Raw genomic sequence first — 113,921 nt, 5'->3', positions numbered from 1 at the left:
CACCTGCTCAAAAAAAGCAAGTGCTTCTTCGTGCTTACCAATCATTTCATAAATATAACCTAAGCTTAATAACTTCCTGCTCATATTATCCCTTTATACCATTATTTAGAAAAGCATAGGAGGTAATTATAGCTTAGTGCATCATGATTTTACTTCTTTTTGCTCATTTTTACATAGAAAAACAATATAGTAAAATATTGATTGCTTATACAAATAGATATTGATTCTATATTATTGTTTATTTACGCCCCAACGCACAAATAAATCATGCGGTATATTCAACATATCAAAATATCTACCAATCAAAAAATCATGTAAGGATTCTAAGTCGTAAATACCACCATAATACCCAGCAATAGGGGGTGCCACATACACACCTAAGTTGGCTAACTTTGCCATGTTTTCAAGCAAAATTGCACTTAAGGGCATCTCCCTTACGCCAAGCACAAGGTTTCTTTTCTCTTTCAAGCATACAGCACCTATGCGTGTAAGCAGGTTACTCTGCAAACCATTAGCAATACTTGATAATGTATTGCTACTTGTTGGCAAGATAATGCAGGATTCAAAATAAAAACTACCACTTGCCAAAGGGCTTGTCATAGAATCATAAAAGGCAATATTGTCTGTGCGTATAGCATTGATTAGATTTTTAAGATTCTGCTTTTTTTCTGCCTGACAAAGTAAGGCAGCATTTTGCGTTGGCACAATATAAAGCATACGTTCTTTTGGAAATCGTTTAATAAAGTGTAATGCAAGCTCAATGCAACTCCCACCACTTATACCAAGCACGATAGGCGCTAGATTGCTATCTTTTTCTCTATAATTCACGCACAAATTCCTTTTATTTGTCTATTTGCCAAATTATCATAAGGGATTTTATAGTAATTTTATGGCGATATAGGTAACTTCATATATGAAACATCTCACATTTCTACACACACAAAATAAAAATATAAGACACATAGGTATGAAACAATACAATATAGGATTTTTATGTTATTGTATTGTTTGGGATAAGACATATTGTCTTAGTTTTAATGTTTTTTAATATTATTGAATCTTACTTGGGAGTTTTATATGAAAAGACTTTTATTTCTATTTGTTATATTCTCTAGCTTTCTTTTTGCAGCAGTAAATATTAATACTGCAAGTCAAAAAGAACTTATGACTTTAAATGGTATAGGTGAAGCAAAAGCAATCATTGAATATCGCACAAAAACTAGATTTAAAAAGATTGAAGATATTAAACAAGTAAAAGGTATAGGACAAGCAATCTTTGATAAGATTAAAAAAGATATTGTAGTCACAAATCAAGTGCAAACAACAAGGAAGTAGTTGTTGCACTTTTTACAATTTGTATCTAACCTACATAACAATAATTTGTTACAATAATATCCTAATGTCAAATTACTATGGAGTAACAGATGGTAAAGTATTGTTGTGCCTTTGTGTTTTGTATTGCGTGTCTGCAATACATGTATGCTCTTACGCAAGAAATTGATGCAGAAGATTCTATGATAAGTCAGCAATTTATGACAGAAGCAGAGTATGGCAAATATCTCTATCAAGAGCCACGCGGTATTGGTTGTCAAAAATGTCATGGTGAAGATGGTAAAGGTAAGCAACTTGTAAGCTATACACACAAGGGCAAAAATATGGAGATTAATGCCCCAGATATTACAGAACTTGATCTGCAGGGTTTTACACATGCATTGCGTAAAACCCATGCAGTCATGCCAAAATATTATTTGACAGATTCTGAAATCTATGTCTTATATAAATACATTACAACGCATGAATGAAATGTATAATTCCAATTAGCTTTAATCTCAACATATTAGTTTTAGAATCTAAGTTATGAATATGACACTTTTGTAACCTGATATCATTTGGTGTATTACACACTTATTCAATTTTATACGATACAATCTATCTTTTATATCAAACTTATATTTAAGGTTATATATTATGGAACAAATTAAGAAAAAAGTTGCATTATTAATGAGCGGTGGTGTTGATAGTTCTTATTCTGCTTATTTATTGCAACAACAAGGATATGAAGTTTTAGGAATTTATCTCAAGCTTCATGATAAAGAAGAAAAGCATGCAATTTTTATCAGAAACTGCGAAAAGGTATGTGCATTTTTAGGTTTAGAGTTTAAGATTATAGAAGCACAAGAGGAATTCAAACAAGCAGTATATAATGAGTTTATAGAATCTTATAAACGCGGTGAAACGCCAAATCCTTGTGCGTTATGTAATCCACTTATGAAATTTGGGTTAGCCTTAAACATGGCACTTAGTTATGGTTGCGAATATATAGCAACAGGGCATTATGCACGTATCGCGACAATACAGGGTGTAAAGCGGATACGAGAAGCAAGAGATAAAAGCAAGGATCAAAGTTACTTTCTATATGCTATCAGTCAAGATGCAATTAATCGCCTTATCTTTCCGCTTGGCGACATGCTAAAAGAGGAGGTAAAACCAAAGGCATTTGCAGCATTACCAATACTTGGTGATTTAGAATCTTATAAAGAATCACAAGAAATTTGTTTTGTCGAAACAGATTATATTGACATCTTAAAAAAACATACAAATGTGGATCAAAAAGGTGTTGTACGCGATACGCAAGGCAATATTGTAGGTGAACATAAAGGTTATATGCAATACACTATAGGCAAACGCAAAGGTTTTAGCGTAAAAGGTGCACATGAGCCACATTTTGTATTAAAAATTAATCCAAAAGATAATGAAATTATTGTTGGGAAAAAAGAGGAATTAGAAACTTTTTGTGTAACCGCATTAAATAAATCCCTACCAAGTGAGTTTATAGATGGTGAATATAAAGCAAAGGTGCGTTATCGCAGCACACCAAGCAATGCTACTATCGCAATACAAGATGATAAGATTATAGCAACGTTAAAAGAGCCAGTATATGGTGTAGCAAAGGGACAAGCCTTAGTAATTTATAAAGATGATATTGTGCTTGGTGGTGGTGTCATTATGTAGATTTGGCTGTGATTGTACTCTGCAACCATCACTAGGTCATATTTACAGATACTTAACCCAATCAATGCACTTAAAAATACTTTTAAAAAACTATTGAATAGAATATATTTCAATGCCTTGTATCGTTGAGTAATTTTAGATATTTTGCATAGTTTTAATACTTGCATTGGCTATTTAAGCTTAAATTTATATATGCTATTTTTCTTGCTTCACTGCTACATAGAGGCTTTAATATTTAAAAGGATTAATGCTTCTAGTATGCTCAAAATATCATGCACACAATAAAACTTTGTGTCTAATGCCGCGTTTTACAAAAAATCACTTTTAGTTAATTTCAGGTATAAAATCTTGGGATTTCCCTAAACCATTTGCCCTCTCATATACAATGCGGGTAATAGGATAGGCAATATGGATATCATCTTCGCATAAATATTTCTCTACTATTTCTTGAGCTATTACGCTTTTTAGCTTTAATGTCCCATAAGCATAATTTTGAAACCATACAGAAATATCCATGCCATTATCTTTTACAAAATTAAAAACGCGTGGATCAACATTTAGGGCGGAATGCGCTAAAGCAAATCTATCACGCATTCTTTGCATTTGACTCCTAGTCTGCTCTGTATAAATCTTTGCATGCGTACTTGCAACTTCAAGAGCTATTTTTTTTGCCTTTGTGATATTAGAATCAAAAGTAATGCACACAGACACACTATCCCATATATTTTTCAGATTGCCATAAGTATAATTTGAAATTAAATTCGTGAAGATATAGTTATTGGGTATAAAGATTAATCTCCCTGCACGATGATTCTCTCTATATGAAGTCAGTGTAATATCATCATAAATTGTAATACGTAACATAGATATATCAAGCACATCTCCGATGAATACTTCATTCTCTTTTTTTACTCTAATTCTATCACCAACATGTATGCTACCACCAACCACAATGACAAGCCACCCAAGCGTACTCATAAACATATCTTTCATAGCAATAGCAACACCCGCGGACGCAAAACCCACCATCGCCACAGCATAGGTTGCATTATCAATATATGCAAATAAAAGGATTAAGAAGATAATAGTAATATTAAAAACATTGATGATTTTACTTGTAGTATAAGCTCTTTCATGATGTTCTATGTAGCGTTTTGCGATGAGTTTTAAAAAAAAGGCTATAACCACACTTAACAAGATTCCAATACCAATATATACAAGTTTTAAGATTTGGTTTTTGATTTGATATTCTAGATTCGCCTCAATTTCATCAGCATCTTTATTAAATACATCTGTGGTTGTCTCAAGGATATTTCTAGCACTTTGTAGTTCTAAATTCTGTTCTTGTGTGGCTACCAACACATCTTTATAGCTTTGCTTTTCTGTGACACTTATTTTTTGACTTTGTATGATTTCATTAAGGATTGCACTTTTTTTATCAAGTATAGTCAGCAACTTATCTAAATCTTGCTGATTATATTGCATATTTGATCTTATATTTGATATATGTTTGATATATGAAAACGCACTAAAGATTTCAAATGGATTTGTAAGGACTGGTGCAGCCTCAAGTGTAGGTTTATCAAGCAATTCACCAAATGGCTTCGTGCGGTATTGCTCTAAGAGGTTTTGCTGCTTTTTTAATGTCATCAATCTGTGTGTTTTTTGTGCTTCCAATGGTGCCAATAAGGCTTCTTTTTCAATCTCTGCAATTTCATCTGAAATATCATGATAACTTTTAAAATTCTCATATCTCTTAAGCCATATACTCTCTGTTTTATACAACGCAGAATCAAGTTGTTTTAACTGATCTATATATGAGCTCAACGTAGCGCTTTTTACTATCGTATTTGTTTTATGATGTTTAGATTCAGCAGAGTCCAATGGTGTAGAATCTGCTTGTGTAGCAAATAATTGTGTGCCAAAACACACAAATAACACAAAAATACAATATAAAACCTTTGTGTTAAGCAAACTCATGCAATACCTCATAGATGATTTGTTTATCTATGTTGTTATGGACAGTTGCCTTAATAACCTCTTTTGATTCAAGCAAAATAAAATGTAGTTTCGAATCAAGACTTTTTTTGTCGTAAAAAAATGCGTTATAAAAAGAATCTATATCTTTTATTTTGTAATGCGTAGGAAGCCCAATCCTCTTTAGTAATGCACAAATAAACATATCAATATCGCTTGATAATATGCCTAGCTTAACTGAAAGTCGGTTTGCCATAACAATCCCCATGCTTACTGCCTCTCCGTGTAAAAATTCACTATATCCTCCCTCTAGCTCTATAGCATGACCAAAAGTATGTCCATAATTTAATAACGCCCTTAAACCATGTCTTTCTTTTTCATCTTTTTCTACAACTTGAGCCTTTAATTCTATGCTCTTTTGGATATAAAATTCAATATCAAGCATATTAAAATTTTGCAATAAAGAATACTCAAAACACGCAAAAATCTTAATAATCTCTGCTACACCAGCCAATAGCTCCCTTTCTGGTAATGTGCGTAAAAACATAGGTGCGACAAAAACTTGTTTTGGTTGATGGAATAAACCGATAAGATTTTTTCCATATTTATTATTTACACCACATTTACCACCCACACTTGCATCAACCATAGCAAGCAATGTTGTAGGAATACTAATAAAATCAATGCCTCGTTGAAATATCCCACTTGCAAAACCCACCATATCAGTAATGACACCACCTCCAAGTGCAATCATCAAAGCATTTCGATGTAGCTTATGCTTAAATGCGGATTCTAGAATCTCATCGATTGTCTGCATGTTTTTATGCATTTCACCATCATCAACAACACAAACATTTACGCTTTTAGCCTTTATAATAGAAAGCATGTATTCCAGATAAAGATGTTCAAGATTTTTTGATGTAACAAGGAGTACATCTTTATCTTCAAACTTTAATGATGTGATTTTACCTATTGTAACTGAATACTTTTGTGTCCCTGTGCTAAGCATAATATTTTTTCTCATATTCTATACACTAACCTCCGAGTTATCATTTTGAGCAATAGTCTTTCTTAATATTGTAGCCTAAAATAAAATGATAGTATTCAAATTTCACAAATACAACAATACCTTGTGCTATTTTTACACACCATATATATTTTACTAATATGAACACTTGTTACTTAAGTTTCACACTGCAAATCCATCTTGAAATCATTAAGTTTTGATATAATGACGTCTTTTAGATTCTATATAACTTACAGAAACAAAGGAAACATATGGAGCTTGCTACACACTTTTTTCACCTTATACACCAAGAAAAAATTCCAAGTACATCCATTTCAGATACATCAATAAAGGCATTATTGGACACACAAAAAGACATCTTACTAGCACTTCCTCCAAAACTTCAAGCCCTCATTCTATCCGTGCATAGCACAAATGTTAATCTCTATGAAAAAAGTCAGGCTTTTTGTTCTCTTTATTCACAATGTATGCCACAATATGAGCTCAACATGGAGTCTATCAAGTTGCTACAATATGCACTTTTAAGCGTTGTAAATGCAGCAGATTTAAAGCATTTAAAGGCACATATTTTACGATTAAATGCGGCTGAGTTAATCACAAACCAACATGCACGAAGCCTTTCAAACTTTTTCACTCAAAGTGCTTTTCAAGCACAACAGGCAAAAGAAGAACACAAGGTGCTAAATCTCAAAACACTCTCTAATGAACTCGCACAGATTCTAAAAAGATTATATGAGCTAAAATTGCATGAGAAATATTATAAAACCTTGAACCAAATTTACACAAATGCACAAAATCATAAATTCTCAATTGGAATCACGGGTGTATTAAGTGCAGGTAAAAGCACATTTTTAAATGCTTTATTAGGCAAAGAAGTATTAGGAAGTTCTACTATTCCAGAAACGGCAAACTTAACGATTTTAAAATACAAAGATACAGAATCTGCGGAGGTATTTTTTTGGAATACAGGCGAATGGGAAGAGCTTAAAAAAGCAGGGCAATATGATAAGAGTTTGCAAAGCTTTGTACTTGAGAGTGAAAGAATCTTTGGCACTAGACTTAATGACTATATCACAAATACTACAAAAAGTGAGGTAATAACACTTGATAATTTAAGTACCTACACTTCCGCAAATCATGAAAGTAAATTATGTAATCTTGTAAAAGAAGTAACGCTTTTTACACCACTTAAATTTCTTCAAAATGGTGTCGAAATTGTAGATACACCAGGGCTTGATGATCCAATTACAAAAAGAGAGGAGATCACAAAAGCCTATATTACGCAATGCGACTTGCTTATTCATGTTATGAATGCAAGTTGTGTAGCAACACAAATTGATATTGATTTTATCCTAGAATCACTTCTAGAGCAAAATATATCACGACTTCTTATCGTATTGACACGCATTGATCTAATTAGCGAAAAAGAGTTAGCACAATCGCTTGAATACACAAAAACAAGTTTAGCAGCCCAACTCAAAAAAGCAAAGTATAGTGGTGATATAGATTCTATAATAGAGAGAATTGATTTTATTCCTGTTGCAAGTTTTTTGGCACTTTTACATAAAACAAATCGAGGAGAAGAGGCGATAAACCAAGGCTTTTCATTAGAAAAAACAGGAATTATAGCAGTTGAAAATTACTTAGATAAAATGCTACTTGGTGAAAATAGCTTGAAACAAAAAGATATTTTATATCTTGCATATCGTGGCTTCTTAAAAACAATTGAGCAATGCAAAGAGGATATGCGTCTAGAATCAATTCTATTAAATGCTTCCGAAAATGAATTAGAAGAAATGATTGCAAATCTTAAGGCTGAGCACGAAAGGCTATTTTTACAACTTGATGTAAAAAAGCAGGATTTAAAAGCAAAGCAAAATGATATAGAAGAATTTTTAAATGTATTGCAAAAAAGTATGCAAAAAAGTCTAAAACGAGAACAAGAAAGATTGCAGACTAGAATCTTTGATGAAGCAGTGTATGGTTACACCCATGGTAATCCTCCAAGTAGTGAGCGTATAGGAGAAATTTTAGAATCTGGACTAAGCGATTGTTTCAGCGATGTGAGTAGAGATTTTAAATATAAACTCGCAAAAAAAATCACTCAAATATTGCTTGATGAGCACACTGATATAAAGCAACCAAAAGTTAGCTTTCATGCACCAAAGGAACAAATCGCACAAAGTGTTGCAAAACTAAAAGATTCTATCCCTAAGCTTATTAATGCTTATGGTAAGGGTAGGGAAAATGAGCTCTCCATTAAACTACAAGAAATTTTTAATCAATCTTTTGAGCTTTTCACGCAAGTACTTATGGAAAAAAACAAAGAAGTAGAAACAAAATTTTTGGAATATTTCTCACAAATCTTACAAGCTCAAGAAGAGATTCTAAAAACACAAATTGCAGAAAAAGATTCTATACTGCAAAACACACTTGAAAAAAGACAGCAAAACTACACGCAAGAAATGCGAGATTCCATGCAAGCAAAGCAAAAAGAGCTTACACATATTGCAGAAGAACTTGCCTATATCACACAGGCGTTGAAATAGCATTGATTCTAAAACTAATACAACCTAAAGATAAAGACAAGATTTTCCAAATTTTTAAGATTTTACAAGCAACTAAAATCTGCTTTGCAAAGCATTATTGCAACAAAGGCTTAGAATCTTAGCTCACCACTACATCAAAGTCAAAAAATTACAGAAAAATGATAAAATAAGCACGAATTGTTTTGTATTTTGCCATTATTGAAAGAGGAAGTATGGAAGATAGAATATTTTTAAAAAGTGAAAAAGGATATTTTGGGGAAGGTGATTTTAAATTTGGCGGATGCTTTGTCCCAGAAATATTATATCCAGCATTAGATGATTTACAAAAAGCATATAAACAAATATTTCAAACCAAAGGCTTTCAAAAAGAGTTAAAACGACTCTTAAAGACATTTGTTGGCAGACCAACGCCTCTTATTTATGCAAAAAATGCTTCTGAAATACTTGGAAATGAAATCTATCTCAAATTTGAAGGTTTGGCAAATACAGGTGCACATAAAATCAATAACGCCCTTGCACAAGTTTTACTTGCAAAACGAATGAAAAAGACACGCGTTATCGCCGAAACAGGTGCAGGACAACACGGCGTAGCAGTGGCAAGTGTATGTGCCTTTTTAAAGATGCCATGCACTATTTTTATGGGTGCAATAGATGTGCAAAGACAACGACCAAATGTATTTATAATGGAGCAGTTTGGTGCGGAAGTAGTTGCTGTTGAGAGTGGGACAAAAACGCTAAAAGATGCGGTAAATGAGGCATTAAGGCAATGGAGCACAATGCCACATGAGTGTTTTTATGTGCTAGGAAGCGCACTTGGTCCATACCCATATCCGGATATTGTGCGGGATTCTCAAGCCATCATTGGGAAAGAGATAAAAAAACAGATTAGAAAAGCCTTAAGCAAATATCTTAACGCGTTTTTGCCAGATTATGTTGTTGCATGTGTTGGTGGTGGCAGCAACTCTATGGGTGCATTTAATGCATTTTTGGAAGATATGGAAGTAAAGCTTGTTGGTGTAGAAGCTGGTGGAGATGATTTTAAACCCAACCGACATGCAATGCGTCTTGCAGAAAATAGTGGTGCAAGTATTGGCGTAGCACATGGATATCGTTCCTATTTTCTACAGGATAAGCATGGACAAATCTCAAATACACACTCAATTAGTGCTGGGTTGGATTATGCTGGTGTTGGACCCCAACTTGCACACTTAAAACACATTGGACGCGTAGAATTTATGGCTGCTAGCGATGATTCTGCTCTTGAAGCCTTGCAATTTTTTGCTAGGCATGAAGGAATCTTACCAGCATTAGAATCAAGTCACGCATTGGCTGGTGTGCTTGAAATTGCAAAAAAAGAAAAAAATAAAATCATTGTAGTGAATGTGAGTGGTAGAGGTGATAAAGACATTTTTATTACCGCCAAAGCCTTATGCACAAGTGCATGGAGAGATTTTTTAGAATCTGAATTGCGTAATGTAGAAAAACTTTTAAAGCAAAAAAATAAAGCAAAAGAGGTAATCATACAGGAGGAGACAAACGAGAATGAATCAAAGGAGCGGCAAAATGAGCTAAAACTTGCTTTGCAAGATATAAGCCATGAGGATATGAGTTTTTTTGATTCTATCAATACAGAGAATGAAGAGGCAGATATACAACATTTGGTGGATACACAAATAAGCCCTGCAACACAGATACAAAGGGATACATCTCTTACTATAGCAGCAAGTAATGATTTGAAGAATCTAGATTCCACATCTACAAATATACAGAGCTTAGAGGAGCTAGATTCTAATCTTATTGAAACAAATACAAATACTTTGCAGGCAAGCAAAGATATAGATTCTATGCAGTCTTTGTCAGAAAACCAAACATCTGCCCAAATAACAGAGGATATGGATTTGAGCGATGATACCTCAATACAATCAGACATGAAACTCAATCTAGATTCTACAGACATTACAAATAATGAAGTCATAGATGAATTTACTGCTTTACAAACTCAAAATAATAATGAGTTAGAATCTAGCATAATAAATCCAGTAAATGATATATCAACAAGCAATACAGAATCATCGCAAAACACACAAGAAGAGATTAAAGAGCTAGAGCAAGAAAGTATAGGCGGTACACAAACAGGTAATAGTCTGAAAAATCTCAAAGAATATGACAATATAAATGCTACAACAATAGATATAAATTCCCCAAATACAGATGAAGACAATATGAAGTCCTTCAGTAAAGAGCCACTGCATTTTTTAACTACAAATTCTGATACAGAATCAAGCTGTACAGAAGATATCTCAAAATCCAATCCAACACAAGAAAATATGCAGATACTGCATTTCCTGCAAGATGATGACTTGCAAGAGAAAGGCAATTTACAAGTTAATGCAAGCTCAACACAACAAGAAGCAATATCTCATGATAATGCAATATCCAAAGCCGATTTAACAGATGAATTCCAGCAGGAGTTAAACCAAACTGCCAATATAGAAGATAATATACCCCATGATGATTTGCAAGTAAGCTTCAATGAAAAGGACTTGCTTGAGAAAGAAAACTTGTCACAAGATTCTGCACAAACAGAATCTAATAACACAGATTCCACAGAAATACTCTCTCATGCAGAACAAAACATATCCTTAGAATCTTTATTGCACCAAAATTCTAATATGACGAAAGTGGAAGAAGGCGACACCATCTCAAATAATAGCAACATGGAAAATTCACAACAAAGTAGAGAACAAGATGATATAAATTCAAATCAACAATTAGCCAAGCAACTTCTATTTGATCTGCACACTACACAGGAAACCACATTAGAAACTTTGGAAGATTTGCAACACTTAGCAACACAACACAAACAAATAGACTTAATAGATGAGACACTACAAGAATCAAAAGGAATAAATATAGATGATGAACTAGCATTAAGCCATGTGGATCATATACAACATGATAATGATTGCCAAACACATAGCGACACCATGGAATCTAGTATCATCAATGCAGCACAACAGACAGAATCTATCTCACAAAATACAGCTAATACAGCCAATGATATACTAGAAGACATTTTTGATATAAATACCACCAATAATATAAAGGATGAACAATTAGGCTTAACTCATATAGATGATAGCCAAACAAGCAATGATGAAAGCCAAATACACATAAACACCTTTGATGAAATACTAGGTTTAGAAAGTCTAGATTCTATGAACAATGATAATATACAAGATGGTGGTGTTTTGGCTTCTCTACTTGAAACAAATGATGCAAGAGAAGATAATGATTTAGACAAGGGTTTGGTTTTAGACTCTAGTGGGCTAGATACCTCTAGTGCAGAAATATCAGATATACAGACAGATTCCATAGAACAAGAATGTATAGAATCACAAAGCTTCAAGAGACAAGATTCTGTGCAAAAAAATATAAATATACAAGATTTTGACATCAATGATAGCAACAATACATTGGAAGACTTACTAGATTCAAGTGATAAGACAACCTCGCTAGAAACAGATAGAAATCCATCCTTACATCTTGATGGAAGCCTATTGGAAAATACAGATTCTGCACAGAGTGATTTAGAAAATCTAGAACTAGAAATCGAAAATGAACTCATGGGCATTTTTGAAAATATAAACGATAACAAACATGCTCTACACGATACAAGCATGGATCAAGAAAGCATAAACTTAGATATACAAACACAAAAAGAAGATTTTATAGTGCCAAGCTCCAACACAGATAATAATAAAGATAATATGGAATATGATCAAAAGGATCTTGAGGCAAACAACCACACACTAAGCTACATTCATACTGATATGACTAAATCGCGTGTTTTTAAAACTGTTCCAGAGCTGAGTAAAATCTGTGGCAAATCTTTAAAATCATAATAATTTTATAGTGAATTTCTATCTCATTCAGATCCCAATCATATCAATGAGACACACTAATAAAACAACGGATATATCACAATCACGAACATATCTTTTGTGGAAAATAGCATGAAATTAATAAACTTTTAATCTAAAAAACATTAACATAATGGCTTACATTCTAAAAAACGGCGAAAGGATAAGGGTATGCTAAAAAAAATAATAGCCGCAGGTGCAATCAGCATGGTTGCATGTGGAGTAAGTTTTGCTAAAACAGGTGCATTAGATATTATGGAGTGGGTATTGCAAGATGCAGAAAAAGCTGGTATCACATATAATTGCGTCGGAGATAACTCTCATGCAACCTGCCACTTTAAAAATATCGATGGCTTTTTATTTCAACTCAAGGATGTACGCACAGATATGTGGCTCAACGATAATGAAGTAAGGCAAGAAATATCGGGCAATATCGTTGCAAATCTTGAGGAAGATTTAAACAAATTTGTCCCAAAAAGCTTTACGTGTAATAGCACCTCTACACTAGAAGATCTACAAAATAGTGGCAATGGAACATGTGTTATTAAATCTGATGTAGCGACCTTGAGCCTAGATTCAAAAACACTTCTAGAATCTCGATCATTTCGATACAAAACTATGCCTACGCTTTTAGTGCAATACATCACAAAGATAAATCAGTTTAGCAAAGAATATGATCATATTCAAACAAAATATCAAAATGATTTAGAAGCATTGCGAAAGGAATCTGCGAGTGCATTAGATGATATTAATGCAGAGATTGAGATGCTAGAATCATCACAAAATCAGCAACAATGTGGTTGTGGTTGCATGGGCAATCCGACCAATGAGGCGATTGCCCAAAACAAAAAAACCAAAGAACGAATAACAGAAAGCTATACAAAAAAATACGACGAGATTCAAAAACGCTATGAAGAAGAAATGCAAAATTTTAATAGTTCTATTGTCGCATGGCTTAGTCAATATAACTATACCATACAAGAAGTACGCATACATGTTCGTTCAGATGGGCTTGCTGAAAGCGTAAGTAATTTGGCAAAAAAATACCTCACACTTAACAATGGTATTTCGTTTTTAAAAAATAAACAAACAAAGAATGCTGATATAGAAAAACGTATTACAGCACAATACTATTCTGCCTTGGAAGCTAGTCGTGCAGCAGGCATGACCTTTGTGGGTTATAGTCCATATTTAGCACCACATTTAAGGACAAGTTTGCAAAAAATTATCTCAGATCAAGCAAAGCTTTTAGATCCAAATGCAAATAAAAATAGTATAAAAATACTTATTACGCCTTTGAAGAACAACGCAACAATGAATTTAGGCAATGAGGCACAAAAATTTATTAATGCCTACAGCAAGGGCAGAAACCATGCCTTGATACAATCATTCTTCGATATTATAAATCAATATGATATTAAATCTGTACGCATGTGGCCAGAAAATAATTAAAGGAGAAAATAATAATTGATAATGATTAGTTCTTTATCAATTATCCAATAACTTAGGTTAAGTTATATCTATTACGCTAAGTTGCACGTTATTGTAATGCTGGGTATCTTGGGTGTAATGCAAGTAAAATAAAACAAGCGTGATTTTCATTTTTCAAATTATTGACATACGCTGACACAATGTATTGTGTTGGAACTTATGTTTTATTGCAAACTCAATCTATACTAACTTAGCAAACATATAATGAGTTTCTACAGCATACACACAAAAATAAGCTATAATCCACACAATTTATTACTATATCTACAATTTATTATTGAGGTTAGAATTATGACACTAGGGATAAATGGGCTTGGTAGGATGGGACGCACGATCTTGCGAGAAGCGATCAGAAGGGGGCATAACATTAAAGCACTTAATGATATTGCTAAATGGGAAATTTTGGCATATCTCATCGAATTTGATAGTGCACATGGCACGTTTCATCACGACGTTTCATACCACAACAATACATTGCTAATCAATAATCAATCAATACAAGTAAGCAACCATAGTGATCCTAAAGATATTGACTTTGGTGAAGTTGATGTTGTGATTGAATCAAGTGGGAAGTTCCTTACAACAGAATCTGTTCAACATCATTTGCAAAAGGGTGCAAAAAAGATAATTATTTCAGCTCCACCACAAGATGATACAAAGATGTTTGTGCTTGGTGTAAATCATATGGAATACAATGGTCAATCCATCATATCAAATGCTTCTTGTACAACAAACTGCATTGCCCCTATTTGTGCCATACTTGATAAGCATTATGGAATCATAAGTGCCACAATGACTACAATTCATAGCTACACAAATGATCAAAATCTACTTGATAATGCACATAGAAGTGATAAGAGAAGATCAAGAGCGGCTGCAAACAACATTATCCCAACCACAACAGGAGCGGCCATTGGATTAAAGAGGGTTTTACCAAATTTAGAGGGTAAAATACATGGACAGAGTGTGCGTGTACCTTTGATTGATGTTTCAATGGCAGATTTAAACTTCTACCTTAACAAAACTGCAAAACTAGATGAAATACACACTCTATTTGAATCTTATGCAAACGATAGTATGAAAAATATATTAAGCATTGATTCTAAATATCGCGTAAGTAGTGATTTTCTAGGAAGCACATATAGTAGTATTGTAGCAAAAGACTTAAGTGTGCAAGTTGGAAATATGTTAAAAATAATGGCTTGGTATGATAATGAAAGTGGTTATGCAAATAGAATTTTAGACATGGCAGAATTTATACTTAGATAAATATACGCAACACAATATGAAATCATACGAGATTAATTACTAAAGCATTCACTATATTAGAAATTCATATAAGAACTAATTTGACATTACATATAAATAAAAACTTATACACGATAGCTATAAGATTATGATAGTAATTCAAGACCCCTATATCACATAAGTTTATATTCAAGCACACTCCATTATATCATTGTCAATATATTGGAATTTTAATGCTACAATGATTATATATTCTGTGAAAGTAAAGGAAAATAATGAAGAAATGGGGTTTTTTCATTGCACTTACTACATCTCTCATTGTCATTGCTTGGGTTATATCAGAGCAAAAAGATGATGCACATAATACTCTTGTGTATACTGATTATGATATACACGATAATAGTGTAGTCAAAAGTGAGACGACTTATATTTCTGATTCTAGTCATACATTTAAGATCTGTCAATCCAGAGATGGTAAAACGCCATGTAAAGAAGTTTCGGGAGTGAAGCATGGGATACAAAAGTGGTATGGCAATGGCATTTTAAAGTATGAAGATTTTTATAACCATGGCAACCGCACACATACAATAGCATATTATGATAATGGATTAAAACGCAAAGAATGCTTATATCAAAATAATAAGCTTTCACAAACAAATATTTATGGTAAAGATAGTGCAAATTCTCTTATTGAAACGATATTTTACAAAGACGATGAGGAAGTAAGAAAATATTATATCCATAGCAAACTACGTAAAGAAGAGAAATATCGCAATAACAAACTTGTAAGTAGAAAGATATATGGGAGTGATGGTTTATTACAGCGACTTGAAGAGTATAATTTCATTGGGAATGATATAGATTCTTTTGACAATTTCTTTGAGGGACTTGATTCTGTAAATCCGTTCTTATTTGATTTTGAAAATCCAAACCCTATGCCAAGACAATATAAAGACAATAATACAAGAGATAATAGTCTATGGATTTAATCCTTGGTATCCGTGCGTGTAATGACACGCCCCTCTTTTTTGCTTTTAAAGCTAAATTTTATAATTCTAAATTCAAATTAATACACGCTATAGTGACACATCTGCCTTTGAGCTCCCACAGATATGATTAACCCATACGCATAACGCCCTGTTTAATTGGTACAAATTGACAAGATTCTAAAATATGGTTTGTAAGTGTATTGTCTTTTTGCTTTACAAAGCGTACAATGACCTGTCCACCATTATGGTACATTGGAGCGACAAGCACCCCATTTACCTGCAGTTGATCGATCAAAGTCTTTGGGATACTCTCCGTACATGCAGAAAGCAAGATTCTATCATAGGGAGCAAAAGAACTCCAACCATTCATACCATCATCAAGTTTTATATTAATATTCATAATCTGTAGCTGTGCGATACGCGCCCTTGCTTCAAGCCATAAAGATTCTATACGCTCAATGCTAAACACTCTGCGTATGAGATGAGATAACACAACAGCCTGATAACCACTTCCAAGCCCTATTTCCAAGACACTATCTGGTTCCAACACGCTATCTCCTAAATCATATGCCATCAGATAAGTTGTCATTTTTGCTACAGTAAGCGGTGCACTAATCCATTGTTCATCACTTATAGGCAACGCATTATCAAGATGAAATGCCGAATGTTTAATGACTGATGGGACAAAAAACTCCCTGTCAGTTTGCCGTAATGCAGCAATGACTCTAGGATCAAAGCTATCTTTAACATCCTTTAGCATTTCCATATTTTTTATTTCATGCAATTTCATATATGTGGGATTCCTGTATCAATATGCGTTCGCATTTTTGTAACTTCAGCAAGATTTACTTGTGCTTGAATGATCTCCTTGGAATCATTTTTATACACAATTCCATAAGGTGTAATAATACTGCTGCCTTTTGCATATTCATTGCCCGAACATGAACTAGCAATAACAAAGCTTTGATTTGCAATCGCTAAGGCACGTGTAAGTGTCTGAAAATGGACTTTCCTTGCCTTACCCCATGCTGCTGGAACAAAGATAACTTGTGCACCCTGTATCTTTTTCCATAAATCAATAAAGCGGATTTCAAAACAATTGAGCGCGGCACATAAGATTCCATCAAGCATAAAAGTTTTAATATCTTTGGCATCTCCAGCCTTAAAATGCAGGTGTTCATTACCTAATGGAAAAAGTTTTACTTTTTTTTGTGTATATGCTATGCGTCCTTGATGAAACACCTTCAAACGATTAACATAACCCCTACCCTCTTGTTCTATCATAGTAATTACAATGGTTTTGTCCTCACTTAGCTCTTGTAATCTTTTTGTAGCGATCTCACTAAATTCACTTGCCTCTGCCATTTTCTGGTATGCAAACCCTGTTAAGAAAACCTCACTCGCAAGAATATAAGAATCTTTTTCACACTCTAATATCTTTGCCTCAAGTCGCGCTAGATTGTCTTTCCAATTTGCCTTTGTTTTTAGCTGTAATGTATAAAAGGTTTTAAAAGTCGTCTTCAAATGTCAATTCTCCTCGCGTATAGTTACGCACTTTCGCTTCAAAAAAGTTTGTCCTTTGGTTGTTAAAATTTACCTGTTCCTCGACCCATTGTATAGGATTTTGTGTATTATACAAAATAGGATAATTTACTGCTTTCAATCTCTTATCTGCCAAGTATTCAATATATTGGCGGATAATTTTTGAGGTTAATCCAAGAATTTGTCCCTGTGTAATGTATTCTCCCCAACTAGATTCTAAATCAACAGCTTGGCGAAACATCTCCATAACCTCATCTTGCAATTCTTTTGTGAACAAATCTGGTCTTTCTCTACGCGTGGATATGATCATTTGTTGAAAAATTGTTAAATGTGTAATCTCATCACGCTGAATAAAACGTATCATCTCTGCACTATTTTGCATTTTTCCACTTCTAGCGAGTGTATAAAAAAATGCAAAACCACTATAAAAATAAATGCCCTCTAGAATCTGATTGGCAAACATAGCCTTCACAAGATTTGTTTCTGTTGGATTTTTTGCAAGATTTGCATATACATCAGCAATGTAATCATTTTTTGCACGAAGCTTATCATCCTTACGCCACATTTGATAGATCTCATCAGTATTTGTTGATATAGAATCTACCATAACTGCATAACTTTGTGCATGCAAAGATTCTTCAAAAGCTTGTCGCACTAAAAGCATATTTATTTCTGGACATGTGATGTATGGATTAATGTTATCCGTTAGGTTATTTGTTTGAAGAGAATCCATAAAGATGAGCTGTGCTAATGCCCTATCATATCCCTGCTTTTCCTGCAAAGTTAGCTCCATATAATCACGCTTATCCTGATTCATATTGACTTCTTCTGGAAACCAAGTATTTGCAAACATTGTGCGTAAAAGATTATATGCCCATTGATACTTGATCTTATTTAGCTCAAAGATCGCAGTAGGATTTCCTCCAAATATACGCCTGTCATTGACACTTTCTGTGGAATATGGATTATATATTTTCTTGCGAGATATTTTGTTGTTTGGTGATGGATTGTCAATATTAATGCTTTCATAATTCATACTCATATCCTTTCAATGTGAAATTATAACAAAAAGGCGCAATTTTACATACTTTTATTGGCGATTCGCGAACATATAAATGAAATAGCAATAAAGCCTACGCCAATAAGCCCTGTAATAATCTCACTTACTTCCATAAAAATCTTTAATAGCATAATCATTGCTAATGCACCTATAGCATAATGTGCACCATGTTCAAGATAAATCAGCTTTTGCAAGGTTTTACGCTCAACAAGATAAAGCGTTAGGCTACGCACAAACATAGCTCCAATACCAAGTCCAATCATGATAATAAAAATATTCTCACTTAAAGCAAATGCGCCAATCACACCATCAAAACTAAAACTTGCATCAAGCACTTCTAAATATAAAAAGCCCATAAGCCCATTACGCACTCCATCAGCCCCAAGCAACTTGTCAGCAGAATGAATGATTAAATAAAGCACAATAGCGCAAAAATATGCCATACCAACGAGTATATTATCTGTTAGAGCAAGCAAAATGATTCCAAGTGTAATTGCAAGCAACAAAGCAAAATTTGGGAATCTCATACAAAAACGCATAATTATATTATTTTCAATCCAAGTAAGCCAATGCACATCTTTATCATCGCTAAAAAAGAATTGTAAACACACCATAAGTAAAAATCCTGCACCAAATGCATAAATCTCAAAACGTGTTTCCTCAAGTGTTGCACGATACTCTTCTGGAGAATACAAAGCAAGGCTTAAAGTTTCAATTACATTCAATCTTGCCGCCACAGCTACAATAACAATAGGAAAGATAAAACGCATACCAAATACTGCAATAGGAATACCCCAATAAATAAAGCGTTTTTGCCACTTTATATCCATTGTATCAAGCACTTTTGCATTAACCACAGCATTATCAAACGAGAGACTAACTTCTAAGATAGAAAGCAAAATACATATATAAATCGCCTGCCAAGCCCCAACATAAAATGCCAAAACTAGCCCAACTAAAGTTACAACAAAAGAACTATAAAAATGCTTCATCACTCCCTCATTTTGTAGTAGAATAGTGTGCGTATTGTAGCATACTTTATATACATAATAATATAATGTGAATCTAAGTAAGTCTTCTGTCTGTATGTCTATTACTATTTTTACTGATATTTTGAGAAAAAATACTGCACTTTAAGTTTTTATTTGCTATAATTCTACAATTTTATTTCTAAGATTAGTTTTTACTTTTATATTATTTTTCACATTCATTATTAAGGGGATTTTCATGGATAAAGCAATTACTAAACGATTAGAAACTCTAGATTCTATACTGCTTAGACTACGCACTTCGATTAAGAAAAATGGCTTAAAAAACTCAAAACAAAGAGAAGAAATTATAGGTGTTCTCTACAAAAGTGGTACACATTTAAGCCCTGAAGAAATTGCCAATCAATTACGCATTAAAGATAAGAATACAAGCATTTCATCTGTGTATAGAATCTTAAGTTTCTTAGAAAAAGAGCATTTTATCACAGCACTTGAAGCAGATAAAACGGGTAGAAGATATGAGATTGCTGCTAAAGCCCATCATGACCATATTATTTGTTTGCAATGCGGAGAGATTATTGAATTTGTAGATTCTGATATTGAGAGATTGCAAGTTGATATTGCAGAGAAGTTTGGCACACAGCTTATAAGCCATGACATGAGACTTTTTGTGATTTGTGCTAAATGTAAAAATGCCTAGCTAAATGCAAAAAATCTTGCATACAATCACACTTTATCTATTACGAAAAAGCGTATTTGAACGCATTATCCTTTTATGTTTGTTTGTAGTGTCTTGTGTTACTTTGCTTAGCTATATCGAATATGATGAATGGGTGCTTACACAACGCAAACAAGTGGATATTACAACTATGCAAAGCAATATAGCCTTACTTTTTAAAGATTATGAGATTACGAGCAAATGTAAGAATGCGATTTGTTCCAATAAAGAATTAAAACAAAGGCGAATGCAAACTACACTGCCCTATACAACAAATCACTACACTTTATTTTTTACTTGTAAGGCAATGCTATGCTATGAATTTATACACGCCCTTGAAGCGTTGCCTACACTTTTTATACATCACATTTCATCTTCAAATATCACATTACAAAACACAAATCAACATATAGATTCTATGCAAGAGGATATTCAATTTACACAGGATATAAAAATCATATTCTCCATTGGGAATTATCAGATATGATGAAGCTTAAAATATTTCGCAAAAGTTTTATTTTGCTCTTTATTTGCACAGCCTTAGTATATATTATGTTTATAATAGGCAACACATTCTTTACACCACCAATGCATAATATAGAAACCAAATTGCTCTTTATACAACAACAAAAAGATATTGCACAAAAAGATTTTTCTTTTTTAACAAATCTCTTAAAGCCACAAGAAAAAAACCAAGTCTTAGATAATGAAACATTACTGCAATCACAAAAGGAGCAAGATATATCACCACAAATACCGCTAAGACTCCACGCCATCATTAACAACAAAGCATTAATTAATGAAAAGTGGGTTAGCCTCTATGATGAAATTGAATACAATTATAAAATCTATATCGTAGAAAAAATAACACAAAATAGAGTAGTTCTGCGTAATAAAGCTGATAAAAAAGACATGCTTTATCTTGAGATTTTTACAACGCCACAAGAACTTTTTTTACATATTTTTTAATTATATAAACACCACCACATGAATATGCCAAATTTATAGAGCACCAAAAATACTATAAGATAATAAAAACTAATCCAAACAACACTCAACATAAATTTTTATGCAGCAATCCATAGTGCTTTAGTATAAGTGCATTTCTATTTGCTATGATTTTTAATTCTTTACGTGCACTTTTGCAGTTGGGATAAAATCTCTCTACTTCCTGCCAAAATAGTTTAGAATGGTTTGGATATCTAATGTGTGCTAATTCATGTACCGCAAGATAACACAATAGCCTCTCATCGCACAATACATTACGATAATCAATCTTTATTCTTGCTTTAGCATCACATTGCCCAAGATATGATTTTGCATGACTGATTGTTAGCTTTGTATAGTTAAGCTGCATTTTTAATGCATATTCATCTAGTATTTCCTTTGATTTTACATATAATTTCTGACTTAAAGATTCTATAGTAAGCTCTTTTATACTCACCTGTGTCCCAAATACTACAAGGGTATTTGGATATTCATTTAAATACTGCTCTACTAGATTATTATTGATATTAAATTTTGTCTGCTGTTTTAATAAAAAGTTGTTTAATTGCACATGGTTTTCTTTTATGTATTGCTCTACAATCCTTTGTGTATTCTTAATATAATATGGAAAATGGAAAATAAAAAAACCTTTCACATCATACACAATACGCCATCTTTTAATGCGTTTGCTCATCTGAATCTCAAAATGAAAGCCCATAATTTCTTGCAACAATTACCCTTTTTTTGCTAAAATAACGGGGATATAGTAGCAAATCAACTTAAAGGTGTCAAATGCGTGTTTTATTGATCAAAGATGTAGCAAGTCTAGGCAAAGCAGGAGAAATAAAAGAAGTAAAAGATGGATATGGGCACAACTTCCTCATTGCTAAAGGACTTGCAAAACATGCTACAAATGAAGTCATAAATAAATACAAGGCGGAGCAAAAAAGACAAGCCGAACTAGAAGCATTGCAGATTGCAGAAGCAAAACAAATGCAACAAGCTTTGGAAAAAATTGAGCTTACAATTCCAAAAAAGGTAGGCACAAATAATCATCTCTTTGGTTCACTTACAAAAGATGAAATCTCAAGCGAGTTGCAGGCACAACACAGAATTTCAATCGACAAGAAAGCTTTTGAGATTCCACAAATAAAGATGCTTGGTAAATTTCAGGTAATTGTGAAACTTGGTCATGGATTACAAGCCAAGCTTAATCTCAATGTGATTGCAGAATAATTATATATCAAATATCAAGTATGGATATGACTGCATAGAAGCAGTTAGATTAATCTTTATTGCAGATAAAATCTGCGTAGTGTGTGGGCAAACTAGATTCTATATAATAAGATAAACCTATTGCAACAAATATTTACAGCCACAACATCTACAGCTACTTAATGCCCCATAAATTGAGCGTAAACAAAATAAGTCTATCACAATTAAGCACAAAAGTAAAAATAGTCTGATTTTGCAAACATACAACACGCTATAATGAGATAAGATTGAGAGTTGAGAGTATTGGTAGCAGCAGAGATTGTTACCAAACTCTCCACTTTTAATGTGTGCATCCCCTTATTAAAAGGTAATATTAACGATTGTATTTTTTTCTAAATCGTTCTACACGACCCGTTGTATCTGCAATTTTATCACTACCTGTATAAAATGGATGACAAAAGCTTGATATATCAATGCGTAACTCAGGCTTAGTGCTCAACACTTCAACTTCTTTACCACTTGTTACACAAGTTACCTTACAAGGAACATATTTAGGATGAATGTCTTTTTTCATGATAAATTATCTCCAAAACAATATAAATAAGCCGAGCATTATAGCTAAAACATTCTTAAATACAGCTTGTAAATTTCAAATTGCCATATTTTTGGTATAATCATTCACCCATAAAGGCATCTAATGACAAGGAATACTCAATGGCACAAAAAACAGAAATTGATTTTGAAACACATGTAGAAAAAGTAAAAGATATAATCAAACAATTAAACGACAATACGCTTAATCTAAAAGATGGCATGAAGCTATACAAGGATGCACAAGCACACATTAACACTGCAAATAAAATGTTAGAAGAAGCAGAGTTTGAACTAAAAAATGCTTTAGAGCAACAATGATATCTTTGTTGACACATAGCGGCGTTTGCATTTAATCACATTCAAAGTAAAGTCTGATAATTTTGATAAGGTAATAATATATCTAGGAAAATATAATGAACTATTTAGTTGAAATGGAACATGTTTCACATAAGTTTGATGTCGTGCTGTACGAAGACATTTCCATGCGTTTAAAACCTATGGAAAGCATAGCAATTTTAGGTGCCAGTGGTAGTGGAAAAAGCACAATTTTAAATCACTTATCAACACTTCTGCCACCACAAAAAGGACAAATCAATCTAGCACACCTAAAAGATGTTTATAGTCTTAGTGAAAATGATTTGCTCCTTTTGCGTCAGAGGATTCTTGGCATTATCTTTCAGACGCATTACCTCTTTCGCGGTTTTAATGCTATGCAAAACTTACAGATTGCTGAACTCATAGCACAAACACAAATCGATATGCAAATGCTTGATGAATTTGGTATAGCACATACACTTAAACAGCAAATTGGTGAATTAAGTGGTGGACAACAACAGCGACTAAGTATCGCACGTATTTTGACAAAAAAGCCAAAAATTCTTCTTGCTGATGAGCCAACTGGAAATCTCGATAAAGACACGGCAATGAGCATTATGAATTATCTTTTATCATATGTAGAAAAAAATGAAGCTGCACTCATACTGGCAACACATGATCAACAAATAGCAGAACTCTGCACTCATATTGTTTTGCTTGAAGATAAAACTTTAAAACAGCTAAAATGATGACTAAAAGATGCATAATTATCCATGACGCGACGTTGAAACAAACGAGCTTCATTTATCCAACTTTGAAACTCGTTGTCAAAACATGATATCTGATTGTGCGAGATTCCTAAGTTATGTTTGCAAATTTAAAACCAATACGCAAATCTCAATCATCTTCGCTGCAATAATTAACCCCAAGGTGTCTGAAAGACTAAAGAAGCTTGACATAAATCTAGTCATCATCAATCATTCTAGCAAAATATTTTATCATTTTCTATAGTCCTATGGCACCAAGCATTGATTTGTCTGTAATAGTTGCTTGAGTCTGGCATATTGAGCTTTTCTCATCTTTTCAACATTATCTGTCATAAATGCTTCATGCCTATATGTCATAAAGTCATTAGATTTATCCAATATTTGCATAGAATCTACCTAATATATCTAAAACGCCTTGCACATATTCATCATCACAACTTAGCACACCATTACCACTATAACCTCTAAACATACTAAAAAGCATGACATTTGCGATACATGCAATAAATTTTTACAATAATCCTTTCCTTAAAATACTCTAAATATCACAAAATAATTTCAAGATATATAGACAATATATTTTATATGTAGGAATATAAGATAAAATTTAAACTATCAATATAGAACAAAAAGTCAAACTATCTGATCGCATAAATAGCTGTATTATTCAAATGTTTATAGAGAATTAGCATTTTTAAGGCAGCTAGATTCTGAATCTGAAAACTTATTTACCATAACACTATTTTTTATGCTACAATTGTGCTTCCATTTTATGCGATGGATCTTTAGCTCAGTTGGTCAGAGCGCTCGGCTCATAACCGAGTGGTCGTAGGTTCAAGTCCTACAAGATCCACCACTTCACTGAATTTATTGAAATTTAGATAATCCAATAAGCTATACAAGTTTATACTAGTCAAATTACAGCTATCAAGGTAAAATAAATCCTAAAATCCAATTAATATACACAAAGTTTATATTCCAAACAAAAAACAATATGTATTACAATAAATTCTCATCCTAGATACAAAAAATATTTAATATAGACTCTAAAATTCTAGTGTGTTACTTCTAACTTAATAAATACTTTACTTGGTGTTGTGTTAAATGCGTAAGTTTTAGTCTTTAAGCACTATGGAAATCTAGTATATCTCTTAAATCTAAAGTGATATAATCGCAACCATTAATGATTTTCTTTCAATCTGACGCTACATAGCAAAAAAACATAATAGCGATATTGCTGTGAGTGCAAGTGTATTGTAAAAATAAATAAGAGATTCTATCTTAGTTTCATATTAGTAATTTTACAAGTATTGTTGCCAAAATCTTCATTGATATATCATCCAACATAACCCATTAATGAAACTTACCATAATGTCAAAAGCGTAGGATAAGTATATTTTAAACAAACACAAAAAATTATTTGAACAATCCAGTCATTGCAAACACGAAAAAATAATCAGAAGTAATCATAAAATAGCACACAAAAAGTTGTGATAAAAAGCAGAACGTTTATACTAATATCACGCTTTATATACACTTATTATTTAAAGATATTTTGTAGAGATAAATTCTACAGGTATATTTTACAATTACAGGTTATATGCAAGAAAGCTATTCAATGAGCATATTTCACTAGTTCCCATCTTAAAGCAACTCTTTATGTAAGAATGCACAAAAGCTTCTTTGATATTATTTACATGCATATTTAGTTATTTAATATATGCCAACCTTGCTTGCTCCATACATGCGATAAAGCGTATAGAAAATAATAATATTAGAAATCTATAATAATCCAAGTAAATAAAAAACCACAAGCTAATAATACACTAATATGAACAGGTGCTAAAAAGATAAAACAAGAAGTTAGAATCTAAGGAATCTACCCATTATAAAACTTATAAGTAAGTTTTTACATGTAGTTATAAAAAAATTATTGCTAATCAATCAAAGCTTTCATGTCTTTTATTGCTTGTTCTAATCCCACAAAGATTGAACGCGCTATAATGCTTTGCCCGATATTTAGCTCTTCTATGCCCTGTATATTTACAATATCTCTCACATTTGCATAGTTTAGCCCATGTCCAGCATATACATTTAGATTTGCCTTGCATGCTTGGTGCGTTATCTCTTGCAAATTCTGCACTTCTTGTGCCAACATAGCTTTTAGCCTCTCTCTATTGCATTCCAAAGTCTGTATGGAATTATGCATACGTGATAAATTGGAGTTAAGCATAAGCGAAAGATTTGCGTATTTTCCTGTATGCAATTCTACTGCGATAGGTGCTTTTAGAGATTCTGAGAAATCAGCACTTTTTTCTACACTCTCAATGTTTGGATCGATAAAAAGGGCTATTTCTATTTCATTATCTCTTAGAATCTTTAAAGATTCTAAGAGAGTTGAAGAAAGCTTTAGCCCACCTTCAGTAGTCACCTCATCTCTCTTTTCTGGCACAAGTGTTACTCTGTGTGGTTTGACTTTGCTTATTAGGTGTATCATCTCCAATTCACTGCAACATTCAACATTAAGCGGCAAAAAGCTAGACTCTGCAATACGATATAAATCACTATCATGTATATGTCTTCTGTCTTCGCGTAGGTGAAGTGTAATTTGATCTGCTCCTGCTCTTTTTGCAATAAAAATCGCTTCAAGTGGATCTGGATCATTTATCTTTCTGGTTTCTCGCAAATATGCAATGTGATCAATGTTGACGCCAAGCCGCATGTTTTCACCTCTATTTTAAAAAATATGCTAACATTATAGTAAAAAGATTTGCAGAAAATAAGACTTTATGCACATATTTTTTAAGATTTTATAAGGGGCATTTTTGAAAGAAAATATTTGGAAGCTAGATTCTAAAGCACTGCGGCAAATACAAGATACCTTGTATGATATTTGTGGTATTTATCTCACCGATACACGTCAAACAATGATACAAAACAGAATTAATTCACTACAAAAGGAATCTGTTTGTGCCAACATTAAAAGTCTTGATGAGCTTTTATGTCTTGTGAAAACAAATGCGCAAGTAAAGCAAGTTTTTATCAATAATTTTACTACAAACAAAACAGATTTATTTCGAGAATCTTATCATTTTAACGATATGCTTAACCGCACTTTAATACCACTTTTACGTAGTAATAGCCCAATAAAGATATTCTGTTCTGCAAGTTCAAGTGGTGAAGAGCCATATTCTATTGCAGCTACATGTCTCTATGCAAAAATGCTTTATAACTCGACCTCTTCAATTAAAATTATTGCAACAGATATTGATACAAATATGCTTGAACTTGCAAAAAAGGGAGAATATATGCTTGATTCTAGATTAAATAAGATTCCAGATTGGGTAGAGCTTGATAAATATTTTGATATTGTAAAGGTCATATCACAAGATGTATTATCCTTGCGTGCTAAGAGTAGTCTAAAAAGCATTATTACATTTCAGCAGCTAAATCTCTTTAACAAAACTTATCCCTTTAATGCTGGTGAATTTGATATGATTTTTTGTCGTAATGTGCTTATATACTTTAAACCCAAAGATCAAGAAAGCATACTTGCAAGATTACATAATGTATTGAAGATGGGTGGTACGCTCTATTTAGGACATTCAGAAGATATATTAGGGCTTAGTCCATATTTTGAGCGACTTGGCAATAAAATGTTTGTAAAAAAATCAGAAGCAACAATAAACATATTGTAAGGGAGAAAGCGATATGGCATTGAAAAGAGATGATAAAAAGAATAATAATGTTTTATCAAGACAAATAGAGCAGAAATATCACCCAGATTCAGTGTTGCCCAAAAACCCTTGTGTATTACCAAGAGATAAACTTATTGTCATCGGTAGCTCAACGGGTGGAACAGAAGCGTTAAATAAAATTTTTGCAGAATTACCTAGAGGGTTACCACCCATTGTCGTCGTACAACATATCCCAAAGCTTTTCTCCGCGTCTCTTGTTGCAAGACTTAATGCACATAGTCAAATTGATATTTTTGAAGTCAATGCAAAAACGCAATTGCAAAATGATTGTGCCTATGTTGCAAATGGTGATACTCATGTTGTAGTGAGCTATGAAAGTGGGAAATATTATGCTTCGCCACTTGAAGCAAATAGGGTGAGCAGACATAGACCAAGCGTTGATGTATTATTTAGAAGCACAAATAATGCATCAGGCAAAAATGCCCTTGCTATCATTCTCACAGGAATGGGTGATGATGGTATGATAGGCATGAAAGAGTTATTTGACAATGGTGCATATACTCTAGCGCAAGATGAGGCGAGTTGCGTTGTGTTTGGTATGCCAAAGAAAGCTATTGAGATTGGTGCTGTAAGAGAAATATTGCCTTTACAAAAGATTGCACAAAGAATTGTGGATTATGCACATAATAGAATCCAAAACACAGGAAAGAAAGAGCCAGACTTGCAAGTATAAATAATAAATACAAACAAGTAGTATTATAAGAAGACAATCAAAAACACTAAAAAGTGTGAGAAAGATTGCAAAAATGTTAAAACATAATGTCAGCCATTTTTTGATATGTGTGAATTTAGCAAATCTTATAGATTTATACTAGGCGATAATGTATCAAATCCCATCATTTGTATGGGGATTATCCAAGTATAGCCACCGATAAACAAACCGATCCTACAATAAATAAGCCTTTAAAGATCGCAGATCATAATAGGATCATTATGCTTAATATAATCCTACAAATCACTACTCACCCAGATAATATATCTAGCAGAATGCAAACAAGTTGGCATTAAGAAAACATGAAACATATACAATATATCTTCTCAAAATATAAAAACAATAATACTCTAGCCTGTTTTGGAGATCATATTACTATTAGAGATTATTGAATACATATGCTTTCAGAAATTTGTAGGCTAGATACTAGGAGAAAATGGCTTCGTTAGGAAATCTAACAGGACGAGATAACCCCAAATCTCTTCTATACCAAGAACATAATGCACTACTGCAAAAATTTGATATGTTTGCCTATCTTAATAGACAAGGATGTTTAGGTATAAGAAGCCAAATGACATTGCATATTGATTGCAAATTATAATGAGATTTTGAAATACGATTAGGATTTGGCATGTAAATAAAAAAATTAGTTATTCATTCAATTAAGGCATACTAAAAACACATAAGAATATGATTCAATTTCATTTTCTTATGTATCAAAACTAACAAACCTCTCGTTATATCTTATCGCCGAGTTATCTAAATTCAAGCACTACGTAAAATGAGCCTTGACACAAAAATTAAAATAGCGATTTAACAAGTTTTTTGCTAAAGACCTGTATGAAATATATAATGATTTTATATCCCCCATATAATCCTTAAGACTTTTTTAGAAAGCTTAACCTATAAATATGCTTTAGTTTTTCAATACTTTAAAAACTATACAAAAATCCTATCAATAGAATATGCAAGGATTTTATCTTTGAGTAAGTTAGGTATTTTCATGAAGAAAATGTGTAAAAACTACTGCATTATTTGCATTCATGCTAATTGCTTAACATTGCTTGTATTGCTTCTATTTTGTTGTTTAGTTAGATTTGTTACCAAGCAATATATAATCTAATCAATCTTTAATACCGCAAGAAATGCTTCTTGTGGTATTTCTACTTTACCTATTGCTTTAAGACGCTTTTTGCCCTCTTTTTGCTTCTCTAAAAGTTTTCTTTTTCGTGTAATGTCACCACCATAACATTTTGCAGTTACATTCTTGCCCATAGACTTCACGGTTTCACGTGCAATTACCTTATTACCAATACTTGCTTGAATTGCTACTTCAAAAAGCTGCCTTGGTACAATCTCTTTCATCGCGGATACAAGTGCTTTGCCTCTTTCATAGCTCTTACTTTTATCGACGATAACACTTAAAGCATCAACAACTTCTCCAGCTACACGCACATCAAGTTTTATGAGATTTCCTTCCCTATATTCAATAGGCTCATAATCAAAACTAGCATAACCTTTAGTTTGAGATTTGAGTTTATCATAAAAATCCATAATGATTTCATTGCTTGGTAGGGCATAAGTTAGCATCACACGATTTTCATTTAAATATTCCATATTTTCTTGCACACCCCGCTTGTTATTAAGCAATACGATAATATTACCTAAGAACTCACTTGGTGTAATAATAGTCGCCCTTACAAATGGTTCCTTAATACAGGCAATTTTTTGCTCTGGCGGTAACTCACTGGGGTTTTGCACCATAACTATACTGCCATCTGTCAAATGCACTTCATAGACAACCGTTGGTGCTGAAGCAATCAAATCAAGTCCAAATTCACGCTCCAATCGCTCCTTTACAACTTCCATATGCAAAAGTCCTAAAAAACCAACACGAAACCCAAAGCCTAAAGCAACGCTGCTCTCTGGCTCAAACTGCAATGCAGAGTCATTTAGCTTTAACTTATTTAATGCATCGCGTAAATCCTCGAATCGATCTGTATCAATAGGATAGATACCTGCAAATACAAAAGGTTTTGCTGGCATAAAACCCTCGATTGCCTCACTTGTTGGACTATCAAGCAACGTGATAGTGTCTCCGACTGCCATTTCCGTAACACTTTTTAGCCCAAGATTTAAGATTCCGATTTCTCCACTCTTTAATATCTCGCTGTTTTGCTTGTGGAGCGGGTGTGGGTATGCAAGCCCTAAGACTTGGTAAGAATTATTGGAGCTCATGGTCTTTACCATATCTCCCTTTCTAATTTGACCTTCCATAACCCTAATAAGTCCTAAAGCACCCAAATAATTATCAAACCACGAATCATATACAAGTGCTTTTAATGGTTTAGAATCATCTATGTGTGGTGGTGGGATCAGCGTCACAATGCTTTGCAATAAAGATTCTATACCCTGCCCTGTTTTTGCACTTACAAGTACCGCATTAGAACAATCAAGTCCCAAAATACTTTCAATCTCTGCGATAACTCGATCTGGTTGTGCTGCTGGTAGATCAATTTTATTTATCACAGGAATAATCTCAAGATTATTTTCAAGAGCGATATACACATTTGCAATAGTTTGTGCTTGTATGCCTTGACTTGCATCAACGACAAGCAACACGCCCTCGCATGACTTTAGGGATCGAGAAACCTCATAACTAAAATCCACATGTCCAGGTGTATCAATCAGATTCAAGATGTAAGTTTGTGTGCCTTGTTGATAAAGTAGTCTTGCGCTTTGAGCTTTAATTGTGATACCTCTTTCCTTTTCAATATCCATGGTATCCATCATTTGATTACTTACTTCACGCTTAGATACACTGCCACACGCTTGTAATAAGCAATCAGCAATGGTGCTTTTACCATGATCAATGTGAGCTATAATAGAGAAATTTCGAATATTACTTTGCATGTTATGCCTTACAGAATTAAATTACGACAATGAGTTTTTAAGTTTTTTACTTTATGTTTTATCGTAAATAGCTAAGAGGATTGGATTCTATCAAAAAATATACCTAATTGTCAAAGATAAATTTTATTAGGCTTCTTATCACAAAAATATTTTAATCTTGATTACATCATGTTGATATGCAAAATAGAAGTTGCTATCATATAATATGAACATAATTGCGACTTATCTGTTTTTTCAAATCAACAAAATTGCGATCTAGTTTTTTGCATTTTTGCGAATCTAACTTAATTGTTTTTAACTATATAGATTATGTTTAGTAAGGGTAGTTTTGATTATACATAGTTACATAAAAAACTTATTTATTAAGAGCTTATGAATAAAAACCACTGAGCAAAAAATTAGTTAGGGATACATGAAATCATATAAATCCTTCTTGATAAATACTCAAAAGATGAGTTAAAAATATGTCATACTTAAGACATTTAATTAGCAAAATTATAGTAATACCCCAACTAAAACCATTAGAGTCATAAGTTTGTTTGCCTTTATTAAAACAATGACTTTAGAATCCAAGAATAGAATCATATCTGTTTTTATACACTTTGATAGGAACAACCATGAAAAAATCACAATTAAAACAAGAACTTACATTACGGCAACTTACAGCAGAAGACATAGAAGAGTTTAATGAGCTTTTGCGTTATGCATTTCAAGTAACAGAAAAAGATCTTTTGGCGTTTGGTTGGAATAATGCTGCCATCAAACAATCAAAATATCCCGTATTAAAAAATGCCTATGTGCTTGGCTGGTTTAATAAAAATAAGCTAGTTTCTCAAATCGCACTTTATCCCATGCAGATAAATATCTATAACACAATCTTTGATATGGGTGGAATAACAGGTGTTGCTACCTATCCTGAATATTCTGGCATTGGGCTTATGGCAGACCTAATGAAAGAGATTCTAGCTACCATGCGAAAAAACAAACAAAGCATATCATGCCTTTATCCTTATTCAATCCCTTATTATCGTTCGCGTGGCTGGGAAATTGTTAGCGACAAAATGACTTTTAGTATGAAAGATCATCAAACCCCAAAGGTTCCAAAGGTTGATGGAATCATACGCAGAGTAGAATGTGATCACAAGGATTTAATTGCCTTGCATGATGAATTTGCCAAACAAACACATGGCTGTCTTATTCGCAATAAACTTGCATGGGATGAATATTGGCGATGGGATGTTGATGATGAGGTTATTGCAATATATTATGATAGTAATGATAAGCCAACTGGCTACATTGTCTATCTACTTGAGAACGATGTGTTTAAAATCAAGGAACTAGTATATCTCAATAAAGAAGCTCATTATGGAATCTGGGGTTACATAAATGCACATCAATCTATGTTTGACAAGGTAAAAGGAGCTAATTATAGCAATCATAATCTTGCGTTCTTGCTGGAAGATGGTCACATAAAAGAAACTACACAACCCTATATTATGGCACGCATTGTTGATGTTATGCAGTTTTTATCACAATATCCCTTTGATTCTATAAATATGGACGTCGCACTTTGCTTTATTGTAAGCGATCCTCTACTTGAATGGAATAATAAGCAATTTATCGTGCATTTTACTGCAAATGCAAAACAAGTAAGCGTTGTAGAAAAAGAGTATGATTCTAAGACTACATCTAGCCAAGCAACTTATGCACTACATATTGACATCCAAACGCTTATAACTATGCTTATGGGATATAAACGACCGCTCTATTTACGTCAGATTGGCAGACTTGATGCTAGTGATACAACAATTGATATTTTAGAAGAGATTATCCCAGAAGGAAAGGCATATTTTAGTGATTATTTTTAATATCTCTAGTTAAGAAAATAATATCATGGTTATTTTTTATACCACAAAGATGTTGCAACTAGATTGCATAACCCTGTGATTGTGTTTTACCTGCATATATTCTCTTACAATTAACGATTATTTTGTATTATTTCATAGTGTATTTGCAAGAATATTTTTACAACAATTGCAGGGGTGGAGTATGTTAGATCCAAAGTTTGAAAAACTATTGCATTCATTAAAACAAGCACGTGATATTGATGATTTAGCAAAAATATCTATGAAAAATATAGATTCAGAAAATTATAGCGAACCGCAATTTGCAAATAATACACAAAGTATAGCTACATCCTTGATACAAGTTGCTCCAAGCCTTCTGTCTGCAAACTTTTTATACTTAGCACAAGAGATAGAATCTGTTGTAAATGGGGGTTGTGATCTATTGCATATTGATGTGATGGATGGACATTTTGTGCCAAACATGACGCTTGGACCTTGTGTATTAGAAAAGATTAAAGATATGGGCGAAATCCCATTAGACATACATTTTATGGTAGAAAATGCGGATTTTTTCATAGATCTGTACGCCCATTTGACACCAAAATATATGAGCATACATATTGAAAGCGAAAGGCATTTGCATAGACTTATCCAAAAAATTAGATCATATGGAATCTCACCTGCTATTGCTATCAATCCACACACATCACTTGATGGGTTAAAATATATTCTTGCTGATATAGACATGGTGCTCATCATGAGTGTTAATCCAGGCTTTGGTGGGCAGCAGTTTATCCCAAATACGATAGAAAAAATCGCTGATTTAAAAGATATGATTCTTATGCGTAATCCACAATGTCTCATAGAAGTCGATGGCGGCATCAATGATACAAATATACATACATTAAAGAATGTTGGTGTTGATATAGCAGTTGCTGGCAACTATATTTTCAAACAAAAAGATAGAAAACTAGCAATACAGAGTCTCAAAATATAATATATGAAATAACGCCTATATAATTAAAAATAACAAGCATGTTGATTAATAATGCCTATGATAAAACTAAAATTTGTGCCACCAAAGTAATAGTTTGTGATTTAACCCATCTAATGAAGATAATAAAAGAGTGACAGATCCTTTTATTTAGCATTTTTATAAGATTTTAAACAAAGAGTTATTCACATTAACATACAAACAAAACTTATTTAAAATTTCAATAAAACATTGTCCATGCATTATAAAACAAAATGATTTCAGCTATAATACAGACTTATTCTTAGGTTTTAAGGGCAATACAATGAGAATATTCTTAGCAAAGGTTATAGATTTTAATCAAAATAAACTTGGCATATCCCATACTTTACATCATTTAGTGGCTTTATTTGTAAAATCATTCGTCTCAAAGTTTCTCCTATTATTAGGATTATTAATGTGCAGTATGTCCTATATCGCATATGCACAGACACAAAATACACATTCTTTTTTACCGCAGAAACCACTCACCGCGATGCAAGGCAGCTTTTTAGCATGGTATCAGCAATGTGCAAAGAAAAACTATACTTCGTGTGGGCTTGTTGGCAGGTCGTATTATGAGGGTTATGGTGTATTACCAAATATAGATAAGGCTAAATACTATTTTACAAAAGCTTGTTACAATGGAATAGTAGAATCTTGTTTACTTTTAGGAAACTTTGCAAAAGAAAATACAAAACAAGAATATATTGCACTCTTATATCAACAAGCATGCGATTTAGATCATAAAGAATCTTGTCTACAACTAAGTGATATTCTATTAAAAGAACTTAAAAAAGATACAACAGATTCAAAGAAAAAACAAATCAGCAGTCTTTTCGATAAGATTTGTAAGCTTGAAGACGATAAAGAATGCTTTCGAAAGAGAGCATTTGATGCACAAGTTGGTGACAATATGGACATGTTGCTTGCAATAGAGTTTCAGCAAGTCCTTGCCGCGTGCAAGAAAGCCCAGCAAGACTATGCTGATGACATGCGTTCATGTGGTGAAGTCGGTATAAAATATGCAAATGGATTAGGTGTTGATAAGGATAAACAGGAAGCACAGACATATTTTCACATTGCATGTAAAAAGCACAATGAATTTTGTCGCTATGAAATACTTGATTCCATATTAAACTAATACAAGGTGGCTTTAATGAAAAATAACGTTATGGCATATTTTATCGCAATATTTTTTATAGCTTTATTAAGTCTTTCTTATGGCAAAAATGGAACGCTTATTGACGAGTGTAAAAATAATTTTAGCACATCATGTCTTGTGCTATTAAAACAAGCAAAACAACACAATGACACACAAAATATTGCTCTCTACAAAGCAAAATTACTTGATATTATGGATAGTGCATGTAGGAAGGATTATCAAACATGCATTGTGCTGTCACGCATTTACGAATCAAGCGATAATGCAGCAATACAGGCGATAAAAAGAGATATACAGGCACAAAAAATACCCACACAAAATACATTACCCCTTTCTAGCAACCTCAACAACACAAAAGAATTTTTTGAAGATACAGAATCTATTGTGATGCTTATGCGTGACAAGCCAGATCCAGACAAAGCATTGCAATATCAAGAAAAATCATTAAGTCTTTTGGAGTACTCTTGTTATGATTCTGATGTAAAAGCATGTTTGTTTGTACGCTACTTCTATGAATATGGTATTGGTATAGCACAAAATCGACCAAAGGCGGAACGACTTCTAAATCTAGCCTTAGATTTTGCGACAAAAGAATGTATGCTTGGAGATATAGAATCTTGTAAAATATTGCATCTATACAAGGAATATAGGGAACAAATTGCAACAAATTTAGATGGACTTGCTAGAAAGTGTGACGAGAATGATGTTACAGCATGTTATCAAGTAAGCCTATATTACACACAAGATTTTTACACCAATAATACTGCAAGTAACACGCAAGATGATAAAAGTGATTTTGTAAAAGCAGCAAAATTCCTACAAAAAGCATGTAAGCTTGATATGAATGCATGTAAAGATACAATCTTTAACATCAAATATGCAAAAGAATGTATTATGGATAACGATATGACTGCATGTGCTAACACACAAAATGTGCGACCTGAGTTTTTTGCACTTGCGTGTGATAGTGGCAATATGAGTAGCTGCTATGAACTGCGACATTTACCGATGTTTAATGATACAAAAAGATATGTAAAACTCCTACAAAGAATTTGTAGAGGTGGAATTGTTGAGTCATGTGTAGAATTATCAAATATGTATGAAAAAGGCAATCGTGTAGCAAAAAATAAAGAAAAAGCACTTAGTTTTATGCAACGAGCTTGTGCATGGAGCATGAAAAAAGACTTGGGTGGAAATTATTGCTATTTTGCAGGACTTGGATATGAACGAGGTGAATATGTTAAGCAAGACATAGAAAAGGCCATTGAAGTCTATCACTATGCATGTCAAGTGAGTGATGAAAACTACGCTTCTTGTGAGCGTTTGGGTGTATTATATGAGAACTACAGACAAGATATGCTTGGTGCATTGAAATGGTATAAAAAGGCTTGTGAATTAAGCAAAAATGCTGTAATAAGTTGTATGCAAATTGCAAAACAATCTATAAATGGAGAATATTTAAATATGGATGAAAATGATGCGATACGTATCTATGAGGAGTTATTGCAGCATAAAGAAGCTCCACACGATGAGATTTATTATAATCTTGCAAATATCTATAGTACACATGAATTCCATAGTAAAAAAACTCACACAATACATGAAAACTCACATATGAGTTATGCAAAAGCATTGCAATACTATAAACAAGCATGCAGTCTTGGTTTGCAAAATGCATGTGAGAAAAAACTTACCCTACCAAACTTAGCACAGGAGTGCAAAGCAGAAAACGCAAACTCATGTTATCAATTAGCAACACTACTTGAATTGATACAAAAAGATGCGAGCTATCAAAATATGCTTATAACACCAAATAAAGACTCACTCAAGGCAGAGATCATCAATAATACAAAACCACTTGCAAAAGATGATAGCAGGGCAATTAGTCTTTTGCTCTACAAGCAAGCATGTAAAGGTGATATCGCAGAAGCTTGCATGAGATTCTATGATGAGACAAAAGGTGTATTTAATAAAGATTTTATATTACAAGAAGCAATGTGTAAGAATCTAAAATCTAAAGTTAATGCAAAGCCAATATGTCTTGATTTTGCCAAGGATGCGGTAAGAGAAAATGAATATCAAAAAGCAATTGATGCACTCAAGCACTATCAAACAAAAGATGATGAGATGGCTCTTGATCTGCTGGTGAAATCTTATTTTTATGTAAAAGATTATAATAAAGTGATTGAGACATATAAGCTTATTTATGCCTACAATATACCAAATGATTACTTTTATCTAGCTCAAATGTATGTTAATGGCTTTGGCGTAAGGCAAGATTATGAAAAGGCAATGAATATTTATAAGCTATCGAATTCAGCTAGAAACTATCTTGGATTAGCACAGATGTATGCTAATGGTCTTGGTGTGCAACAAAGTATATTCAATGCAAAAGATTATTACAAGCTTGCATGCCCACTTGATACACACGACTCAACAAAGGTCTCGGATGAAGCATGTGTGAATCTTGGGAGCATTATCTATGATGAAGGAGATTTTAGAAGTGCACAAGAATATTACCTAAAAGCCTGTGAAATGGGTTATACAGGAGATATTATATCGTGTGACAAGAAGTAAAGTTGGATATTTTTATAGATTAAAAATAAACAATTTACACCCTAAATATGTCTGAGGATTAAAAAATATGAAAAGAATATATTTTGCATATATTGTTTTGTTTTTGCAGAGTTTATTTGCAGATTCTATTGATAATGCACTTTTGGAATCTTTAAAAGAAGATAGGGAAAAAGTAGAAAGAGAAAAATATAGTAAGCAAGAACATGAAGTAGTAAAACCTAACTCCATAAAACCTAAAAGCACACAAGATGACATAAAATACCGCAATAACTCAAAGCCACATGTAATAAAATCACACCTTCGCTCACCCTTTCGCTATCATCTTATCCAAAATAGTGCAATAAAAGAGATACAGCCATACAAAAAAATGACATGGTTTATAGGTGTAGGAGTTGAATCCCACACGTTGAGCATATTTGGCAATAGGACCACGCAAACGAACAACACATCTACTCTCAATACCAATTTATCCGTGTTAAGTGCAGGTATACAAGTTGGATTCTTTGCACGATTTTCGCCCAATCAAGGGTTGAAATTTGCTGTCATAGGCGATTATAATTTATTCTCAGCAAGTGAGTTTTATAGTCTTGGTGGTGCAATTGATTACTTTTATAATGTGGCACTAGAAGGACGATTCTTAACTGGAATTGGCGTATTTCTTGGCGCAAGTGCTTTGATGCCACTTCACATATATGATACAGCAAATATTATCGCTAGGATTGGACTTGGGGCAAATACAAAGAAGTATAGAATAGAGGTGTATGGTGGATACCCTATCAGTTACATTTCTGGAGTAGATCGTTTCGTTGCAGTTGGTTTTAATATGCATTTTCTACTTTAGGCTAAAGGCTTTTTATGCGATTTGGAAAAATTGAATATTTAAACTTATTGCCATTTGATGTATTTTTGAAAGGATATAGAACAAACAATAGTTTCAAGCATGCTTGTAACTACAAGAAAAGTTATCCTGCAAAGCTTAATCAAGAGTTTTTATTTCGGCGTATTGATTCTGGCTTCATCTCATCTATTGCAGGCATGAAAGCACATTATAAGGCAAAGGCGTGTAAAGCTGGTATTATCGCATGTAAAGAAGTGTGGAGTGTCCTTGTTTTAGAATCTAATCCTGCAAATGATTATCAATCAGCAACTTCTAATGCACTCTGTATGGTGCTTGATTTAAAAGGTGCAGTATTAATTGGCGATAGGGCTTTAAAATATCATTATGATTCTATAAATGGCAACACGCGAGTGCAGTATAAGGATATGGCAAAATGTTGGTATGATAAGACTGGATTGCCCTTTGTTTTTGGTCGTGCATGTTTTCATACACATGATATATTCTATCAGAATCTCATATCTGATTTTAATCATAAATTAGGACAAGGAAAGCGATATAAAGGCATTAAGATTCCACATTATATACTTATGTCTTATGTCAATAAGATTGGTATTAAAAAAACATTTGCTCGTGCATATTTAGAGCGTATTTATTATAGAATTGGAGCAAAAGAACATCATGCTTTAACCATCTTTTATAGATATTTGAGATTAAAAGGGATAAAGGCACCTAAAAGGTTTTAGCACCTCATGATTATAAATGCCTCATATAGCTATACTTAAAAAGCATATCTCATTGTCCTCTAGGTTTTTATCAGTATGAAAGAGCTATAGAATCATATATATCCTGTATTACTTGTTTTTTATTAGGATTATTATGAGTTAGCATATATTTATGAAACATATTTGCAATGCTTCGTGTAATAATGTCAGTTTCAATATTAACTCTGCGACCTATTGTATAACCTGCAAAAAGTGTATTTTGCATTGTGTGCGGGATTATGACAAGACTAAAGCTAGAGGATCCCACATCGTGTATAGTAAGACTGATACCATCAATACATACACTCCCCTTTTCAACCATACACTCAAGAGCCTTTTGTGTTGTCTCTATGCAAAAAACATAGCTATTTGTCTGCATTTCTATAGATTTTATCACACCAACACAATCAATATGTCCTTGCACGATATGCCCATGCAATCCATCATGTAAACGCAGGGCTGGTTCAACATGCACCAATCCTTGCAAATTTTCTGTAGCAATCAAAGAAGCACTCTCTTTGCTAAGCTCAACACTAAAATGCGTTTTTGTACTTTCTATAGCGGTAAGACATGCACCATTAACAGCTATGCTATCACCTATTTGTGGGTTTAAGTCAGATTCCAAACACAAAATCTGATTGCGATAAAACCGCACTTTTGCAAATTGTCTCACAAGTCCGCTAAACATATACTTCTCCATATTAAATATCTAATATTACCATAATCATATGATGATATTGTGTAATGTGTTTTTAAATAGTAGTTAGATCTTCACAATAGTGTTTTAAGCACATAGGAGTTTTAAGTGGGTTAGGTATTTGCATTATTCTTTTGTCTTGTGTGCAGCATGATTGTAACTTCATCTAGCTGCTTTACTTCCTGCTTATTGTTTTCTAAAGTCTGTGCATTTTTGGCTTTATTATAGAGATATAGCATTTTTTCATGCTCTAGGTGTGCTATACGAATTTGCTGCTTAATGTATTCTTGCTCATCCCTTAGAATGCCAATTTGCATTTGAATTTCATGTATTTCATATAAGTATGCTTGAATCGAATCTTTTTGGCTCTGATAGGCGCTAAAACTACCAGATGAAGGCATAGGAATACTAGCAATTTGCACATTTATAGAATCTATATGGGCATATTTATGCGTAATTAATGTCTGATTACGTAATAAGTTTTTTTCCTGCATATCAAGCTTTTGCTTTGCAATTTTTACAAGATTAGCAAGCTGTTTTGTCATAGCATTTCCTCATAACTAGCAATTTGCATTATAGCATGTATTTCTAAAGCCTTTCTTAAACACCACATTAGATTCCATGTTTAGTTGCAAACTCAATATTTTCCATTCTACACTTGCTAACTCCCATGTAAATGCAAACTTATGTTATGCAACCTATCTTGCTTGATGGGTTTGCCACGTAGCAACAAGATTCTTACAAAAAGTACCCTCATTATAAGGATATACAACAATGTTATTTTGTGTGAGCAATAAGCAAAGCTTAGAATCTGTAAAAATTGGCAATACATAAGGCGAATTATGTCGCCTTAGGCTAAATTGTAAATACGTTAGCCACGAGATAAAAGTTGCTTGTATGCAAGCTTTTTGTGCTGGATAATACATACTTCCTGATCTACATTGCATGATAGCCAAAGGATTTGTAGGTTCAAATGATGTAAAGGAAAAATATTTTTGCATGGTTTTTATATTATTATGTTGTGGTTGCACATATAAAATCTTATTACTAGCTTGCAAAGTGGCACTAGGAAATTGCCTTGACATAGCATGTAATATAAAATTACTTTGAAATTTCTCCATATATTTGGCGTATACAATCCTATAAAAAAGAAATGAATACAAGGAATCTGGTAGTACATATTGTGCTATCTCTGTGATATCTCGCGTTTTTTTACTAGTTTGTGTTACATAAGCATATTTTTCTGTAAGCCTTAAAAGACTATGGGCTAACACAATATTATTGAGATTTTCATAACTTTCATTTTCAAATTGCCCTATTTCATCAGCTACTTTTGCCACAAAACTCGCACTTATAATATGATTACCAAACTCAATATCACTCGCAAATGCTTCCCATGGGGCAACTATTAGCCCCATTTCTTGCAAAAATAGAAATTCTCTAAAAACATCTTGTGCAAAAAGGGTAAAACTAACAGATTGTAAAAGTTTATCTTGGGGCACATGCTTGTCATAATCCTGTATTTGACTCAAGTCAGCAAAATAAAGCTTTGCAAACCGCTCATATTCTTCTGCACCTTTTTTGCTTGATGACTTTTTGAGGATAGGTAAAAATTGCTCTTTATACCATTTATTGCTATCTGCCTTGTTCAAAGCAAATGGTATGCTTGGATGTTGTGACTTGATTTGTGTTTTTATATCTTGTTTTGATGCAATCTCTTTTTTAGCACAAGCACTAAAAACGAGGCATACTATGTAAAATAAAATATATAGAATATGCTTTGGCTGTGCTAGATTCGCTATATTCATGATATTTTATTCTTTAATTACATAAGTACATTACGCACACTTAAACATTCTGGTATAGCCCTCAAGTCATCTAACAATTGTGTAGACACAGTGCTATCAACAAGTATAAGTGCTAACGCACTCTTTTCACTAGAATCTGTTTTTCTACCGAGTCTAAAATCTGCAATATTGACTTGATGCTTTGCAATTGTATGCCCAATACTTCCGATAACACCTGGTACATCTGTATTTCGCACAAGTATCATGTTTCCATTAGGCTCTAGATCCATACCAAAACCATTAATATTATTAAATCTTACAATGTGTCCATCATAAATTGTACCACTTACACTCACACTTTCTTTAGCAGTATTAAGTGTAATTTTGACAAGATTTTTATAAGGTTCTGCATCATGCTTAACTTCTACATTGCTCTGCACGCCCCGTTCAGTCGCAACAAATGCTGCATTGACATAATTAATCTTATCATCAAGAGAAGGTTTTAATGCACCAACAAGTCCAAATGTTAAAAAAGCATCTTTATATTTCTCTAATTCAGCACCATTAATGCAAATATGCAATGCGCTTATTGCACCATCAATTGCTTGTGCAGCAAAATAGGCTAACTTCTGTGTAAGTTCAAGATATGCAATAATAGAATCTGGCATATCTTGTGTTTTTGTTGGCAAATTAAGTGCATTTGGGAAAGCCGAGCCTCTTGCTGCCGAAATAGCTGCTTGCGCAGCTTCTATTGCTATTTTTTCTTGACTTTCAAGTGTATTTGCTCCAATATGAGGCGTTACATAAATGTTATCTAAATCTAAAAGCTTATTGTCTATAGCAGGTTCAGAATCAAATACATCAAGTCCCGCCCATGCAATTTTTTTGGATTTTAATCCCTCGTATAAATCATCTTCATTATATAAGCCACCACGTGCACAATTTATCAAAATTACACCATCTTTCATCTTTGCAATTTCTTTGCTTGTAATCATATTTGTAGTTTGTTTATTTTTTGGTGTATGAATGGTAATAATATCACACGCAAGAATATCATCAAAGTTAGTCGTATATTCAATGCCCAAATCAAGCGCTTTATTTGGATTAATATATGGATCATAGGCAATGACTTGCATATCAAAAGCTTTTGCACGAATACCTACACGACTTCCAATATTGCCAAAACCAATTACACCAAGTTTTTTATCTTTTAGCTCAGTACCATACCAATCCTCTCTTTTCCATTTACGCTCCACTTTCAGTTGCGTATGTGCACTTGGAAATCTACGAATAGCACTCAAAAGATGTGTCATTGTTAGTTCTACCGCAGCAATTGTATTTGCAGTAGGCACATTCATCACTACAATACCCCTGTAAGAACACGCATCAATATTAACATTATCAACACCTACTCCTGCACGCACGATTGCCTTTAATTTTTTGGAATTATCATACGCAGACTCCAAGAGTTTTTCATTTACTGCAGTTGAACTTCTAGTAATAAGCACATCAGCTTTGTGCAAATGAGTAAGTAGCTCATCTTTTGGTAAATGTGCTAAATTTTCCACAGAAATATCATCTTGTGTACTCAATATCTTTAAGCCCTCATCATGGATATGATCGCATACTATAATGTGTTTTTTCATATTGCTCCTTTAAAATCGTTGGAATGAAATAATATCTATTTTTTCAGACTAATTTCATATTCTATACCATAATATTTAAAATCACTCAAGATCATTTCACGTTGTGTTTCATCTGGCATAAACAACAGCAAATCAAGTGTATCTTTATGCTTAAAATAAGAAAAATCAATATGCTTTTGTCGTAGAATCTCGTTTAAACAAAAAAATTTATAATCATCAAGATTTTTAACTAGTACTTTTGTGTAATCTGTCTTTAAATCTTCATAACGTTTGACTTCGATATTAATATCAAGCACATTGGATGGAAACTGATAGGTAGTAGCAAGTGCTTTTTCATCTGCATTACTAATCCATACATCATCTTGTATGGTCTCCATTTTTGGAATATTTGTGATTACTTGCTTTTGTGGAATCTTTGTTGTAGGCTCTTCTATTTGCACATCGGTATTCTGCATTTTTTGATAAAACGCATACAAAACGTAGCCACCACCAAGCACAACAACAAGCACAAGTCCAGCAATTATGCCTCTTATCATCCAAAACCCTACATACAAAAGATATTATTTTTTGCCAAGATTCTTAAACTTATCGCCCAAAGTATCACCTAGAGTAACTTTCTCATCAGAATTATAATCATTTAGTTCTTGGCGCTCTTTATTTTTCTGTAATCTACGCACAGATAAGCGTACACGATTTGTTTTTTTATCAATCTGTGCTAACGCACCCTTTATGGTATCACCAAGTTTAATGCTATCTTTAGCAATATTTCCTAAATCCTCATTGCGAATAAGTGCATCAATATTTTCACCTTCCACCTTGATAAACACACCAAAATCTCGAATATCAATGACTTGACCAGAAATTTCATCATCAATAGCATATTTCTTTGCAAATTGTTCACTTGGTGACTCTACAAGATAGCGCCTATTCAGTGAAATCTTTTCGTTTGCAACATCAATTTTATCAATCTTGACTTCAATAGAATCTCCAACTTTAAATTCATCAGCACATTTCTTAGACTTATCCCAAAAAGCATCTTCATTATGCAACAATCCATCAACAGAGCCAAGATTTACAAATGCACCAAAATTCGTAATAGTTGCAACCTTACCTGTTACAACATCACCTACCTTATATTCTTTTGTAAATTGAGTGAAAGGTTTATCTTGTAACTTTTTAAGGCTTACCCTCAATCGTCTATTATCAGGATCAATCTCGATAACTTCAACATTAATTTCTTCGCCAACTTTCAAGCAATCGCTAGGTCGCTTAATGTTTTTATCCCATGACATTTCAGAAATGTGCAAAAAGCCCTCAACATCATTTCCTAAATCTACAAATGCACCATAATCTTCAATATTGCTTACAGTAACTCGTATAACATAGCCAACTTTAATCTCATCTTTAATTTCTTTCCACGGATCATCAAAAAGAGCACGTATAGAAAGTGACAATCTATTTTTCTCTTCATTATACTCAAGAGGTTTGACTTGCACTTTATCGCCAACCTTATAATGTTTTTCAGGGTTTACAGGTCCCTTATGGCTAATTTCTGTAAAATGCACCAACCCATCAACAGATCCTATTTCAACAAATAGACCAAACTTCGTAATATTTTTTACAACACCTTCATAAGCTAAACCACTCTCAAGCAGCTTTTTAGCATTTTCTTTTTGTGCAGCAGTATGGGTATCAAGATAGCGTTTTCTTGAAATAACAATAGAATTGCCATTTGGTCGTATATCAACTATACAAGCTTTTATCGACTTTCCAATCACTTTAGAATCATCTTTGTCACGACTTAACGCAGAATAATGTCTTGGCATAAAATACTCAACACCATTTGCAGATTCTACAAGGTAGCCACCCTTATTTTTTCCTCGTATTATACCTTCAACAACCTTATCTTTATAGTCTGTACCAAGTGCTTTAATCTCATTCACAACTTTTTCGTACTTCACAGCTTTTTTATAAGATACCTTAAGGCCACCTTTTTTTGATACATGCACAAGAATACTATCACCTTGCTTAAATAGGAGATTTCCATCGCAATCTTTTATCTCATCGATACTCATGCGACCTTCTTTTTTATCTTGCACATCAATTATAACGCTCTCATCGTCAATCTTTACGATTTTTCCTTCTCTCAAAATGTTGTCTTCAGACTGCTCTGAACGGCTTAACATTGTTGCAAAATCTTCTCCTTCATTGGGAAACATTTCATCAATTTTTTCTGGACTAATTTTCATCGGATACCTTTTTTGAAATCTATAGATTTCGACATTTTAGTATATTTTCAGTGAAAAAGAGATAAAAATCTATAAAAAACACTATTTTAAGATAGGCAGATTACAAAGTTTTATACAAAATTACTTTGAATCTTACCTCAATATTATCACACGCATTATAATTTTGTTAATTTTATATTAGAATACAGGAATTTAACAACAAATGAGGCTGTATCATGATTATTATTCCCGCAAGACTTGCTAGTTCAAGGTTCCCAAACAAGATCTTATGCAATATCGATGGTGTACCTATGTTTATTAAAAGTGCACAAAATGCACAGGCAATTGATGAAGTTGTGTTAGCACTTGATTCTACTGAAACCTATAACATTGCAAAGCAATATAAAATCAAAGCAGTTCTTACGCATCCAGATATTCCAAATGGTAGCTTGCGTGTGCTTGAAGCCGCTAGAATCTTAGGACTTAGAGATGATTGTGTTATTATTAATTTACAAGCAGATGAGCCATTCTTAGAGCATCATGTCATTCAGGCTTTAAAAGATTGTATGCAGTCTGATACCTTTATGGCAACTTGTGCCAAAAGTATCACAAACCAACAGGCACAAAACCCAAATCTAGTCAAAGTAATAATAAACCATCTGCAACATGCAATCTACTTCTCACGCTCACCCATACCATTCCATAGAGATTCTAAGGAATCTACACAATTAAGTTATCTAGGACATTTAGGCTTATATGGATTTTTTAAAGCAACACTTGAAGAATATGCTGCACTACCAGAAACACGTCTAGAGCATATTGAAAAGCTCGAACAACTTCGTGCAATTTATTATAATAAACCCATTAAAATCGCATGTGTGGAAAGTGAGAGCATAGGGATTGATACACAAGAAGATTTAGAATATGCAAGAAACAAATATGGTTTTCAATAATATCAAGCAATTGCTTACCACAAAATCCACTATGTTATACCTCATAAAATCATATTTTAGAAACTAGTCTATATAATATGTGTCTTAATGGAATGTTAAAGACATAATAATATATGGTTAATTTCGCATGATATTAAATATTTTAGTAAAAAGTATAGTTTATTCTTGACTTATTATCATTTATAATACTATAATGATAAAGTTAATTTGAATTCATACCAAATTATCAATACTTACATAGTTTAGGAGCATAATATGTTATCAGCTGAAGTTACAAAAAAATTGAACGAACAAGTTGCCAAAGAGATGTTTGCATCAAACCTTTATTTAAGCATGAGTTCATGGTGTTTTCGCAATAGATTGGATGGTGCGGGACAATTTTTATTTTCACACGCAGGACAAGAAAGTGATCATGCCAAAAAATTAATCACTTATCTTAACGAGACAGATTCTGTTGTTGAACTACAAGCCATAGAAAAGCCAGAATCTAATTTTAAAAGTTTACTTGATGTATTTGAAAAAACTTATGAACATGAGTTGTCAATCACAAAATCAATCAATGAACTTGTAAGCTTCATGTTGGAAAATAAAGACTATTCAACTTTTAATTTCTTGCAATGGTATGTAGCAGAGCAACATGAAGAAGAAGCGTTATTCCGTGGTATAGTAGATAAAATAAAACTCATCGGTGAGCAAAGTAATGGTCTTTATTTGGCAGATCAATATATTAAGACACTTATAGGGAAATAAGAACGTCTAGTTGTTTATCCTTCTATACTTGGATTTAAATTGCTTGCAGTGTTTGCAAAAAGTCTTATTATAAAGATGGATTGAGTAATTTCATCCATCACTCCTATTTTTTCCAATACTCCGATATTTACAATACTTATTCATTGCATGATACTTAAATTCTAGGCAAAATAAGAAATCAACGATAATCTTGAACTACCTACTAGAAACTTGCCAATACCCCTCAATATAAAAACCATTATATATACAATAACCAATGTTAAATCCATTATTTTACATGTAGACTTTAAGTACTTGAACAATTTAGAATAAGCATAGAGGATAGATGAAGCAGTAAGAATTCTTTCATATAACATATACAAACATTTGTGTATTTTAAGAATATTTTATCAGCTACTCGTGCAATACCTCAACACAGATGTATTGTAATATCATATATTAAAGCTATTGCTATAAAATATAAAGATAAATTGCAATCAACAAAGATACCAAAAAAGATCTAACCATTCACATTTGTAAATACAAAGAAACTTTTTTACTTAATTGCAACTCTGCCAAATTCAACAAGGTAATTTTGCGTAATTGTAGTTAAAAAGTATAGGAATACATAAGCACATAAGTAATATCTGTTGATAGCTGCCTAGTTATGTTAGGAATGCTATTGTATGGAATCCTAGTCACTCCATCAAGCCTACTTCTACCACCATCAAAAACCATGCCCACTCCAGCATGAAAATATCCTAAAAACCCACCATTTTCAACAACACCATATTCCTTCGCATACCCCACACTACTACCAATAATCACACCCAAGCCAAATGGTTCAGTTTGGATAAAATCCCACATGATATCTAGTCCAATACCACCAAAGTAGCTTGTCTGTGTATTGTCAAAAATACCATTCAGCCTCATACCAAAAGTTTTATGGAAAAAATAACTATATCCAAGTGCTACACTAGCATTGACTTGCAATGATCCTGTAGTAGCATTATGAGTAAAATTCACTCCCACACCAACTTGCACATTACTTTTTGCTCTACGAATTTTATTATTAATATCATACTCAAATGAATCTCCACCAGCAAGCTCAAGTTGCTCAACCTCACTTCCGCTACTTACACCAGAATCACCCTTAGCAAAGGAAAATGCAACCAAACATAAACCAACACATAATATTCTAAAACAACGCACAACACAACTCCAACAAACACATCAGATTAAAATCAATATCGACTAAACGCGGTAACAAGCAAAAAAGATTCCTACACAACAGCCCCTTTTCTTATGGAAGAATAATCAAAACATTTGCAAACACTCTTGAATGAAGTTTATTTGCAGTCTGTTATAAACAAAATAATTGCACTATGATAGAAAATACAACTTAGAATCAAGTTTGCAAATTGTCCTATTTTTCAAACATTAATGAGTATGATGATTTCCTGTTATTACCCCTTGCATCCACTCTCTATATTCTTGAATGCCTTATGAGCAATCTTTGGAATCCTTGTGAATACAAATACGCTTCGACACAGAATAGCATAAGACTATATATTCTGTTTTTTCTAATCTTTTAGAATTTCTTATGACATACATCAAGGAGATATTATACAATTTCTATACAAAATCTAGGCAAACAACTCTAGGTGTTTGTTGCTTTATAATTTTTCTTAATTTTACTTAAGAAAAATTGCTACTATCTCCAAGGATATAATCCTAAATTGCTAAATATTTCCATGTGCAATCAGGTAAAACCTCTTCTATTTTATGCTTTAACCTTTCATCAATATACATACTGCTTTCAAAAATAAAAGTTTTTCCACTTACGCTATCTTGAAAGCCAATGCCAAATCTAGTATCACCTTGTGATGATCGCATGATGTTTGCAATCGCACTCACTTGCTCCTCTGTAATAACACTTTGCATCAAAGCGCATAAGCACGAGTTTCTTATATCCATGTCAGCGACCAAATCTAATGGCTCAATACCATTTACTTCATCAAGAGCAGAATCTCCATATACTACATCATTGTGCAGTTTAGAATCTACTTCTTGTTTTACAAGTGTTTTAGAATCTTGCGTATCTGGCTGAACTTTTGTATTGTCTTTTTTCACACGCAATTTTATCTCTTTGCATGATTGCAAGGTATGCACCTCATGCACTCTTATTTCAATCTTATAGCTTACTTCAGCACTACCATCTTCACCCTCTGTTACCATCCTTTCTTTTTCGAGTTTTCCTACTATTCCAACAGGACTACCCAAGTCAAAACTATCAAGCAAGTTAAGCTGATCTTCAAACAAAGTTAAAGGTTGTTTACCACTAAAATCCATAAGTTTTGCTGTACCATAAGTTCGATTATTTTTGCTTATTTTTCGTTGCAAATCCTCCAGCTTCCCAATAAGCATGATCCTTGAACCATCAGCAATATTTTCCAATTCTGCAATTTTTACAACATTTTTTATCGCTTCTATTTCACTTCTAAATTCATCAAGAGGGTGTCCACTAAGATAGATTCCCAAACTCTCATACTCATATTCAAGCAAACTTTTATTATGTAGTTCTTGTATAGGTTTTATTTGCAACTCAGGACACAACTCTTCTGCACCAAACAAACCACCACCACTACGCTCCCTAGACATTCTTCTACCTAAGTCGCAAATATAATCAAGATTATCAAGCATACTTGCACGTGTATAACCAAGATTATCAAGACTACCACTTTTTACTAAAGGCTCAAACACTTTTTTAGAGATTTTACTAAAATTTGCCTTTGCAATAAAATCTTCAAGATTCTTAAAGACACCTTTTTGTTTTCTATCATCAATAATACTTTGTAAAGCACCCTCACCCGCCCCCTTAATCGCATTCAAGCCAAAAACAATTTTCTTTTTACCATTAGAATCTATCATAACTGAAAAATTTGTCTGGGAAGTATTCACATGTGGAGGTAAAATCTCAATACCCATAGCCCTTGCCTCATCTATATAGGTGGCTACTGCCTCAATTTTATGACTTTCGCTTGAAAGCATTGCTGCCATAAATTCATGCTCATAATACGTTTTTAGATATGCAGTTTGAAAAGTTAAGATTCCATAAGCTGCTGAATGCGACTTATTAAATCCATATTCTGCAAACTTTGCTATCTGATCAAAAAGTTCTTCTGCTTTTGTTCTATCAAAACCATTTTTCTCTGCACCATCAGCAAACTTTGTGCGATTTTCTGTCATGATTTGTGCATCTTTTTTACCCATTGCTCTTCTTACAAGATCAGCCTCACCTAAAGAAAATCCACCTATCACCTGCACAATTTGCATAACTTGCTCTTGATACACAATCACACCATAAGTATTTTTCAAGATAGGTTCTAATTCCTTAAAAGTATAACTTACTGGGCTCCTCCCATGCTTTCTATTGATATACTCATCACTCATACCACTTTCCATAGGACCTGGTCTAAATAATGCAAGAAGTGCAATTGCATCATCAATACCACTTGGTTGCAATCTGCGATTAAACTCCTGCATACCACTAGATTCTAATTGGAATATCCCAAGTGTATTTCCACTACGTAATGTCCTATACACCCTTTCATCATTGACATCAAGTGTCGAGAGATTAATATCAATATTGTTTGTATCTTTTATAATATCTAGTGCATCTTGTATTACAGTTAGCGTCTTTAATCCCAAAAAGTCGAATTTGATCAAATCAACTGGCTCCAAGTATTTCATGGAATATTGCGTTACCATAACCCCTTTTGTCCGCTCACTCACATATAAAGGAACTTTATGCCATAACTCTTTTTCAGAATCTACCACAAGAGCTGCAGCATGCTTTCCTGTGTTTCTATTGAGTTTTTCAAGCCTTAATGCCATGTCCCATACTTTTTTTGCAAGCCCTCTACTTTTCTCATCTCTGTCATGCTCACTTTCTGTAATCAGTTCTTGGATTTTTGGTTCTAACTCATATGCTCCATCAATATGGTTCCCATTTTTATCAGTATAGCCCTTTAATGTAATGCCAAGTTTTGATGGAATGAGCTTTGCGAATTTATCCGCATTTGGAATAGACATACCATAGATTCTAGCCACATCTCGTATTACGCCTCTTGCAAGCATTTTACCAAAAGTGATAACTTGTGCAACATTATATTCACCATACTTTGCCTTCATATATTCAAACATTTCAGGACGTCTTCTTTGACAAAAGTCAGTATCAATATCAGGCATTGATATACGCTCTGGATTTAAAAACCGCTCAAAAAGCAAATTATACTTAATTGGATCAACATCTGTAATCTCTAAACAATATGCCACAAGACTACCTGCTGCACTTCCCCTACCTGGTCCCACTGGAATCTTATTTTGCTTTGCATAATTTATAAAATCCCAAACTATAAGCATATATCCAGGGAACTTCATCTGCGTGATAATATTAATTTCTTCTTGTAGTCGCTTATGATATACCTCATGATATTCTTTATCTACTTGCTCTAACCTTTTTGTCAAACCTTGCTCACATTTATAAGCAAAATACTCCGCTTCATCTTGTATTGCAATGCCTTCATTTTTTGCATACTCTTTTGCAAACTTAAAGCTTGGTGGTGTTGGGGGATTTTTGTCATCTTTTAAATCGATGCTAAGATTACATTTATCAGCTATTTCTTGCGTATTATAAACTGCTTCTGGTATATCCATAAATAAATCAAGCATTTGTTTTGGGCTTTTTATATAAAACTCTTGGACTGTGTGTCGCAACCTTTTTGGATCATTAACATCAGTTCCCATAGCTATCATCATAGCTGCTTCTTGCATACTAGAATCTTCTTTATTAGTGTAGTGCGCATCATTTGTAGCAATTAGCTTTGCACCTGTTTCAAGGCTTAAACGCAATAAATCATTATCAATAAAACGTTGATCAGCAATGCCATGTCGCATTATCTCAATATAAAAATCATCTCCAAAAATATCTTGATATTCATGTATCGCTTCTTTTGCACCATCATATCCTTTTGCACCCATGATAATTTTTTTCTCTCGCTTTTTGTTATCCATGTATGGACTAAGGTTTAGATTCCATGAAATCTCGCCATTAAGACATGCAGAAGAGCATATAATACCCCTAGAATGTTCTCTTAGAATCTTTTTATTAATCCTTGAAGTACGATAGAATCCCTGTATGAAACTCTGACTTGATAGATACATAAGATTCTTATATCCCTCTTCATTTTTTGCATACAGACATATATGAAATTTTGGTGTATTTGGAGATTTATCACCCAAATCCTCTTTATTATGAATGTAAGCCTCAATGCCAATAATGGGTTTAATCCCAGCCTTCTTCATAATCTTATAAAACTCAATAGCCCCAAACATATTGCCGTGATCTGTCATTGCAACGCTGTTCATGCCAAGCTCTTTAATGCGTTTTGCTAAGACATCTAGCTTATTTGCTCCATCAAGCAACGAATACTCTGTGTGTAAATGCAAATGCGTAAATGGTATATTTATTTCTTGTATATTATTCATATTTTTTCCTTTTTTAAATCACGATTACAATATTACATCATGCAATATTAAAACTCTTTGAATCTATATATTTTATATATGGTGTAACTAAAATTCTATCTACCATATCTATTGGTAATAAACACATTTTTTATTAACATGCTATAATATTACATGTTTTAACGCAAATATTCTTAAACAATACAAGTATTATGATATCAAGGAATAAAAGGAAAGATAATGCAGCAGTCTATACCCACAACTAGCAATACAACTTTACCTATTGATACGCCAATTGACACACTTGATATACAAATTGATACTACAAAACAGACAGCCACGTCCTGCGGTATCATACAAAAACTACTTAATAATGAAGACATTCATCATTTATTACCAAATGCAAGTACGGCAGAGTTAAACAATATAGCAGAGTTAATACGTGCTAGAATTTTGGAGGTGGTGAGTAAAAATGGAGGACATTTAAGCTCTACGCTTGGAGCAGTTGAACTCATTATAGGTATGCATGCGGTATTTGATTGTTCAATGCACCCATTTATCTATGATGTAAGCCACCAAGCTTATGCACATAAGTTACTTACAGGGAGATATAAGTCTTTTGAAAGTTTGCGTCAAATCCATGGTATAAGTGGTTTCATTGCACCCTATGAGAGTAAGTTTGATTACTTTATAGCTGGGCACAGCTCTACTTCTCTTTCACTTGCAGTAGGTGTGGCTAAGGCAAAGAAATTACGAAATGACCCACATAAGCCCATTGTAATGATAGGTGATGGCTCTATGAGTGCTGGACTAGTCTATGAGGCTTTGAATGAATTGGGTGATTTGAAACTACCAGTCATTATTATACTTAATGATAATGAAATGAGTATTGCAAAGCCAATTGGGGCAATTTCCAAGATCCTATCAAAAACAATTGCTAGTCCTTTATATCAAACTATGAAAGAAAAAATCAAAAAAGTAATTGATAAAATGCCAAATGGCACAACCTTCATTGCCAAACGATTTGAGGAAAGCTTTAAACTCATCACTCCTGGATTGTTATTTGAAGAATTTGGTATTGATTATGTAGGACCAATTGATGGCAATAATATAGAGGAGGTGGTTGCGACATTAAAAAGTGTTGCTTACTTAAATCGTCCAGTATTACTACACTGCCAAACCATAAAAGGCAAAGGCTATCAAATTGCTGAAGGCAGATATGAGAAATGGCATGGTGTTGCTCCATTTGACTTAAACACAGGACAAGCAATCACAAAAAGCACAATCAAAAGTCCAACAGCAGTATTTAGCGATACACTTCTAAGCATGGCACAACAAAATGAAAAAATCGTAGGCGTAACTGCAGCCATGCCTAGTGGTACAGGATTGGATAAACTTATGGACACAATGCCAGAGAGGTTTTTTGATGTAGCAATTGCAGAACAACACGCAGTAACCTCAATGGCAGCTATGGCAAAGGAAGGTTTTAAACCATATATTGCTATATATTCTACATTTTTGCAGCGTGCTTTTGATCAAATTGTGCATGATGTCTGTATCATGAATCTTCCCGTGGTTTTTTGCATTGATAGAGCTGGTATTGTGGGTGAAGATGGCGAAACACATCAAGGATTGCTAGATATTGCATATTTGCAAGGTATTCCAAATATACAGCTTATTGCCCCAAGAGATAATAACACCCTTGCTATACAACTTGAATATTCACAGCATGCAACTTCACCATTAGCCATCCGTTATCCTAGAGGGCAATTCATGTTAGAAAAATGCTATATGCGTTTAGATTCTATTATAAAAGAATATGATATAAAAAAGGAGCAAAACACTCATGCCAACATGAATGAAAATCTAGATTCTATATCTACAAACCTCACGCCTATTCAGATAATAGAAACTTTAGAAATTTGTAAAGGCATGTTACAGAATCTACTTAATACATCAACCTATAATATTAACCTACAATCATATAAGGCACAAATGTTATACAATAATCTAGAATATGTAAAACAAGATTCTAGACAAAATCATATAAATTCTAATGAAGATAAAAAAATTCTACTTATGGGGTATGGCAATGGCGTTGGTCGCCTATTGGATGTATGGATTACTCTGCTAACACAATACAACATCCATACATCATTGCTTGATATTATTAGCCTCAAACCACTTGACACAGATACGCTTACTTCATGCTTGAGGGATTATACGCATATTTTTATCATGAGTGATAACTATAAATCAAATGGTATTGGTGCGTGTGTTATGCAGTTTGCTTTTAGTCAATTAGAATATGGAAAAATCAAGCAGATTCCAAAAATTATAAGCTTTGAGATACAAGATATATTTGTGAGACATGGAAATACACAAAAAATTGAAGAGCTTCTAGGCATAGATACAAAAAGTTTAGTATCTAAGATCATTAAATCAACGCATACTTAAGACATGATGAGCGATTAAATATTTATAATAAGACATTGTGGATATACCTTGCAAATATGTCTTAAAACTCTTATGAACAATTCCTGCATACCTTAAACCAAAACATGTAAGCTCTCCTAATCAATTCAGTATGTGTTGTAAAACATATTGTCACCATCAACTTAGAAAATCTTCATTTGCATATAAGCAATGCATGAATAACGATCGATGAGGTATTTATAATAAGACTTATCATACTTTTGCCATACATATATACCAATAGAAATCTTACATAAGTGGGTCTACTTTAAGAGTATCACAAGAAAACTTATATATTCAATGCAGAATCTTATAAAGTATTGCCAAAAAGAAACAATAGAAAACACGCTGTCTAGATTCTAAGCAATTATAGTAATATACTAGATGTAGCTTCTCACATCCAATATAGATACTTCATCTTTTTAAATATTTACACAATCTAAAAATTATTCGTAAGCATGATTTCATATAGCAAAAGTATGATGAAAGATAAAATCATAAAAGTATTTAACGCCTTATTAATGAGCAATCAAGTATTCACACAAAGAGCTCTTTTAGCTACAATAAAAGATCCTAGGAAAAACTCATATTCCTTCTTACCATTATTTAAACAAGGGGATTCTTAAAAAGAATCAGTGAAAAACTTCTAATTCTAACCTACACTATACAGCCCACACCCTACTATTATTCGCATAAGATCAGAATCCAACTTAATATTTCACAGCTAATCTGTTTAATACAGCATAATTACGAATTTACATTACAAAATTCACTAGTTTATTTGGCACAAAAATCTCTTTCTTAATAGCTCCATCAAGCCACTTTTCTGCTGCACTCTTAGCCATACTTATCACTTCTTCTTTTGTAGCAGTTGTGGGCATTACAACCTCGGCACGTTTCTTTCCATTGACACTGATTACATAAGTAATTTCATCTTGTTTGAATGCGTCATTATCGATTCTAATAGGTGCAAAATTTGCCAAATTAAATAGCTCTTGGCTAAGCTCACTTGCAATATGTGGAATAAAGTTCTCTAAAATATGCAATAAAATGAAATAACCCTCTGTAAAAACCATATCATCATCTTGTGCACACAAAGCATTGTGCGCTTCCATACACGCAGCAATCACAACATTAAAGGGATAACCCTCAATTTTTTTATTAAATATATTTTGTTGTTTTTGCAATGCTTCATAAACCTTTAGTCGTGCATTTTTAGAATCTTTGTTTAGCGTTTGTGTATCTATTTTTGGCAGTGTATCTACCTTTGCAACACGCACTTTTCTATCAATGAGACGACAAATAAACTTATAACACCCAACCACACTATTATCATTCCAATCGAGTGCAGATGCAGAAGGTGCTGCAAAAAGAATAAACAAACGTGCAGTATCAGCACCATAAGTATCTATAATGTGTCTTGGCTCTACTACATTACCAAGACTTTTTGACATTTTAACACCATCTTTTAAAACCATACCTTGTGTAAGCAAGTGCGAAAAGGGTTCACTGAAGCTAATATAACCCAAATCACGCAACATTTTTGTGTAAAATCTAGCATATAAAAGATGCAAAATAGCATGCTCTATACCACCAATATACTCATCAACTTCCATAAAATATTGTAATGATTCTTTACAAAATGCCTGTGTTTTACGCAATTGCTTTGGAGTTGTGTAATGCAGGAAATACCAGCTTGATTCCACAAAAGTGTCCATAGTATCAGTTTCTCGCACAGAATCTGCACCACATTTAGGACATTTTGTATATTTCCAAGTCGCATGTTTTTCAAGAGGATTTCCCTCACCTGTTATTTCAATATCATTTGGCAATTCAACTGGTAGGGTGCTTGATTCTACCACGCCACATTGTGGGCAATGAATAAGGGGTATAGGTGTCCCCCAATAGCGTTGGCGTGATATGCCCCAGTCTCTTAGTTTGTAATTTATAGTTTTCTTGCCTATACCCTTTTCTTCAAACAGAGCAATAATCTTTTCTCGTGCTTCTTTGCTATTTAATCCTGAAAATACATCACTATTGTATAGGATTCCATCTTCTGTATTAGGTTTATTTATCCCATCATTTTCGCCATTTGATTCTATTACAGGCAATAAAGCTAAGTTATATTTTTTTGCAAACTCAAAATCCCTTTCATCATGGCTTGGCACACTCATAACCGCACCACTTCCATAACTCATAAGCACAAAGTTACTAATCCATACTGGGATTTTTTGTTGTGTAAGTGGATGCAAGACAAAAATTGGTAGGGCAATGCCTATTTTATCAGCTTTAGAACGCTCTTTTTCAGCTTGATTGCGAATACTTTGAATTGTATTAACATCATCTTGTGTAAGTATATTTTTTTTAATAAGCAAATCCACTATACCATGCTCTGGTGCAATGACACAATAACTCACACCATAAATCGTATCAGCACGAGTCGTATAAACATCAAGCGTGGTGATTTTGGAATCTAGCAAGACTTTGGAATCTTCACATAACTCAAATGAAAAAGATAAACCACTGGATTTTCCTATCCAATTTCTTTGCATACTTAAAACCTGTGGTGGCCATTTACCTTCCAAAGTTTCTAAATCTTTAAGTAATTCTTCTGCATAATCTGTTATTTTAAGATAATATTGATACATTTCTTTTTGTACTACAGGAGTATCACAACGCCAACACTTACCATCTATTACTTGTTCATTAGCCAACACAGTCAAGTCGTTTGGACACCAATTAAGAAATGCTTTTTTACGATAGACTAATCCCTTTTGCCACGCTTTTATAAAAAACTCCTGCTCATATTTGCTGTATAATGGATCGCAAGTTTCTAACACTCGTTCTTTTGAAAAGCTTAACCCCATTGTCTGTAATTCTTTTAACATAACCTCCATGTTGCTGTAAGTCCAATTCTTTGGATGGACTTTATGCTTGATAGCAGCGTTTTCAGCTGGCATACCAAACGCATCAAAACCAATAGGATGTAATACATTATAACCATACATGCGATAATATCTTGCCATAGCATCGCCTATACAATAATTGCGCACATGTCCCATATGGATTGCCCCACTTGGATATGGAAACATCGAGAGGATATACTTTTTTGGTTTCGAGAAATCGTTGCTTGGCTCAAATACGCCACTATCTTGCCATATTTGTTGCCATTTAGATTCTACTGCAGCTGGATTATAGTTTTCATGTTTCATTACATATCCTTATAAATACTTAAAAAATAATTGCAATTTTATTGTGATTTATTAAATACTCCTTGCAAAATGTAAACTTTATAGCAAGAAATATACGCATATTTATATGTTTATATAACATTATTGCAACCCCTTATTAACAAGGGGTTTACACCTTATCATCACAAAGAATGCCTAAATATTGTGGCATATATAGCATATAGATCCTTAAATATAAAGATCACTTCTTTATCTCACTAGCAAGTCTTTGTAATGCTTCATTCATGGCATGTTGCAAGGTAATCGCAGGATTCTCACCCTTTGCTGAAGTTGTTATGCTGCCCTCTTGTATGCGTTTCATATCATATCCTAGGATTTCATAGGTAAGATATACTTTCCCCTCATAATCATCCACACCCTTGACATACAAGTCATTAATATTAAGACGCAGAATATTTAATCGTTGGCTTAATGATGGGTTTTGATCTATCTGTAAGCAGTGATTTGCAGCAACTTTTATAAAGGCATTACGCACCATATTTTTTGGTAAATCAATCCATTTATAATCTGGTATTATTTTAATTTCATTATTCTCATTATAGAGTAAAATATCTTTACTATCATAAGGTGAGAGTGCATTAACTTGCAGAGCAAAACCATTTTGCTTCTTTTTGCATTTATCTTCTAACACCACATTGTCAAGACTATAAAAAGTCTGATTTGGCAAGACTGATTTGAGATTGACATTGAAACAGCCTTGCAAACACATTATAATCAAAATAGCACAAATTCCATATATAAACTTTTTTTGTAACCGCATACACACTCCTTTAATTACGTTTTCCAAGCAATGTTTCATAAGGTTCTCGCTCCATCCTATCCATAAAAAGACTTGCTTTTTCAAGGAAAGCATTAAGCGTTTGTAAGCTATATCCACTTTTATCAATAAGTGGTGTTAGAATCTCTCTCACATTAAAATCACCACGTAATAATGCTTTATTTAAATCCTTCAAAAGCTTATCGGCACTATTTAAGGTTTTATCAATATTTTGCTTTGTCCCCTCTAGTGATATAAGCATATTGCGTATATCCTCAATATTTTTGCTATCAGTGATATTTTTTACATTACTTACAATATCTTGTATATCACTTGTCATACCTTGCGCATTTTCAAGAAGTTTGCCAATCGCATTTTTTGCTAGAAAAAGTGTTGCTTCATCTTCATCTTTAATCACACTGCCTTTTTCATTCTGTCTTAATCTTAAATAATTCATACCTACAAAACCATCAGAATCTACAATGAGTTCTGAACCCTCTCTTACAGGTATTTTCTTATTGATTGCAACATCAATTTGCACAATGCCCACATCATCCTTTTTAAACCCCATATGAGTTACACTGCCCACACTAATACCCTTATATTTCACAGGTGTATTTACACTAATACCCCCAACTTCATCTTGAGTATAAACATGATAAACTTTAACTCTTCTATCATCAATCCCAAAACGACCAATCCAAAAAATAAATGCAATCATTGCAACTGTTAAAATACAAAAAATCATGCCAATAAGTGTATAATTAATATTTCTCTCCATACATCATCCTTATTTATATTTCCAATATTTTTCACCACGAGTTGAATGGAAAAGGCTGCCTTGATGCAATCCATTATTTGCTTCTTTTGCAAACTCATCTAGCGTTCCACTAAATTCAATCTTTTTATTACCAAGCAAAATAAATCTATCTGTAACATCTTTTATACTATCTAAATCATGCGTAATCATAACTATTGTTACGCCAAATTTCTCTTTCAAAGATGCAATCAAATCATCAAATTTACATGCACTAGCGGGATCTAGCCCACTTGTTGGCTCATCTAAGAATAGAATCTCTGGCTCTGTGCACAATGCTCTTGCAAGAGCTACTCTCTTTTTCATACCACCGCTTAATTCATTAACATACTTATTGCATACGCTTAAATCAAGTCCCACATTATGTAGCCAAAATTTTGCAATCTCTGGGTAAAGGTGTGATGGAAAATATGAGTATTCTTCAAGTAAGCTTGTTACGTTTTCAAGCACACTTAATGAGCTAAAAAGTGCACCAAACTGAAATACAACGCCCATTTTTTGCATAATAGTATGTTTTTTGGAATCTTTTAACTTCCAAATATCAGTGTCAAGTATCTTAATATTTCCAGATGTTGGTTTGTGTAAGAATATAAGTGTATGTAAAAGTGTGGTTTTACCGCTCCCACTTCCACCAAGTATGGAGAAAATCTCCCCTCTTTTCACAGAAAAACTTATAGAATCATGTATAAGCGTATGTCCATAATGTGTAGTAAGATTATTGACTTCAACAATATTGCTCATAGATTATACCTTGTAAAAATAAAGGAAAAAATTGCATTTGCCATGATAATCCAAAATATTGCATTAACAACACTCATAGTTGTCATTTTACCAATTGATTGCGTATCGCCCTTGCACTCCAAACCACGAAAACACCCAACAATACCAATAATTGCACCAAATACAGGAGCTTTTACCACCCCTATCCAAAAATGTGTAATTGAAACTGTTTCATAAAATCTTTCCAGATAGGTTTCAAAACCAATATTAATGCTTGTTTTAATCGCAACCATACCGCCAAAAAGTGCGACTGCATCTGCAGCAAACACCATTAATGGCATAACAATAATAAGTGCTAAGACTCTAGGAATAATAAGAAAATAAAATATGTTTAAATTCATAGCTTTCATTGCAGATAATTCCTCTGTCAATCGCATAGATCCAAGCTGCGCAGTAAAACTTGAGGCACTTCTACCTGCAATAACTAAAGCAAGGATAAATGGTCCCATCTCTCTTAGAGCAAGTTTTGCAGTAGTATCAACACTCATGATCGGTACACCCATAGAATTTAGTTGGTATGCTCCTTGCAATGTAATTGCATAACCAATAATAAGAGATGTCATAAGTCCAACAGGCAATGCCTTAAATCCTTGTTCGTAAATATGGTAAATAAGAGATCTTATGCGGAAATTCGAGGGTTTTAAGCAACTCAACACAAAGAAATGCAATAACATGCCCATAAAATTAAAAAACGATATAGTGGTTTGATAAAAATTAACACACCACTTTCCTATAAGATTAAAAAAACTAGAAAAAATATTTAACTTATTGTTCTTATAGGGCGTATTTAGGACGCTCTTTATTGTTGCATTATCATTGTTATCTAATGCAACATAGATCTCACCATTAAGATATAATGCGTAACGCTCTGATGAGAGGAATGAAGCAAGACGCACAGTCTGCATACTATCAACATAAATATACACATCCTCTATCTGACTAGATTCTAAAGTGTTGCGTAAAAGTAGCATAAAAATAATACCAACTTTTGCATTCTGAAAAACAATATGAATCTCTCCAGTATATTTCTGCACTTGAGCACGCAAGGCGGTAATATAGGCTTGCTGAACAAAACTATCCCAATGTCCCTCTATTATAATAGCATTTGAAGGTGGTTTTATAGTGTTACAACGAGCACATATTTCCTGAATCTCACTATCTGAAACAAACAAAGCCTATCCTTAAAGATTCTATAATATAAAACGAACAAGCAAATAGCCACCCCAAATAAAAGCAGCAAACAACATACAAACAAACTGCAAACTGCTACCAATATCCTTTGCATCTCGTGCAAGTGGATGAAAGGTGGGTTAAACTAAATCAATAATTTTTTCAATAGCTGTATTTACCAATTCTGCAAACACCATAAGAAATAAAGGTAAAACCAAAAAAGCAATCTCAAAAAAGTTACGCCCCAAAAAACATGCGATAATAAAGAACAGCACAAACACAGCAAGGATTTGTCTAACAGAAGTCTCTTCGCTAATACAGACTTTCAGCCCTGCTAATGAGAAAAAGAATGCCCCTATAATGCGTTTCATCCCTTTTTTACCACTTTTCACTCTATCCCTTTATTTATGATTGAAAAATTTATCATGAATCATGTATCTTAACAAAAAAAATACATGTTTATGCAAATAATTCATAAAAACATAACTTGACACATAAAGCCCATAATGAATTAAAACTGAAAACAAAACATATTAGTATATAATCTGCAAGGCAGTGTTTCACATAAAAACTATCAAAATATGCACACAATGCTTCCAATTAAGTTTTTATAACATGAAATTAAAAAAGCATAATTCTTAAGAATACTAAACTAGAAAAATAGTAAAAATACGACAAAAACTATATACATTACTGCGATAATTGTTAGATAACACATAACAAGAAAGAAAATTTGTCGTATACATAACATACGATATTAATGAGTGGGAGTCGGAAAGAAAAGCAAATTTAGAACTAAAAATTTAGTAAGTAAAAGTAAAACTTTAGATTTCACAACGCAAGAATCTCACCTCATAATAATCTTGAATTATAAGGAAGTGGTAGGACTTATCTAAATGCCTAATAACCAAGATGCACTACAAAGAAACAATAAATAAAAGACTTTAATCTTTTAAAAACTCATCATAGTATAAAAAATAATTTTTACTTTTCTTTGATGAAAGTGAGTAGGTTAATGAACCACCGCCCTCAAAACTTGTGCGTGTATAAAATGGAGATTTTGTTGTTGTATCTGTCAATGTATTTTTATATTTTGCGATTCTAGCAACATTTTGGCAATTAAAAACCCCAATATCTTGGCTACCTACAATAAATACAAGCCCAACACCATATTCATTACATGCTTTTGGCAGTATTTTTGGTGTTGGATCATGCTTACCTTGTGAGTTTAAAAAACCCATTAATAAATCTGAATTTACAAACTCTATAAAATCATATTGTTCAACAATGGCTTTATAAGTTGTTTCATTAGGAGCAATAAGAAAAGCTTTGTTGTTAAAACTTCTAAAGATCACTATATCACCCACTTCTGGTGTCATATTTGGTGTTGGTAAGTATGGCTGGGCTAATTGTGTAAAAGGAAGTACCTTAGCCACAGCCTTTGTGCCTTCCAACCTTACCACAACCACACTTGCCACAATCGCTTGGTAAGATGACAAATCACGCATGACAATACCACTCTCACCAACCTTAAGATTAATATTTGCGAATGTTACAAGCATAGTATTATCTTGCTTATTTATTTCTAATATCTTACTTATTTCAGGCTGTGTCATAAGTTTTATAGAATCTTTTATATCTATTTTATCTTCTATGCCTTGATCACCATATACAAGATTCCCAAACAACATAGTATTTGCCATAAATACAAACAAAGCCATAACACATCTTTTCATGTATAAACCTTATAAAACTATTAAATTGTAGTCCAACCCTATCGTAGTTATACCCTACCACCCTCATAAAGCTGTCGCATACGTTTCTTTTCTTCTTGTTTTTTGGCTTTCTGCACCTCTTTTGCATAATATGCTTCAACAGAAAAATTAAGTAAAATTGCAAGTTTTGGTGCCACAAACATTGAACTATATGTGCCAAATATAATACCAACAAGCAAAGGCAAAGAGAATCCTACAATAATTTGCCCACCAAAAATATAAAGTGTCAAGACTACAAAGAACATAGTTAACGAGGTGAGTGTTGTCCTTGTAAGTGTGCTTGATATCGCCTCATTAATTATCTCATGTGCGTTCATCTTTTTGCCCTCAAGCATCTTCTCTCGGATTCTATCAAAAATAATAATGGTATCATTGATCGAGTAGCCAAGTAGAGTGAGCAATGCTGCAATGACTTCAAGATTCAAGTCGATTTTAAAAATAATAACACTCGCTGCAGTAATAACAATATCATGCACCAATGCTATAATAGAAGCAAGGGCAAAACGCCATTCATAACGAAAACTTACATACGCCATCATCGCAATAGTTGCTAAAACAAGTGATAATATAGCGCTTTTACGCAGCTCATCTCCAACTCGCGGACCAACTGTGTCAAGTTTTCTGATTGCAAAATCACCACTTGGTTGCAGTAGGGTATGCAGTATAGTATCAATTTCGCTTACTTTCAGATTCTCATTAAATGGAATCTTAATTACAATCTCATTATCAGCACCAAATCGGCTCACCTGTGAGTTCTTAAAACGCTCATCACTTGCTAAAAGTTTGCGTATTTCTGCCATAGGTGCATTTTGCTGTGTATATTGAATCTGAGCTGTGCTACCACCTGCAAAATCAATCCCAAGATTAAAACCCACACCAAAAAACAAATAAAATGAAGTAAGCGTGAGCAAAATAGATGCTATTAAACCATACTTGCTCCAATGCACAAAATCAAAAATTTTCTGCTGTTTAAAGATCTCCATGCCTATTTCCTTACTAACGCTTTTGTTGTGTTGTTATCTGTATTTTTGAATCCAGTTTGATACCAAACCAAAAAGCTGTGTTTTTACTGCGCTCTATGTAGTTACCAAGCCACAAATAAATCCCATGTGTACCAACTATAGCTGTAATAATGGAGGCTAATATACCAATACCAGTGGTAATTGCAAAGCCTTTTATCACACCTGTACCATAAATATAAAGTAAAACGGAAGCAATGAGCGATGTAATATTTGCATCAAAGATTGCACGAGAAGCATTTTCATAACCAACACGCAGTGATTTTGTTATACCCATACCGGATTTAAGCCCTTCTCTAATGCGTTCGTTAATGATAATATTCGCATCTACAGCCATACCTACAGTAAGCACAATACCAGCCATACCAGGTAGCGTCAGCGTGGCATCAAAAAGTGCCATAATCGCAATGATCAGGAAAAGGTTGATAATAAGTGCAAGAGATGCAAAGACACCAGCCATAGCATAATACGCAATCATAAAGCCCACAACCAGGATAAAACCACTAACAAGGGCAATAACAGAAGCTTGTATAGAATCTGCACCAAGACTAGGACCTACAACTCGTTTTTCTACCACAGAAACAGGGGCAAGAAGAGCACCAGAACGAAGTGCGATAGCCAGATCACTTGCTGATTTTTTATCAAAGTTACCAGTAATAATACCACTACCCCCACCAATCCTTTTACTAATGCTAGGTGCAGAAATAATGCGTTTATCAAGAACAATTGCTAGTCTTTTCTCGATATTTCGCCCCGTAAAATCACCAAATATTTCAGCACCTTTAGAATCTAACTTAAAGTTCACTGCATCTTTTTTGTTCTCATCAAACGTAGAATCAGCTTTTACAACAGAACTTCCATCAAGAATAGGGATAGCTTTTAGAGGTAATTTTATTATGTCGTTTTCAGCATATGGCAATAGCACAGAGCCATATTGCATTGCCTCTTCATCTGTGATTGTCTCACCATTCATCATGCGTCTTGCAAGATCTTCATCTACTGCCATAAACTCAAGCTGTGCATTCTGTGAAATCAATTTGATAAGTCTTTGCTGCTCCTCTTCACTTTGTGCACCAGGCATTTCTACGCGGACTTGATTGATCCCCTCGCGTAAAACATTTGGCTCTGTCAAACCAAAACCACTAAGTCGATTACGAATGGTAAAGATTGTTTGATCAAGGGCGTTTCTCTGCACTTTTTTTATAGCCTCTTCATCAAGTTTTACATTAAACGTATTCCCATTTTGACTCCATACTACGCCTTCCATCTTGCCAAAGATGGCTTCCATATCCTTTAGCCTACTTAAGTCAAGCAATACAAAGCTTATAGAATCATCTTGCATTCTTAGTTTGTTGATAAACATATTTTTCTTATCTGTTTCATGTTTTAAATCACTAAGCATACTTCCGTATTTATTGCTAACTGCCTCATTAACATCGACATCAAGCAAAAGACTTAATCCACCCTGCAAATCAAGTCCAAGTGTAATTTTTTTATAACCATCAAAGAAAGGATATTTATCAGAATTCTGGAAAAATGAAGGAATACTAAACAAGATTCCAAAACAACACGCAACAATAAAGACCAACAACCTATAATTAAAAGGTTTTTGTATATTTGTGTGAATCTTTGCCATACGCTAGTCTAACCTATATTCTATTTTTTATCATGCTTGCTTTTAGATTCTTTTTCTTCCTTTGAATCTGCATTGGAATCATCTTGTTCTACCATTTCATCAACTTTGTAGGCTACAAACTCTTTTGCAAGCCTTACTTGCGTATCACCCAACTCTACAAGTATAAACCTATCATCTTGCTTGATTACCTCACATACAAAACCACCATTAGTAACAATCTTATCCCCTCTCTTTAAAGATTCAACCATAGCAGCATGCTTTTTTCTTTGTTGCTGTTGCGGACGAAAAACAAGAAAATAAAACACTGCAATAAGAACTGCTAATGGTAAAAAACTAATAAGCTCTTGCATATATCTCCTTCATACCTAAAAAATAAAGCATAGATTCTAACACAAAAAATGTTAATTTTTTGCTTTGCCAGATAAAAGCAAGAATACAACACCAATAATACATGAAGTCAGTGATGCGAGCAAGATAGTAATTTTAGACAATTCTTTTGCTTCATGTATATCAAAGGCGAGTTCAGACACAAATAACGACATTGTAAAACCAATACCTGCTAACATACCCGCACCCAAGATATATTTCCAAGAGATTCCATCAGGTCGTTTTGCAATACCGAGTTTTTCACACAAAAATGATGCAAGAAAGATCCCAATAGGCTTGCCTAATACCAAGCCTAAGAAGACGCCAAGAAAAATATGATCTATGTTGAAATTAAAATTAGACTCAATACTTACACCCGCATTGGCAAATGCAAAACAAGGCATAATAAAATAAGCACTCCAGGGTTGCAAAAAATGCTCCAATCTCAAGAGTGGATTCTGTGTGTTTATTGCACTTTGTTGCACTTCTTGCACAAACTCTAATTTATCATGATCTAAAAGTATAGATTTTTGTTTGTTTTGTTTGTGTTCATAATTTTTTGCCCATACACCCATTTGCTCGTAAAATGCTTGGAAGTCTCGTTTTGCTTTTACAGGAATACAAAATGCTAAGATAACTGCAGCAATAGTTGCATGAATACCACTTGCATGCACAAAAAACCACAATAAAACCCCAAGCCCAAGATATACACTCAAATGTTTAATACCACGCATATTGCAGAGCACTAATAGCACGATGATACCAGCTGATGCAAGCAACCATAAAGCATGTATAGAATCCCCATAAAATAAAGCAATAACAACAATAGCACCCAAATCATCAACAACAGCAAGGGTAACAAGAAACACCTTTAAAGCGATAGGAATGCGTTTGCCAAGTATAAGCAGCACGCCCAATGCAAAGGCAATATCTGTTGCCATTGGAATCCCAAACCCATGACTTGAAGCGGTTCCAATATTTAATGCATAATAAATTGCACCTGGGACTATCATGCCCCCCAATGCAGCGATAGCTGGAAAGGCAGCTTTTGAAAAAGAGTTTAACTCACCAAAGAGCATCTCTCTTTTAATCTCCAACCCAACAAGTAAAAAGAAAAATGACATAAGCACATCATTTACCCATATTTTCAACTCCATACCCACAAAATATTCACCAAACTGAAAGCCAAAAGGTGTTTCAAAAAATGTATGGTACATATGCGATAATGGTGAATTAGCAATAATAAGTGCCATAATTGTGCTAATCCCAAGAAAAATACCACCAAAAGATTCACTGCGGATAAAACTCATCAAAACTTGTGTAACACGCATTATAATCCTTTTTTATTATTTAAAAAATGAGATTATTATAATAAAAAACTTAAAGCATAATAAAACAAGATGTATTTTTCTGTATTTTTATATTTTGTTTCCTAATGTCATATAAGCTATAAAGTTTAAGGTAAGAGCTAGATTTATCAGGGTGGTTTTGCTTGTTAAGAAAACTTGACTGATTTTGTATTTATTTGTTTTAAGTAGATGCTTTTATATACACTCTCTTATTTTTACAAGATAGTATGGTACAATATATAGAAAGTTATTAGAATGTCGTTGTATTAGCTAATTTATACATTCCATAATTAGAAAGGATAGCAATGTTTAATGCAATATTAAATCCCATGGGATCTACCGCTGCAATAATGCTACATTTTGGCCTTAGTGCTGCTTTTTGTTTGATTTTAGCAAGTGTTATTATGAGTAAAAATTATCGATTTAGAAATAATAAACAGGGATATTATGCCATGATTACTTGTTGTTCACTTTTCCTTGTGCTGTGCACTCCATTAATAACAGGTATTTTAGCAATACCATTGGCTTTTATCATAGCATATTTTGCAAAAGATAATAAAACTATGCTCAAATTATTTCTTGCAAAAAAAATATCATCAAGAAATAGACAATAATATAGATGGCAACAAGGTTTAATATAATGGTAGCAAATCAAGATTCATAAGAAAGTTTATCTTGCCTGAAAGATTGCCTAGACCTTATTTGTTGTTTGGAATCTATCTATTTAATAATCCCTCTATATACTCCTTATAGACTGCAGCTTAGTGATTAAGAATTTAAAAGATATGTAAAATAAATGAACTCTCAAATGATGATAAAAAGTATAATGAGATTCTGCGTTACTTTGATTTTAGTTTGGATACATTAAATTGGGGGAGTTAAATAAAGTAATATCTAATACCTTAACTAACGAGCAAACAACTTATAAAATTGGAATATTATCAAGAACCCTGCTACCCGACGATGAATAGATATCAAATATGTAAACAAAAATAGATTTGCAATAAATAAACTCCCAAACTTAAAGATACTGTTATAATTGTGGAATTTTATGCCCTACAGCCACACATTGACAGAAACAATTAACAGATATAAAACATTTATATATTAAAACATGACGTGTTGTTCTTGCCATTTTAGCTATACCCCTTATGAGTGCCTAAAGTGAAAGATTGCATATAATGCGATGAGATTAGAAAAAGGGATTAAGAATGAATAACAAGCAGCAAATAGAAAAACTTGAGGATAACGCCAAATTAGCTATGGTAAATTATGGATATTTGTGCTTAGTAGATTCTAATTATAAACCTAATGAGTATAGCAAAGATAAAAAAGATTAAAGACTTTTAGAGCAACAAAAAAACGAATTAGACAAAAATTTTAGACTAACCTACGCATACTAGACATGACTCATAAATACCACCTTGATGAAAATGATAAACTTCACGATGGATTGCTTGATGATAAATTTTTAAATGGTAAACTTCTCTTCACTCCAAGCAAAAAGATTACCCAGCATAACAAAAGCAGCAGCAATAAAACCTATATGTGATTGCCTAGATTATGTAAGCATTTTGTAGATAAAGCAAAAACGCTTTGATAGATTTTGAATGCAGTGTTGCTGCATCAAATATCATAGATATTTGAATCTGAATTTGAGATCTTACACTCTAAAGTTATTTTTATTTTAAGTTACATTAGAACCTAAAAATCACGCAGACGCACACCAACACCAATTCTATTCACAGGCAAACTATATTCATACAAACTATCACCATGACCATAAAGATACTGTGCATAAATAGCATAATGCTTACTTACTCCATAGCTATATCCAAGCTCAATAAGTCCCTTCCAATTCCAATAATCACGTGTAAAATAGTTGTTAAAAATATTATTAAGATACAGCTCAAAGTGATTGTTTTTATATGTATAAGAGAATTTGATATCCCCATATCCTATATATTTTCCAATATCACCATTTGTCTTTGCACCATCATAAGCGATTGCAGAAATATTTACCCATGCGCGTATGCGTGTATTAAAATTCTTGTATCTATAGTTTGTTTCAAAGATCACCCTATCAAGTGCCTTGGACCTCACAAAATTGCCACCCCACTCTGCTTGACGCGGATCGGCACTATTTACATTTTCTCTCTCTCCGTTGCTTACATGGTTGTATCCTATAGAAAACCAATTAAAATAGCCACCATTTCCATTGGCAATAGGAATAGGCTTTTTATATATAAAACTTACACCTGGAGATAGGTCTGTATCACGCAAAGGTGAGCTTTGTGGATCATTGTAAGTTTGTAAATAGATTTTTTGCGTATAATCAAAGCTAAAAGCACAAAATTTACATACCACATCATTCAATAACTCCAAACGAAAGCTAATTTGTGCTTTAATCTCTGTACGCATTAAATCTGGGCTATACATATCACTAAAGCTATAATATGCGGGTAGTATATACCATGGTTCATAAAATTTAAAATATGAAAAAAGCGATCTTATATCAAGCGTATCGGATTTAAAAGGCTGAATTTGTGTGCGTGCATAGTCATTTATTATGCGTTTCTCCAATGCACTTTCTTGCTTAGAGGCTTCTGACTTAGAATCTTCTTGCTCCATAACCTCTTTATGAGTTGGTTTTAATTCTTTTGTTTGTGGGCTATGATTTTTCTTGTCTTGTTGTGTCGTCTGCAAGTCCCTTGTATCACTTTCCACATTGCTAACTAATGCGTGAGCTATATACATATGCAATAGTATATACATCACAAAGATTTTTTTTATACGCATATAATAAACCCCCGTAATAAAATACTAATATTCCTCTGTTAATTTAAAAAGGGTATATTCTAGCGATAAAATGTCAATTATTCGCTCGTAGATAGGCTTGGTTGTGTAAAGAAAGGAAGGGATTATTGTCGTATGATATGTGGCGTGATAATTATAATTAATTCTTCATTACGATTAATATTACTCTGTTTGCCAAAAATATTTTTTAACCATTTATTTTCACCCATTTTTGGGATTGCTTGGCTTGTATTTTGGATAACATTACTGAGTAATCCGCCAATAATCACCCGTTCACCATCTCTTAGTCTGACGATTGAAGAGAGCTGATTTGTGCTAAGGTTTGGTGGTGCACTTAATGCTTGAGCAATGTTTTCCATCTCTGGATCTTTTGTCTTTGTAATGGAGGGATTTATACGTAAAATTACTGAATCTTCACTAATTGAGGGAGTAATATCAAGCAAGATCCCAGCAAAAATACTTGGATATTGTGTGCTTGTATTCTGAATTGTCGTATTTGTATTGTTGGATTGATACACAAGATTTTGTGTATAACGCAGGACAGAGCCAACACTAATGAGTGCGGGCTGATTGTTTAATGCCATGATTTTTGGATTACTAAGACTACGCAAATCACCATAGGTGCGTAAGAGATTAAAAATACTTTGCAAATCAGCATTATTATTTCCAAGCGTAAGCATGGCACCACCACCACCAAACGATAGATTGAGATTTGATTGTGTCGGATTGAGAATAGAAAATATTGATTGCCAATCAATACCTACATTATTGGTCTGAAAATGCATGAGTGATAAAATCTCTACATCAATGGCTACTTGCATATTCATCTTTTGCTCCAAATTTTGCAAGAAATGTGAGACTTCTCTCATCTTCTGCTTTGTAGTCCATACAGCAATAAGCCCTGCACCTTTATCAATCATAAATTTATCACCAAGCTTTGTATCAAGCATAATGTGCAGTTTAGATTCTATATCTGCCCAAAAATTAATCTCATCAAGAGAATACACTTTTGTTCCACTTTTTCCAAAACGTGTATTGGCTGTGCTCATTTGAGAACGCAGTTGATTACGCAATGAGAGGTTATCAAGATAGCCTGACATGCTCTGATTTTCTCTTTGTGAAGTTTGCGTATTTGCTGGATTATTTTGCCACGCATAACTTTGTGTATAGCTTGGAATCATACTATTATAGAATCCATTATATCCCATATTATAGTTATCATGCTGTTCTTGTGAGAATAAGACATCTGTGCTGCTCTGTGCCATTCTTGTGCTTGAAATATAATTGATTGTAAACATTTGCATTGAAATATCGCTGATGATCAAGCGATTGGAATCTATGGTATAAAACATATTACCTAAAAGCATATTTAATACAAAATCAAGCGGCTTGTCGCGTATATTGAGCGTTATATTTTGATGATTATGTAGGTTTTGCTTAGCATTATGCGTATATTGTATGGAAAAATCACACTCTTTTGCAAGGGCGTGTAATAATGTATGGATATTTAATTTTTCATCCTTTGTAATATTAAACCTCTTTTTTATACACTTTGGAGCAAGTAGGTTTATATCAATATCTGTTTTTGTGTTATTTTGCTGATTTGCTATACTTTGTTGTCGTGCTAGATTCTGTATATTTGTGTGGTTTTGCATATCTTTAGATTGCACATCAACCCCCTGTGTAGAATCTTTTAATCTAGTTTCTATTTGCTGTAAAGCTTGTTTTGAACCTCTTAAATCAAAGCTATTGATAACATTATTTGGTAATGACACAGAACAACAGGAAGCATCAAGAATGGATAGAAAATCTGCGTAAGTAGAATACATGTCTGTGAAATTCATTCCTTGCTTGGCTGTAGGATCTAGTGGGCTATATTTAGAATCTGGCGTTAAGTTTAGTTGAGATGTGTATACACGCGGTATCTCTTGAGAAAGTGGATAGAGATTAGATTCTAAATTATACACTTCTTGTTGTGATGTACGATCTTGTTTTGTGTTTGTGGGTGTGGGTTTTTGTGTATGAGAGGTTCTAGAGTCTAATCTTTCTGGTATAGCTATAGTGCCTAAAGAGTGATTATTAGAATCTTGCATATTTTTTAGCATTGCATTATACTCTTTTAAGATAACTTTATATTGTGTATCCATACTAGAGTAGGGCTCAAATGCTGTGCGAAGATCATGGATGATGGAGTATGTTTGCAATTTATATGTATTAACTGGTGGATTATGAATGGGATTTGAATAAGATTGTGCTTCTTTTGTGGGAGGTGATTCTTGCAATTGGACTATATTTTGTTCGCCATATAAAGTATGAAAAAACAAAACTATAAAAAATGTAATTGAAATAAAAATGCCTTGAAATCTTTCTAGACATATATTAAAGATTCCATCACTATTTTGCTTTTCCATAATTTATACACTTTAAATATCATCATCTTGAATGTTATATACTTTTGCTTCAATATATTTTTACAAGATGATATCATCTATATCAATATAGATTGCATAGATTTGTATGGTATTCCATGTTGATAGGCCAATGAACTATCAACATTTATTAAGAAGTTATTTCATTTGTGCTGCAACTTCTTCAGCAAAGTTATCCACTTTCTTTTCAATACCCTCACCAAGTTCAAAGTTTGTAAATGATACAACTTGTATATTATCATTCAATTCTTTACTTTTCTCATCAAGCACTTGTGTGATAGTTTTTTTATCATCAAGAGCATAAAGCTGTGCTAGTAAAGTTAGTCTTTGATCTAAAATTGTATTATCAAGGATAAAACGATCTAGTTGCCCTGGAAGGATTTTATCCCAAATTTTCTCTGGTTTTCCTTCAGCTTTCAATGCAGCACGCAATTCTTCTTCTTTTGCTTGTAGCACAGATTCTGTAAGCTCACTGCGACTTACAAACTCGGGAATACGATGTAATGGTTTTTTTAGTCTTGCAAGTTCCTCATTTTCTTTCTCAAGTTCAGCAGCAATTGCCACTCTCTCTTTTGCTACAAAGTCCTTATCAAGTTCTTTATAGCTTAAAAACTTTGGCTTCATTGATGCAATATGCATACTTAAAAGCTTACTAAACTCGCTTAATTTAGACACATTCTCTTCTTTTTCAACACTCAAAAGTGTTATTGCACCAACCTTTTTATTATGGTGCAAATACCCATTAATAAGCTGATTTGGCTTACAAGTGATAGTAGCAACACGACGGATAACAATATTCTCTCCGATGATAGCAATCTTTTGCTTCAAGTAATCTTCAAAAGATTCACCATTAACACTAAGTTGCATTAAAGATTCTGTTGTGTTTAGCGAACGTTTGAAAGCTAAATCAAGAATATTTGCAACAATCTCTTGAAAGTCATCATTTTTGGCTACAAAATCTGTTTCAGAATTTACTTCAACTAGAGTTGCCTTTGTAAAATCATCAGCAATTTTCATTGCAATAGCGCCTTCAGCAGCTATCCTATCTGCCTTTTTAGCAGCCTTACTTAACCCTTTTTTACGTAGATACTCGATTGCTTCTTCAATATTTCCCTTGCACTCTTTTAATGCGTTTTTACATTCCATAATGCCCGCATCAGTCTTTTTACGCAATTCTGCTACAACCTTTGCAGAAATTTCTTGTACTTCTTGTTTGATTTGCTTACCTGCTTCGCTTATTGCTTCTTTTGCATTTTGCAATGCTTCTTTTGTCTCATCACGCATTGTTATTCTCCTTCTTTTGCTTGAAACTCTTTTTCCATTTCTGCTTGCAATTCTGCCATTACTTCTTCTTTCTCATCCTCTGTAGCTGGTAAAGGTTCTGTTCTTACTACATTTTCCTCACCTTCAGCACCATTCATCTCTCGCCCTTCTGTAATTGCATCGCTTATTTCTTTGCAGAAAAGCTGGATAGAGCGAATCGCATCATCATTTCCTGGAATTGGATAGTCAATCAAATCTGGATCACAATTTGTATCAAGTGGCGCAACCACTGGAATACCAAGCTTTCTTGCCTCACCAACTGCAATTCTTTCTTTCAGTGCATCAACAACAAAAAGCATGTCAGGGGCTTTTTTAAGATGTCTTATCCCACCAAGATACTTATTAAGTTTTTCTTTTTTACGCAAAAGCATGAGTTTTTCTTTTTTTGTCAAAAGATCAATTTGTCCGCTTGACTCCATTTCTTCAATAATCTCAAGTTTTCTCACCGATTTTTTAATAGTGCTAAAGTTTGTCAACATACCACCAAGCCAACGATAATTTACATAAGGTGCATTTACTTTTTCAGCATATTCTCTTAGCGTATCGCTTGCTTGCTTTTTTGTCCCTACAAACATAATCACTTTACCCTCACTTGCTGCATCACGTACAACATTATAAGTGTAGCGGAAGTAACGCAATGTCTTTTGTAAATCAATGATATGAATATTTTTGCGTACACCAAATATGAACTTCTTCATTTTTGGATTCCATCTTCTTGTTTGGTGTCCAAAATGTACACCGCATTCCAACAAATCTTTCATAGTAACCATAGCATAAGCTCCTTAAAATTTAATAATAAAATTTTGTGAATTGGTTTTGCCACCATGCCCATTAACCCTTAGTTTGCAACTAAGCTTATCATGAATCTAAGATGTGCAAACAAAGGACAACCAATCTTTAGGATTGACATGTGAGTTTTTCCACAAAGCTAAAATTATACAATAAGATTATGAGTTTTATGATTTTTTATATAAAATTTGTTTTACTACGTCAAACATATAATGTTTGACTTATAATCTTAAATATTGCAGAAAGGTATAACATTGTATTTAGAATCTACATTTCAGTGCTTTAAAAACATAATGCTTAAAGTGCAAATAATAAAACCTTTAAAAATATTTTTATCTAAATCATATTGGGCTGTGCTCATCATATTACTTGCTTCTTAATTTTTTCACTACATTAACATATTACATCATAAACAACCAAACAAGAAAGAAAGCAGAATCACCCCATAGATAGCCATAAAGAAGCTATATCCTCTTAGTTTATTTACATTTTTACAAAATATCATAACCATGTCATTTATAAAATGTAGTTTTTCATTTTTGAATAAAATTTGCTAGAATCTGTTTTATATTCTGCATTTATTTTTGTTGATAATAAATGGGCGACACCAATAAATGTAATATAGATGTGCGTTAGCATTTGGAGGCATTATGGTTGATTATGGCATTAAGTTATGGTCGAATGATGATTTTATTATTGATGATGGCGTGGTCAAGGTGAATTATAAGGTAAAACCCGCACTCATCGATATTGTAAGAGAGGCGAGAGAGAAGGGATATAAAGGACCATTGCTTTTAAGATTTCCGCATTTAATAGAGAATCAAATTACAAAAATTTATGAAGCTTTTCACGCTGCCATTCGGGAGTATCAATATCAGGGCTGCTTTAAAGCGGTATTCCCTCTAAAAGTTAATCAAATGCCAAACTTCGTCTTACCTCTAGTAGAGCTTAGCAACGATAAATGCTATGGTTTGGAAGCTGGAAGCAAATCAGAACTTATCGTGGCTATGGCTTACACAAATAAAGGCAGTCCTATAACAGTGAATGGGTTTAAAGATAAGGAAATGATTTCGCTAGGGTTTATTGCTGCAAATATGGGACATGACATCACGCTCACAATAGAAGGACTAAATGAGCTAAAAACCATTATAGAAATTGCAAGTGAAATGGCAGAACCTTATCCCAATATTGGTCTAAGAATACGTTTGCATAGTGTTGGGACTGGTATTTGGGCAAAGAGTGGTGGTATCACCTCTAAGTTTGGATTAACTTCCACAGAGCTTTTAGAAGCTATGAAGATATTAGAACATTCAAAGCTTTTGCATAAATTCACAATGATACATTTTCACATTGGTAGTCAAATCAGTGATATCTCGCCATTGAAAAAAGCAATTAGAGAGGTTGGCAATATCTATGCAGAGCTTAGAAAAATGGGGGCCAAAAATCTTACTGCAGTAAATATTGGTGGTGGATTGGCGGTGGAATATGCACAGCATGAAAGTATGAATTGTAAAAACTATACTCTAGCTGAATTTAGCGGCGATGTAGTCTTTAGTTTAAAAGAGATTGCTAAGAACAAAAATGAGTTAGAACCTGATATTTTTATAGAATCTGGTCGCTTTATATCCGCTTCACATGCGGTTTTAGTAGCCCCTGTATTAGAACTATTTTCACAAGAATATGAGGAAAGTGCATTAAAGCTGAAGGAAGATTCTAATCCGCCACTTGTAGAAGAACTCAACGACTTATATAATTCTATCACAGAAAAGAATGCAATAGAGTATCTGCATGATAGTCTTGATCATATGGAATCTTTACTTACACTTTTTGATTTAGGATATATTGATTTGCAAGATAGAAGCAATACAGAAGTGCTCGTGCATTTGATTATAAAAAAGGTCATTAAGCTATTAAAGTATAAAAATCATAACGAGATATTGAAAATACAAAAAAGTGTGCAAGAGAGATATTTGCTAAATTGTAGCTTTTTCCAAAGTTTACCTGATTATTGGGGATTAGAGCAAAATTTCCCTGTTATGCCACTTGATAGATTAAATCGTCGTCCAACTCGTGCTGCAAGCCTATGGGATATTACCTGTGATAGTGATGGCGAAATATCATTTAATCCACAAATGCCACTTTTTTTGCACGATGTTGATGTGTCAAAAGAAGAATATTTTTTAGGCTTTTTCCTTGTTGGAGCATATCAAGAGGTGCTAGGCATGCGACATAATCTTTTTACACATCCAACAGAATTTAGCATTATATTTGATGATGAGCTTAATAAGGGGTATGAAATCGCAAATTTACTAGAAGCACAAACAATAGTTGATGTGTTAGATGACTTAGATTATGACACAAAAGAAATTGAAAGAATCTTGAAGCAACACATAGAAGATAGTGATTTAGACGTGGAGACAAAAAAAGCAGTATTAGGAAAACTTTATGTTATGTTAAGTGAAAATGGTTATTTGCGAACCATAAGCCCTCAAGGAGTAATTTAGGAAAATCTTACCCTAGCATTCCACAACAAAAAATCTTAAAATAAATTATCCACACTTGACAATACCCTTTAAATATTAAAAGAAAATAATAATTATTTTCTTTTAATATTTGTAATATATAATACAGCAAAGCTTAATGAAGGAATCAAATGCTCAATTACACATCAGGAGACAAAAAACTTTATGTTTATATTAATAAGAAATTGATTGTTGCAATCTTATGTGGTTGCTATACTAACACTCTGTTGGGACTTAGTCTTAATAATACGCCTAATTCTCATGTATTTTTAGAATCTGCATCAAACAAACATAAGGTGGCAATAAATAATCACATAGAAAAAATACATACCAACACAAACTCCGTAGCTGCAGACACAAAATCACCCTTGCAGCATGAAGCTCATTATAAACGCCTAGATTCTATTGTTACAACAGGTAATGCACTAGCAACCGATGTCTCAAAAATACCAGGTAACATTAGCACAGTTAGTGAACAAGAAATCAATACAACGACAAATAATAAAATAACTGACATTGTTAAAAAACTTGTCAGCGTGCGAATTGACAATGATGTAAGTTTTAATCCACGCCCAAAGATAAAAATACGAGGGATTAACTATGGTACACTTATTATGCTTGATGGTGTTATCTTGACAGATCTGGAGGGCGAAAACCGACTCTTAAATCAAATTTCATTATACGATGTTAAAAGAGTAGAAGTAGCAAGAGGTGCATTTTCAAGTTTATATGGTACAAATGCTATTGGAGGAGTTATTAACTTCATCACTTCTATGCCAAACAAATTCGAAGTTGAAGCATTAGCAGGTTATGGTAATGAATTTATCCCCAATACAGCGGAAAAAAACCTAACAAGATTATATTTTAGTGTTGGTAACGCGTTTCTTGATAAAAAGCTACGTATAAAATTGAGTGCTGGTATGAATAACTCACAAGGTTATACAAGCACTCCAGTTTATCTCACCTCCAAACCAAATGGTATAAATGGAGGCTATTTTGATAAAGCAGGTCGATACATTATTGGTGATGAGGGCAGAAGAGAGTGGCAAATATGGGACACTAGATTAAAAATAGAATATGATCTTTCAGATACCAGTATGCTCTCAAGTATGTTTAGTGTATCAAATCACAATTATACATTTGTGAATCCACGCACATTGATAACAGATTCTAATGGTAAACCAGTCTTTGAAGTGCCAAATAATAACTCAGGGACAATTGATCCATTTGTGGGATCAGGATATGGAGGTTATGGATCATATACGCATTTTTTGGGCAATGTTGTGTATATGAAATATTTTGATGAAGGGGAATTAAGAATCTCACTATCAAGTGTTAATTTATTCAGTCGATGGATCGATGGGTTAAAGGGACAAGCTACACGAGCAGGTGGACTAGGATACACACAAGACATTTATACCTCAAGTAACTATCTTGATGTACTTTATCACACTCATATTAATGAGCAGCATAATATTGCTACTGCACTTCAATTACGCTATTTAAACTTTGATTCACCAAGTTATCATTTAAGTAATTGGAAAGATAAAACAAGTGTCAATAAAAACGCATACCGAGGATATGGGGGTATGTCCTTTGTAGCCTCAAGTTATCTAAATTGGGAAGCTGAATGGCTTGATTCGTTGAGCACAACATTAGGATTGCGTTATGATTACTGGTTGAATTTTCAGGGTTATGTTTTTGGAGCACTTGCCAATGACAAACAACTTAACTTAACAAATAATCACACCTCGCAACTTAGTCCTAAGTTCTCACTCAACTATATGCCATTTTCATGGTGGATATTAAAAACAAGTGTTGGAACAGGGTTTAGAATGCCAACATTGCGTGAACAGTATCAAGCCTCTCATGGCGGAATCGTATGGCTTACATCGCCAAACCTCAAACCAGAAACAGGGATAAGCTTTGAAGTTGGGACAGAATTTAATACAGATCATGGGAATCTAAGCCTGTATTACTTTCAAACAGAACTTTTTAATATGATTTATAGACAAGGTGCAGGAACAAATATTAGTCCTTTTATGTATGCAAATGCAGGATATGGTAGGATTAATGGAGTTGAGTTAAGTTTTCAGATACCAATCTGGAAATCCTTGCGATTTGATGGCAATTATACACTTACTCTAGCAAGAGTTTTAAAAAACCCATCACAGCCAGAATCTATTGGCAAACAATTAGTGGATACTCCAGAGCATATGGCAAATATTAGCTTAAATTATGGAGAAGATAAGGGGTTATATGCGTCTTTATGGGCATACTTTACATCGGCATTTTATAATGATGATATTAATTCGCTACCACTCTATCGCACATTTGGTGAATATGATGCACAATTTACATTAAACGCAAAACTTGGCTATATTTTTAAGAATAACCTTGATCTATCAATGAGCTTTTTAAATATGACTAATAATCGCTATTATGATTTTTATCGTGTAGCAGGTGCGAGTTTCTACATACAAGCACGATATAAATTTGCACATTTATAAAATACCAAATATTTTATAAGTATTATTACAATATGTAGTGTAGATGGTTAATCTCATCTGCATATTCACTAGAATATGCACATACAAACAGGGTTTAGTCCTATAATTTGATAATAATTTAAACAAAAATTGTAAAATAGGGCATCTATTATAGATAATAGACAACAGACTTAATAACTAAGATTGTGATACAAAAAGGATTGAAAATCTTAAACAATATGTGGTATTAAAGAGAGTGACAGGCTAGATCGCAAAGTAAAAGGTATCTAAAAATACGTCTTATATTAAAAAAATACCTTTATTTATTAAAAGCAATGCATGTTGTAGAGTTTGTTTGGAGAGGGGTTGTATGAATTTTATATATAAAAGCATGTTAGGTTTTATAGTATGTTTAAATCTTGTGATAGCAGATTCTAGGCTAGATTCAAAAAGGGGAATAGAATCTAGTCAAACACAAGATTCTGTGAAGCCAACAGATTCCAAGACAAAAAATAAATGGTTAGACGCAACTATAAAGCGTATAAAAATACTCTTCAATCAAAACAACTATGTAGAGGAAGCAAAGTGCGATGAGAACTGGCAAAAAAAAGTTTGTGATGGCAGCATTATGTGTTATGCTACAAAATGTTTTTATCCACAAGCAAATATTGATATGATGCATAGAATCTTCTTAGAAAACCTAGTTTTATACTTAAAACACCATCATACAACAAACGAGAAAGATCGCATCGCACATTTATCTAAGCTTTCTAACCTTGGTTTGCCAAAAGACAATGAAGAGCATAACTACACCTTCATAAATTCATACAATGTAAAGTGCACCTATACGCTCTGGCGAAAAGATGACAAGACGCTTTTTTTTAACCTAAGTGGTTGCTTGAGCAGGGAAAATCAAAGAGTAACACGCACACTCATACAAGATGGTTTAGGAGTAATAGAACTTTATGAGCATGTCGCTTATTAGTATTTCTACCTATTTGGGTAAAAGCATAGATAGGCTACATCTAACTCTATTTTAGATTCTAATAAGATTATAAATCTCTTATAGAAGAGTTTTAGAAACTAAATTTCTATATTTTCATATATTGGCAAATCATAAAATTAACCTATGCGTAAAAATAAAATGATTTTAGATATCCCAGTAATACGTGCTAAACTAAACTATCTAACACAAGTAAGACTTTAATCATTAATCTCAAATGCCTCATGTATATCCACGCCACTTTCAAATCTATAACCTAAAAGTGAGGTTTTCTGACAATGTAGCATGAGTCGTTTTGCCTTGATCTTGCTTGTTTTATTATAAATAATATCTCCAACAATAGGATGTTTAATACTTGCAAGATGAATGCGTATTTGATGAGTTCTACCAGTTGGGATTTGCACAGAGACAAGAGTTGTATATGTAAAAGTTTGCACTGGCGTAACTATGCTTTGTGCATGTAAGCCATGATCATTAATATGGCTTTTTGCTTTAGAATCCTTTTGCGTACTTATCTTTTTTTCAATAACAATTTCTTCATACACTTTACCTTCAATCAGGGCGAAATATACTTTTTCTACCTTTTTCTGTTTAAATGCCTGTATTGCATTTTGACGCATTTTTTCATTTTTTGCAAGTAAAATCACGCCACTTGTATCTTTATCAAGACGATTAATAAGCTTGTAATGTGGATAGGTTTTAAGCAAATTGTAACTTTCAACCCCTACACTCTTATCAAGAGCTACTATATCATTATCTTCAAATATCACGGCACAAGGTGTAGTAAGGACATCAAATTTGGTATTAAGTGGCAGCAATGTGCGTGCTATAAGCAGCCTTTTACCTTTAACACTCACTCTACCAGAATCGATTAAATCTTTTGCCTTATTAGTAGAAATGTTACATTGCAGAGCAAGCAATTTATAAGCCTTTGTGCCTTGCATTATTTGTGTGTGTTGAGTTTTTTTTGCTGTAACTGCGGATTGCGTTTGTGTAATAGTTGCACCTTTTTTATGATAGCTGTTGCGATTTTGAGTTATATTTGTATTTTTTTTAGCAACATAAGTTTTATTTCTTGAGGTTTGTCGCGTACTTTTTTGTGTTTTTTTGTGTTCCATAATTATCCTTTTAGAATCTTACTTTAACCAAGTGGTTTTACCTCAAGGAAGCTCCACCAATACCATACAGAAAAAAGCGTAACACACACAATACCAACAAGACTTAGTAAAAAGCCAAATCGTATCATGTCCCATGCTTTAATGCCACCTTGTGCAAATACTATAGCATTTGGTGGAGTACTGATTGGAATCATAAATGAAAAACTTGCACAGATTGTTATAACAAGCATAAGTAAAACACGCGAAGCATCACTCAAAAATGACTGGGTCGCAACCTCTATAATAGGCAGCAATATAGCAATCAGTGCTGTAGTTGATAAAAATCCTGTAGCAACAATCGCAAATACACATGCAAGAAAGATTAAAACAATGAGAGGCAAACCATCAAAATGTGCAAAAAACGATACAAATGCACCCCCAAGTTCTGCTTGTGAAAATGCAGTGGCAATACAAAATCCAGCACCAAATAAAAAGATAATTTCATAAGGTATAGACTTTGTATCATCCCAATCTAAAAAACCTATCTTTGGGATAAACATCATTAATCCAAAAGCAAGTAAAACAATATTTTCATTAAAACCAATCCCATCATAAAATGGTCTTATAGGGGAGTTTAAAAGCAATATGACAAGCAATGCAGCAATAAACACTAAAAGTCTTTTATGAGTTCCATTCACATAAACAGAATCAAATACACTAAGATTGAGTGCTTGATCACTCACACCATAAGACAGAATTTTTATCATCATAAATAGCATTAAAAAGGTCAATGGTGCCATCATAAAGATCCATGTTGTAAAGCTAATACCGCTTAAACCCTGAGATTCTAAAAAACCAAGATAAATAAGATTTGGTGGGCTTCCAATAGGTGTAGTAATGCCGCTAATGCTTGCACCAAAAGCTACTGCAAGTAAAAATCTTGTGCGTAAAACCTTATTATCTGTAATTGACATTGCAACAGGTAATAACAAAAGTGCAACCGTGGAGTTTGAAAGGGCTGTCCCAAGCGTCACAGATGCTACACCTAAAGCAGAAATAACGCCTTTTGTATTATTGGGGAATCGTGCTAAAAACCATTTGGCTATAACTTTATGCAATCCTATCTTCTCTGTTGCAGTTGCTATCATAAAACCGCCTAAAAAAAGATAGATAATGGGATTTGCATAATTTGCTGTTGCACTTTTTGTGTCTAAGATCCCAAAACTTGGAAATAGAATAATAGGAAGCAAGGATACAACACCCATAGGCAAAGCTTTATTTGTCCAAAGCGTTATAAGTAAGCCCATAATACCAATAAGCATTGAAACCTTTAATGTTGCATGTAAATAAAAATATGCAAAACAAAAAACAATCACACCTAGAACAAGAGATAGTCCAACACCAAGTAAAACATTTATAATTTTATCTTGTGATTTTGTTTCTTGTGGCATATCCGTTTGCAAGTCTTTGGATTCTGCATTATCTGTAGAAGATAGATTCTGTGTTGTCTGTTTGGTGCTTCTTATAGATTCTGTATCATCATCTGTATTCAGCATAGAATCTAAATTTTCTGGTATTTGCGTGGTCGCAGGGCTTAGGGGGCACTTCTTAGAATCTAAATCGTTTTTAGTATTTGAGTGTTTATCTTGCATAAAACCCCTTTATCAAATTAAAAATAAAATTATAACAAAAAGTGTTGAAAAAAGGGGATTATTGGGTTGCTACACATAAATCCTACATACATAAACCCAAACGCCTATCATGTATAAGTCAAAAGCAACGCAGTAATAGCATATACAAAATATAAAATCCCATCAAGCATTTTAATACGCCATGAATAAATTGGCGTCAATAAATAGATAATAAAAAGCACAAAACCTAACGACAAAAGAACATAAATATCGCGTAAATGCAACACAGAAAGCACAATATATGAAGCAATAACAAAAAGTGTATTCACAAGCAAATACTTTAAACGCAACATAACAATACAAAAATGTAAAATCACCACAATAAATAAAAAGCCATTTTCAAAAAATGGATTATGAGATAAGGATTCTGGAAGCTTCAAATCAAATACAGAGGTAACAAGGATGTATAACCCACTCATTACCACAGCAATGAGGAGACTTACAAAAAGCCATGAAGTTTGCCCTGCAGTTGCACTATCCATACCACTTTTTTCAAGACTATATTTTAATGGCGTGTATAACGGGATACCGCTTTTTTCTCCCTCATTGTCCTTTTTCACCCTTTTTTTAATTGGCATATTTCTCTCCTATCTTAAGATTTTATTTCATACCAAATGATAATACTTTTTTTAAGCCATCACTCACACTCATTGAAGACTTTTTTAATTTATTTTTATGAATCCTTAATAGAAGTCCTGAAGTAGGTGGGGTAAGCGGACAAAATACCCAAAAATATTCACCCTCTTCTTTTGTAATAAAGCCTAAAATCTCACCCTCTCCAATAGTTACATAGGCAACACCCAAATACTTGTCCTTTGAACTACCTCCTATCATACTCACTAAATCCTTGATCGTATAATACACACTTCCCATAATAGGAATCTTAGATAATGCCCACTCGCCCAATTTAATAAAAATTGCATTTTGACGCTTTTCAAATTTATAGCCAATGTAAAGAATGAGAGAAAACATAACTAAAATTAATCCCACGCTTACAACAATGCTAGGGATTGTTGTATCAAGATTCTCATTTGCTACTTTTTTGACAACAAAATGAACCATATCAAGTATAAGAACCCATATACCCTCCAAAATTCCAAACAGAAAAAAAAGTAACCACACTACAACCGCAAATGGTAAAATAACCATTATACCTTTACCTAAGATTCTAAATATTACACTCATATATTCCCTCACTATAAACTATTAATCATTAATTTTATTGCATGTTTGATGAATAAGCACTGCCTTTAAACTCAATGTATTAAAATCGACATCATTTATTTGAATCTGTACAACTTCGTGCATATTTACAAGACAATCTTGACAAGCAATCTCAACACTACAATAACCAACTTGATGTAAAGGAAAACCATAAGCAATATTTTTTCTCACCATAAATACAAGGGCTTCATCATTAAAAGGCAATATGCTCTGTGCATATCTAAGCATCTTTAAACGTTTGTAATATGATTCTATAGAATCAAATTGCACTTCTCTTTTATTAATGTGTGCTAATATGGTTTTTGTTTCACGCATAATATATTGCAATGCCTTTGTATTATTTTGCAGATGTGCAGTAATTAAGCGATGTGCTAAAAGATCGCTATAACGACGAATAGGGGATGTAAAATGTGTATAAGAGGAGAAACCTAACCCAAAATGTCCAATGTTATTACTCATGTAATTTGCTTTAGCAAAATGCCTTACAATACAAAAATCTACAATATGTCTTTTATTTTTTCTTATTGCCTCTTTTTGCAATGCTTGTAAATTAAAAAGAATATTATTGCCTACTTTTTTATGTTTTTTACCCTGTTTACATGCAGATATATTGATATGCGATAAAACATGTAAAAGCTTATAAAAATCTCTTTTATTTGGTGCGGCATGATTACGATAGATTCCATGTTGTATAGTGTGAAGATACATTGCACTTGCTTGATTTGCAAGTAACATTGCCTCCTCCACAAGCATATGAGAAATCTCTTTGTTTTCTAACGTTATGGATTCTAGTTCTTCATTATCATCTACTTTTATGGAGAAATCTCTTAACGCTAAATCAATTCCATTTTTCATACGCTTTTTATACAGCAAAACTGCAAGCTTTGAAAATGCAAGCAAAGATTCTCTAATCGCTTGATTTTTTATAGTTTCAATGCCTATGCCTGCTTGAGTAAAGCTAGAATCTGCCATAATTTCTGAAACCAAAGCAGATGAGTGTTTTGCTTGTGCTATAGATAAATGCTTAGTATCTCTAGATTCTAAAAAATAGCTCACTTGCTTATAATGGAGCGAAGCTTTGGAGCAAATAAGTGCTTGAAAAATCTGTGCATGTAAAACCGTAGCATTTCTTTTATGTAGTTTTAAAGCCCAAATCAAAGCCAATCTATTTTCATTAGGCTTTAGCGAACAAGCATGTGCACTAAGGCTTGGTGGCAACATGGGGAAAACCTCATTTGGGAAATAAAGACTAAAAGCTTTTTCTCTTGCCTCTTTATCCAAAACACTATCCATAGGGACATAGCTACTTACATCAGCAATTGCCACATATAAAATGCTATTTTTAGAATCATAATATATTGCATCATCATGATCCTTTGCATTTATGGGATCAATCGTGCAGAAAGGAAGATGTGTTAAGTCATAGCGAAGTGTTGTATCTAATTGCTTTTTTATGTGATTTTTTGGCAACTTTACAGATTCTGTATTTATAAGGCTTGTCGCCATGTTTTCTGCTTCATTTAAAGCTTTTTGACTAAAGTCTTTTGGTGTATAATCATTAACATAGAGTGATATTTCTTTGTCTTGTTTACCTTGTAAGAGACTACCTAAAACTTCTACTATCTCATTATCTCCATTGACTGCTATAAGTGTAAATTTTGGTAGCATTTTTAATGCTTTTTGTGTTGCTTTCACAGGCAAAATCATACGGGTATTAAGGGCTTGTGCTACAACTTTGCCTCTTCTTTCTGTAATCATGCAAATATGTCTTGCTGTATTGCTAGGTTGCACATGATTATGTCTTTTGACATCTTTTTCTATATTGGCTACATATTGATTTGTATTTGCATAATGTAGATTTTTATATATTATTGCATGTAGGCTATGTTTATATTGTAATTTTAATTGCATAACCTTTTTATAATCTGATTTTGGGATACTTTGATACTTTTTAGAATCTTGTTTTACCTTAATAAGCAATAAATCATATAATTGTAATGGTTTTTTTGAAGTCAATGTCACAAAGTAAATATATGGACTTGTCCTTATAGAATCTTCATTAGAAGCTACAGATGATTTGGCTAATGGTAGAAAAAAAGCCTCTATAAGCATAAGTTTATAAGAAATTTCTTGATCTGTTTGCAAAACCTTCTCAAGCTTTGCAATCACCACACACCTTACATTTTTTGCCAATGAACAATGCTCACCCCTTACAGAGATAAGCGTATTTTGACACTCTTTTAATATTGCCTTTATAGGTTTGCTAATCTTAATGCGTGTTTTGCTTAAAGCATGAAAAAGTGTAAGTTTTTTTACATACTCTTTTATTGACAACCTACGCATTCCATATCTCTGTTGACCACGTCATCGGTTTCTTTGCTTTGCGAACGTAAATAATAAGTAGATTTTAGTCCCAAACTCCATGCAAGCATGTAAATCTCATGCAGTTGCTTTCCACTCACAGAGTCAAGCCGTATAAATATATTGAGACTTTGCCCTTGATCGATCCACTTTTGACGAATAGCTGCTGCACGCACAAGATCGTGTTGATTGAGAGAATAAGCTGATGGATAATAATTCATAGTCTCAAGCGTAAGATTTGGCACAACACTTTTAATCATTCCGCTTAGATTCTCTTCATGCCATATCTGTTTATAAATGGGCTCAATGGTCTGTGTTGTCCCAACAAGTATGCTAATAGAGCTTGTCGGAGCAATTGCCATTAAATAGCCATTTCTCATACCCTGATTCTTTACTAATGCCCGTAAGGAATCCCAATCATAATAAAAGCTTCTCTCTATAATTTGTTTAGCCTTCTCATTTGCCTTGTCAATAGGAAAGATTCCTTTACTCCAATTTGAGCCCTCATAGGTAGGATATGCACCTCTTTCTGTTGCAAGCATTGAACTTGCTTTAATCGCATTGTAGCTAATTGCTTCCATAATGCCATCAATGAGATTAAAGTGTGCTTCACTTCCCCATGAGATAAGCTTACTAGCAAGCAATTCAGCCTCTCCCATCACACCCAGACCTATCGCACGATTTGCCATATTAGTTACTTTCACCTTGCGACTTGGGTAAAAATTTAGATCAATCACATTATCAAGCATACGCACTGCAATAGGCACAATTCTTTCAATATCTGCATGTGTATGAATCTTGCTAAGATTAATACTAGCAAGATTACATACAGCAGTTTGCCCACCTGTTTGCACTCTTTGCGTATTAAATATTTTTTTGCCATTTAATGAATCTATGCTTGTGAGTTTGTTTGCCCTCTTTGTTACACCGCTATCAACACATACCTCATCACGCTCTTCTAAATAGATTTTTTCTCCATCATTAAATTCCACTTCGACTTGATAATGGCTTGGTTCTGTATTTTGAAAAATCTCTGTGCATAGATTGCTGCTACGAATAATACCGCTATGTGCGTTTGGATTTGCCTTATTTGCACTATCTTTGAAGCAAAGAAATGGGAGTCCTGTTTCAAAATAGCTATTTAGAATCTTTTTCCACAAGTCCTTTGCAGGCATACTTGAAACCACCATATTAGGTGTTCTTTCTAACTCTTCATATCTTTTCTTAAACTCATCTCCATAAAGATTTGTCAATTCTCTGCATGCATACGGATCAAAGAAACTCCATTGAGCATCTGCTAATACTCTCTCCATAAACAAATCACAAACCCAAAGTGCTGGAAATAAGTCATGCGTCCTGCGTCTTTCTTCTCCGCTATTTTTACGCAACTCAATAAACTCTGGTACATCATTATGCCATATCTCAATATATGTTGCTATTGCACCTTTTCTTGTGCCAAGCTGATCTACTGCGATGGCAATATCATTTGTAATTTTTAAAAATGGAATAATTCCTCCAGCCGCATTTTTATGTCCATCAATAAAACTACCAATGGTTCTTACTTGTGAAAAATCCCAACCAATACCACCACCATATTTGCTAAGCAACGCCATTTCTTTATATGAATCAAAAATTCCCTCAATATTATCAGGCGTACTGCCAATATAGCATGAGCTCAACTGATGTCTTGTAGTGCGTGCATTTGAAAGTGTAGGCGTAGCACACATGACTTCAAAGTTAGACAACGCGTCATAAAACTTTATCGCCCATGCATTACAATCATCTTCATTCTGTGCTAGAAACATGGCTATTGCCATAAACATATGTTGAGGCAACTCAATGGGTTTGCCATTAGAATCTTTTAACAAATACCTATCATAAAGAGTTTTGATACCTAAATAATTAAATTGCAAATCTCTATCAGTTACAATTTTAGAGTTCAATAAATCTAGATCAAACTTTTCTTTCAAACCTTTTAGAAGTTTGCCTTCTCTTTCTCCAACTTCAAAATAATCACGCAAATGCCTATATCCAGTAAAGCGACTCACACGATGATATAAATCATAGAGAAAAAGTCGTGCTGCAACAAAGGTCCAATTTGGACTTGCGACATCGATTTTATCAACCGCAGTCTTTATCAATGTCTCTTGTATCTTCTCTGTTGTGATGCCATCATAAAACTGCAACTTAGCATCAACTTCAAGCTCGCTTTGACTTGTCCCGCTTAGCCCCTCTACCGCACTTGAGGTATGCTTTTGAATCTTTGTAATGTCAAGTTCTTCTGTTGAGCCATTTCTTTTTGTTACATATTTTGTCTGCACGAAAACCCCTTATATGATTCTCACAAGCTCATCTAAAGACATGCGAAGTCTTTTGCTTTGCGGCATATCTCGATACCCAAGACACAAAAGAAGGCTAACTTGCTCTTTAAAGCTATCAATCTCTAAAACAGATTCTAAAGCCTTTTTATCAAAACCCTCGAGCATACACGAATCAATACCCAAAAATGCTGCATGATTCATCATTGTAGTTGCCATAATATAGGCTTGATGACCACTCCATAAACCTAACTTCTCTAGATCTGCTGTATAGCCCAATGTCTCTAATTTTCTTTGCCCATAACGCTCATATGCATAATGCTTGATTTCTTCTTGTGTTTTTAATCGGCGAGAAAATTTATTGATAATATAGTTTGTATGCGGAAGCATATCAACTTTTAGTGATGTATAAATGATCACAGAAGACGCATCAACTATTTGATTTTGTCCCCAACAAGCCTCTTTTACTTTTTCTCGCATAGAACAAGATTCTACAAGAATCATACGCGTAGGCTCTAGTCCAAAAGAGCTTGGTGCAAGCCTACCTGATTCTAAAATCGCTTGAAACTCATCATCTGGAATCTTCTTTGTTTTATCAAAAATCTTGCAAGCAAAACGAGATTGCATTGCTTGTAAAAAAATATCATTTTTCATGCTTAACCTCTGTATAAATTAAATAAAATAAAAGCGTATTGTATCTAAAGTATCTAAAAATTCATTTAAACTTATTTTGTTAATACCCCAAATGCAAAACATAACAACAAGACACATTTTTGCAGTTTAAGTTAATATTTCTTACAAGCCCTATTTTGTTGTAACGTTATTTAGGAGGAATTAAATCGCATTTATAGCATTTGAAAAATATATTGATTGGATATTGCAGACAACAAAAGTTTGTGCTTAGGTTAATCTTGGTGTTAAATAACACAAGCTAATAACACAGATTATCTATGTTAAACAATTACAATTATGCCTATCATTTTTTTATGAATATGTCTACCATTTTTATGACAAAGTCACAAAACCTTGAAAATTGTTTTTCTTTCTTGTATAATTTCAACAAGAAGCTTTAATAAAACAAGGAGAGGGGATTATTCATGAATAAATATAAAAAGTACTTAATTTCGGGTATATTCATCAGTACAATTAGTCTTACAGCAGTAAATGCAGCAGAGCAAAATAATGGTGCATTTTTAGGTTTCAACGTGGGCGGTGCAATAACTGGACAATTTAGCAATGGTGCTTCATTAAATTCTTCAGTTGCAATTGGTTTAAAAGGTGGGTATCAAGCTTTTTTCTATGATAAAATCGGTGCGAGATTCTATCTGTCTGGTATTAGTTCGTTTGGTTTAATCACTGTATCTAGCCCAAATCCTACCATGAATGTAAACCTTAGTATAATGGCAGACCTAAATGGTGATATGTTATTTGATTTTGTTAGTGATGATGATTTTACAACAGGGGCGTATGTCGGTTTTTTTGGTGGGACACTTATTCACACGCCAATTTATGTACCTGCTGGAGGAACAGCAAGTGCGACTACTATTGCCACAACCTTAGGTTTTAATGTTGGATCAAGAACATCCATTAGAGCTCATCATGAATTTGACATTGGTGCAAAATTAGGCGTAGCATTCAATACAGAAGGACAACAAGCAAGCGTGGGTGCAGCAATCTATCTAGGGGCATCTTATTCCTACAAATTCTAAATTATCTTATATTAATTTGGGCTTCAAAAAGTTTTTTATATCTCAACACTATCAACATGTTTTATGTCACTAGGCATAAAATATCGTTACTACAGGGTTTTTACTTGCAGACAATTCAACAAAGATATTAAAATCGATATCCTCCTTGGATAAAAAATTGTCGTCCTACTTCATAAACAGGTATAGCAGTCATCCCTGCAGTAGAAGAAAAACTTAGACTTGCAATAGCAATATTTTTTGCATCCAACACATTAAAAATGTCAAGATTCACATAAGCTATATTGCCCTTTCCCATATCAAATTCCACACCAAAACGCATATCCCAAGTAAATGCACCAGGTACCGCAAAGAGTTTAAAGGTATCCACCTTTGTTAAAACCCCATCAATCACAAAACTATCTTTATCTGACTCTTTAGTAACAGCGCTCATCGCATCATATCCAGCACGATAACGAAAAAAATTATTCCATAAGAATTTATACCGAGAAAACGCATAGCTATGAGTAGTATTAAGCCGTAACGTATAGGGACGCACAAAGTTTTCTGCAGGTCTATCTGCATAGCGGATAAGTTTGCCATCATAACTTATCCATTGATTTGCCAATTCTCCATTTGTTAATATATCTGTATAATCAGCATAATTACGATACACACCCGTCCAATCAAATGCAAATAAATATTGATGCTTTATGCCAAATGTATCAATTACTCGATTATTTTGTAAGCTAATACTCACCACATCTGTATCACTTCGCCCATCATTTGTATATACATAACGCAAATCTTTTGTAAGATTAATATTACTGCTACAATTCAGTGTGCTTATATTGCCGCTTGGATCTTTACATGCTCTTCTTATCTCATCTCGTCCAAATCTATGAATATATTTTGCACTAAGATTAAATATATAAATTTGTTGTGAGATACCAGCCATAAGCTCATCAGCATAAGGGACTTTGATTTGTGAAAAATTTGTATCATTTTTATTTTGTGTTGCTGTTGCTCCCTCCCAACTTTGCAAATAATCATTGCGAGTAAGTGTGTATTCCAAACTCGATCGCCCATCCATTAAGGCGTAGGCAAAAAGATTGCGTCCATAATAACGATTTGCTCCAAAGCTAAATGTTGTAGCAAACTTACTGGAATCATAACTCCATGGAGCAACATAAGTAAGACTTAGTCGCGGTGCTATTGGAGCCTTGTTCATATAAGTATCATAATCAAGTCTTATACCAAAACGCAGAAGTAAATCACCATAATTCTTAAGATCAATCTTCATAGAATCTTCGATAAACATTGCCATATTAATATTGTGCAATGCAATAATACCTGCTTTATAAAGCGTGGCTCTATACATGTATTGCCCATTATTATTTTGCCATACACCTTGTTGGCTTGCTGGGAGCTTGCTTGTATCTACAATACCATTGGAACACCAAAAAAACTCACTACACACTTCTCCATTTTTAAGCGGTTTTGTATAAGCAGATCCGCTAAAAAGCGTATCTTCTCTTCTTTCATAAAAGGCGTATGTATAGCCAGTTTCTAATCCGACATTAAAAAGATTCTCAAAAAAACTTATAGTAATTGGCTCAAACTGCTGTGTAACCTTTAAATCAAATTTTGCTTGTGAATTATCGACATTGCCATAACCGCCCTCGCTTTGATTGCCATTTGGATTCCAATTCTTATCGCTACTATACTTCCAACCTCTCATATGCTGCTCACTACCACTACGGGAATTTTCCATATAGTTAAAACTGCTTTGTGCATTTAATATACCTAATCCATTTTGATAAGTTGTTTTTAAACCAAGTTGATGTCCGCCACTTTGTAAGTAAAAATCAGAATCTCGAGTATTTACAATGAAATATTCATTATATTGCGGTGCATACGCATAACTACTCTCAATCTGGACATTTTCTCCAATATCATAATAACCTTTGATAAAAAAGTTATAACTCTGTCGTTTTTGAGTTTTCCTTGTGCTATCTGTCGTTGTCTCATTTTGACTTGAAACATAAGCATTAAGCGGGATAAAGCTTTGCGTAGTTGTAAAACTTGCAATTATTCCTGCATTATCACTAAATTTAGATTCTATGCTTGATCTGATTGCATGTTTTATAAAGTTTGGTTGAGCACCTGCGGAAGTGGAGTTCAGAAAGTCTGCATAACTTTGTGAATTGCTCTCATAAATATGATAGTTAGTAAGCGAAAACATATCTTTAGCAGCATTACCCTGTGTTATTTGATAACTAATATTTGCACCAAATTTCTTTGCAGGACGCCTTGTATTTGCTTCTACAACACCACCTGTAAAACCACCATAAGCAGCAGAGATATTAGAATCTTGCACTTGAATAGATTCTAAAAGACTAGTGTCAATGTTTAATCCTTGACTTCTGCCTGGTAGTGCTGTTGCACTGGAGGGATTACTCCCTTTTGAACCTGCAGGATCTAAGTCATTATTCATATTAAAGCCATCTAACTGAAAGTTATTTTGATAAAAAAGCCCTCCACTAATGCTAATATTTGCTGGATCTATCTCGCCAGGCGTAGAAGATTTTAGTTGTGCATTATCAAACTGCACATTAGGAAGTATTCTTAAAATTGAGGTTATATCTCCATTTCCATTAGGATTAGAATCTAATAGGCTTTGATTAAGTTTGGATCCACTCTGATAAGTTTTTAATTTACTGCTAGTTGCAACAACTGCATTCACCCTGCGTGAGTTCTCCTTTACATCTTGCAAAGCTATACTCTTACTTTCTTCTGCATGGGCAAGATACACGAATATTGAGATTATCAGAATATAATATCTTTTTATTAAATGTTGCAAAATAATCCTTTAGTAATTTAAAAAAAAGAATTATTCCTATTATTATATTAATGTATGCTTAAAAACTATGCAAATTATTATTATTATTTTAAAAAATACATTCACAAACGTGATAAGTGATAACTGATGGGTCAAAATGACAACAAAGGTATTTTAGTATGCTATGATTGCAATATCTCCACCAAGGACATAATTATGCAAGCAACACTCCCTCAAAGTGAATTTCTAGAACCTCATATTCTCGCACAATACCTTTCAGCAGACAAAATCACTTTGCTTGATGAATTAATACATAAAGCTAAAGAGAGCAATCTTAAAAGTAAGCATGTATATAAAATGTTTCATGGAATCTTTGCCTGTGGCAATCTATCATTGCTTAAAAAGCCAAAAGTAGCCATCATAGGCACACGAACACCAAATCAATATACAAAGCAAATAACCGCACAACTAGCTAACATGCTTTCACAAAAAGGCTTTGTAATTGTAAGTGGTGGAGCTATTGGCATTGACTCCATCGCACATGTAAATGCAAATAATAATGCTATTTTGATCTTACCATGTGGGATTGATACAACCTACCCTAAAGAAAACCATCATTTAATCAATACATTAAAACAAAAGGCACTAGTCTTAAGCGAATATAGCGACTCGCATAAACCTATGAAACATACATTCTTAGAAAGAAATCGTCTAATAATTGCATGGAGTGATGTCATAATTATACCTCAAGCGGATATAAAAAGCGGCTCAAGCTCATCAGCAAACCTAGCTATAACACTGCAAAAACCTCTTTTTGTATTACCTCATCGACTGCATGAAAGTCGTGGTACACAGGAGTTATTACAAACACAAAAAGCACAATGTATTTATGATATAGAATCTTTTGTGAAGAATATGTGTGAAATTTATAATATAACACACGAGCAAACACTAAAAGATCCAATCTTGGAGTTTGCACATGCAAATGGATTATTTGAAGATGCTATTAGATTATTTGGAGATTCTGTCTTTACATATGAATTAGAAGGAAAGATTAAACGCAATGGTTTATACATTGTACCTTGCTAATGTGATATATGAATATAATAAATTTCTTTGAATCTCATAACCTACAGAACTAGACAATAGTAGCAACTATCAACTATATGGTATTATTTCAAAAAATATGAGGGTATACATGAAAGCACAAGAGTTTCAACCTATTGTAAATTTTATTTGGAGCGTAGCAGATGATTTGCTTCGTGATGTGTATGTTAAAGGTAAGTATCGTGATGTAATTTTACCTATGACTATTTTAAGGCGTATAGATGTGATCTTAGAGCCTACAAAAGATCAAGTGTTAAAAACCTATAATTCCTATAAAGATAAAATAGACAATCTAGACAATATACTAGGTGGAAAAATGGGGAGTAATTTAGGTTTTCACAATCATTCAAACTTCACCTTGCAGACACTTCTAAACGATCCTAAAAATATTAGAATCAACTTTGAAAATTACCTTGATGGCTTTAGTGAAAATATAAAAGATATTATCACAAAATTCAAATTCAAAAATCAACTTGATACGCTTGATGAAGCAAATATACTTTATGGCGTGATTGAGCGGTTCTGCTCTCCTAAGATAAATCTCTCCATTAATCCTATCTTAGATGATAAAGGCAATGTGCTTCATAAGGGTTTGAGCAATCTTGGTATGGGATATGTTTTTGAAGAGCTTATAAGAAAATTCAACGAAGAAAATAATGAAGAAGCAGGAGAGCACTTCACCCCAAGAGAGATTATCGAGCTTATGACTCATCTAGTCTTTTTGCCCATAAAGGATAAAATCCAAAAAGGTGCTTTTCTCATCTATGATAATGCCTGTGGAAGCGGAGGTATGCTAACAGAATCTAAAGATTTTATCACAGACCCACAAGGGCTTATTCAATCACAAGCAAGCATCTATCTATATGGACAAGAGATAAACCCAGAAACCTATGCCATATGCAAAGCAGATATGCTAATCAAGGGTGAAGATCCAGACAATATTAAATATGGATCAACGCTAAGTGATGACAAATTAGGAGATTTCAAATTTGATTTTATGCTTACAAATCCCCCTTATGGAAAATCTTGGGAAAAAGATCAAAAAGAGTTAGGAATAGATAGCAAAAAGAATTGCAAAGATTTAAGATTCCAAGTAGGTATTACAAGCAAAAGTGATGGGCAAATGATGTTTTTATTAAATATGCTAAGCAAGATGAAAACGCTAGATATATCACCTCTTGGATCACGCATAGCAAGTGTGCATAATGGAAGCTCACTTTTTAACTCTGATGGCGGAATGGTAGCCATTAGAAAACACATCATAGAAAATGACTATTTAGAATCCATAGTCGCACTTCCTACCAATATGTTTTATAACACAGGTATTCCTACTTTTATATGGATTATCACAAACAACAAACCAGAGCATAAAAGAGGTAAAGTCCAACTCATCAATGCTACAAATGCCAAATATTTCTCCAAAATGAAAAAGTCCTTAGGCTCTAAACAAAATGAAATGACAAAAGAGCATGTAGAAAAAATCACAAATTTATTTTTGGATTTTCGCGAAAATGAAGATTGTAAAGTGCTAGATAATGAAGACTTTGGCTACACAAAAATCCTTATAGAAAAGCCAAAAACTATAGAATCTCTACAAGAAGATTCTAAATTTAATACCCTAAAAGACAAGGATAAAATCCTGCAAAAACTACAAGAGTTAGAATCTAGCCCAAAAGACTTTAAAGACAGAGCAGAGTTTTTCTCCTATCTTGGAGTAAAACTTAAAAAGAGTGAAGAAAATCTCCTGCTAGATTCTGATAAAACCAACAACACGGAGAAAATCCCACTAAAAACAGATATACAAAGCTACTATGATACAGAAGTAAAACCCTATGTGCCAAACTCTTGGATAGATTGGGAGAGTGCAAGTATAGGCTATGAAATCCTTTTTAACAAATACTTTTATACCTACACACCACCAAGAAAGCTAGAAGAGATAAATAGTGAGTTACAAGACTTAGAAAAAGAAGTGCAAGATCTCTTAAGTGAGATTATGCAATGAGAGTTTTTAAAGATAGTGGTATAGAATGGCTTGGGGAGATTCCACAAGATTGGCAGATAGTCCCTATTCGATGTTGTTTTGGCGAATTTAACACAAGATGTAATAACAATGACTATCCATTGTTATCTGTAACTATAGCAAATGGTGTGGTTTATCAAAATGATATAACAAACAAAAAAGATATTTCTAATGATGATAAATCTAATTATAAAATAGTCCCCTTTGGTGCTATTACTTATAACAAAATGAGAATGTGGCAAGGTGCTATCGGTATAAATATGCTTGAAAAAGGTATCGTGAGCCCTGCTTATGTTGTAGCTATTCCAAATAAGCAAATAGATATTAGCTTTAGTTATTATTTATTAAAGTCAAAAAATATGATTAGTGAATATGAAAAATATTCTTATGGGCTTTGTTCTGATATGAATAACTTAAGATATGAAGATTTTCAAAATATCAAAATCCCACTTCCACCCCTAGAAGAGCAAAAAAGGATAGCTGATTTTTTAGATTCCAAATGCAAACAAATAGAAACTTTTTGTGAGAAAAAGCAAAAGCTTATCACTCTTCTAAATGAGAAAAAACAATCCCTTATTAATGAATGCGTTACCAAAGGACTTGATAAAAATGTAACTTTCAAAGATAGTGGCATAGAGCATTTAGGAGAGATTCCACAACATTGGGAGATTAAAAAATTAAAAATGCTTTTTTTTCTTGGCAATGGATTGAACATAACTAAAGCGGATTTTATTCCCTGTGGCATACCTTGCGTTAATTATGGTGAGATTCACTCTAAAATACCCATGTCGCCTTGATTTATCTATCCATAGATTACCATTTGTGAGCAAAACACATCTTGCAAATAAACCACAATCACTTCTACAAAAAGGAGATTTTGTTTTTGCAGATACTTCTGAAGATATAGAGGGTTCTGGGAATTTTACAAGTATTCAATCTAATACACCAATTTTTGCAGGATACCACACAATCACTTTAAAACCAAAAAAATATAAAATTAATTCTTTGTATTTTTCATTTTTGTTTGATTCTGTATTTACAAGAAATCAAATAAGAAAAGGAGTTAGTGGGGTAAAGGTTTTTAGTATTACAAAGTCTATCTTAAAAGAAGCACAATGCCTTATCCCACCCCTAAAAGAGCAAGAGCAAATTGCACAATTTTTAGATTCTAAAATCTCCAAGATGGATAAAATCATAGAAAAAACCAAAAAACAAATAAAACTTATAAAAGAATACAAAACCACACTCATAAACCAAGCCGTATGCGGCAGGATTAATTTATAAAAGGAGAAAAAATGGAAGAAAAATATCAAATATTATCAGCTTTGGCAGTTTTTGATTCTTTACGAAAACAAGGAAAAGATTTATTTGAGATACTAGATTCTTTTATTGTATTTATAATATGTGATAAAAATCTAAATAATTTTACTAGTATTGAGATATATCAATGTTTAAAAAATGAATTTGAATTTGATATACCTAAGGCTGTTGTAGAACAAAGATTAAAAGTAATGAAAAAAAATAAAAAATTGCAATTCGATACAAATACTAAAAAGTTTTCTAATTGCAATACTAACAGTGACACACAATACATAAAAAATGAGTTAAGAAAAGTTATGCATGAAGAAAAAACACTAATCGATCAATTACATGCATCTTTAGATTCTAGCATTCTATCAGATAATAAAGAAAAAGAGGTGCTAAGTAAAGAATTGGTTAATTATTTTTTAGGAAATACACTTAATAATTATGAAAATGATATTAATAAATTTATTATTAAAAATATGAACAATCCTTTATTAAGTGTTATATCCGATGGTATTATTGTATATAATGCATTAAGATATCAAGATACATTTGATAACAGAAGGTGGGAAAAATTAAAAATTTATATAAATATGGAAATTATTTTTCATTTTATGGGATACAATGGAACATTTTTTAATTCAATAATAAATGAATTATTTGATTTAATTGTAGAAATTAATAGAAGCAAAAAAGTAATTTATCTATATTACACCTCAAGAGAAGAACAACGGATAGAAAATTTCTTCAATGCTTTAATAAACAATAAAAATATTGAAGATAAAGAAGCAGCAAAAACAATAAGAAATCGTTGCGGCGATGATGCATTAAAAATTATAGAAGAAAAAATAAGATTATTTGATAAACTTAAAGAAAACGCTATATTAAAAAAAGAAATTGATGAGGTAGATTTTAATTTAGAAAAAAATCAACAATACAATATTGCGTCAAGTAATATAAAAGAAAAGTTACCTGAAATTGATGATGAAAAAATAGAATTTTTAAATAAACTAAATATTTTGAGAAAAAATAATGAAGCAACCATAGAAAATTCTAAATATTTGTTTTTAACTGATGAAAATGGATATATAAATATTTCAAAATACATAAAAACTACCCTCAAGAGCAAAATCCCTATTGCAATACAAGTAATGTATCTAACTAATATTTTATGGTTAAGACTTGGAAAATTTTCTAAAAGCAATAATAAACTATTAATTTTTAAACCTGAAGTAAGAGCTAGAATATCTATAGCGCTTAATTTACACAATCACAATATTGATTTATATAATCAACTTGATAAGAAAATAAAAGAAGGTATGAGCGAAGAACGAGCTAAAAAAATTTTAGCTGAAATTCGATTATTAGATATCAAGCCTGAAGATATTGATGAAAATAATATAGTGTCTATTTCTAATATGAGTGGCGTAGATTTAGATTATTTTATCCAACAACATAATATTAAAGAAGAAAAAATAAATACAATGGAAAATAAAATAGAACATTTAACCAATGAAGTTAATGGGGTAAACCGAGACAAAAGTAAATTACAAAAAGAAAACGAAAAATTAAAACAAAATAATAAAAACAAGGATGATGAGATTAAAAACTATAAATATGAGAAACTAGAATATAAGCAACAGGAACTTAAAAGAAATGAAAAAAATCTAGAAAAGACAAAGAAAATACGCATTTTTATGATTTGTGTATTTTTTATACTTCTATGTATATGTGGTTATTATATTGAAAAATATGAAGTTTTAAAGCCTGTATGGAATCTTATTACAAATGCTATTTTCCTTTTCTTAAGTAATATAATAGGCAATAAAATATTCTTTACAAATAAAATAAAAGAATATCAAGATAATTTAGAACAACTGAAAGAAGAAATAAAAAATTTAAAAGAAGACACAAAGGAAACCAGCAATGACTAACTACCAAGAAAAAGATTTAGAAAGTTTTATAGAATCTTATCTATTAGAAAATAATGGTTATAAAAAGAGCAAATAAAACTTATAAAAAATGTTAAATCAAGTTGCATGTGGTAAAATTAGTCTAATAAAGAAAATTGATGATAGATAAGCGTTGAATAGGATATAGCATAATGAGTAGGGTCTTATATATTTTTGTAGATGAGTCTGGCGATATGGATTTCAGCCAAAAAGGCTCTAAACATTATATGTTTGGCTTTTTGGTTAAAAAGCGTCCTTTTAGGCTACATGAGACTATTGCGAATTATCGATATGATTTACTAGAGCGAAACCTAACATTACCAAAAAATGAAAAGAGATTAGATATTGAAAGATTTCATGCCTGTGAAGATAACAAGCATATTAAAAAACAGCTTTTTGAATTGATTTCAAGTTTTGAAAAAGAAGATATTAAGATTTACTCCTATATTTTAGAAAAGCCAAAAGTCTTTCCAGAAAAAACGCAAGATAGTGCTACATTTTATTCTGAAAATCTTAAATTTGCAATCACAAGACTTTTAGAAAAAATTAAAATCAAGCAGAATTTTATTATCATTACCGACAACCTTGCAGTAAAAAATAATAAAAATAAGCAAGTTGGTGCTATCAAAGGTGGGATTAAGCAGTATCTTAAAGCAAATAACATTAATGCAAAATATGATGTTTTTCATCATGCAAGTGCATCTAGTGTCAATTTGCAAATTATAGATTATATTAATTGGGCTATTTTTAGAAAATATGAAAAAGATGATGATAGCTTTTATCAACAAATATCAAAATACATTTTGGAAGAAGAAGTAATGACTAAAGATAGACAAAAGGAGTATTATTGATGACCTATGCTATCTATCCACTAAGGGAAGCCTTCCTTGAAGTCTTATTGATAGCTAGGAACTTTGCGTGATTGTAGCATATATAGATTATATTTTCAACAACAAGGAAACTAACAATGCCTAACTACCAAGAAAAAGATTTAGAAAACTTTATAGAATCTTATCTACTAGAAAATAATGGATATATAAAAAGAGTGAGCCAAAACTATGATAAAAATCTATGTCTTGATAAAGAATTGTTTATAAACTTTTTACAATCCACGCAAAGCAAAGAATTAGATGAGATTAAAAAGCGTTTAGGAAAGGATTATAAAGATGAGATTTTAAAGCACATTGCTTCTAAAATCACAAAACAAGGCATTGTTAAGTCTTTACAAAATGGCATAGAAATGTGCGGAATCAAGCTAAACCTAGCCTACAGAAAACCAAGCAACGCTCTAAATAGCAATAGTGTAGAAAATTACAATAGAAATACTCTTTCAATCATTCGCCAACTTTACTATAGTGAGGAAAATCAAAATTCTATTGATATGGTAATTTTTTTAAATGGTGTGCCACTTTTAAGCATAGAGCTTAAAAACCAACTAAGCGGACAAAATGTCTATAATGCAATAGAGCAATACAAAAAAGATAGAGATCCAAGAGAAAGATTTTTGCAAAATTGTGTTGTGCATTTTGCGCTAGATTGTGATTTGATTTTTATGACTACAAAACTGCAAAAAGAAAAAACAAGATTTTTTCCCTTTAATCGTGGGCTAAACAATGGTAGCGGGGAGATAGGGGTAAAAACTGGTGCAGGCAATCCACCAAGTGATGGTGTTAAAACTGCTTATCTTTGGGAAAGAATATTTAAAAAAGATGTCTTAATTACACTTATTTTTGATTTTGTAAAAATACTCAAAGACAAAGAGCAGGAAAAAATTATTTTTCCACGCTATCACCAATTTGATGTGGTGGAAAAGCTCTTAAATGATGCAAGGATTAATGGTGTGGGAAAATGCTATTTGATACAGCATAGTGCAGGAAGTGGTAAGAGTAATTCTATCTCATGGCTTGCGCACAATCTTGTAAGCTTGCATGATAGGGATTCAAAACCTATCTTTGATAGCATTATTGTTGTGACAGATAGAAAAGTATTGGATTCTCAGATTAGAGACAATGTTAAAAGTTTTGAGAATGTTAGCGGAGTGGTAGAAGCTATTACGCATGGAAGCCGACAGCTAAGAGAAGCCTTAGAAGAAGGTAAGAAGATTATTATCACAACCATTCAAAAGTTTCCCTATATTTTGGACGAGATTGCAACTCTAAAAGCAAAACATTTTGCAATTATTATTGATGAAGCGCATTCTAGCCAAAGTGGTATAAGCGCGCAAAAAATGGGAGAGGCTATTAGAGATAGAAGCAATGATGAAAATGAAAAAAATCCAGAAGATGAGATAACAGAGATTATAAAAAATAAAAAATTACAAAAGAATGCCTCTTATTTTGCCTTTACTGCTACACCTAAGCCAAAAACGCTAGAAATGTTTGGAATGCCTTGTGAGATTGATGGGGAAAAGAAATTTATTCCTTTTCATCTCTATTCTATGAAACAAGCGATAGAAGAGGGATTCATTCTTGATGTATTGAAAGGCTACACAACTTATAAGAGTTATTATAAGATTCTTTCTTCCATTGAAGATAATCCACTTTATGACAAAAAGAAAGCCAATAAAAAGCTAAAAGCCTATGTAGAAAACCATAGAGATTCTATTGATAAAAAAGTTGAAATAATGATTGAGTATTTTTTTGCCCATAGCTACAAAAAAATAGGGGCAAAGGCAAAGGCTATGGTAGTAACTAAGAGTAGAGAAAATGCACTTAATTATTATTTTTCTTTTAAACAATATTTAAAAAACCACTATCCGCAATTTAAGGCAATTGTTGCATTTTCAGGTGAGTTGAATATCAATAATGAAATTTATAGTGAAAGTGTTCTTAATGGATTTAGTGAGAATATGTTAAAAGATGAGTTTAAAAAAGATAAATATAAGTTTTTGATCGTAGCGGAGAAATATCAAACTGGATTTGATGAGCCATTATTGCATACGATGTATGTAGATAAGGCTCTAAGTGGTGTAAGTGCGGTGCAAACGCTATCACGATTAAATAGAGTGTGTGCAAATAAGGAGGATACTTGTGTGCTAGATTTTGTCAATACGCATGAAGAAATTGCACAATCTTTTAGCACATTTTATGAGCAAACTTATTTGGCTCAAGAGAGTAATATTGAAAGAATTTATGAGCTTAAAAGCAATCTTTTGGAATATGAAGTTTATACACAAGATGAAATTGACAAATTTGTAGAATCTATTCTAAGGCAAGAAAAAGAAAATATTATTCATAGTCAGCTTGATAGAATGGCAGATCGGTTTAATCAAAAAAGTGATGATAAAAAGATGGAGTTTTATAGTAAGACAAAAACTTATTTAAAAGATTATGCATTCTTGGCTCAAATTTTACCCTATGAAGATATTGAGCTGGAAAAACACTACATTTTGCTTAAAAAGCTTATAGCCAAAATAAATCCACCAAGATCAGAGGATTTGGCAAAGGGAATTTTGGATAATGTAAGTTTTGATAGTTATCGTGTGCAGCTTGTGAAAAGTGAAAATATAATTTTGGAAGGACAAGGAGAACTGCTGCCTTCAAATGCAGATGGTTCTAGCAAGATTCAAGAAGCAGAGTTGCAAGAACTCTCCAATATTATCAAAGAGTTTAATGAGAAATATGGAAATATAGAATGGGGAGAAAGTGATAAGATAGCAGAAACATTGCAGAATATTAAAGATGATATTGTAAAAGATAATGATTTTATCGATTATTCTAGGAATTCTGATAAGCAAAATTTAAAAATAGAATTTGAAAGATTATTGCAAGATAAGATGCAAGAAATTATAGATACAAACTTTTTACTTTATAAGCAATTTAGTGATGATGCTCGATTTAAACAAATGATTACACAAAAAATGTTTAACATTGTGCTAGATGAAATCAATTGTTTTTAAACAATAGTTAAGCGATTGTGATGTATATGTCAGCTGTATATTGCCACACTAAAAACAAGACAATAAAAATAAGATTAAAGCTCTTTTATTCTAACTTTGTATTGAATTTATGGTAAATGTTTCTTGTAAAAATGTTAAATTATTGAAATAACAACATGCTAAACATAACATCTGTCACACAATATGACTCTCTTTATATCCCATCCAAATACACATAGTGTATATTTGGGATTTGTTTGTGCGAGGGTTTAAAAATATTTTGTGTTATAAAACTTGCTGAATGATTGTTTCAATTTCTGCTTGACTGCTTGGCTCAACTAGACGCTCAGCAACTTCTTTGCCATTTTTATAGAAAATAAGTGTTGGGATTCGTCTAATTTGCAGTGAATCTTTTAATTGTTCTTCTGTATCAAAATTAACTTTAAAAAAATGAATTCTATCCTTATATTCTTTTTCTAACGCTGTCATGATTGGCTCAATCCGCCTACAATCTGGACACCAACTAGCTCCAACATTAACTATTACTATACCCTCACTTGTCATACTTGAAAAATTACTGTGATTTAGCTCTTGCATTCATCGCTCCTTAAACTATAAATTAAACATAAAACATATAGACTATATGATCACAGAATGATTACACAAAATGTGATAACATAGGCTATACGTCAAGATTATAACAAAATACTTTGAATTATTCTTTGTGCGAATAAAATATACACTATTAATTACATTTACAGACTAAGTTTGTGTAAAATTTTATTTCACATAAACTTATGTATGGAAATGTTTAAGATTTCTATAAACTCCAAAAATGCAAGGGATCATATGCAACAACAATTTAATGGCATTGAGATTCTCACTCAAATATGCGAAACAAAAAAAAGAAAAATGCAAGAAAAAGGTGTATCGCTAGGTTATGACTTACCCCATAACAGGACCTTACCACTTATCTCACCCACATTACTCAAAGATAAAACCACTCCATTTATCATTGCAGAAGTAAAGCGGAAAAGTCCAACAAAAGGACATATAAGCACAATTACAGAACCAACAAAACTTGCACAATTATATATAAAACAGGGTGCAAATGCGATCTCTGTGCTTTGCGAGGAAGATTACTTTCAAGGAAGCTTAAAAGATTTACATGCGATTAAAACCGCGTTTCCACATGCTTGTATCTTGCGTAAAGATTTTATTTTACATAAAGATGAAGCAAGAGTGAGTTATCTTTTTGGTGCTGATATGGTTTTACTCATTGTGGCACTTTTTGTTGATGATATGGAATCTTTTGATATTATATATAAGGAACTCTTAGCTTACAATCTCACACCGCTAATCGAAATTCACACACTTCATGAATGGAATCTTATCAAAAAACTAAATCTTCAGAGGGCTATTGTTGGCATTAATACGCGAAATCTTAAAACCTTTCAAATCAATAAAATGGAAGCCATGAAATTACGTGCCCACATACCAAAACATATCCCTGTTATTTTTGAATCTGGCATACAATCAGAATACGATAGCTTTATGGCTGGTAGTAGTGGCTTTCAAGGGATTTTATGTGGTAGCTTTTTGGTAGAACAATTAGATAAAGAATATGTATATCCAAAAACTAATAAACATCTAGATTCTAATAACTATACTACAGAATCCTCAACCCATCAAACTATGCTGAAAGATCAAGACTCTAGTAATGCAGTGATATCTCAAAATAATATCATACATGGGCTAAAAGAAGCTTTTAATATCGGCATGAATAAAACAATCATTGCCACATTACTACAAAGATTCTATGCAAAAAATAGCTCAACAAAAAAGCAAGGCTATAAACCACTTGTTAAAGTATGTGGTATCAATGATATAGCTTTCTTGCAAGAAAGTTTAAAATACGCAGACTTATTGGGCTTTATCCTAACATCAAGGAGTGTGCGTTACGTAGATATGACATTTTTACAAGAAGCACAAAAGATATATCATGCACACGCAGATTCTATGCCTTTGCGAGTTGGTGTAGTTACAAATGAGTGTATCGAGATTGGCATAAAATATTTAGAGCAAGGGCTTATTGACTGCTTACAATTTCATGATGTGCCTACATCATTTTGTATTGAAAGTGCTATTGCAAAAGATACACATTCATTTTATGGCCCATACCCTTTACATACGCTTTATGCTAAACTTAATACAAAATTTTTACCTTTTTATCCATCTGTCAATTATAAGGAATTACTACATGTAGAGCAAGGATTGCAAACACATTTTGCTCTATGGGATAGTAGTGCTGGTGGTGGATGCGATGTGGATATTGCTGCTATACAAGAGTTTATAACAAAACATAAAGTTTTACAGGGAAACTTATGGTTAGCAGGGGGAATATCCACAAAAAACTTGCAAAATATACTCACATTGCAACCCATGTTAATTGATATATGTTCTGGTTTTGAAAGTAGTCGTGGTAAAAAAAATATTTCTGCACTAAAAGAATTTTTTACTTTGCTAGATAATTTGTTTTAGATTTTATTAAATTACACTTTAAGTATCTATTGTGCATTTACGCACTTGTTGTTGAACAATAAAATAGCATGATGTTTTTTACAAGTGCGGCAAATGTATGACAAACATATCTTGATTTTTAACATTTTTTAGTGTAGAATACATACTCTTAAATTTTAGCCTTTGATGATTAATTGTTTTGGATTGGTCTTTATTGGAATGCAATTTGTGAATAAAAAGGAAAGCTATGGAACAAACACTATCTATTATCAAGCCAGATGCGGTGAAAAAGAACGTTATTGGTAAAATTATTACAAGATTTGAAGAAAATGGTTTGCGTATTGCAGCGGCAAAAAAGGTGCAATTAAGCGAGTGTGAAGCAAAAGAGTTCTATGCGGTTCATAAAGAACGCCCTTTCTATAAAGATCTTGTAGAGTTTATGATAAGTGGTCCCGTGGTTGTTATGGTATTAGAGGGGGATAATGCAGTTGCAAAGAACAGAGAGCTTATGGGTGCTACAAATCCAAAAGAGGCTGCACCTGGAACTATACGTGCTGACTTTGCAGATAGCATTGATGCAAACGCTGTACATGGGAGCGATTCTAAAGAAAATGCTGCTATTGAAATAGCCTTTTTCTTTGCAAAGAGCAAAATACTATAAGGTTTGTCCTAATATTACAATAGGTGGTTTTGTGCGAATTGAGTTTAGAAAAATCACAGAAAAGCCAAAGCAAATTCATTTAATATATGATAACAAGCAAAGTGAGATTATGCTTGAGAATGAATATATAGAATTGCAAGGTGAGATTATGCGACAAGATTCTAAACTTGTAATATTTCGCGGTAGTATTAAAGGTAATTTAGAGCTTATTTGCTCATTAAGTGGCAATGAATTTGATGCTAAAATTGATGAATCATTGGTTTTGTATTTCTCAGATGGGATCTGGGAATCACAAAGCCAATCAAAGGCTATTAATTCACTTGATGTAATTGAGTTTTTTGATGGTTTCATAGATTTTGATTTTGTTTTAACAAGCGAATTAGAATCTATACGACTAGATTATAATATTAAGGAGTAAGTCATGGCTGTTCCTAAGCGAAGAGTAAGTAAAACAAGAGCGGCAAAGAGAAGAACGCACTATAAAGTAAAGTTAGCAACACCAGTAAAAGATAAAGATGGTAGTTGGAAATTGCCGCATCATATCAATAAATTTACGCAGTCTTATAATTAACGCACTATGTTACAGATTGCATTAGATGCGATGGGTGCTGACAATGGTGTTGAGCCTGTTGTATGTGGCTTATTGCGAGCATTGCAAAATAAAAACTTCAAAGCATACTTAGTTGGGGATACTGCATTACTCAAGTCTTCCCTAGATTCTAAGAGACTTTCAAGTGACATATTGCAACGTATTGAGTTATTACATGCCGATGACTATGTGCGTATGGAAGAGAAAGCAAGCGATGCAAATAAACGCACAACCACTTCTATATACCACGCCATTGGACTTGTAAAAAGCGGTGATGCTAGTGCATGCGTTAGTGCGGGACATAGCGGTGCTACGATGAGTTTAGCAACGCTACAAATTGGAAGAATAAAAGGTGTATCTCGCCCTGCTATATGCACATGTATGCCAACAATAACCAATCGATGTAGCATCATACTTGATGCAGGTGCAAACACAGATTGCAAACCTGAATACTTGGTAGATTTTGCATTAATGGGGTTTCATTATGCAAAGCATGTTTTACACTATGAGTTACCTCGTGTTGGACTTTTATCAAATGGCGAAGAAGATTCTAAAGGCAATGATTTAACAAAGCAAACCTTTAAGCTATTGAGTGAATATGATTTTTTCAAAGGCAATGTCGAGGGATCTGATATATTTAATGGTTCTGTTGATGTTATCGTATGTGATGGCTTCATGGGGAATCTTGTATTGAAGGCAAGTGAGGGCGTTGCAAGCTCTATAAGCACGATATTGAAAGCTGAGATTAAAAAGTCTATTATAAGTTCCTTAGGCTATCTTCTTGCAAAAACAGCTTTCAAAGCATTGAAAAAAAAGGTTGATTACGCAGAGTATGGTGGTGCACCATTGCTTGGTATTAAGAAGCCTGTGATTATTAGTCATGGCAAGAGTAATGCTAGAGCTATGGAATGTGCAATTTATCAAGCTATTGAAGCATGTGATTCAAAAATATGTGATAAAATTACAGAAGCATTTCAATCAATTGCAACAATCAAGTGAATATAACATGAGAGCTATATGTAATGGCTGTTATGTTGTAGGCGTTTCAATATGTTTTAAGGAAAAGATATGTTCTATGCCTCTATAAAGTCTATTGCCTCTTATGTCCCAGACAATTGTATCCCAAATGATTTTTTTGCCCAATTTTTAGATACCAGTGATGAGTGGATTACACAACGGACTGGAATAAAAACACGCTATTTTGCAAACAAGGAACAAATGAGTAGCGATCTAGGCGTAGAGGCTGCTAAAACTGCTATTGCAAGAGCAAATCTTACTATAAAAGATATTGATTTAATTCTTTGCGCGACCATTAATCCCGACTTTTTTGCCATGCCTTCTACAGCCTGCATCATTGCGACAAAGCTTGGCATCGCTGATGTCCCTGCATTTGATATAACTGCAGCTTGCACAGGTTTTGTGTATGCTTTGTCTATTGCGAAAGGATACATTGAGAGCGGAATGTATAAAAATATCCTCGTGATAGGTGCAGAAAAGACAAGTGCTGTGCTTGATTTTACCGATAGAACAACTTGCGTTTTATTTGGTGATGGAGCTGGGGCTTGTATTGTTGGGAGAGGAGAGCAAGTAGGCATTAAAGATATTCATATTTCCTCTGATGGACAATTTTCACACCTGCTTTGCACTCCAAAAAAATTCAATAGTTTCACACAAAACGAAGCTCTAAGCATGTTTAATATAGATGATGGGAACAATACAAATCAAGTCCTAAAAATGAAAGGCAATGAAGTATTTAAAATCGCAGTAAGGACAATTGCAAAAGATGCTCAAGATATTTTAGCACACAATAATATGAGTGCACTAGATTTAGACTATTTTGTACCACATCAAGCAAATTTACGCATTATACAATCGGTTGCAAATACACTAAACCTACCTGAAGAGAAGATTATTCTCACGGTGCAAAAATATGGCAACACTTCGGCAGCAAGTATTCCTATGGCACTTGATGATGCCTACACAAGCGGGAAGTTTAAACATAGAGATTTATTATTGCTTGATGCATTTGGCTCCGGTTTCACATGGGGAAGCGCATTAATATATGCTGATTTTGCATAGATCTTTTAAAGATTTTTTTGGTAGAAATTTTTCATTATTATATCACTTTTACAATATTTTAAGATAAAAATTAGAAAACAATAGTATAATAGCGATTTTATATTTTTTAAAGGATAGCTATGCAAGTTATATTTAAGAACGGAGGCAAGCAATACAAGGCACAAGTAGGAGATATACTTTTACTTGATAAATTAAGCCTTGAGCCAAAGTCAAAGCTAGAAATCAGTGAAGTCCTTGCCATTGTCGAAGGAGAGGACTTAGTCGTAGGGAATCCATTTGTTGCAAATGCAAAGGTGGAGTTAGAGGTTATAAATGAAGGTAGAGGCAAAAAAGTTATTACCTTTAAGAAAAGAAGGCGTAAAGACAGCAAAACAAAGCGAGGCTTTAGAAGAGACTTTACACGCGTAAAAGTAATCAATATTAGTAAATAAGGATTGTTAAATGGCACACAAGAAAGGTCAAGGTAGTACGCAGAACAATAGAGATTCTGCAGGAAGAAGGTTAGGTGTTAAAAAGTTTGGTTCTCAATTTGTGAGAGCAGGAAACATCATAGTGCGACAAAGGGGCACAAAGGTGCATGCTGGTAGTAATGTCGGAATGGGTAAAGATCATACTCTTTATGCACTTATTGATGGCATTGTGAGTTTTCAACAAAAAGATAAATACAGAAAAAAGGTTTCTGTAATTCCATCTAATAGCTAATAGTGTAGCTAGATATTAATCTGTCGCAGTATTATTACAATACTGCCTTTCTGCTAAATCATTATCATCAGAATTACATTTCATAGAATTTTATTATCGTCTTTATGGTATTAACGTGTACTTTATAGACACATTTCGCTTTTTTATTATGATTAAAATTTATAGTAGCCGTATTCAAAAAATAAAATCTGTGTGATATTATAAATAGTAAATAGATCGTAAGAATATTGTGTATAAAAATGGCTCCGGATGCAGGATTCGAACCTGCGACCAAGTGGTTAACAGCCACCTACTCTACCGCTGAGCTAATCCGGAATAAAACGAATTGAAGACACAATTATATATAAAAAATCATTAATAGTCAAGACTTTATGGTAAAATTTTATAAATTCAGAATATATCATATCAGAGAATATAGTGAAAACCAATAAGAGATACGAACTAAAGCAGATTTTAGACACGCAATATGCTCTTTTTAATACACAAGCCAACCTGCATTCGCACCCAGATCCCCTGCAAATCGCTCATAAACATAGAGATTTTATGTATTTTGATGAGCTATGTTTGCTTTGTGCATTATATGCTTATGGTAACGCGCAAATGATTGTGAAAAACCTCTCTACTATGCCATTTTCTTACCTGATTGATATAGACTGCATAAAAGATATACCATTAGAATTATTTCCATATTACAGATTCCAAACGCGAGAGGATACCAAAAATTGCTTTCTTATTGTCGCTGATTTTATTAAAAAGGGTGGTATCAAATCAATATTTCTAGAATCTTATGTAAAAAATTTTGATATCCTATCTTCCATTCATCATATCGAAAGGTTGGCAAAAGATTACATGAAAGCATATGGGATTCAAGGGTATGGTCTACAATTTCTATTTGGCAACCCCTGCAACATGCAATCACCACGCAAACGCTACAATATGTTTCTGCGTTGGATGATACGTAAAGATAACCTTGATTTTGGGTTATGGAATGAGATTGATACATCACATTTGCTTTTGCCTCTTGATACTCATACTTTTAGAATCTCAAAACAACTTGGACTATGCAAGACTAAAACTTATAGTTTAAAGGCAGTGAAAGAAATCACCCATACGCTCAAGTCTTTTGATCCCAAAGATCCTATAAAATATGATTTCGCACTTTATCGTATAGGACAGCTAGGTTTAAATATTTTATAAGGATTACCAAGTAAGTTAAACTTCTAGCATGCTCAAGTCACGCAAATACTTATCTTGTAGGTTTCAGATTCCATAATTATTACATATATCTAAATCTTTAGCTAATCTTATCTTGCACCATTATATACAGCGACTACTCAAAGATCATATAAAATTATGTGTTATTGACGTGTAGAGTTTATATTTAAGCAAAAACATTTACAAATTTTTTAGCAATTTTATACAAAATGCACGTATAAGACTTTATAGACATAGATATGCTAGTTTTATATTTGTATAACCGCATTTAAAATCAAAGTCATTTTACATTTAAAATCAAAGTGTGCTTGAATCCTGCATTTTTTGACTTTGATTTTAAATGTAAATTTTGTC

At 33.1% G+C, this 113,921-nt stretch carries 89 protein-coding genes, 2 tRNA genes and 3 pseudogenes; 49 read left to right on the top strand and 45 right to left on the bottom strand.

Translation table 11 applies throughout. The features are described from left to right. Positions 1-231 precede the first annotated feature (231 nt). On the bottom strand, positions 232-828 hold the full coding sequence (locus tag LS81_RS04205; protein ID WP_052096467.1) for a UbiX family flavin prenyltransferase: 597 nt from the start codon (positions 826-828) through the stop codon (positions 232-234). 249 nt (positions 829-1,077) lie between these two features. On the opposite strand from LS81_RS04205, the gene LS81_RS04200 reads away from it, so the two are divergent. The 3 genes from LS81_RS04200 (at position 1,078) to mnmA (ending at position 3,012) form a co-directional block, all read left to right on the top strand. Continuing rightward, positions 1,078-1,335 carry a ComEA family DNA-binding protein gene (locus LS81_RS04200; protein WP_034344932.1) on the top strand — a complete coding sequence of 86 codons (258 nt, stop codon included), beginning with the start codon at positions 1,078-1,080 and terminating at the stop codon, positions 1,333-1,335. An 89-nt stretch (positions 1,336-1,424) separates the two neighbouring features. Continuing rightward, a complete protein-coding gene (locus tag LS81_RS04195) occupies positions 1,425-1,802 on the top strand; it encodes a c-type cytochrome (RefSeq protein WP_081955859.1) in 378 nt (125 codons plus the stop codon). A gap of 166 nt (positions 1,803-1,968) precedes the next feature. Further along, positions 1,969-3,012, top strand: a complete 1,044-nt coding sequence (mnmA, locus tag LS81_RS04190) for a tRNA 2-thiouridine(34) synthase MnmA (protein ID WP_034344225.1) — start codon at positions 1,969-1,971, stop codon at positions 3,010-3,012. A gap of 324 nt (positions 3,013-3,336) precedes the next feature. On the opposite strand, the gene LS81_RS04185 is transcribed toward mnmA, so the two are convergent. Together LS81_RS04185 and aroB are read right to left on the bottom strand one after the other, a co-directional pair. Further along, positions 3,337-4,992: a mechanosensitive ion channel domain-containing protein gene (locus LS81_RS04185; protein ID WP_034344227.1), complete on the bottom strand. Its 1,656-nt coding sequence runs from the start codon at positions 4,990-4,992 to the stop codon at positions 3,337-3,339. After that, a complete protein-coding gene (aroB, locus tag LS81_RS04180; RefSeq protein WP_034344229.1) occupies positions 4,979-6,013 on the bottom strand; it encodes a 3-dehydroquinate synthase in 1,035 nt (344 codons plus the stop codon). The genes LS81_RS04185 and aroB overlap by 14 nt, the downstream gene beginning before the upstream one ends. Before the next feature lie 254 nt (positions 6,014-6,267). Between aroB and LS81_RS04175 the strand changes: the two genes are divergently transcribed. The 5 genes and pseudogenes from LS81_RS04175 to LS81_RS04155 all read left to right on the top strand — a co-directional run bounded on the left by LS81_RS04175 (position 6,268) and on the right by LS81_RS04155 (position 16,216). Continuing rightward, complete coding sequence (locus LS81_RS04175; RefSeq protein WP_034344231.1) at positions 6,268-8,565, top strand: dynamin family protein; 2,298 nt, start codon at positions 6,268-6,270, stop codon at positions 8,563-8,565. Positions 8,566-8,777: 212 nt separating this feature from the next. Continuing rightward, a pseudogene (gene trpB, locus LS81_RS11865) lies at positions 8,778-9,995 on the top strand (tryptophan synthase subunit beta); the annotation flags it as partial. Between the two features lie 2,664 nt (positions 9,996-12,659). After that, entirely contained in the window at positions 12,660-13,940 is a 1,281-nt protein-coding gene (locus tag LS81_RS04165) for a hypothetical protein (RefSeq protein ID WP_034344236.1), read from the top strand. 330 nt (positions 13,941-14,270) lie between these two features. Then, positions 14,271-15,248: a type I glyceraldehyde-3-phosphate dehydrogenase gene (gene gap / locus LS81_RS04160; RefSeq protein WP_034344238.1), complete on the top strand. Its 978-nt coding sequence runs from the start codon at positions 14,271-14,273 to the stop codon at positions 15,246-15,248. Between the two features lie 254 nt (positions 15,249-15,502). Then, on the top strand, positions 15,503-16,216 hold the full coding sequence (locus LS81_RS04155) for a toxin-antitoxin system YwqK family antitoxin (RefSeq protein WP_034344240.1): 714 nt from the start codon (positions 15,503-15,505) through the stop codon (positions 16,214-16,216). Positions 16,217-16,343: 127 nt separating this feature from the next. On the opposite strand, the gene LS81_RS04150 is transcribed toward LS81_RS04155, so the two are convergent. Genes LS81_RS04150 through LS81_RS04135 form a run of 4 tightly spaced genes read right to left on the bottom strand, consistent with a single transcriptional unit; the run spans position 16,344 to position 19,810 of the window. Then, entirely contained in the window at positions 16,344-17,000 is a 657-nt protein-coding gene (locus tag LS81_RS04150; RefSeq protein ID WP_199768805.1) for a protein-L-isoaspartate(D-aspartate) O-methyltransferase, read from the bottom strand. A gap of 2 nt (positions 17,001-17,002) precedes the next feature. After that, positions 17,003-17,740 carry a carbon-nitrogen hydrolase family protein gene (locus LS81_RS04145; protein ID WP_034344243.1) on the bottom strand — a complete coding sequence of 246 codons (738 nt, stop codon included), beginning with the start codon at positions 17,738-17,740 and terminating at the stop codon, positions 17,003-17,005. After that, a complete protein-coding gene (locus LS81_RS04140; RefSeq protein WP_052096393.1) occupies positions 17,724-18,794 on the bottom strand; it encodes a ribonucleotide-diphosphate reductase subunit beta in 1,071 nt (356 codons plus the stop codon). The genes LS81_RS04145 and LS81_RS04140 overlap by 17 nt, the downstream gene beginning before the upstream one ends. 44 nt (positions 18,795-18,838) lie before the next feature. After that, a complete protein-coding gene (locus LS81_RS04135; protein WP_034344245.1) occupies positions 18,839-19,810 on the bottom strand; it encodes a DUF475 domain-containing protein in 972 nt (323 codons plus the stop codon). 235 nt (positions 19,811-20,045) lie between these two features. On the opposite strand from LS81_RS04135, the gene fur reads away from it, so the two are divergent. From fur to LS81_RS04120, 3 genes are all read left to right on the top strand, one after another. Further along, positions 20,046-20,507, top strand: coding sequence for a ferric iron uptake transcriptional regulator (gene fur, locus LS81_RS04130; RefSeq protein ID WP_004084175.1), 462 nt, complete (start codon positions 20,046-20,048; stop codon positions 20,505-20,507). A 4-nt stretch (positions 20,508-20,511) separates the two neighbouring features. Next, entirely contained in the window at positions 20,512-21,012 is a 501-nt protein-coding gene (locus LS81_RS04125; RefSeq protein ID WP_081955860.1) for a hypothetical protein, read from the top strand. A 101-nt stretch (positions 21,013-21,113) separates the two neighbouring features. After that, a complete protein-coding gene (locus tag LS81_RS04120; RefSeq protein WP_237022198.1) occupies positions 21,114-21,494 on the top strand; it encodes a hypothetical protein in 381 nt (126 codons plus the stop codon). An 85-nt stretch (positions 21,495-21,579) separates the two neighbouring features. On the opposite strand, the gene LS81_RS04115 is transcribed toward LS81_RS04120, so the two are convergent. Then, positions 21,580-22,242, bottom strand: a complete 663-nt coding sequence (locus LS81_RS04115; RefSeq protein WP_034344249.1) for a M48 metallopeptidase family protein — start codon at positions 22,240-22,242, stop codon at positions 21,580-21,582. Between the two features lie 62 nt (positions 22,243-22,304). Between LS81_RS04115 and rplI the strand changes: the two genes are divergently transcribed. Continuing rightward, a complete protein-coding gene (gene rplI, locus LS81_RS04110) occupies positions 22,305-22,748 on the top strand; it encodes a 50S ribosomal protein L9 (protein WP_034319403.1) in 444 nt (147 codons plus the stop codon). Between the two features lie 352 nt (positions 22,749-23,100). Here the strand turns inward: rplI and rpmE are convergent, their stop codons facing one another. Continuing rightward, positions 23,101-23,301 (bottom strand): 50S ribosomal protein L31, encoded by a 201-nt coding sequence (gene rpmE, locus LS81_RS04105; RefSeq protein WP_005219927.1) that lies wholly within the window; start codon positions 23,299-23,301, stop codon positions 23,101-23,103. Positions 23,302-23,441: 140 nt separating this feature from the next. Between rpmE and xseB the strand changes: the two genes are divergently transcribed. Together xseB and LS81_RS04095 are read left to right on the top strand one after the other, a co-directional pair. Beyond that, positions 23,442-23,639 carry an exodeoxyribonuclease VII small subunit gene (gene xseB, locus LS81_RS04100; protein ID WP_034319405.1) on the top strand — a complete coding sequence of 66 codons (198 nt, stop codon included), beginning with the start codon at positions 23,442-23,444 and terminating at the stop codon, positions 23,637-23,639. 95 nt (positions 23,640-23,734) lie between these two features. Beyond that, positions 23,735-24,385 (top strand): ABC transporter ATP-binding protein, encoded by a 651-nt coding sequence (locus tag LS81_RS04095; protein ID WP_034319407.1) that lies wholly within the window; start codon positions 23,735-23,737, stop codon positions 24,383-24,385. A 264-nt stretch (positions 24,386-24,649) separates the two neighbouring features. Here LS81_RS04095 and LS81_RS11230 read toward each other — a convergent pair whose 3' ends face one another. Then, complete coding sequence (locus LS81_RS11230) at positions 24,650-24,790, bottom strand: hypothetical protein (protein ID WP_158659405.1); 141 nt, start codon at positions 24,788-24,790, stop codon at positions 24,650-24,652. A 392-nt stretch (positions 24,791-25,182) separates the two neighbouring features. Between LS81_RS11230 and LS81_RS04090 the strand changes: the two genes are divergently transcribed. Next, positions 25,183-25,259: transfer RNA gene (locus LS81_RS04090), tRNA-Ile, on the top strand. Positions 25,260-26,339: 1,080 nt separating this feature from the next. Here LS81_RS04090 and LS81_RS04085 read toward each other — a convergent pair. After that, positions 26,340-27,125, bottom strand: coding sequence for a pyridoxine 5'-phosphate synthase (locus LS81_RS04085; RefSeq protein ID WP_034344252.1), 786 nt, complete (start codon positions 27,123-27,125; stop codon positions 26,340-26,342). Between the two features lie 103 nt (positions 27,126-27,228). Between LS81_RS04085 and LS81_RS04080 the strand changes: the two genes are divergently transcribed. The 3 genes from LS81_RS04080 (at position 27,229) to LS81_RS12475 (ending at position 29,169) form a co-directional block, all read left to right on the top strand. Then, positions 27,229-28,101: a CheR family methyltransferase gene (locus LS81_RS04080; RefSeq protein WP_034322386.1), complete on the top strand. Its 873-nt coding sequence runs from the start codon at positions 27,229-27,231 to the stop codon at positions 28,099-28,101. A gap of 13 nt (positions 28,102-28,114) precedes the next feature. Further along, positions 28,115-28,834 (top strand): CheB methylesterase domain-containing protein, encoded by a 720-nt coding sequence (locus tag LS81_RS04075; protein ID WP_052089258.1) that lies wholly within the window; start codon positions 28,115-28,117, stop codon positions 28,832-28,834. Between the two features lie 167 nt (positions 28,835-29,001). Further along, positions 29,002-29,169 carry a DUF1643 domain-containing protein gene (locus LS81_RS12475; RefSeq protein WP_158659406.1) on the top strand — a complete coding sequence of 56 codons (168 nt, stop codon included), beginning with the start codon at positions 29,002-29,004 and terminating at the stop codon, positions 29,167-29,169. 823 nt (positions 29,170-29,992) lie between these two features. On the opposite strand, the gene lepA is transcribed toward LS81_RS12475, so the two are convergent. Further along, positions 29,993-31,786, bottom strand: coding sequence for a translation elongation factor 4 (gene lepA, locus LS81_RS04065; RefSeq protein ID WP_034344253.1), 1,794 nt, complete (start codon positions 31,784-31,786; stop codon positions 29,993-29,995). A 617-nt stretch (positions 31,787-32,403) separates the two neighbouring features. Here lepA and LS81_RS04060 point away from each other — a divergent pair. The 6 genes from LS81_RS04060 to LS81_RS04035 all read left to right on the top strand — a co-directional run bounded on the left by LS81_RS04060 (position 32,404) and on the right by LS81_RS04035 (position 39,968). Beyond that, on the top strand, positions 32,404-33,654 hold the full coding sequence (locus LS81_RS04060) for a GNAT family N-acetyltransferase (RefSeq protein WP_034344255.1): 1,251 nt from the start codon (positions 32,404-32,406) through the stop codon (positions 33,652-33,654). 334 nt (positions 33,655-33,988) lie between these two features. Continuing rightward, positions 33,989-34,630: a ribulose-phosphate 3-epimerase gene (gene rpe, locus LS81_RS04055; RefSeq protein ID WP_034346886.1), complete on the top strand. Its 642-nt coding sequence runs from the start codon at positions 33,989-33,991 to the stop codon at positions 34,628-34,630. Positions 34,631-34,931: 301 nt separating this feature from the next. Beyond that, a complete protein-coding gene (locus LS81_RS04050) occupies positions 34,932-35,789 on the top strand; it encodes a tetratricopeptide repeat protein (RefSeq protein ID WP_034344256.1) in 858 nt (285 codons plus the stop codon). 15 nt (positions 35,790-35,804) lie between these two features. After that, a complete protein-coding gene (locus LS81_RS04045; RefSeq protein ID WP_034344258.1) occupies positions 35,805-38,387 on the top strand; it encodes a TPR domain-containing protein in 2,583 nt (860 codons plus the stop codon). Between the two features lie 67 nt (positions 38,388-38,454). Further along, a complete protein-coding gene (locus LS81_RS04040) occupies positions 38,455-39,228 on the top strand; it encodes a hypothetical protein (protein WP_034344260.1) in 774 nt (257 codons plus the stop codon). Between the two features lie 14 nt (positions 39,229-39,242). Next, entirely contained in the window at positions 39,243-39,968 is a 726-nt protein-coding gene (locus tag LS81_RS04035) for an MqnA/MqnD/SBP family protein (RefSeq protein ID WP_034344262.1), read from the top strand. Between the two features lie 70 nt (positions 39,969-40,038). On the opposite strand, the gene ribE is transcribed toward LS81_RS04035, so the two are convergent. The 6 genes from ribE to LS81_RS04005 all read right to left on the bottom strand — a co-directional run bounded on the left by ribE (position 40,039) and on the right by LS81_RS04005 (position 46,359). Next, on the bottom strand, positions 40,039-40,674 hold the full coding sequence (gene ribE / locus LS81_RS04030) for a riboflavin synthase (protein ID WP_034344264.1): 636 nt from the start codon (positions 40,672-40,674) through the stop codon (positions 40,039-40,041). Between the two features lie 122 nt (positions 40,675-40,796). Beyond that, a complete protein-coding gene (locus LS81_RS04025) occupies positions 40,797-41,228 on the bottom strand; it encodes a flagellar FliJ family protein (RefSeq protein ID WP_034344266.1) in 432 nt (143 codons plus the stop codon). Positions 41,229-41,381: 153 nt separating this feature from the next. Next, positions 41,382-42,491 carry a hypothetical protein gene (locus LS81_RS04020; protein WP_034344268.1) on the bottom strand — a complete coding sequence of 370 codons (1,110 nt, stop codon included), beginning with the start codon at positions 42,489-42,491 and terminating at the stop codon, positions 41,382-41,384. 17 nt (positions 42,492-42,508) lie between these two features. Beyond that, complete coding sequence (serA, locus tag LS81_RS04015) at positions 42,509-44,116, bottom strand: phosphoglycerate dehydrogenase (protein WP_034344271.1); 1,608 nt, start codon at positions 44,114-44,116, stop codon at positions 42,509-42,511. 35 nt (positions 44,117-44,151) lie between these two features. Next, positions 44,152-44,652 carry a hypothetical protein gene (locus LS81_RS04010; protein WP_034316950.1) on the bottom strand — a complete coding sequence of 167 codons (501 nt, stop codon included), beginning with the start codon at positions 44,650-44,652 and terminating at the stop codon, positions 44,152-44,154. A 24-nt stretch (positions 44,653-44,676) separates the two neighbouring features. Further along, entirely contained in the window at positions 44,677-46,359 is a 1,683-nt protein-coding gene (locus LS81_RS04005) for a 30S ribosomal protein S1 (RefSeq protein WP_411710187.1), read from the bottom strand. 221 nt (positions 46,360-46,580) lie between these two features. Between LS81_RS04005 and kdsB the strand changes: the two genes are divergently transcribed. Then, a complete protein-coding gene (gene kdsB / locus LS81_RS04000; protein ID WP_104696488.1) occupies positions 46,581-47,297 on the top strand; it encodes a 3-deoxy-manno-octulosonate cytidylyltransferase in 717 nt (238 codons plus the stop codon). 255 nt (positions 47,298-47,552) lie between these two features. Beyond that, positions 47,553-48,047, top strand: coding sequence for a ferritin (locus tag LS81_RS03995; RefSeq protein WP_034316956.1), 495 nt, complete (start codon positions 47,553-47,555; stop codon positions 48,045-48,047). Positions 48,048-48,635: 588 nt separating this feature from the next. Here LS81_RS03995 and LS81_RS03990 read toward each other — a convergent pair. Then, a complete protein-coding gene (locus LS81_RS03990; RefSeq protein WP_034344275.1) occupies positions 48,636-49,238 on the bottom strand; it encodes a hypothetical protein in 603 nt (200 codons plus the stop codon). A gap of 522 nt (positions 49,239-49,760) precedes the next feature. Further along, the gene (gene dnaE / locus LS81_RS03985) at positions 49,761-53,576 is read right to left on the bottom strand and encodes a DNA polymerase III subunit alpha (protein ID WP_034344277.1); all 3,816 of its coding nucleotides are present in this window, start codon (positions 53,574-53,576) and stop codon (positions 49,761-49,763) included. Between the two features lie 219 nt (positions 53,577-53,795). Here dnaE and dxs point away from each other — a divergent pair, with 219 nt between their 5' ends. Continuing rightward, positions 53,796-56,012 (top strand): 1-deoxy-D-xylulose-5-phosphate synthase, encoded by a 2,217-nt coding sequence (gene dxs, locus LS81_RS03980; protein WP_052096394.1) that lies wholly within the window; start codon positions 53,796-53,798, stop codon positions 56,010-56,012. Positions 56,013-56,785: 773 nt separating this feature from the next. Here the strand turns inward: dxs and leuS are convergent. The 11 genes and pseudogenes from leuS to nhaA form a co-directional block, all read right to left on the bottom strand. After that, the gene (gene leuS, locus LS81_RS03975) at positions 56,786-59,242 is read right to left on the bottom strand and encodes a leucine--tRNA ligase (RefSeq protein ID WP_034344278.1); all 2,457 of its coding nucleotides are present in this window, start codon (positions 59,240-59,242) and stop codon (positions 56,786-56,788) included. Positions 59,243-59,462: 220 nt separating this feature from the next. Beyond that, positions 59,463-60,041 (bottom strand): hypothetical protein, encoded by a 579-nt coding sequence (locus LS81_RS03970; protein ID WP_034344281.1) that lies wholly within the window; start codon positions 60,039-60,041, stop codon positions 59,463-59,465. Between the two features lie 10 nt (positions 60,042-60,051). Continuing rightward, positions 60,052-60,819, bottom strand: a complete 768-nt coding sequence (locus LS81_RS03965; protein WP_034344284.1) for an MlaD family protein — start codon at positions 60,817-60,819, stop codon at positions 60,052-60,054. A 9-nt stretch (positions 60,820-60,828) separates the two neighbouring features. Next, positions 60,829-61,596, bottom strand: a complete 768-nt coding sequence (locus LS81_RS03960) for an ABC transporter ATP-binding protein (RefSeq protein ID WP_034344286.1) — start codon at positions 61,594-61,596, stop codon at positions 60,829-60,831. Next, positions 61,593-62,807 carry an MlaE family ABC transporter permease gene (locus LS81_RS03955; protein ID WP_034344289.1) on the bottom strand — a complete coding sequence of 405 codons (1,215 nt, stop codon included), beginning with the start codon at positions 62,805-62,807 and terminating at the stop codon, positions 61,593-61,595. The genes LS81_RS03960 and LS81_RS03955 overlap by 4 nt, the downstream gene beginning before the upstream one ends. An 18-nt stretch (positions 62,808-62,825) precedes the next feature. Further along, a pseudogene (locus LS81_RS03950) lies at positions 62,826-63,176 on the bottom strand (diacylglycerol kinase). 573 nt (positions 63,177-63,749) lie between these two features. After that, positions 63,750-64,541: a plasminogen-binding N-terminal domain-containing protein gene (locus LS81_RS03945; protein ID WP_034344291.1), complete on the bottom strand. Its 792-nt coding sequence runs from the start codon at positions 64,539-64,541 to the stop codon at positions 63,750-63,752. A 47-nt stretch (positions 64,542-64,588) separates the two neighbouring features. Beyond that, the gene (gene secF, locus LS81_RS03940; protein WP_034344293.1) at positions 64,589-65,563 is read right to left on the bottom strand and encodes a protein translocase subunit SecF; all 975 of its coding nucleotides are present in this window, start codon (positions 65,561-65,563) and stop codon (positions 64,589-64,591) included. Between the two features lie 13 nt (positions 65,564-65,576). Next, positions 65,577-67,235 carry a protein translocase subunit SecD gene (gene secD / locus LS81_RS03935; protein WP_034344294.1) on the bottom strand — a complete coding sequence of 553 codons (1,659 nt, stop codon included), beginning with the start codon at positions 67,233-67,235 and terminating at the stop codon, positions 65,577-65,579. A 20-nt stretch (positions 67,236-67,255) separates the two neighbouring features. Further along, on the bottom strand, positions 67,256-67,585 hold the full coding sequence (gene yajC / locus LS81_RS03930) for a preprotein translocase subunit YajC (RefSeq protein WP_034344296.1): 330 nt from the start codon (positions 67,583-67,585) through the stop codon (positions 67,256-67,258). A gap of 51 nt (positions 67,586-67,636) precedes the next feature. Then, positions 67,637-68,932 carry a Na+/H+ antiporter NhaA gene (nhaA, locus tag LS81_RS03925; RefSeq protein ID WP_034344297.1) on the bottom strand — a complete coding sequence of 432 codons (1,296 nt, stop codon included), beginning with the start codon at positions 68,930-68,932 and terminating at the stop codon, positions 67,637-67,639. A 323-nt stretch (positions 68,933-69,255) separates the two neighbouring features. On the opposite strand from nhaA, the gene LS81_RS03920 reads away from it, so the two are divergent. The 3 genes from LS81_RS03920 (at position 69,256) to LS81_RS11225 (ending at position 70,502) form a co-directional block, all read left to right on the top strand. Then, entirely contained in the window at positions 69,256-69,564 is a 309-nt protein-coding gene (locus tag LS81_RS03920; RefSeq protein WP_034344299.1) for a hypothetical protein, read from the top strand. A 597-nt stretch (positions 69,565-70,161) separates the two neighbouring features. Beyond that, positions 70,162-70,290 (top strand): hypothetical protein, encoded by a 129-nt coding sequence (locus tag LS81_RS12310; protein ID WP_267892487.1) that lies wholly within the window; start codon positions 70,162-70,164, stop codon positions 70,288-70,290. A gap of 65 nt (positions 70,291-70,355) precedes the next feature. Next, positions 70,356-70,502, top strand: coding sequence for a hypothetical protein (locus tag LS81_RS11225; RefSeq protein WP_161976743.1), 147 nt, complete (start codon positions 70,356-70,358; stop codon positions 70,500-70,502). 152 nt (positions 70,503-70,654) lie between these two features. Here the strand turns inward: LS81_RS11225 and LS81_RS03915 are convergent, their stop codons facing one another. The 4 genes from LS81_RS03915 to rpsB all read right to left on the bottom strand — a co-directional run bounded on the left by LS81_RS03915 (position 70,655) and on the right by rpsB (position 76,289). Then, the gene (locus LS81_RS03915) at positions 70,655-71,707 is read right to left on the bottom strand and encodes a phospholipase A (protein ID WP_237022197.1); all 1,053 of its coding nucleotides are present in this window, start codon (positions 71,705-71,707) and stop codon (positions 70,655-70,657) included. Positions 71,708-71,871: 164 nt separating this feature from the next. After that, complete coding sequence (locus LS81_RS03910) at positions 71,872-74,178, bottom strand: secretin N-terminal domain-containing protein (protein WP_034344303.1); 2,307 nt, start codon at positions 74,176-74,178, stop codon at positions 71,872-71,874. Positions 74,179-74,334: 156 nt separating this feature from the next. Further along, a complete protein-coding gene (gene tsf, locus LS81_RS03905) occupies positions 74,335-75,480 on the bottom strand; it encodes a translation elongation factor Ts (protein ID WP_267892488.1) in 1,146 nt (381 codons plus the stop codon). Between the two features lie 2 nt (positions 75,481-75,482). After that, positions 75,483-76,289, bottom strand: a complete 807-nt coding sequence (gene rpsB, locus LS81_RS03900; RefSeq protein ID WP_034344305.1) for a 30S ribosomal protein S2 — start codon at positions 76,287-76,289, stop codon at positions 75,483-75,485. A gap of 669 nt (positions 76,290-76,958) precedes the next feature. On the opposite strand from rpsB, the gene speA reads away from it, so the two are divergent. From speA to LS81_RS03885, 3 genes are all read left to right on the top strand, one after another. Further along, entirely contained in the window at positions 76,959-78,812 is a 1,854-nt protein-coding gene (speA, locus tag LS81_RS03895; protein WP_034318971.1) for an arginine decarboxylase, read from the top strand. A 149-nt stretch (positions 78,813-78,961) separates the two neighbouring features. Next, positions 78,962-81,340 carry a TonB-dependent receptor gene (locus LS81_RS03890; RefSeq protein ID WP_104696489.1) on the top strand — a complete coding sequence of 793 codons (2,379 nt, stop codon included), beginning with the start codon at positions 78,962-78,964 and terminating at the stop codon, positions 81,338-81,340. Positions 81,341-81,689: 349 nt separating this feature from the next. Next, on the top strand, positions 81,690-82,304 hold the full coding sequence (locus tag LS81_RS03885; protein ID WP_034344311.1) for a hypothetical protein: 615 nt from the start codon (positions 81,690-81,692) through the stop codon (positions 82,302-82,304). 218 nt (positions 82,305-82,522) lie between these two features. Here the strand turns inward: LS81_RS03885 and LS81_RS03880 are convergent, their stop codons facing one another. The 7 genes from LS81_RS03880 to LS81_RS03850 form a co-directional block, all read right to left on the bottom strand. Further along, positions 82,523-83,266: an RluA family pseudouridine synthase gene (locus LS81_RS03880; protein WP_034346891.1), complete on the bottom strand. Its 744-nt coding sequence runs from the start codon at positions 83,264-83,266 to the stop codon at positions 82,523-82,525. 197 nt (positions 83,267-83,463) lie between these two features. Next, a complete protein-coding gene (locus LS81_RS03875) occupies positions 83,464-84,975 on the bottom strand; it encodes an SLC13 family permease (protein WP_034346893.1) in 1,512 nt (503 codons plus the stop codon). A 203-nt stretch (positions 84,976-85,178) separates the two neighbouring features. Then, positions 85,179-85,688: a hypothetical protein gene (locus LS81_RS03870; protein ID WP_034344314.1), complete on the bottom strand. Its 510-nt coding sequence runs from the start codon at positions 85,686-85,688 to the stop codon at positions 85,179-85,181. Between the two features lie 22 nt (positions 85,689-85,710). Beyond that, the gene (locus LS81_RS03865; protein ID WP_034344315.1) at positions 85,711-86,295 is read right to left on the bottom strand and encodes a DUF502 domain-containing protein; all 585 of its coding nucleotides are present in this window, start codon (positions 86,293-86,295) and stop codon (positions 85,711-85,713) included. A gap of 21 nt (positions 86,296-86,316) precedes the next feature. Beyond that, entirely contained in the window at positions 86,317-88,677 is a 2,361-nt protein-coding gene (locus LS81_RS03860; protein WP_081955864.1) for an RNB domain-containing ribonuclease, read from the bottom strand. Next, positions 88,659-91,016 (bottom strand): ribonucleoside-diphosphate reductase subunit alpha, encoded by a 2,358-nt coding sequence (locus LS81_RS03855; RefSeq protein ID WP_034344318.1) that lies wholly within the window; start codon positions 91,014-91,016, stop codon positions 88,659-88,661. The genes LS81_RS03860 and LS81_RS03855 overlap by 19 nt, the downstream gene beginning before the upstream one ends. A gap of 9 nt (positions 91,017-91,025) precedes the next feature. Continuing rightward, the gene (locus LS81_RS03850; protein ID WP_034344321.1) at positions 91,026-91,667 is read right to left on the bottom strand and encodes an NAD(P)H-dependent oxidoreductase; all 642 of its coding nucleotides are present in this window, start codon (positions 91,665-91,667) and stop codon (positions 91,026-91,028) included. Between the two features lie 443 nt (positions 91,668-92,110). On the opposite strand from LS81_RS03850, the gene LS81_RS03845 reads away from it, so the two are divergent. Continuing rightward, positions 92,111-92,722, top strand: coding sequence for an outer membrane beta-barrel protein (locus LS81_RS03845; protein WP_034344322.1), 612 nt, complete (start codon positions 92,111-92,113; stop codon positions 92,720-92,722). 127 nt (positions 92,723-92,849) lie between these two features. Here LS81_RS03845 and LS81_RS03840 read toward each other — a convergent pair whose 3' ends face one another. Further along, positions 92,850-95,561: a TonB-dependent receptor gene (locus LS81_RS03840; protein ID WP_034344325.1), complete on the bottom strand. Its 2,712-nt coding sequence runs from the start codon at positions 95,559-95,561 to the stop codon at positions 92,850-92,852. A 195-nt stretch (positions 95,562-95,756) separates the two neighbouring features. On the opposite strand from LS81_RS03840, the gene LS81_RS03835 reads away from it, so the two are divergent. The 6 genes and pseudogenes from LS81_RS03835 to LS81_RS03810 all read left to right on the top strand — a co-directional run bounded on the left by LS81_RS03835 (position 95,757) and on the right by LS81_RS03810 (position 105,822). Continuing rightward, the gene (locus LS81_RS03835) at positions 95,757-96,629 is read left to right on the top strand and encodes a DNA-processing protein DprA (RefSeq protein WP_034344326.1); all 873 of its coding nucleotides are present in this window, start codon (positions 95,757-95,759) and stop codon (positions 96,627-96,629) included. 109 nt (positions 96,630-96,738) lie between these two features. Beyond that, positions 96,739-98,649: an N-6 DNA methylase gene (locus LS81_RS03830; RefSeq protein ID WP_052096398.1), complete on the top strand. Its 1,911-nt coding sequence runs from the start codon at positions 96,739-96,741 to the stop codon at positions 98,647-98,649. Continuing rightward, positions 98,646-99,951, top strand: a pseudogene (locus LS81_RS12470) (restriction endonuclease subunit S). Before LS81_RS03830 ends, LS81_RS12470 begins: the two are co-directional and overlap by 4 nt. Positions 99,952-99,962: 11 nt before the next feature. Further along, a complete protein-coding gene (locus tag LS81_RS03820; RefSeq protein WP_034344330.1) occupies positions 99,963-101,906 on the top strand; it encodes a hypothetical protein in 1,944 nt (647 codons plus the stop codon). A gap of 170 nt (positions 101,907-102,076) precedes the next feature. Continuing rightward, a complete protein-coding gene (locus tag LS81_RS03815) occupies positions 102,077-102,775 on the top strand; it encodes a DUF3800 domain-containing protein (RefSeq protein WP_034344332.1) in 699 nt (232 codons plus the stop codon). Between the two features lie 116 nt (positions 102,776-102,891). After that, the gene (locus LS81_RS03810) at positions 102,892-105,822 is read left to right on the top strand and encodes a type I restriction endonuclease subunit R (RefSeq protein ID WP_034344334.1); all 2,931 of its coding nucleotides are present in this window, start codon (positions 102,892-102,894) and stop codon (positions 105,820-105,822) included. 264 nt (positions 105,823-106,086) lie between these two features. On the opposite strand, the gene LS81_RS03805 is transcribed toward LS81_RS03810, so the two are convergent. Further along, positions 106,087-106,398 carry a thioredoxin family protein gene (locus tag LS81_RS03805; RefSeq protein ID WP_034321106.1) on the bottom strand — a complete coding sequence of 104 codons (312 nt, stop codon included), beginning with the start codon at positions 106,396-106,398 and terminating at the stop codon, positions 106,087-106,089. Between the two features lie 252 nt (positions 106,399-106,650). Here LS81_RS03805 and trpF point away from each other — a divergent pair, with 252 nt between their 5' ends. The 8 genes from trpF to rpmA all read left to right on the top strand — a co-directional run bounded on the left by trpF (position 106,651) and on the right by rpmA (position 112,352). Continuing rightward, complete coding sequence (gene trpF / locus LS81_RS03800; RefSeq protein WP_034344336.1) at positions 106,651-108,342, top strand: phosphoribosylanthranilate isomerase; 1,692 nt, start codon at positions 106,651-106,653, stop codon at positions 108,340-108,342. A gap of 226 nt (positions 108,343-108,568) precedes the next feature. Continuing rightward, complete coding sequence (gene ndk, locus LS81_RS03795; RefSeq protein ID WP_034321100.1) at positions 108,569-108,982, top strand: nucleoside-diphosphate kinase; 414 nt, start codon at positions 108,569-108,571, stop codon at positions 108,980-108,982. Beyond that, positions 108,960-109,400: a hypothetical protein gene (locus tag LS81_RS03790; RefSeq protein WP_419664276.1), complete on the top strand. Its 441-nt coding sequence runs from the start codon at positions 108,960-108,962 to the stop codon at positions 109,398-109,400. The genes ndk and LS81_RS03790 overlap by 23 nt, the downstream gene beginning before the upstream one ends. A gap of 3 nt (positions 109,401-109,403) precedes the next feature. Continuing rightward, positions 109,404-109,553, top strand: a complete 150-nt coding sequence (gene rpmF, locus LS81_RS03785; protein ID WP_034321097.1) for a 50S ribosomal protein L32 — start codon at positions 109,404-109,406, stop codon at positions 109,551-109,553. A 6-nt stretch (positions 109,554-109,559) separates the two neighbouring features. Beyond that, positions 109,560-110,570 (top strand): phosphate acyltransferase PlsX, encoded by a 1,011-nt coding sequence (gene plsX, locus LS81_RS03780; protein ID WP_034344346.1) that lies wholly within the window; start codon positions 109,560-109,562, stop codon positions 110,568-110,570. A gap of 69 nt (positions 110,571-110,639) precedes the next feature. Continuing rightward, positions 110,640-111,650: a beta-ketoacyl-ACP synthase III gene (locus tag LS81_RS03775; protein WP_034344348.1), complete on the top strand. Its 1,011-nt coding sequence runs from the start codon at positions 110,640-110,642 to the stop codon at positions 111,648-111,650. A 119-nt stretch (positions 111,651-111,769) separates the two neighbouring features. After that, entirely contained in the window at positions 111,770-112,081 is a 312-nt protein-coding gene (rplU, locus tag LS81_RS03770; RefSeq protein ID WP_034321089.1) for a 50S ribosomal protein L21, read from the top strand. Positions 112,082-112,091: 10 nt separating this feature from the next. Continuing rightward, positions 112,092-112,352 (top strand): 50S ribosomal protein L27, encoded by a 261-nt coding sequence (gene rpmA, locus LS81_RS03765; RefSeq protein WP_034321086.1) that lies wholly within the window; start codon positions 112,092-112,094, stop codon positions 112,350-112,352. Positions 112,353-112,592: 240 nt separating this feature from the next. Here the strand turns inward: rpmA and LS81_RS03760 are convergent. Continuing rightward, a tRNA-Asn gene (locus LS81_RS03760) sits at positions 112,593-112,667 on the bottom strand. Between the two features lie 102 nt (positions 112,668-112,769). Between LS81_RS03760 and LS81_RS03755 the strand changes: the two genes are divergently transcribed. Continuing rightward, on the top strand, positions 112,770-113,549 hold the full coding sequence (locus LS81_RS03755) for a TIGR02757 family protein (protein WP_034344350.1): 780 nt from the start codon (positions 112,770-112,772) through the stop codon (positions 113,547-113,549). The last annotated feature ends 372 nt before the right edge of the window (positions 113,550-113,921 follow it).

The sequence above is a fragment of the Helicobacter trogontum genome (assembly GCF_000765905.2).
Lineage (GTDB): Bacteria > Campylobacterota > Campylobacteria > Campylobacterales > Helicobacteraceae > Helicobacter_A > Helicobacter_A trogontum.
This window is presented reverse-complemented; position numbering and strand designations above follow the sequence as displayed.

Excerpts from the sequence above, each read along its gene's own strand:
- LS81_RS04200 (WP_034344932.1), top strand. The coding sequence starts at position 1,078 with ATGAAAAGACTTTTATTTCTATTTGTTATATTCTCTAGCTTTCTTTTT.
- LS81_RS04195 (WP_081955859.1), top strand. The coding sequence starts at position 1,425 with ATGGTAAAGTATTGTTGTGCCTTTGTGTTTTGTATTGCGTGTCTGCAA.
- mnmA (WP_034344225.1), top strand. The coding sequence starts at position 1,969 with ATGGAACAAATTAAGAAAAAAGTTGCATTATTAATGAGCGGTGGTGTT.
- LS81_RS04185 (WP_034344227.1), bottom strand. The coding sequence starts at position 4,992 with ATGAGTTTGCTTAACACAAAGGTTTTATATTGTATTTTTGTGTTATTT.
- aroB (WP_034344229.1), bottom strand. The coding sequence starts at position 6,013 with ATGAGAAAAAATATTATGCTTAGCACAGGGACACAAAAGTATTCAGTT.
- LS81_RS04175 (WP_034344231.1), top strand. The coding sequence starts at position 6,268 with ATGGAGCTTGCTACACACTTTTTTCACCTTATACACCAAGAAAAAATT.
- LS81_RS04165 (WP_034344236.1), top strand. The coding sequence starts at position 12,660 with ATGCTAAAAAAAATAATAGCCGCAGGTGCAATCAGCATGGTTGCATGT.
- gap (WP_034344238.1), top strand. The coding sequence starts at position 14,271 with ATGACACTAGGGATAAATGGGCTTGGTAGGATGGGACGCACGATCTTG.
- LS81_RS04155 (WP_034344240.1), top strand. The coding sequence starts at position 15,503 with ATGAAGAAATGGGGTTTTTTCATTGCACTTACTACATCTCTCATTGTC.
- LS81_RS04140 (WP_052096393.1), bottom strand. The coding sequence starts at position 18,794 with ATGAATTATGAAAGCATTAATATTGACAATCCATCACCAAACAACAAA.
- LS81_RS04135 (WP_034344245.1), bottom strand. The coding sequence starts at position 19,810 with ATGAAGCATTTTTATAGTTCTTTTGTTGTAACTTTAGTTGGGCTAGTT.
- fur (WP_004084175.1), top strand. The coding sequence starts at position 20,046 with ATGGATAAAGCAATTACTAAACGATTAGAAACTCTAGATTCTATACTG.
- LS81_RS04125 (WP_081955860.1), top strand. The coding sequence starts at position 20,512 with ATGCAAAAAATCTTGCATACAATCACACTTTATCTATTACGAAAAAGC.
- LS81_RS04120 (WP_237022198.1), top strand. The coding sequence starts at position 21,114 with ATGCATAATATAGAAACCAAATTGCTCTTTATACAACAACAAAAAGAT.
- rplI (WP_034319403.1), top strand. The coding sequence starts at position 22,305 with ATGCGTGTTTTATTGATCAAAGATGTAGCAAGTCTAGGCAAAGCAGGA.
- rpmE (WP_005219927.1), bottom strand. The coding sequence starts at position 23,301 with ATGAAAAAAGACATTCATCCTAAATATGTTCCTTGTAAGGTAACTTGT.
- xseB (WP_034319405.1), top strand. The coding sequence starts at position 23,442 with ATGGCACAAAAAACAGAAATTGATTTTGAAACACATGTAGAAAAAGTA.
- LS81_RS04095 (WP_034319407.1), top strand. The coding sequence starts at position 23,735 with ATGAACTATTTAGTTGAAATGGAACATGTTTCACATAAGTTTGATGTC.
- LS81_RS11230 (WP_158659405.1), bottom strand. The coding sequence starts at position 24,790 with ATGCAAATATTGGATAAATCTAATGACTTTATGACATATAGGCATGAA.
- LS81_RS04085 (WP_034344252.1), bottom strand. The coding sequence starts at position 27,125 with ATGCGGCTTGGCGTCAACATTGATCACATTGCATATTTGCGAGAAACC.
- LS81_RS04075 (WP_052089258.1), top strand. The coding sequence starts at position 28,115 with ATGGCATTGAAAAGAGATGATAAAAAGAATAATAATGTTTTATCAAGA.
- lepA (WP_034344253.1), bottom strand. The coding sequence starts at position 31,786 with ATGCAAAGTAATATTCGAAATTTCTCTATTATAGCTCACATTGATCAT.
- LS81_RS04060 (WP_034344255.1), top strand. The coding sequence starts at position 32,404 with ATGAAAAAATCACAATTAAAACAAGAACTTACATTACGGCAACTTACA.
- LS81_RS04050 (WP_034344256.1), top strand. The coding sequence starts at position 34,932 with ATGAGAATATTCTTAGCAAAGGTTATAGATTTTAATCAAAATAAACTT.
- LS81_RS04045 (WP_034344258.1), top strand. The coding sequence starts at position 35,805 with ATGAAAAATAACGTTATGGCATATTTTATCGCAATATTTTTTATAGCT.
- LS81_RS04040 (WP_034344260.1), top strand. The coding sequence starts at position 38,455 with ATGAAAAGAATATATTTTGCATATATTGTTTTGTTTTTGCAGAGTTTA.
- LS81_RS04035 (WP_034344262.1), top strand. The coding sequence starts at position 39,243 with ATGCGATTTGGAAAAATTGAATATTTAAACTTATTGCCATTTGATGTA.
- ribE (WP_034344264.1), bottom strand. The coding sequence starts at position 40,674 with ATGTTTAGCGGACTTGTGAGACAATTTGCAAAAGTGCGGTTTTATCGC.
- LS81_RS04025 (WP_034344266.1), bottom strand. The coding sequence starts at position 41,228 with ATGACAAAACAGCTTGCTAATCTTGTAAAAATTGCAAAGCAAAAGCTT.
- LS81_RS04020 (WP_034344268.1), bottom strand. The coding sequence starts at position 42,491 with ATGAATATAGCGAATCTAGCACAGCCAAAGCATATTCTATATATTTTA.
- serA (WP_034344271.1), bottom strand. The coding sequence starts at position 44,116 with ATGAAAAAACACATTATAGTATGCGATCATATCCATGATGAGGGCTTA.
- LS81_RS04010 (WP_034316950.1), bottom strand. The coding sequence starts at position 44,652 with ATGATAAGAGGCATAATTGCTGGACTTGTGCTTGTTGTTGTGCTTGGT.
- kdsB (WP_104696488.1), top strand. The coding sequence starts at position 46,581 with ATGATTATTATTCCCGCAAGACTTGCTAGTTCAAGGTTCCCAAACAAG.
- LS81_RS03995 (WP_034316956.1), top strand. The coding sequence starts at position 47,553 with ATGTTATCAGCTGAAGTTACAAAAAAATTGAACGAACAAGTTGCCAAA.
- dnaE (WP_034344277.1), bottom strand. The coding sequence starts at position 53,576 with ATGAATAATATACAAGAAATAAATATACCATTTACGCATTTGCATTTA.
- dxs (WP_052096394.1), top strand. The coding sequence starts at position 53,796 with ATGCAGCAGTCTATACCCACAACTAGCAATACAACTTTACCTATTGAT.
- leuS (WP_034344278.1), bottom strand. The coding sequence starts at position 59,242 with ATGAAACATGAAAACTATAATCCAGCTGCAGTAGAATCTAAATGGCAA.
- LS81_RS03970 (WP_034344281.1), bottom strand. The coding sequence starts at position 60,041 with ATGCGGTTACAAAAAAAGTTTATATATGGAATTTGTGCTATTTTGATT.
- LS81_RS03965 (WP_034344284.1), bottom strand. The coding sequence starts at position 60,819 with ATGGAGAGAAATATTAATTATACACTTATTGGCATGATTTTTTGTATT.
- LS81_RS03960 (WP_034344286.1), bottom strand. The coding sequence starts at position 61,596 with ATGAGCAATATTGTTGAAGTCAATAATCTTACTACACATTATGGACAT.
- LS81_RS03945 (WP_034344291.1), bottom strand. The coding sequence starts at position 64,541 with ATGAAAAGATGTGTTATGGCTTTGTTTGTATTTATGGCAAATACTATG.
- secF (WP_034344293.1), bottom strand. The coding sequence starts at position 65,563 with ATGGAGATCTTTAAACAGCAGAAAATTTTTGATTTTGTGCATTGGAGC.
- secD (WP_034344294.1), bottom strand. The coding sequence starts at position 67,235 with ATGGCAAAGATTCACACAAATATACAAAAACCTTTTAATTATAGGTTG.
- yajC (WP_034344296.1), bottom strand. The coding sequence starts at position 67,585 with ATGCAAGAGCTTATTAGTTTTTTACCATTAGCAGTTCTTATTGCAGTG.
- nhaA (WP_034344297.1), bottom strand. The coding sequence starts at position 68,932 with ATGCGTGTTACACAAGTTTTGATGAGTTTTATCCGCAGTGAATCTTTT.
- LS81_RS03920 (WP_034344299.1), top strand. The coding sequence starts at position 69,256 with ATGTTTAATGCAATATTAAATCCCATGGGATCTACCGCTGCAATAATG.
- LS81_RS12310 (WP_267892487.1), top strand. The coding sequence starts at position 70,162 with ATGAATAACAAGCAGCAAATAGAAAAACTTGAGGATAACGCCAAATTA.
- LS81_RS11225 (WP_161976743.1), top strand. The coding sequence starts at position 70,356 with ATGACTCATAAATACCACCTTGATGAAAATGATAAACTTCACGATGGA.
- LS81_RS03915 (WP_237022197.1), bottom strand. The coding sequence starts at position 71,707 with ATGTATATAGCTCACGCATTAGTTAGCAATGTGGAAAGTGATACAAGG.
- LS81_RS03910 (WP_034344303.1), bottom strand. The coding sequence starts at position 74,178 with ATGGAAAAGCAAAATAGTGATGGAATCTTTAATATATGTCTAGAAAGA.
- tsf (WP_267892488.1), bottom strand. The coding sequence starts at position 75,480 with ATGCGTGATGAGACAAAAGAAGCATTGCAAAATGCAAAAGAAGCAATA.
- rpsB (WP_034344305.1), bottom strand. The coding sequence starts at position 76,289 with ATGGTTACTATGAAAGATTTGTTGGAATGCGGTGTACATTTTGGACAC.
- speA (WP_034318971.1), top strand. The coding sequence starts at position 76,959 with ATGGTTGATTATGGCATTAAGTTATGGTCGAATGATGATTTTATTATT.
- LS81_RS03890 (WP_104696489.1), top strand. The coding sequence starts at position 78,962 with ATGCTCAATTACACATCAGGAGACAAAAAACTTTATGTTTATATTAAT.
- LS81_RS03885 (WP_034344311.1), top strand. The coding sequence starts at position 81,690 with ATGAATTTTATATATAAAAGCATGTTAGGTTTTATAGTATGTTTAAAT.
- LS81_RS03880 (WP_034346891.1), bottom strand. The coding sequence starts at position 83,266 with ATGCAAGGCACAAAGGCTTATAAATTGCTTGCTCTGCAATGTAACATT.
- LS81_RS03875 (WP_034346893.1), bottom strand. The coding sequence starts at position 84,975 with ATGCTGAATACAGATGATGATACAGAATCTATAAGAAGCACCAAACAG.
- LS81_RS03870 (WP_034344314.1), bottom strand. The coding sequence starts at position 85,688 with ATGCCAATTAAAAAAAGGGTGAAAAAGGACAATGAGGGAGAAAAAAGC.
- LS81_RS03865 (WP_034344315.1), bottom strand. The coding sequence starts at position 86,295 with ATGAGTGTAATATTTAGAATCTTAGGTAAAGGTATAATGGTTATTTTA.
- LS81_RS03860 (WP_081955864.1), bottom strand. The coding sequence starts at position 88,677 with ATGCGTAGGTTGTCAATAAAAGAGTATGTAAAAAAACTTACACTTTTT.
- LS81_RS03850 (WP_034344321.1), bottom strand. The coding sequence starts at position 91,667 with ATGAAAAATGATATTTTTTTACAAGCAATGCAATCTCGTTTTGCTTGC.
- LS81_RS03845 (WP_034344322.1), top strand. The coding sequence starts at position 92,111 with ATGAATAAATATAAAAAGTACTTAATTTCGGGTATATTCATCAGTACA.
- LS81_RS03835 (WP_034344326.1), top strand. The coding sequence starts at position 95,757 with ATGCAAGCAACACTCCCTCAAAGTGAATTTCTAGAACCTCATATTCTC.
- LS81_RS03830 (WP_052096398.1), top strand. The coding sequence starts at position 96,739 with ATGAAAGCACAAGAGTTTCAACCTATTGTAAATTTTATTTGGAGCGTA.
- LS81_RS03820 (WP_034344330.1), top strand. The coding sequence starts at position 99,963 with ATGGAAGAAAAATATCAAATATTATCAGCTTTGGCAGTTTTTGATTCT.
- LS81_RS03815 (WP_034344332.1), top strand. The coding sequence starts at position 102,077 with ATGAGTAGGGTCTTATATATTTTTGTAGATGAGTCTGGCGATATGGAT.
- LS81_RS03810 (WP_034344334.1), top strand. The coding sequence starts at position 102,892 with ATGCCTAACTACCAAGAAAAAGATTTAGAAAACTTTATAGAATCTTAT.
- LS81_RS03805 (WP_034321106.1), bottom strand. The coding sequence starts at position 106,398 with ATGCAAGAGCTAAATCACAGTAATTTTTCAAGTATGACAAGTGAGGGT.
- trpF (WP_034344336.1), top strand. The coding sequence starts at position 106,651 with ATGCAACAACAATTTAATGGCATTGAGATTCTCACTCAAATATGCGAA.
- ndk (WP_034321100.1), top strand. The coding sequence starts at position 108,569 with ATGGAACAAACACTATCTATTATCAAGCCAGATGCGGTGAAAAAGAAC.
- rpmF (WP_034321097.1), top strand. The coding sequence starts at position 109,404 with ATGGCTGTTCCTAAGCGAAGAGTAAGTAAAACAAGAGCGGCAAAGAGA.
- plsX (WP_034344346.1), top strand. The coding sequence starts at position 109,560 with ATGTTACAGATTGCATTAGATGCGATGGGTGCTGACAATGGTGTTGAG.
- LS81_RS03775 (WP_034344348.1), top strand. The coding sequence starts at position 110,640 with ATGTTCTATGCCTCTATAAAGTCTATTGCCTCTTATGTCCCAGACAAT.
- rplU (WP_034321089.1), top strand. The coding sequence starts at position 111,770 with ATGCAAGTTATATTTAAGAACGGAGGCAAGCAATACAAGGCACAAGTA.
- rpmA (WP_034321086.1), top strand. The coding sequence starts at position 112,092 with ATGGCACACAAGAAAGGTCAAGGTAGTACGCAGAACAATAGAGATTCT.